This window comes from Streptomyces sp. NBC_00442, assembly GCF_036014195.1.
Classification (GTDB): domain Bacteria; phylum Actinomycetota; class Actinomycetes; order Streptomycetales; family Streptomycetaceae; genus Streptomyces.
Window position 1 is genome coordinate 3531541 of sequence record NZ_CP107918.1, and the last position, 113098, is coordinate 3644638.

Consider the following 113098-nt stretch of genomic DNA (forward strand, 5'->3'; position numbering starts at 1 on the left):
TCGGCGAGCTGATCGCCGTAGCGCATGAGGTCGAAGCGGATGGTCGGCTCGCCACCGAACCATTGGATGGAGACCTCGTCCTGCCCGGCGTTCTGTTCGAACAGGAACTCCAGCCCTTCCGTCAGCTCCTCCTTCGTCATATCCGGCTTACCGGAGTTCGTGTCGACGAAGCAGTACGTGCAGGCCATGTTGCAGCGATCGGTCAGGACTACGCGCAGGCCGCTGATACGGCGAGGGGCGGCGTCGAGTCCGAGGTGGTGAAGGCGATGGTTGAGTGCTTCACGCCGATCGACCGACGAGTCGTCGGGAGTGAAGCCGAGCCCAGCGAGGGCTTCGTGAGTCGCGGTCGGGGGGACTCCGGCGAGGTCGTGGACCTCGCCGGAGTCGATGAACACACTGTCCAGGCTGACCGGGTCGAGGAGAACCGCTTCCCCATCCCGCTCGTACTGGAAGTACTTCCCCCACAGCATCCGGGGGACGGCCATGGTGGTTAGGCCGCCGCTTCCTCTTCGGCGATGCCGAGCTCGCCCATGACCGCGCGGACCTTCTCCGTGGCAGCGGCCTGGAGCTTCGCGGACGTGGCCGGGGAGCCGCCGTCGGCGAGGACGATCACACCGGGCAGCGTCGGGTTCGGCGCGATGACCGTGATGCCGGCCGGGTCCGTGCTGATGACCAGGACCGCGTCCTTCAGCTCGATCCAGTCGGTCTGTTCCTTGAGCGCCTCGATGATGCGGCCCTGCTTCTCCTGGAAGGAAGCGCGCTCCCCCATCCACACGCCCGCCTTGGACTTGGAGTCCACGACGTCTGCGTAGATGAGGTGATCCTTCTTCTCTCGCCTGGCTTGAGGCATGGCTGATCCTCTCTGGTGATGGATGTGCTGGAACAACCCCTTGTGTCCGCCGGGGTCGGGCGGGTGCCGCCCCGCTCGGGGAGTGTGAGCGGGGCGGGGCTAGCTGCTCCGCGGTGTCGGGCACGGTGGTGCCGGCCTTCGGGGCCGCCGAGGCACCGGAGCCGCGAAGCAAGTTCTAGAGGGGGCCCTCGCGCTCCCTACGCGCCTTGATCAGTGCGTGGTGCAGTCCATCCGGCACGATCAGGGCAGTGGGCCTGCTGGGCAGCCGGTACCAATGCAGGCCGGGAGCTGTGGTGCGGGCCGCTTGCGGAACCACGACGTGACAGGTCAGCCCCAGTGCGACCGTTCCCGGTTCCTCCCAACGCGCCGCACTACCGACCGGCGCCAGGAAGTACATCCTCGGCTCGCGACCGCCGTCGTCGAGGATGACGGGCCCTGTCGGCAGGCCCTGCTCCTCGACGATTGCCACGGCCCTGCGTCCGACCTGTTCAGGCACACGGATTGCATCCCACCAGGTACCGGCGGGACACAGCTCCGGCTCGCTACCGGTCGGCATCCACCTCGGTAACCGTGCGGTCGGGATTGCGTCCGACATGGGAATGGCCCCCTCACAACTGGGTGTGAGAGGACCATTCCACTCGGAGGGCGGGTGCGCGCGGACAAACTGTCCGCACCCAATTCACGCCAACTCCCTTTATGAATAAGCGTGTTGTGCTAGGCCACGCCGGCCCAGGTGCCGAACGCCGACAGCTCGGCAGAGGGGTGCGGGTCCATCCTCAAGAGCGAGCCGAGTGTTTCCCGTACCGAGGGGTGGAATCGGGTGTGGTTCGGGGCGATCTTCCTCGCCCGCTTCAGCTCTGCGAACGCACGCCCGCGGTCGCCCTCCACCAAGCGTGCCGAGGCGACATCGATGTAGTGGTGGCTGGATCGCTCGCCGACCGTCGAGGCGGGCGGCGTCCACTCGGCTCCCGCCTGGCCCCACTCGTCGAGCCGGGCGAGAGCCTGCTCGCTGTCCCCGGTGTCGATCAGCGCATGCACGGTGTGGATCTTGATGTTGGTCGGTCCGAAGTTCATCTCGTAGGCGAGGCTGTCGCGGTTGCCCGCCATACCCGCGATCTGCTCCGCTTCTCTCAGCAGCTCCTCGGCTCCCTCGGGGTTGTTTTCCCGGGACTCCACCACGGCGAGCTTCAGCAGCAGCGCCCCGTCGACCGCCAACGCGTCATCGGTGTAGGACTGCTCCGGCTGAAGCCGTTCGAGCTCCCCGCGCAGCCCCTTGAGCTTGCGGCGAGCCGACTCGGTCGCACCCTGGCGGAGCATCGACCCCGCCACCAGAAAACCGGCGGTTACCTGCATGAGGGGATCGCCGGTACGGTCAGCGGCCCATCGGATCCTCTCCAGCGCGGTGTTGCCCAGGTCGTGGTGGCCCATCTTGTGGGCCAGGCTGTTCACGGCCCGGTAGGCACGGGCCAGGTGCCAGAACGCCTTCCGCTGTTCCTCATCGCGCGATCCGAGCGCCACATGGGTCAGTTCGGTGATCACCGAGGGCAGCAGCGGCCCCATCGGCACGTACCGGGCATCGCGCCGTAGAGCCGCGATCTGGTCCACCTCGGAGGCCAGCACCGGCAGAGCTCGCGGGCGCGTCTCCAGTTCGTCCGGGGTGTCGAAGCACAGCAAGATCCGCCGCAGCTCCGGAATGACGGCGTGGACCCCATCTTCCGCCTCCGGCTCCCCGTAGTACGGCTGGCCGGTCAGCACCTCCGGTCCGAAATGCAGCGCCCGAGCCAGAGCCAATATGAGGCTCGGCGTCGCTTTCCGGGCTCCGGACTCCAGCTTCTGAATCAGGCTGGGCGACACCGCGACCCGCTGGGCAAGCTGCGCGGCGGACAGCCCTCGCGTCTTACGTGCCACCCGGAGCCGGTCTCCCAGCATCAAGCTCTCACCCATGTCGAGATCCCCTCGCTGATCGGAGCATTGGGGCCAGCGTACGGACTGCGACCAAGCTCCAGAAGGGCCGTCGCTAAGAGTTAACGGGCCGGCCGTTCTACTCACGCGCCGTGCTCTGCTGCTTGGGGCTAAGCGCCCAACCCGCCGCCAGTGGCACCTGTCAGTCGACGACGCGGCGGAACAGCTTTTCCAAAGTGAGGTGAACCAGTCTGCCGGACCGGAGCCGAGCTGTTCCAAGGCTCGTCCAGTCCCGCTACTCGCATCGTATGACCGGAGGCTACTGTCCACAGCAAACGTCAACTCTCCAGGCAATCGCTTCAGCCGCTCACGTCAACTCCAGGATCCCGTTCCACACACTTGCTGCCGTACACAATGACTTGACGACCAGACGACCACGCCCCAGGCGCCGACCGAGCAGACCGCCGCCCACGGCCGTCAACCGCAATCCATAAGGTCATGGCACAAGTCACCCCGTGAATCCGGAATTGTCAGTGACCGCACCTACGGTCCCGCGCCATGGCCAATGGAATCTGGCACGCCGAATACGGCATCGCCATCAACCTGACTCGCTCCGACCTCGGACTGAACGAGTACCAGGGCTGCTTGCCAGCCGACCTCACACCAGAAAAGCTTCTGGAGGACATCACTCGCCCCCTCCAGGACCGAGAGCGCGAACGCCTGCAATGCCTCGACCACCACGAGCACGGAGTATGCAAAGCCGAGCGCGAGGGACGGTCACCGTGGATGACCGTCCGGCGGTGCCGACGAGGGACCGAACTACTGCTCATTGCAGCCCATCTACCGGCGCGGAGTGCGCCTACGCCGCCAGAGAGCCTGCGGCACCAGGCCCTCAAAGAACGAATCGTCCGAGCCGCCGAGCGCCATAGCTGTCTGACAGCCGACGCAGAAATGACAGCACAGGGCAGCAGACGGAAAATCCGTAGTGACGTACGGGTTTCCGGTCCGGGCCGAACCGTCGGCTGGGAAGCCCAGTACTCTCCGATCACCGCGCCCACCGTCCGCAGACGCTCACAGATTGCCGTGGAGGCAGGCATCACCCCCCTATGGGTCACCGACAGCGACCGAGCGGCTTTGATTAACAGGGCTCCCTGGGCGAGGGTGGATGATGTGCCCTGGCAGGACATCGCATCACGCGCGCGGATGCTAATCCGTGGCGGTGTCCGCTACCTTCAGGAATGGAAGTGCACAGCGGGTGCCGAGCGCCAATGCCCGGCGAAAACAGCAAGTATGTTCGGCTGCGGTGACTTCCACACCATCTTTGAGGTTCCTGCGCTGTGTCTGCCCGCGAAGCGCCACACTGAGGTCGACGAACTCGTCGTAGCCAGCGCCGACGGCTCCTTCGTCCCCCTCCAAGTCCCTATGCCGTCGGATCCTCGGCAGGCATCTCGCATGTGGGTGCCCGCCCAGGACCACGAACGCTGGCTCAGCATCGTCGGACACGAACCAACCCCACTCTGCGAGGAAGACCCGCCCGACAGCGAACTGACTTTCCACGAGGAGGAGTTGGACGCCAAGTGCCGTTTCGGCGAGGAGAGCTCTGTACGCAACGATCCCCGTCCCATCCGTGAGCGAGGCGACGACCGCGGCCTGAGAACCTTCACCCAGTTGCCACCGCGTATCCCCCGCCAAGCACCCGGACGGTCCATTAGCGATGCGGAACGCCAAGAGAGAGCAGAGCAATATGGATGCCGCGTCTGGGAAATCGGCGCATGCCCTGGATGCGGCCAGCCGATGCACCGCTACGGGCGGGGTGCCGCCCATGCCTGCCGCGCCTGCCGATCCCGCTTCGTCACCCGGTAGACCCGATCGTCGTGGCCTTGCCGAGCGTGAGGCGGCGAGGTTGGACATTGCGTCAGACGATGCGACCAGGACTGCCGGCGGGTGAGGGAGAGCGGTCCAAACCGCGTACCAGAGCCGTTGCAGTCCCCGAGGCGGGCGCCTTTGCGGTGCGCCGGTCTGGCAGTGGTCGATGGCCGTCCAGATTGCTGTGGTCGGTCATGTGGAGCTCACGGATCCCACGCATGACCTCGAAGCCCTAGGGGGTTCTGCATGAGGGTCGGCAAACGCAGCTCCCCGCCAGCCGGGAAGCTAGATGCCAGCAGGATCTGCCCGCCAATCCACCCAGCCGACCCCTCTGATCGCTGGTCTCATTTTCGGTCTCATTCGTCCACGTTCAGGACCGTTCGCAAGCCCGTGGTCTAACGCCTGCGACGCAGGTCAGGACGCCCGCGACCACCCCCGGATCCCCAGACGAACATTTGGAAAGCGTGTTGGGGGCAACCCCTCACGAGTTCGAATCTCGTATCCTCCGCCATTGCTCTCACCGGGCAATACGTCGAAGGGCCCCACCGCTTGCGGTGGGGCCCTTCGACGTTACGTGGTCCCAGTTCGCCGGATGGGCCGTCGTGGACCGAGGTCTGCCCCAACCGCCTCGGCCACGCAGGGGCCCGTGCGAGCCTGTCGTCCGCACGCCCCAACCCGAACTCTCATGGCAGCGTCGTACTGCGGAGCCGCCCAACTGTGGGCCTTGCGAACCCCAAAGCGATGTCGGGGAGGGTTACCTTGGCGACCGGCCTGTTGCACCTTGACGAGGCGGGCGAGTGGTCAGGCCTCTGGTGGCTGCCCGACGACCCTGGCCAGCCGCTACCCCGTGTCCTCCGCTACTCACCGGACGATGGCCTCGCGCTTTCGCTGATCGGTGCGTTCGAGGACCGCATCATGTCTGTGCCTCCCGGCCTCACCGTCTTCCACTAGGGGAGCCGGAACTGGGACGCCATCCAGGGCGTCGCCGAGCCGAGCGGCGTGCAGCCGGTGCAGACGCGATCGGTCCTAGTGGACGGGACCGCGTTCCGCCTGGAGCACCAGCACACGCTCCCGTTCTTCGACCGGAGCAGAGGCGGCACCGTCGGTCACATGCGCGAGACGGCGTTCGAGCGCGTGGTCCCGGCCACCCCGTTCCGGGCGGGCACGGGAGGCGGCCGCCCTGGTGCAGGACCTGATCTCACTTGCGACCCATCGAGCCGTCGGCATGATCTGGCTCCGGCTTGAAACAGCGGACAGCGAGTCCCCACCAGTGTCCGGCGGCCGCCTCGCGCCAAGGCGGGGCGCCATGCGCTCTAGCACCGGCCCGCTATGTGGAGGCCAGCCTCCTGACGGCAGAGGGAGCGGCCGAGGTGCTGCACCGGCGGCCTCCGCATCGACGAGAAGCCGCTTCCCCCTGCGGCTTTCGAGGCGATGCGCACCGCCATGCTCGCCCAGGTGCCCGAGATCCACCGGCGGAGGTTCAAGGGAGCCATCCGCGACGACCTGACGCTCCGGGACCGGCTATACGCCCTCGCTGCGCGTCCCGACCAGAACCGGCCTATGTGGCTGAAGCACTACGACTCAAGCGCGATCGGGACCGGCTGCTGGAGCTGGTCGACTGGCTCCAGGAGGAACACGGGCCGGTCACCAAGAACGAGCGAGCGGCAGCCCTCGCGGAACTGGACGATCTCGACGGCGAGCACAATCGCCGCACGGCCGGTGGACGCGATGCCGGAGAAGCGGCGTGAAGAAGCGCCCCAGTGAACAGAGGCAGCGGCCGCTGCGTGTCTTCGTACTCGACTGCGAAGCCCTGTCTCCGACCGTGCGCGGCGACCGGAAGATGATCGCCTGGCTCGACCTGGCAGCTCAAGGTGAGGCCGAGGTGGTGACTTCTCCCATGGCGTTGGTCGAGGCGTACGAAGGCAGAACCACCGAGCAGCGCTGGGACCGGGTGCTCTCCCGGCTCCAAGTCGCCGATGTCGGCAAGGACGAGGCCCGCCAGGCTCGCCGCCTCCTGGCGGACGCCAAACTGCATGGACACGAGTACGCGATCGACGCCGTACCCGCCGTCATCGCTCGCCGGCAGAAAGGGCAGGTCACGGTCTTCTTCTCGGACGTCGACGACCTGGAGAAACTCGTCCCGGACGCGATCGTGGTCAAGGCGGTCTGACCCAACCCTGCGACCGGTCCGGGTTTCCGGGGCGGGCGGGGTCGCTCGTGCCGAGCGTCAGCCTCCGGCGTGCTTCAGCTCCCGGACGGCGGATGCCTCAGCGACACATCGGCGAAGCCGGAGCAAGCCCCTCAACGTGTGCATTGAGGCGACCTTTACCCACGATCCGCATGCGAGCCCATCCGCTCGATCACGAGCCCCTTCCCTGTAGTGGGCCGTCTCCTGTCCCTGCCGCTTCACCCAGGTGGTGACAGTTGGGCGGGCGACTCCTGCCTGCCCAACGAAGCCCGCACGAGTGGTGAAGGGATCCCGCCGGTCCAAGCTCATCGCATGGTGCTCCTTCGTTCGTGCCTCCGCCAAGGTCTTGAACGCCGGCTCGAGCAGCTCCTGTACGGCCGCTGCGCATGGCGCAGTGTCAGTACGGGAAGCGCCATGGCGCGCTGCTCGGCTTCGAACCCACGTACGTGCCCGATGTGGGAGCAAGGATGGAGAAAAAGAGCCATTCTCGGTCAATCATTGCCGCATTTCGATCAGTTGGCCTCACGGTTAACCCTCGTCTGTGATGCTCCACGACAGGGCAGCTCGGCTTCGGTCGGCTGACGCTCCTTTGGGACCCGGGGGGATTCCGTCCATGCGCACCGAGACGATGACAATCACGCCTGACATCTGCACCAAATGGATGCAGAACAGGGTCTGCAACCGCGTGCCTCTGCGTGGCTACAACGTCGAGAAGTTCCGGGAGATCCTGCAGAGCGGACAGTTCCGGACCACCCACCAAGGGTTCGCGCTGGACCTGCACGGTTGCCTTATTGACGGACAGCATCGAGCCCAGGCAATCATCGACACAGGAATCTCCGTGACCGCACAGGTCACTTATGACCTCGAGCCGGACGCCTTCGCCGCCATCGACGGGGGCCGTGTGCGGACTTCGGGCGATCACGTCGCCAAGGCGTCCGGCATGGCGCAGAACAGCGCCAACTACTACGGCGCGGCCTTGAAGATCCTGCGTAACCGAGCCGAGGGGCTGCACTGGACCCGTTGGTCCACGGGCAAACTCACGGCTGACGAGATTCCTGCACTCATGGCCACCTGGCCCATTCCGGAATCCCGGATCAACTACATGCTCGTGAAGGGTCGCCAGTGCCATGCGAGCGGCACGGGACTGCTCATCAGCCACCAGATCATCCTGGAGAAGTGGCCCGAGCACGTCGCCGACCTCTTCTTCGGGGGCATCGGTGATGCGAGTCGCGAGTATGTCGGCAAGGATCCCCGGGCCGTCTACACGAACACCATGCTCAACGTGAACAAGGGCGTCATCAGCAGGGACAGCGTCCAACAGTCGGCACAAGCAATCAAGGCCTTCAATGCGCTCATTGCAGGGGAGACCATCGGCACCCTGAAGAAGATGAAAATGGCGGGCGTCAAAGTGGTTCGCGACCGCGCGACTGGCGAGGAGATGGAGCAGCAGTACCTCGCGGATCGCTACCCCGGTGTCATCGACGTACAGCCTGCCAGCCCGAACTGGCCACACGTCACGGATCACTAGCCGACGGCACCGTTCGGGCAACGCTGCAGAGGACCCGGACTCACGGCTCCCGGAAGGTCAAGGTCAGGTGGGGTCGCACGGGGCCCGGGGGTGCCGCGCCCGGAGGTGCCGGGCCCGGGGCGTGGTCGGCGTCCGAGAGGCCGGGCGGGAGGCGGTCCCGGAGGACGAAGGCGAATTCGAGGCCGGCGAAGTGGAACAGCCGCATCACGCCGGGCGCTCCGCGGACCACGCGCAGGGTGCCGCCCCGCGCGGTTACGCCGTCCTGGACGGCGGACAACAGCCGCAGGCCGCCCGGATCGAGGAAGGTGACGGGGCGCAGGTCGACCACGACCTGCGGCGCTTCCCGGTCGATGAGCTTCTCGACGGTGGGTCCGAGGGCCGTCCGGGCCTCGATGTCGATCTCTCCGTACAGATCGAGCACGGTGGCCGCCTCCACCGCTCGGTCCCACAGGCCGAACCCGGATGTGCCGGCGCGCATGAGGAAACCCCCACGATCCTTTCCGAAGTGCCACAACGGCACGCGGACCGGTCGACCGCTTCCTGGCGCCGGAGCACAGCGGCACCCCCAGGGTTCGAGGCGGCGACGCTCATGGTGCGTTCACCATCATGCCCGGTCGTCGCCCGGCGGCCCCGGCGCCGGGCTGAGTCGGGCCGGGTCGGGCGGAGTCGGTCGCATCCGATCAGAGGGGCGGCTCTCGGGGTTGTCGGGCCACCGGGACACCCGCGCCGCCGTGTCCGAAGGGCGCGACTGGCGCTGCCCGGACCGGAGTTGGGCAGCGAGTTGGTCGGGGTCGGCCGGGTGGGTGCGCGGGCCGCGCCGGCGGGGCGGGGCGAGGGCCAGCAGGGCGCTCGCGCGGTACAGGTACTGGACCTTGATGCGCAGGGCCCACGGGTCGAGCGGCTTGATCAGGTAGTCGGCGACGCCCAGGCGCAGCGCCTCGTCGGCGGTCGCGGCGTCGTGGCCCATTCCGGTCACCAGGACGACGGGGATCAGCTGGGTCTGCGTCAGGCGGCCCAGATAGCGGGCCACGTCGAGCCCGCTGACGCCCGGCATCACCACATCGAGGACCGCCACCGCTATCCCGCCGTGCAGGGCGGCCTTGAGCGCGCCGTCCCCGCTGGTCGCGAGCTCCAGCGGGTAGCCGAGCGGCGCGAGGATGCTCTCCATGGCGAACAGGTTGTCCTCGTGGTCGTCGACCAGTAGCACCTTCATGTCCGCGGACATGGCCCCATCACCTTCACTCGGGAGCGCCGGATAGGCATATGCCCGCTCGCGGCCACTCGTACGCAGTCGGGGGAGCACCACTGTGGTGTGCATGTGGGGAACGCACATGGTGTGTGCATGTGCCGGTGGTTCCGGCACATGTGGATCCGGAACCGTGGACCCGTGCCCGTGCCGTCCGGCTCGGGTGGACCGAATTCTTGCACCGGGCGTCCTCGAACATCAGGGTGCCGACGGAGCCGGTTGCCCTTCGCGCGGGCCGGCCGGTGGCACGCAGTGCCCATGCGCACATGCCACTGGCTCATGTCCCGTCCCCATGACACCTATGGGTGAATTGCCGCCCCGCTGCCGACGGGGTCGACATGTGCGGAACGGCCACCCCCGTGACGGTTCCGCAGGTCAAGCCCTCGTGCCTCATTGGTCTGAACCACCGTGTGCCGTACGGCACTTGATCCGTCCAGCGCCCAGAATGACCGGATGAGGATCCCGTCATGCCCCGTCGAGCGGTGCGCGGCCCCGAGTGGCGAGCGATGAAGGCAGCCCCGGCCACCCCCCGCGACCCGTCCGCCCGGCCCGCCTCCCTTTCCGCCTCCCCCGGTTCCGCCTCCCCCGGTTCCGCCTCCCCCGGTTCCGCCTCCGCGGCGTTCGGCACAGCGCTCGCCCTCACGGCGCTCGGCGTCGCGCTGCTGCTCGCCGCAGGCTGGCTGCTGCTCGCCACCGTGCCCGGCGCGCTCGACGCGGAACGGGCGTTCACCGCGGCCGCCGACTGTCCGGCCGTCCGGGCCTCGGCGGAGTGCAGACATGCCGTCACGGCCGCGGTGACCTCCGTAGCGGCCGATCACAAGCACCGCTCGACGGACTACTGGCTGGGGCTCGGCCACGCGCGGGAAGTGCCCGAAGCGCTGCCGGGCCGCCTCAAGACCGGGCCGCTGAACCCCGGCCGCGCGGACCGCCCCGGCGCGGCCGGGCGGGCCGTCGCGGTGCCGCCGCGCCTCAGGATGGACGGCCGCGTCCCGGTGTTCGCCGCCGTACGTCCCGGCTCGGTGCTCCATCTCACGTACTGGCGCGGGGAGATCAGATACGTCGACTACCAGGGCCTGCGCCAGTACACCGCGGCGGATCCGCGGGGCGGCTACCGGCTGCCGTTCGCCGCGGCGCTCGTCCTGCTCTCGGTCGGCGGGGCCTGTCTGCGCACCGCGTACGGCCGGGCCCGGCGACGGACCGCGGAGCCGCCCGCGCACGAGCCCCTGCGGCTCGCCGTGCCGCTGGCCTCCGTGCTGCTGATCTCCTGCTTCGCCTTCACCACGCCCTGGGTCACCGGCGGCGTACCGACCGCGCTGCTGCTCATGGCGGCCGGCGCCGCGCCGGTCCTCGCCGGTGCGGCCTGGCTGACGCGACGACACCGCAGGCGCATCCCCGACACGATCCGGGTGGCGCCCCTGGCCCCGCGCGCCGACGAGTGCTTCCCGGGGCGCGTGCTCGGCGAAGTCCCGTACAGCCACGAGGGGTTCGGATATCTGGTGGCGGGCCCCGGGCTGCTCGCCGCCACCCCCGACCCGGCCGGCCGCATCGCCCGGCGCCCCGTGCCCCGCACGCTCACGGCCGTACGGGTCCGGCTGCCCTACTGGACCGACCCCGGCCCCCGCCCCGCGCCGGGATCGCAGGTGGTGGAGTGCCGGGACGGGGCGACCCCGGTGTACGTGGTGACCCAACCCGCCTATGTGTCAAGGGTGTTGGGCGCACTGGACCGGGTCACTCCGTGCGCCTGCGCGCCTCCAGCCACTGCGCGAACCCGATGGTCCCCCGTACGTCGGGGGAGGCGTCCGTGAGGTGGCCGGCGCGCAGCGCCCGGCCGAGGCGGCCCGGGATCGGGACGGGCAGGAGGACGGCCCTGCGTGCCGTGGTGGTGCGCCAGGTCGCGGCCAGGGCCCGCAGATCGGTGCGGTCCGGGCCCGCCACCTCGATGCGGCCGTTGCGGGGTGCGGCACCGGCCGCGTCCGCGACGGCGCGGGCGGCCTCGGCGGCGGCGACGGGCTGGACCGGCACGCTCGTCGAGGCGGGCAGGAAGCGGACGCGGGCCGTCGCGGTGAACAGGCTCGCGGCCAGCTCGTGGAACTGGGTGGCCCGCACGATCGTCCACGGCACCCGGCCCGCCGCCACCAGAGCCTCCTGGTCCGTCTTGACCTTGTAGTACGGCATCGGGACGCGGTCGCAGCCCACGATCGACACACATACGTGGTGGCCCACGCCCGCCGCGCGCTCCGCGTCCAGGAGGCGCCGCGTACCGTCCACGAGCGTGGCGCGCATGGTGCGTGGGGAGGTCGAGTTGGCCGCGTCGACCACCACGTCGCAGCCCGCGAGCGCCTCGGCCAGGCCGGCGCCCGTGGACAGATCGACCGGGTACCGGTCCGACCCGCGGCTCAGCACCCGCACCCGGTGGCCGCGGGCCCGGAGCTCCTCGACGACGTGGCGGCCGAGGGTGCCGGTTCCGCCGGCCACGGCGATGTCCAGCGCGGCCGTGCCGGAGCTGTCGCTTTCGTTCACGTTGTTCGTCTCCGCTGTGTTGGCGTTCATGGTCAAGGGACGGGACAGCGTCGCGATCTGTGACAGCGGGCCTCGCGGCAGCGCGGGTCAGAGGGTCAGAGGGTCAGGGGGTCAGGGGGTCAGGGGGGCAGGGGGGCAGAGGGTCAGGGGGCAGAGGGTCAGCGGGTCAGCGGTGGAGGGAGGCCGCGGCCTCGCTGTGGCCTTCGGGTTCCAGCTGGATCGTGGAGTGGGCGACGTCGAAGTGGTCCCCCACGCAAGCCTGGAGCCGGGTGAGCAGCGCCCCGTACCCGCCGTCCAGCACGGCCTCCCGCACCACCACATGTGCGGTGAGCACAGGCATTCCCGACGTCACCGTCCAGCCGTGCAGATCATGTACGTCGACCACACCCGGCTCGGCGAGGAGGTGGCGGCGTACCTCGGCGAGGTCCATGTCCTGCGGGGTCGCCTCCATCAGGACGTGCAGGGCGTCGCGCAGCAGCCCGTACGTTCTCGGCACGATCAGCAGCCCGATCACGATGGAGGCGATCGGGTCCGCGGCCTGCCAGCCGGTGAACAGGATGACGAGGCCGCCGACGATCACGGCGACCGAGCCGAGGGCGTCGCCCAGGACCTCCAGATAGGCGCCGCGCAGGTTGAGGCTCTTGTCCTTGGCGTCCTTCAGGAGCCACAGGCCCACCAGGTTCGCGACGAGCCCGCCCACCGCGACCACGAACATCAGGCCGCCCTTGACCTCGACGGGCTCGCTGAACCTGCGGACCGCCGACCACAGCACCCAGACGAAGATCGCGGCGAGCAGCAGGGCGTTCAGGACCGCCGAGAAGATCTCCACCCGGTAGAAACCGAAGGTGCGGCGCGGGGTCGGGGCGCGCTGGGCGAGTGTGATCGCGCCGAGTGCGAGGGAGACGCCCACCGCGTCGGTGAGGCTGTGCGCGGCATCGGCGAGCAGCGCGAGACTCCCCGAAAGCAGCGCGCCGACCACCTGGATGAGGGTGATCGACGCGCTGATGCCGATGGTCCACAGGAGCCGCTTGCGGTAGGTGCCGCTGAGCGTGCCGGATGCGGCGGAGCTGGTGGCGGCGGAGGCACCGGAGGCGGCGGAGGGCGCGCCGTGGTCGTGTCCCATGCGCGCCTCCTCGTGCCGGGTGTGGCCCCCGCACACATCAGAGGATCACGAGGCGTGGTCCCCCGCCACCCTGGGAGCGGGAAGGGTGAGCGCACGCTCGGTCGGCGGGTTCGGGGCCGCCATTGCCGCGGCCGCCGCCGTTGCCGCCGCCGTTGCCGCCGCCGTTGCCGCCGCCGTTGCCGCCGCCTCCTTCACGGCGCCCTTCACGGCCTCTCCCACGGCCCCTTCCAGGGTCTCGCCCAGGGCCGCCGGCAGCCGTACCCGGTCCGCGGACGTGCCCGCCCCCGTGGGCCGCATCCACCACGGGGCCGCCCCGGACCCGCCGTGAGGGGACCCGTCGGGAAGCGGCCCGACGGGGAGCGACCCGACAGGGACGGAGACGCCGGGGGCGGAGTCGACGGGGACGGAGCTGCCGGGGACGGAGCTGCCGGGGACGCCGGAGCCGACGGGGACGGAGCTGCCGGGGAGTTTCTCGCCCACGGCCGGCCGATCGGGGTGCGGCCCGCCCGCGGCCGGCTCGTGGGGGTGTGGCCCGCTCGGGAGCGGCTCGCTCGGGAGCCCGCCGCCGTACGGCAGGACCCCCGGTAGGTCCCCGGCCTTGTAGCGGCGCACCGAGGAGTGCCAGTTCAAGATGCCCGCGATCCAGTCCTGGAGTTCGGCCACATAGGTGTCGAGCACCGCCCGGCCCGCTGCGTCGAGCTCGAAGTCCTCGTACAGCACGGGGAGTTCGTTGTCGATGACGTGCTGGAACTGGCGCAGCCGCGACCGCATCAGGTCGTCGACGATGCGCAGTCCCGTCGGGTAGTCGCAGTCGAAGAAGTTCTGCACGACCAGGACGCCGTTGTGCAGCTCGCCCTCGTACTCGATCTCCTTCTGGTAGGAGAACACGTCGTTGAGCAGGCAGCAGTAGTCGGCGGCCGCGTTCTCCAGATTGCGGATGGGGCCGCTCGCGTAGATCTCGGGTGGCAGCTGGCCCGCCCGGCGCAGGCGGGCCAGGCTCATCGTGAGGTCGGAGCCGAAGGTGAAGCGGCGCATCTCGATGTAGTCGACCGGGTCGGGGATGCGGTGCTGCGCCTGGTTGTGGAGCTCCCAGAGCCAGCTGTCCAGCATGACGTCGACCGTCCGGCGGAAGGCGGCGCGGCCCTCGGGGGACATCGGGCCGGCGGTGCGTGCCCACAGATCGGCCAGGCCGCGCTCCAGAGGGGTCCGGGCCGCCAGGGCGCCGGTCTCCGGCCGGTCGACCGGCATGCACGCGGAGAGCCGTTCGTTGGCCGCGCGCGCCCCGGCCAGATTGCGCGAACGCCCGTACGCCAGCGGGTAGTAGTCGTCGCCGTACGTGCCCCAGGTCAGCCACTGGGCGCTGAGGTCGAGCTCGTCCGGCGTCGCATCCGGGTCCAGTCCGGCCGAGCAGAGCGCGAAGTCGTAGGCCGCCATCTTCTCCGCGTCCCAGATGTCGTCGAGCAGCCCCATCCGGTCCGCCCAGGCGACGGACGACACACGTGCGCGGTCCACATGGGGGCTGAGCGTCAGCGGGTAGGGCACATCGAAGTCGGGCAGCAGCGACGGGCCGACCTTGGCCATGGGTACGTGGGTGAAGCTGCGCTCGCGGGCCCGCGCCGGGCGCCCGAACAGCGTGGTGATGTCCAGCGCCGAGGTACCGAGCACCCCCTCGAAGAGGGAGGGGCCGGGCGCGGCGTCCGCGTTCATGTAGCGGCTTGAGCGCATGTGCCACTCGTGGCCGCCGGACTGCCAGTCCTGGAGGCCCTTGACGTACGCCGCGACGGCCGCGCTCTGGTCCGGCGTGAGGCCCTTCTCCTGGCACAGGCCGGGCACTTCGGTGAGGGCGGTGTTCTCGAACTGCTGGATCCGTGAGGTGAGCAGGTCGTTGACGGCCTCGGCCGCCTCCTGGGTCGTGCAGCCGAGGAAGGTCTCAAGTACCAGGACGCCATTGCTGAGTTCGCCCTCGTCCTCCACCTCGCGCTGGTAGGAGAAGAGGTCGTTGCGCAGGTGCACACCGTCGGAGAAGGCGTCGGTGAGGACGCGCAGCGGACGCGATCCGGCGACGGACGCGGGGAGTTCGGCATTGGCGGCGTACTCGATGAGCCCCGCCGACCACGGCGCACCGCCCACCTTTCGGCGCATCTCGATGTACTCGACGGGGTTGGCGATCCGCCCCGCGTTGATGTTGGCGAGCTCCCACAGCGACTCGTTGAGCAGGTTGCGGGTGCTGACGGCGAAGCGCTCGCGCCACTCGGCCGTCATCGACGGCACGGTCCGCGCCCACAGGTCGGCGAGGCCGGCCTCGACCGGGTTGGTGGCCTCGGGGAACCCGTCGGCGAGGTCCATCGGCATGAACGCGGGCAGCCGGTCGAGGTAGGCCTTGCCGCCCTTGCGGTCCAGGGTCCGCTTGAACATTTCGAGGAAGTGGTCGTCGAAGAAGAAGACCCACACGTACCAGTCGGTCACCAGCGCGAGCTGCTCCGCGTCGCAGTCCGGGTGGGTGTACGAGCAGAGCAGGGCGTAGTCGTGCGCGTCGAGGTCCTTCAGCTCCCAGATCCCGGAGCCCTCCAGCATGCCCATCTGCCGGGCCCAGGTACGGGAGTGTGTCCGCGCGGACTCCAGGTGGGGGTTGAGCCGGGCCGGATACGGCAGATAGAAATCCGGCAGGACAAAAGGCTGGCTCACTGCGGTCGCCCCTCCTGGTGCACACGTGTTGACGGTCCGCCCCGAACTACCCGTACAGGACGGGCCCATTCGGGATCCGTAGGCCTGTCATACGAAAGCGTGAGTCCCTTCGAAAAGGGCCCCGGGGACGTGCGGGTCGGGTAGCCGGAGGGGGTGCCCGGGGGGCGGCGGGGGTGGTGCCGGGGGTGCGGGCGGCGGCCGTGGCCCGGGTGCGGCGGGGCCGGTGTCGGGGTGCGGCGGGGCCGGTGTCGGGGTGCGGCGGGGCCGGTGTCGGGGTGCGGCGGGGCCGGTGTCGGGGTGCGATGGGGCCGGTGGCCCACGATCATCTAGGCATGACCACAACCCTTCGGCTCGCCCAGCAGCCCGAGGCCGACGCGCTGCTCAGCCGCAGCCCGCTGGCCGCGCTCGTCGGCATGCTGCTCGACCAGCAGGTCCCCATGGAGTGGGCGTTCTCCGGCCCGTACACGATCGCTCGGCGCATGCGGGTGGACGATCTCGACGCGGGGGCGATCGCGGCGTACGACCCGGAGGCGTTCGCCGAACTCCTCAAGGAGAAGCCGGCCGTGCACCGCTACCCGGGGTCGATGGCGAAGCGGATCCAGCAGCTGTGCCAGTTCCTCGTCGAGGAGTACGGGGGCGACGCGGCCGGGGTGTGGGAGGGCGCGGGGTCCGGGGCGGAGCTGCTGGGCCGGCTCCAGGCGCTGCCCGGGTTCGGGGAGCAGAAGGCGAAGATCTTCCTCGCGCTCCTCGGGAAGCAGCTCGGTGTCCGGCCCCGGGGGTGGCGCGAGGCGGCCGGGGCGTATGGGGAGGCGGGGTGTTTTCGCTCGGTCGCGGACATTACGGGGCCGGAGTCGTTGACGAAGGTGCGGGTGGCCAAGCAGGAGGCGAAGGCTGCGGCCAAGCGGGGCAAGTGAACGGAGCCGAGGGTGCCGACCCCGCCGGGATCGGGCCCAGCTCCCTGGGGCTGCGCCCCGGACCCCGTTCGCGCGTTTTCCCACCCACCCGCCCGTGCGGCAACTCTGAAGGTGCGGCCCCCTGGGGCTCCGCCCCAGACCCCGTATCGCGCCTTAAGGGCGCTCGTCCTCAATCTCCCCCAAGGCCTTAAGGGCCAGGGGGGACCCCCATGACGGGCTGAGGATGCCTCTACCGAGCCCCGCCAGGGGCGCGGGGAACTGCGCGGCCAGCCGTCCACAGCCCGCGGACGAAAGCGGGTTCCAGGGGCGCGGGGAACTGCGCGGCCAGCCGTCCACAGCCCGCGGACGAAAGCGGGTTCCAGGGGCGCGGGGAACTGCGGCCAGCCGTCCACAGCCCGCGGACGAAAGCGGGTTTCAGGGGCGCGGGGAACTGCGCGAACGGCCCCTGCGGCCCCCGCCGGCCCGCACCCGAAAGCGGACCGGATCGCACCCCTCCCCAGCCCCCCCTACCTCCTCCGCGTCCCAAAGATCGACCGCGAGATCTCCCTCCCCAGCTGCGTCCCCACGGACCGCGCCAGCGAGCGGAAGATGCCGCTCCCCACCACCTGCTCCGCCAGCGACTCGTCCTGCTTCTCGGTGCGGGCGGTGCGGGCGGTGCGGGCGGGGCGGCCCCCTGTGGGGGACGGCGGGTTGAGGGCGGACGTCACCGCCGCTGCCTCCCTCGCCCGCTCCGCCGCCGACAGCTTCTCGAACGCCGACTCGCGATCCACCGGCTCCGCGTAACGCCCGTACAGGGAAGAGGACTTGACGGCCCCGTCGAGCGCGGCCGCGTCGACCGGGCCCATCAGGGACTGCGGCGCCCGCAGCCGCGTCGCCGCGACCGGCGTCGGCGCGCCCCGCTCGCTCAGGACGGTGATGACGGCCTCTCCCGTGCCGAGCCCGGTCAGCAGCTCCTCCAGGTCGTACGGCGACTTCGGGAAGGTCCGTACCGTCGCCTTCAGCGCCTTCGCGTCGTCCGGGGTGAAGGCGCGCAGCGCGTGCTGTACGCGGTTGCCGAGCTGGGCCAGGACGTCGCCGGGCACGTCCTTCGGGGTCTGGGTCACGAAGAAGATGCCCACGCCCTTGGAGCGGATCAGCCGCACCGTCTGCGTGATCGACTCCAGGAACGCCTTCGACGCCCCGGTGAAGAGGAGGTGCGCTTCGTCGAAGAAGAACACCAGCTTGGGCCGGTCCACGTCGCCGACCTCGGGGAGTTTCTGGAAGAGATCGGCCAGCAGCCACATCAGGAAGGTGGAGAAGAGCTGGGGTTTGTCCTGGACCGCGGGGAGTTCGAGGACCGACACCAGGCCCCTGCCGCTGCCGTCCGGCGCCAGTCGCAGCAGCTCGCTCGTGTCGAACTCCGGCTCGCCGAAGAACGACGCGGCCCCCTGCTGCTCGAACGCCGTCAGAGCCCGCAGGATCACCCCGGCGGTCGCGGTGGACAGCCCGCCGATCCCCTTCAGCTCCGTCTTGCCGACGTCCGACACCAGGAACCCGACGACCGCCCTCAGGTCCTTCAGGTCGTACAGCTCGAGTCCCTTGGAGTCGGCGTAGTGGAAGATCAGGCCGAGCGACTGCTCCTGCGTCTGGTTGAGCTGCAGCACCTTCGACAGGAGTACGGGGCCGAAGCTCGTGACCGTGGCGCGCAGCGGGATGCCGGGGCCGATGCCGCCGAGCCCGTAGAACTCGCAGGGGAAGCCCGCCGCCTCCCAGTCCTGGCCGACCTGCGCGGACCGCTCGGTCACCTTGTCGTTCGGCGTGCCGGGCGCCGAGATGCCCGACACGTCGCCCTTCACGTCGGCGAGGAACACCGGCACGCCGTTGGCGGAGAGCTGCTCGGCGATGAGCTGGAGCGTCTTGGTCTTGCCGGTGCCGGTGGCCCCCGCAACCAGGCCGTGCCGGTTGAGGGTGGCGAGGGGGATGCGGACGGGCGCGTCCGGCAGACACGCCCCGTCCCAGAGGAGCGCGCCCAGTTCGAGCGCGGGGCCCGTGAAGCCGTACCCGGCGGCGATCTCCGTGGCTTCCGGCGGCAGCGGGGCGGCGGACGTGCCGGCCGGCCGGGTGGTCGGCGCGGGCGTAGGTCCGGGCTTCGGGGCGGTGGGCACAGCCGGAGGACCGGGCGGTGGCGCGGGCGCGTCCGGGGCCGCGGGGGGCGCGGCGTTCGAGTCGGGGGGCGCGGATTCCGGGGCGGGCGCTGGGGCGGTATCCCGCGCTCCGGTTTCGTCCGGCCGCTCGTCGCCGATGGGCGGGGGCACGGGCGCCGTCCGGTCGCTGTCGGTCATGACGAGCCCCCTGCGTCTGGTTTCCGGCGTTTTGCCCAGGATTGCACTCGCCCTCCATGGCTGCGCCCGGAGCCGCTCGCCCGGTAGGCTTTCCGTGTGATCTTCAAGCGCATCGGAAGCGGGCGGCCGTACCCGGACCACGGCCGGGAAAGCACCCGGCAGTGGGCGGATGTCGCGCCGCGCCCGGTCCGGCTCGATCAGCTCGTGACGACCAAGGGCCAGCTCGACCTGGAGACCCTCCTCGCCGAGGACTCCACGTTCTACGGCGACCTCTTCGCGCACGTCGTGAAGTGGCAGGGCGACCTCTACCTGGAGGACGGGCTGCACCGGGCGGTGCGGGCGGCGCTCCAGCAGCGCCAGGTTCTGCACGCACGCGTACTCGAAATGGACTGAGCCCGCCAGCCGGGTGAGCCTTTCGGACCCTTTGCGGCGCATACGGGCGCATACGGGCGCCAACCGTTGATCATTTAGTAGGCATCGCCACGGGTCGGCACTACCCTGCGCCTATGAGCATGCTCACTCCCCCCGGCATGGGCGGAAAGTACCGCATCAAGGGTGACGCGTACCCACGGATGCGGCGTCCCCGAAAGCGCGGCCGGCTGGTCCTCGCGCTCGTCGGCGCCATCGTGGCCCTCGGCCTGATCGGCTGGGGAACAGTCCAGCTCATCGACGTCTTCGGGGGCGGCGGCAAGGCCAAGGCCGCCGCGCACAAGAAGGGCTGCCCCGCGCCCGCCGCGTCGGCCCCCGCTGTCGCCGCCGCCAAGGCCCTGCCGAAGCCCGGCCAGATCACCGTCAACGTCTACAACGCGACCCCGCGCGGCGGTCTCGCCAAGTCGGTCGCCGACGAGCTGAAGAAGCGCGGCTTCGCGATCGGCAAGGTCGGCAACGCGCCCGAGGAGTACGACAAGAAGGTCCCCGGCAACGGGGTGCTGCTCGGCGCGCCCACGGCGACCCGCGGCCCCTTCTCCGTCCTCGGTACACAGCTCAAGGGCGCGGCGCAGAAGACCGACACGCGCGAGACGCAGGACGTCGACCTGATCATCGGGACGACGTTCGCCGCGCTGAACACGCCGAAGGACGCGGACACGGCCCTGGCCGCCCTGGCCAAGCCCGCACCCGCGCCCGCCGGGAAGTGCTGACAGCGCCCCGCACCGGGCGCCGGGAACCCCGGGATCCGTCCTGGTCGGCGCTCTCGGGCGTCCGGGATCCGTCCTGGCCGGCCGCCTCGTAGGAGTCCGGGCGCCGTCCTGGTCCGTCGTCCCGTACGTCCGGTCGCCGTCCCAGCCGGCGGTCCCGTACGTCCGGTCGCCGTCCCAGCCGGCGGTCCCGTAGGAGTCCGGGCGCCGTCCTAGTCGGCGGTCCCGTACATCCGGTCACCGGCGTCGCCGAGGCCCGGCACGATGTAGCCGTGCTCGTTCAGGCGCTCGTCGACCGAGGCGGTCACCACGGTCACCGGCGTGCCCGCGAGCTCGCGCTCCATGACCTCGACGCCCTCGGGCGCGGCCAGCAGCACCACGGCCGTCACGTCGTCGGCGCCGCGCTTGATCAGCTCGCGGATCGCCGCGACGAGCGTGCCGCCGGTCGCCAGCATCGGGTCGAGCACATACACCTGACGCCCGGAGAGGTCCTCGGGCATCCGGGACGCGTACGTGGAGGCCTCCAGGGTCTCCTCGTTGCGGATCATGCCGAGGAAGCCCACCTCGGCGGTGGGGAGCAGGCGCACCATGCCGTCGAGCATGCCGAGTCCGGCCCGCAGGATCGGCACCACCAGCGGACGCGGGTACGAGAGCTTCACGCCCGTCGTCGGCGTCACCGGGGTCTCGATGTCCACCTGCTCGGTGCGCACGTCCCGGGTGGCCTCGTAGGCGAGCAGGGTGACCAGCTCGTCGGCGAGCCGCCGGAAGGTCGGGGAGTCGGTGCGCTTGTCGCGCAGCGTGGTGAGCTTGTGTGCCACGAGAGGGTGGTCGACGACATGGATCCGCATGGCGTCCACAGTAGCCGGGGCACAAGGGCACCGCGTCCCATCCGTCGGCGGTTCGAGCTGGCGTCAATCGGCCGAACGGGGGGAAGGTGGGAAGGCAGGAACCGAACCCGGGCGGTGTGACCCAATGCCGGACGAGCACGACCCCCAGCAACGACGCGAGCGTCAGCCACAACCGGAGAGCGACGCGGAGCGCAGGCGGCGACGCGCCCAGTTCCTGCGCGAACTGCACGAGGCGAAGGCGCTGCGCGACCGGGTCCAGCCCCGCCGCGCCCGCGCGGCCCGTATGCGCCAGGCGATGCGCATGCGAACCTTCCGCTGGTGACCCGCGATACCGGCGCTTCCGGCGGCCCGCGAGCACGGCCACCGGGAGCCCCGGGCGGGGTGGCCGGAACCCGTGATCACGACGCGTCGGGACCCGTGATCGCGGCGACCGGGAAAACCCAACCGCGGAAGAACTCTCGCAACCGCGGTGTTTTCTGCCACGATTCCGAAGGAAGCCACAGCCGGGGGGACCCCCAACCGGCATGCCTATGACCAGTGGGAGAGTCACGGTGTACTTCGCCGCACTGCTCGCGCGCACCGAAGACGGGTGGGAAGCGAGCGACACAGAGCTCGACGATGTGGAGACGCTGTCGGACCTGGCCGACCTGGCCCGGGAAGCAGCAGCCGACGGGGCCGACGACACGGTGCTCGTCTTCATCGAGCAGGAGGACGCCTGGTTCGGCGTCGTCCGCGTCGACGGTGAGGAGGACCCTCGTGTCTTCGTCTCCAACGCCGCCGTCGCCGCCCGCTCCTCGTACGGGGCCATGCTCACCGACGAACTGCTCGGCCACGACCAGGACGACGAGGAGGACGAGCTGGACACCCTTGACCTCGACGGCACGGAGGACGGATACGAGGACGACGCGGCCGAAGCGGCCGAGGCCGTGGACGAGCCGGACGGCGGTGACGGCCCGTCGGACGGCGCCACCCCGGCCGGCCCGCTCGGCGAGAGCGCGATCCTCGCCGACCTCGGCGTGAGCGAGGGCCGCCTCCTCGCGCTCGACGGCGACGCCCTCGTGACGATCGCGGACGCGCTCGGCGCGGCCGAGGTCCTGGAGGCCGTCCGCTAGTGCCCGACCCGCACGACCCCGTACGCGAACGGTGGGCGGAGCCGATGCGCTCCGCCCTGGCCGGGGCAGCACAGGCCGAGTCGGCCGGCGACGTGCCGGTCGGCGCGGTCGTGCTCGCGCCGGACGGCTCGTTCCTGGCGTCCGGGTACAACGAACGCGAGGCGACGGGCGATCCGACCGCGCACGCCGAAGTCCTCGCCATCCGGCGCGCGGCACTCAGGACCGGCGAGTGGCGGCTGACCGGCTGCACGCTCGTCGTCACCCTGGAGCCGTGCGTGATGTGCGCGGGCGCCATCGTGCAGTCCCGGCTCGACCGGGTCGTGTACGGCGCCCGCGACGAGAAGGCGGGCGCGGCCGGCTCCCTGTGGGACCTCGTACGCGACCAACGCCTCAACCACCGCCCCGAGGTGGTCGCCGGCGTCCTCGAAGCGGAGTGCTCGGCCCAGCTGACGGCGTTCTTCCGGGAGCGGTGACCCACCTCTCCCCCCACCGATTTCAAACCACGGCCCACCTTGGGCTAAGCTCTCTCTCGGTAGCGTGTCCGAGCGGCCGAAGGAGCTCGCCTCGAAAGCGAGTGTGGGGAAACTCACCGAGGGTTCAAATCCCTCCGCTACCGCAGGTAGACGAAGGGCCCGGTTCAGATGAACCGGGCCCTTCGTGCTGCTCCGTCTCAGTTTCCGTCTCAGTTGGCGCTCAGCCGACCGGCACGGGAGCCCCGGCGGCCCCGTTGTCACCATCGTCCAGGCCGTCCCCGCTCGGGGGCAGTACCCGGCCCTACGCCCGCACGTGTCGCCGCACCCGTGGGCGTACAGGCCTTACCCGGCTTCCGGACGGTCTTGGCGTCACGTTGCTTTTCCAGTTCCCTTACCGCGTAGGTGACTTCGGCCCGCGTCTTGCGTTCGACGTGGCGGCGGTCGGGCCGGCCGTCGCCACGGATGCCGACCGTGACGCGCCCGTGTTCCGCTACCTGCCCAGCAGTCGGCCTGCGACAAGCGCCTGAACGCCGCTGGGCCGCTGGGCCGCTGACCAGCCAGGTGATCGAAGCCCTGGCCCGGCAGGTCCCGACCTGGCAGGACGGCTGCGGTTGACCGACTCCACACCGTTTAGGCTCTGGTCGTCACACGGCGGCAGCCACGGAGGGACTCGCCGACGATGTTCGGTAAGCGCAAGCCGCAGGAACCGGTGCCTCCGGTGGAAGCCGTCGACTGGAGGGGCGTACGCCGCTTCACCATCGGAAGGACCGAGCGATCGGTCGTCCATGGAAAGAAACCGCAGATCGGGCGTCTTGCCGTGCGGGTCCCCCGGCAGGCGAAGGACGTCCGCACCTTTGCGCCGTGTGCGTATTTCCGGACCGATCTGCCGGGGAACCCCGTGCGTGAGCCCATCCTCTACGAGGACGAAACCACCCAGCGGGTTCTGTGCGCCGTGGACGGCCCCGTGGACGTCGGCAAGGAGGCCCACCGTTCCATTCGGGACGGTGCGGGCCAGGTGATCGGTACGATCCGCCGTATTCCCTCCACGAACAAACTGGTTCACCACACTTGGCGCATCGACCAGCCGGACCACCCCGAGATCTCGGGCCACAGCAAGTGGTCCCTCACGAACAACAGCCCCAAGGTTCTGGCTCTGCGCGGCCTCGAATCGGCACTCAATGTGTTTCTGGAGGCGGCGGCGGACGGCGACGTCCCGCCTTCGCAGGGCCGCACCCTCGAATGGAAATGCACGGACGAGCTGGTGATGGTCTCCAAGGGGCTTCCGACGATCGACAGCAGCATCGATTTCTCCATCAGGGCGGGGTGGTTGGACCGCCGCCTGGCTTTCGCCTTCGCAATGATCGCGGACTTCCCCGAGAAGTAGGACAGCCGACCGCGCATCCTTCAGACGTTCGGACGCAATCATCCAGTCGTTGACGGGTGGTTCGGGGGCGTGGTCGCGGTGGACGTAGCGGGCTTTGGTGCCCTCCCCGACGCGTACCGCGGTGCCGCCCTCGGTCCACGCCTTGAGCCAGCCCACGACCGTCCGCCGGGTCGTGCCGTACTCGTCTGCGAGCGCGCGAGCGATGGCGGAGGCCCCGGTGCCGTCCGGCCCGGCGGCGAGCAGAGCGGCGAGCGCGGCCCGCTGTGCGGGACTGTCCTGCTCGGCCTCACCCCGCAGCGCGGACAGATTCAGCCCGTCACCCTGCCTGCTCGACGCGGCCGCAGCGTCGGACGGCATCCCGGTGTCGGCGGGCAGGGGGGACTTCCCCGGGAGTTCCCGAGGGCCTTCAGGGACCTAGGAGGCGTCCGGGGTCCACGCCGCGACCAGGTTCAGGAGGCCGGGGAAGCGGTGGTTGAGGTCGTCGACGCGTACGTGGCTGCGGCGTTCGAGCCCGTACTGGCGCTGCCGGGTGATGCCCGCCTCGCGCAGCGCCTTGAAGTGGTGGGTGAGCGAGGACTTGGGGCGGTCGAGGCCGAACCAGCCGCAGGAGTGGTCGAAGTCCTCGGACTCCAGGAGCAGTTTGCGCACGATACCCAGACGCAGGGGGTCGCTCAGCGCCCCGAGCACGGTCTCCAACCGCAGGTCGTCGACGGCCGGTTCGGGCAGCGGCGCGGGCAGCCCGTCGGGCTCCGCGGCGACCTTGATCGTCATGACCATCTCCTTGGCTCCCCGTTTCCGATGCTCATCGCCTCGATCGCTGTACGAGTTGAATCGTACTGCATGCTAAGTTCGATTCAACTCGTACAAGAGCCTTCGGAGGGGACAGCCATGCCCGAGAGTCGAACCCTGCCCGCTGCCACGGCGTCGCCCTCCAGGAGCCTGCGGGTCCCCAAGGACGGTGAAGCCCCCGGGGTTCCCGTTCCCGGCCGGTGGATCTGGCTCGCCGCCTGGCCGGTGACGGCCGTGTTCGTACTGTCGAACGCGGCGACACCCCTGTACATGCTGTGGCAGCGCGACATCGGGTTCTCCCGGGGCACCCTGACCGTGATCTTCGCGTTCTACATCGTCGGTCTGCTCGGCTCGCTGCTGGTCTCGGGCGTCGCCTCCGACCGGCTCGGCCGCAAGCCCGTCCTGCTGCCCGCGCTCGCCCTCGCGCTCGCCGCCTGCGCGATCTTCGCGACCGCGTCGTCCGTGGCCGCCCTGATCGTGGCCCGGCTGTTCACCGGGATCGCGGTCGGAGCCGTCGTCTCGGCCGGCATGGCCGCGGTCACCGACGTCGCGGGCCCGGCACGCAAGCGCCGTGCCGCCCTGCTCGCCTCCTGCGCGATGGTCTTCGGTGCGGGCCTCGGCCCGTTCCTGGCCGGCGTCCTGTCCGAGACGCTGCCCGCGCCGACCGTCACCGTCTTCGCCGTCGAGGCGGCGCTGCTGCTCACCGCCGTCGTCGCGGTGGTACGGATGCCGGTGCCCCGACCCGTCGCACCCGCCCTGGGCCGCTGGGTGCGCGTCCCCGGAGTCCCGCGCGGCACCGGCATCCAACTCGCCCTGGGAACAGCCGTGTTCGCCCCGGGCATCACGGCGACCTCCTTCGTCCTGTCCCTGGGACCCTCGCTGCTCGCCGGGCTCCTCGACACCACCAGCCGCGTGGTCGCCGGCGCCATGGCCTTCGCCATGTTCCTCACGGCCACCGGAGTGCAGTTCGCGGTCCAGGCCCTGCCCCGCCGCACGATCCTGACCGCCGGAGCGGTGAGCACCGCACTCGGCATGGCCGTGCTCGTCGCGGCGGTGCACACCTCGTCGGCTCCGGCGCTCATCGCCTCTGCCCTCCTGGCGGGCGCGGGCCAGGGCCTGGGCCAGCTGGGCGGTCTGTCCCTGCTCAACTCCGCCGTACCGCCGCGCCGTCTCGCCGAGGCCAACGCGGCCCTCAACGTCGGGGGGTACGTGATGGCCGGGCTGCTGCCCGTGTCGGCTGGTTACCTCAGCGACGCGGTGGGCCTGACCCGGGGAACCACCGTCTTCGCCGTGGCCCTGCTGGCGCTCGCGGCCATCGGCGCACTGGTCGTGGTCCGCAACCGGCACCGGACCGCCGAGCCGGCCGCCGAGCCGGCCTGAGCCCGCCCGAGCCGGGCCACGACGCGCGAAAGCCCCGGCCGCGAACGACCGGGGCTTCGACGTCTGGACGTCTGGACGGGGGGAGCGGCATCGGGGGGACAAGCCGCTCCCCCCGACGAGAACAGGACCTGCAAGCCCGCGCCGCAGTCAGGGGGGAAGCTTGCGGCGTGGACCCCGCAGTGAGGTCCTGTTCCTCGCCCACCGCATTCCTGCCAGATGGGGTGGGCTCACGAACCATCCTGCTCTCCCGTCACGTCCCTACCGTCGGGCGAAGGGCCCCGATCGCGGGGTCCTTGGTCCTTAAAGGCCGGGTGAGTACGGGCGGAGCTCCAGTTAGACTCACCCGACCGCACAGGGGCGGCGCCGGGGAGGGGCTGGGCACAGTGGACATCAAGAAGGTCCTGCTCTACATAGCCGTGGTCTTCGTGCTCTACACGATCATCACGTCGCCGGTGCAGGCCGCCGGGATGGTCCAGACCGGGTTCGAAGGCATTTCGAGCGCGGCCAAGGGCGTCGGCGAGTTCATGACGAACCTGATCCGCTGAGGCGTCGGCCCGCCGAGCCACCGCGCCGGCGGAGCCCCTGGACGGTGGTGGTCCGTCGTGGCCGCAGGCCACCCAACCCGTGCCGTACGGCGTGCGCCGTATGCCCTGAAACGTAGGAGATTCCCATGATCCGCCACCTGGTCCTGTTCAAGCTCAACGAAGGCGTGGAGCGCGACGACGAGCGTGTGGTCGCCGGCGTGAAGGCCTTCCAGGAGCTCGACGGGCTCGTTCCCGAGATCGAGTTCTGGGAGTGCGCCTGGAACATCACCGACCGGCCGATCGCGTACGACTTCGCGATCAACTCCGCCGTCGCGGACGCGGACGCCCTCAAGCGCTACATCGAGCACCCGGCGCACCAGGCCGCGGCCGGCCAGTGGCGCGAGTTCGCCACCTGGGTGATCGCCGACTACCCGTTCTGATCCGCCGGCGGCGTTCTTGAGCCAGTCCCGTCACCGGGGCTTGCCCACCCGGAACTCGTTGCCGTCGGGGTCGAGCAGCAGGGCCCGTCCGCCCTCGCTCGCGGCCGCACCCCCGCCACCGCCACCGCCACCACTCTCGCCCCCGCCCGTGTGCGTCGCACCGAGTGAGACGAGGCGTTCGACCTCCCTGTCCCAGGCGGCCGCATCGGCCCACGCGGGGAGTGCCAACTCGAAGTACAGCCGGTTCGGGCCCGTCTTCGGCGCCACCGGCGGGCCGCCCCACGTGATCTTCGTACCGCCGTGCGGTGACTGGATCGCGGTCTCCTGATCCTGGTCCCACACCAGCGGCCACCCCAGCGCCTCGCTCCAGAAACAGCCGACCTCCCGCGTGCCGTCGCAGGCCAGGGCCCCGACGAAGCCGGTGTCCGCGAGGAAGCGGTTGCCGGCCTCGATGACGCAGAACTCGTTGCCGTCCGGGTCTGCGAGCACCACGTGCCCCTCTTCCGGCAGTTGCCCGACGTCGATGTGGCGCGCGCCCGACGCCAGCGCCCCGGCCACCGTCCGGCGCTGGTCCTCCGCCGAGGTGCTCGTCAGGTCGAAGTGGGCGCGGTTGGGGCCGGTCTTCGGCTCATGGCCCGGCAGGAAGCGGAGACGGAACCCGGCGCCGTCAGGGGGCAGGACCGTGACGCCGCCGTCCGGTTCCTCGTGCGCCTCCCGGTCGAGGAGCCCGGCCCAGAACCGGGCCAGGTTCGACGGCTCCGCCGTGCGGAAACAGATCGCGAGCAGCTCGCTGGGCATGGTCGTTCATCTCCGGTCCATGGCGGGCGGCGGTCGGTCGGGCGAGCAGGCCGTCGGGCGAGCGAACAGGCCGTCGGGCGAGCGAGCAGGCGGTCGGTCGGCCGGTCGATACGGCGGTACGCCCCGGCGCAGCCCCACTCCCGTCGGCACAACCCGGTACAACCCGGTACAACCCGGTACAGCCCGGCACCGCTGGCACCGCCTGGCAGCGCCCGGCAGCGCCCGGCACCGCCCGGCACCCGTCGGCGCGTGCGCAGCATAGAGCGGCCATGCGTCACCCGGCACCCGAGTTTCAGCCGGACGAGGGGCGGACGGAGAGCGAACGGTCGTACCCGTACGGGGACTGGGCCGTCACCCTCCAGGCGGGGCCATCTGCCCCAACTTGCCCCCAACACGTGCTTATACGGTGCTTGCACACAGTGGACATGTCTTGTGATGCTATGACCGCTTTTGACGGATGAGTTGACCAAGGACCAAGACCAAGGACTAAGGGGTGGCGTGACCGTGCCGGCCAGTACTACGCCTCAAGTGCCGCCCCAGAACGAGCCGCAGGACGCCCCCGACGTGCCCGCCCAGGACTCGGAGGGCCCCCGGGGCCCCGTCAGAACACCCTCCACCAGGGGCGCGGACACCCGCGCCCTCACCCAGGTGCTGTTCGGCCAGCTGAAGAACCTCGAACCGGGCACGCCCGAGCACGGCCGGGTGCGCGGGGCGCTGATCGAGGCGAACCTGCCGCTCGTGCGGTACGCCGCCGCCAGGTTCCGCTCGCGCAACGAGCCCATGGAGGACGTCGTCCAGGTGGGCACGATCGGCCTGATCAACGCGATCGACCGCTTCGACCCGGACCGCGGCGTGCAGTTCCCCACCTTCGCGATGCCCACCGTCGTCGGCGAGATCAAGCGGTACTTCCGCGACAACGTCCGCACCGTGCACGTACCGCGCCGGCTGCACGAGCTCTGGGTGCAGGTGAACGGCGCCACCGAGGACCTGACGACCCTGCACGGCCGCTCACCGACGACGGGCGAGATCGCCGAGCGGCTCAGGATCGGCGAGGACGAGGTGCTCGCCTGCATCGAGGCGGGCCGCTCGTACCACGCGACCTCCCTGGAGGCCGCCCAGGAGGGCGACGGACTGCCCGGCCTGCTCGACCGGCTCGGCTACGAGGACCCCGCGCTCGCCGGCGTCGAACACCGCGACCTGGTCCGCCATCTGCTCGTGCAGCTGCCCGAACGCGAACAGCGGATCCTGATGCTCCGCTACTACAGCAACCTCACGCAGTCCCAGATCAGTCAGGAACTGGGAGTGTCGCAGATGCATGTGTCAAGGCTTCTGGCCAGGAGCTTCGCCCGACTGCGATCCGCAAATCGAATCGAAGCGTGACCGGATCGAGTGATCGGGGCTTCTGACGCCCCCAAAGAAAAATCTTCGTCAGGAAAGTGCCGCACCCCCTGCATGCTGCGGGTACTCCGGACTGTCTTGTCGACATGTCACTACAGCGTGTTGCCGACATGTGACATTCTGCTGAAACCGCGTTTGCCGCAGCCCCCCGTCCGGTATTCAGGTGGAGGCTGCTTCCTCCGATGGTCGTGGCCCAACGCGACCGTCCGCGACCTCAAGGGGGTGGCATGTCCGCAGAACAGGGCAGCTCGAAGGTGCTCACGCTCACCAAGAGCGCACCAGCACCCGTCGTGCACCGACACGCCGCAAGCACCGCAGCCATCGACACCCGCACGCTGTCCCGCTCCCTGTTCCTGCGCCTGGCCACGCTGGACACCGACAGTCCGGAGCGGACCTACGTACGCGACACCCTCATCGAGCTCAACCTGCCGCTCGTGCGGTACGCGGCCGCCAGGTTCCGCTCGCGCAACGAGCCGATGGAGGACATCGTCCAGGTCGGCACCATCGGCCTGATCAAGGCGATCGACCGCTTCGACTGCGAACGCGGCGTGGAGTTCCCCACGTTCGCGATGCCCACGGTCGTCGGCGAGATCAAGCGGTTCTTCCGCGACACCTCGTGGTCGGTGCGGGTGCCGCGCCGCCTCCAGGAGCTGCGGCTCGCCCTCACCAAGGCGAGCGACGAACTCGCCCAGAAACTCGACCGCTCGCCCACCGTGCCCGAACTGGCCGCGGTTCTCGGGGTGTCCGAGGAGGACGTGGTCGACGGGCTTGCGGTCGGCAACGCCTACACCGCCTCCTCGCTCGACTCCCCGGCCACCGAGGACGACGGCGGCGAAGGCTCGCTCGCGGACCGGCTCGGCTACGAGGACACGGCGCTCGAAGGCGTCGAGTACCGGGAGTCGCTCAAGCCGCTGCTCGCCAAACTCCCGCCCAGGGAACGGCAGATCATCATGCTCCGCTTCTTCGCGAACATGACGCAGTCGCAGATCGGCGAGGAGGTCGGCATCTCCCAGATGCACGTCTCCCGCCTCCTGACCCGCACGCTCGCCCAGCTCCGCGAGGGCCTGATCTCCGACTGACGCCCCGGCGCGCCCTTCAACCCCGGCCGCGCCCTGGTTAATTGACGCATCGTCAGACACACTGGCGCGATGCGACGACGTGCTGTGCTGATCGGCGTCCCGGCCACGGTGGTACTGGGCCTCGGCGGCACGCTTGCCGCCTGCGCGGGCGGCGGATCCGGGACGGGGTACGTGGCGGTGGGCGCGGCCGGCACCGGCCCCTCGGCCCCGGGTCACGCGGTGCCGCCACGCGGCAAGGTGACGCTCGTTCCGCTGGACGGAGCGGGGGGTTCCGACGGCGGTCCAGGCCTCCCGGGTACGCCCGGGGTACCCGGCACCCCGGGCCCGCCGCCCGGGACGGCGAGCACATCGGACTCGTCCGGCGCGTCCGATGCGTCCAGTACATCCGGCTCGTCCGGCAGGTCCGGTACGTCGAATGCATCCGGTACGCCGTCGAATGGAGCGGGGCCGGGTGCCCCTGGGACCCCGGGTAGCCCGGGTAGCCCGGATAGCCCCCCTTCGTCCCCCGGGGGTCCGCCCTCCGCCGGCCATACGCCAGGAGGCACCCCCTCCACCCCTGCCGAGCCCGTCCCGCCCTCGCCGCCCGCCGGGCCCGCCGTGCTCAGCGTCGGGGCGCCGAGCCGCTCGGCGGGGGATCACCGGTGGTGCGAGAACGTCACGGTGCGGTTCCACAACACCGGGGGTACGGCGGTGAAATCGGGCGAGGTTGTGTTTGCGACGCACATCATCGGGCTGCTCGGGGTGGACTGGGCAACCATCACGTCCCGTCAGGCACTGCCGGCCCCGATTGCGGCGGGGGAGGTGGTGTCGCGGACGTACGGGGTGTGTGTGGAGGCGTGGCGGGTGCCGATGGGGATGCGGGTGGAGACGCGCGCGGCAACGGCCACCTGGACGTAGCCGCACCCCCCACCCGGGCTTGCCCGACCCGGCTCCCCGGGGCTCCGCCCCAGACCCCGGGGGGTCTTCCCACCCACCCGCCCGTGCGGCGGGTTGAAGGGTGCAGCTCCCTGGGGCTCCGCCCCAGACCCCGTTCGCGCCTTAAGGGCGCTCGTCCTCAAACGCCGGACGGGCTGAAGATGCCCATACCGCCCGGCACCAAGCAGCTAAGGGGCGCGGGGAACTGCGCGAGAAGCGGGCACGGTCCGCAGCCGAAAAGGGGGTTGAGGGGCGCGGGGAACTGCGCGAGAAGCGGGCACGGTCCGCAGACGAAAGCGAGATCAGGGGCGCAGGGCCGTGTCATTGCGCGGCCCCGCCGCGGTGGGCGCGGGGAACTGCGCGCACGGCCACCCACGGCCCGCACCCGGGGTCGCGCCCCACACCCCGCACGCCCTCCAGAACGTGGCGGATCGTCAGCTCAGCGCCAGCCACCCCACCACCGCGAGGATCGCGATCACGGCCACCACGCCGACGATCAGGCCGACCCGCGGCCCCGCGGGAGCCGCCGCCGGGGTGGCCGGCTGCCGGCCCTGGGGCGCGCCCTCGTCGACGAAGGCGCGGAACATCTGCGTGGAGCCCGCGGGGTCGTAGTTGCCCTCGGGACCCTGGGGTGCGTGGGGGTTGTGTGCCATGGGGCGAGACCCTAGCGAAGTTGAGGGTCCGGCCCAAGCCCCGCCCCCGCGCGAACGCCCTCGCGAGGCGGCTCCGGCGCCCCGAAGGCGCACTCTCCACAAGACACCCGCTCCGCCATCACCACTCACCGCCACTCACCGCCACTCACCGCCACTCATCACCACCTACCGCCACCCCCCGCCCCTTCCCGACACCCCGCAACGGCACCCGCAAGCACCCGACCTGCGTCTTGGGTTTTCATATGCGAAGCCTTTGCGTTTCCTTTGCTTCAAACGTCTCGATTTAGTTTGCCTTCGGCAACCAACAATCTTATGGTTGCCCGAAGCAACAAGATTTCGGGAGGTGTCCATGGCCGCGCAGAGCCTTTACGAGGAGCTGGGCCGACAGCTGAGTGCGATCGGCGCGGTCAAGCGCGGGCTCGCGCGGATTCTGCCGCCCGAGTGCCCCGCCGGCTCGGCCGCCGTGCTGACCCTCCTGGAGCGCCACGGCGAGATGCGGATCAGCAAGCTCGCCGAACTCCTCGCCGTGGACATGTCGGTGACGAGTCGTCACGTCGCGCACGTCGCCCGGCGCGGCTGGATCGAGCGGTCCGCCGACCCCGCCGACAAGCGCTCGCGGATCCTGCGGCTCACCCCCGCGGGTCAGGCCATGATCGACGATCTCGGGCTGCGCACCACGGAGATGTTCGCGCACACGCTGGGCGACTGGACCGACGACGAGGTCGGCCAGCTCAACGCCATGCTCGCCCGCCTGCGCGACTCCTTCGGGGACTGCCGGGCCCCCCACGTCCGGACGCCGCACGTCCAGGGCCCCGAGACCCGCCCACCGACCCGTACACCCGCTTAACCCGTACACCCGCCCAACAGACCTACAGGACAAGGAATTTCATGGCTACGACCACACCAGCCGGTGTGCGGGGCGGCCACGCCAAGCACGGAGGGCACGCGCCGTCCGAGAGTGGCGCGCCGATGACACACCGGCAGATCATGGAGGCGCTGTCCGGACTGCTCCTCGGCATGTTCGTCGCGATCCTGTCGTCGACGATCGTCTCCAACGCACTGCCGCACATCATCAACGACCTGGGCGGCGGCCAGTCCGCGTACACCTGGGTCGTGACGGCCTCGCTGCTCGCGATGACCGCGACCACCCCGCTGTGGGGCAAGCTCTCGGACCTGTTCAGCAAGAAGCTGCTCGTTCAGATAGCCCTGGTCATCTACGTGTCCGGCTCGATCGTGGCCGGTCTGTCGCAGAGCTCGGGCATGCTCATCGCCTGCCGCGTGTTCCAGGGCATCGGCGTCGGCGGTCTCTCCGCGCTCGCCCAGATCATCATGGCCGCCATGATCTCGCCGCGTGAGCGCGGCCGTTACAGCGGCTACCTCGGCGCCACGTTCGCGGTCGCGACGGTCGGCGGACCCCTTCTCGGCGGCCTGATCACCGACACCAGCTGGCTCGGCTGGCGCTGGTGCTTCTACGTCGGTGTGCCGTTCGCGGTCATCGCCCTCGTCGTGCTGCAGAAGACCCTGAAGCTCCCCGTCGTGAAGCGGGACGTCAAGGTCGACTGGACCGGCGCGTTCCTGATCAGCGCGGCCGTCTCGCTGCTCCTGGTCTGGGTGACCTTCGCGGGCAACAAGTACGACTGGATCTCGGGACAGACGTACGCGATGGTCGGCGGCTCGATCCTGCTCGGCGCGCTGTTCGTGTTCACCGAGTCGAAGGCCAGCGAGCCGATCATCCCGCTGCGCCTCTTCCGCAACCGCACCATCACCCTCGCCTCGCTCGCCTCGCTCTTCGTGGGTGTCGCGATGTTCGCCGGCACGGTCTTCTTCTCGCAGTACTTCCAGCTGGCGCGCGGCAAGACGCCGACGATGTCCGGTGTCATGACGATCCCGATGATCGGCGGACTCTTCATCGCGTCCACCGTCTCGGGACAGGTCATCACCAAGACGGGCAAGTGGAAGGCGTGGCTGGTCAGCGGCGGTGTGCTGGTGACGGCGGGCCTCGGTCTGCTCGGCACGATGCGCTACGACACCCCGTACTGGCACCTCGCGATCTACATGGCGCTGATGGGCCTCGGCATCGGCATGATGATGCAGAACCTGGTCCTGTGCACCCAGAACCAGGTCTCCCCCGCCGACCTCGGCTCCGCCTCCTCCGTCGTCGTCTTCTTCCGCTCCCTCGGTGGTGCGGTCGGCGTCTCGGCGCTCGGCGCGGTCATGGCCAACCGGGTCACCCACTACGTCACCGACGGCCTCACCGCGCTCGGCCCGCAGGGCGCCGCGGCGGCCAAGAGCGGCAGCGGCGGATCCGGGGCCATCCCGGACCTGGCCACGCTGCCCGCCCCGATCCGTACCGTCATCGAGAGCGCGTACGGACACGGAGTCGGCGACGTGTTCCTGTACGCGGCGCCGTGCGCGCTGCTCGCCTTCCTGATCACCCTCTTCATCAAGGAGATCCCGTTGCGTACCCGTGCGGTGGGCGGCGCCGACTCCGAGGGGGCGCCCGGCGCCGCCCCGGCCCCGGCAGCCACCCCGGTTCCCGCCCAGGCGGCGGCGGTCGAGGCCCCCGTGGCCCGGACGGTGGCCGCCCCGGTCGCCGCGGGCACCTTCGACGGCGTCCCGGTGCGCGGCACGGTCCGCGGTGCCGAGGGAGCGCCCGTCGCCTCCGCGGCCGTCACACTGATCTCGCTCGGCGGCAGCCAGCTCGGCCGCGCCGTGGCGGGCCCCGACGGCGGGTACCTGCTCGCCGCGCCGGGCGCCGGCAGCTACGTCCTGATCGCCGCGGCCGACGGTTTCCAGCCGCAGGCCTCGACCATCGTCGTGGGCACCGAGGCGCTCGCGTACGACATCCTCCTGTCCGGCACGAGCGGCCTGACCGGCGCGGTGAAGGCGGCCGAGGGCGGAGCGCCCGTCGAGGGCGCGATGGTCATCGTGACCGATGTGCGCGGCGACCTGCTCGCCACCGGGAAGTCGGGCGCCGCGGGCGAGTTCACCTTCGGGGAGCTCGTTCCCGGGCAGGTCACCGTCGCGGTCAACGCGGACGGCTTCCGCCCGCTCGCGCTGCCGGTGGAGATCTCCGGACACGGCGTGACCCGCATCGAGGCCGCGCTCCAGTCCGGCGCGCTGGTCCAGGGCACGGTACGCGGCGGCGCGGACCGGCGGCCGCTGGCCGACGCCCGGGTCACCCTGCTCGACGCCGCGGGCAACGTGGTCGCCGGCGCGACGACGGGCGACGACGGCGCGTACGCCTTCGCCGACCTGAACTCCGGCGAGTACACGCTGATCGCGACCGGCTACCCGCCGGTGGCCGGTTCCCTGACCGTGGCCGGCCGCGGAGTCGACGGCCACGACATCGAACTCGCCCACCCGGGCGAGTAGTCGGGGCACCCCCGAACCCCCGGGCGCGGCCCCGCTTCGAGCGGAGGCGGGATCGCGCCCGGCGTGGAAATGGGCCCCGGGGAAGGGGCGGCGGGCAGGGGACGGCCTGCCGTCCCGCCCCCGGGGCCCGGCCTTTTGCACTTGGCCTTTTTTGCACTTGAGGAGAGAAAACGGGATGGGACTGCGGGCACAGGTACGCACGCGCGACGGCTGGGCGATCTCGCACGCCGTGGTGACGATGACCGACATGACGGGCACGCAGGTGCTGCGCGCCACCGCGGCGGAGGACGGTTCGGTGTCGGCGGACGTGGCCCTCACGCCCGGTCCGTACACGGTGATCGTGACGGCCGTCGGCTACGCGCCGGCCGCCTCCACGGCGCTGGTGACGGCGAGCGGGCGGGCCGCGGTCGGCACGGTGGTGCTGGCCCGGCAGGGCGGCGTGGAGCTGCCGCCGCCGGGGCCCTGGACGATCGACCCGGCGCATTCGTCGGTCGGCGCGGTGGCCCAGCACCTGGGGATTTCCAGTGTGCACGGGCGGTTCGGGGAGTTCGGCGGGCGCATCGAGATCGCGGAGGACCTGGAGAAGTCGCGGGTCGAGGCGGTCATCGGGGCGGCGTCCATCGACACGGGCAACGCGATGCGGGACGGGCACTTGAAGTCCGCGGACTTCCTCGACGTCGAGCGGTTCCCGCAGATCACCTACCGCAGCACCGGGCTGGCCCCGGCCGGGCCGGACCGCTGGACGGTACGGGGTGAGCTGTCGCTGCACGGCGTGGTCCGCGAGGTCGACCTCGACCTGTCGTACCTCGGTACGGGCCCGGATCCGTGGGGCGGGGTGCGGGCGGCGTACCGGGCCACGGCGGAGCTTCGCCGTGAGGACTTCGCGATGAACTACAACCAGGTGGTGCAGGCGGGGATCTCGGCGATCGGCACGACGCTGCGGGTCGAGCTGGACATCCAGACCGTCCAGGGCGAAGCCCTCCCCCAGCCCTGACCCCGGGGGCCGGGGCCCCGCCCTCGTGCACGGCCCGTGCGCGCTTGCCCGCGCGGTTCCCCGCGCCCCTGAAACCCGCTTTCGTGTGCGGACCGTGCCCGCGTCCCGCGCAGTTCCCCGCGCCCCTTGGCTACTCGGTGCCGGCCGGCATGGACATCCTCAGCCCGTCATGGGGGTCCCCCCTGGCCCTTGAGGCTTGGGGGAGTTTGAGGGCGAGCGCCCTCAAGGCGCGATACGGGGCCCGGGGCGGAGCCCCAGGAGGGCGGGTCAGGGGGTGCTCAGGGATTCGATGCCGGCGATCAGCAAGGACAGCGCGAAATCGAAGTCCCGCTGCCTCATGTCCTGCACCGTCTCCCCACCCCGCGCCTCCATCAACGACGCCGCGTCCGCGAACTGGTCCCGGTACTCCGGCTGAGCGGCCAACGCCCCCATCGCCTCCGCGAAGAACTCGTCCTGCGTACGCCCCGCATCCGCACACCGCTTCACGAACGTCCCCTCGATCGTGCCGAACCCGTACACGAACTGGAACACGGCCGCGAGCCCGCCCATCTGCCCGTGCGCGGGCAGCCCCGTGCGGGACACGATGCGCTGGGCCGTGCGCGAGAACGCCATCGAGTGCGGGCCGATGTTGAGGTAGCGGCCGATCAGCGCCGACGCCCAGGAATGCCGGACGAAGATCGCTCGGTAGCCCACCACCACCGTGCGAAGCTGATCGCGCCAGTCGGCCGACTCGTCGTCCATGGCGGGCAGTTCGATCTCCGCGAACACCGCGTCGAGGGCGAGTTCGAGGAGGTCGTCCTTGTTGTCGACGTACCAGTACAGGGACATCGCGGTGACCCCGAGCTCGGCCGCCAGGCGTCGCATGGAGAACTTGACGGCGCCCTCGGCGTCGAGCAGCCGTACGGCCTCGGCGGTGATCCGGTCCCGGTCGAGCGCGGGCCCGCCCTCGGCCGTCTCCGCACGCCGTACCCGGCGGCCCGCCTTGCTGCCGAGCCACACGCTGGTACGCGCCGCGTCCTTCGTACGGTCCGCCGCCGACACCATCGCTGCCCTCCTCGGTCCTCGGGTCCCGCCGGCCCACCGGCCGGCCTCTCAGGTCATGTCCGGAATCCGGGGCTCCCACCCCTGACGATGCTATGCCGCGGGAGCCGCCCCGGCGGGCGCGGGCACGGATCGTTCCGCCCGGTGCAGCAGGACCGCCGCGAGCAGTCCGCCCGCGAGCACCGCGACCGCGCCGACCAACTGGCTGGTCTCCAGTCCTGAGGCGAACGCGTCGGCGATCCGGCCCCGCTCGGCGTCGCCTCCCGCGGCGGCCAGGGCCGCGGGCAGCGAAGCCGCGGCGACCGGCACCAGCGCCGCGAACCGCGCGTTGAGCACTGCGCCGAGGACCGCGACGCCGAGCCCGTTGCCGAACTCCCCGAGCGTTCCGTTGACGCCCGCGCCGACGCCCGCCTTCTCCGGCGGGATCGCGCTCATGATGGCGTTGGCCATGGCCGGCATGGACAGGGCGATGCCCGCGCCCATCACGACGAGGCCGAGCAGCGTGCCGCCGTAGCTGTGCCCGCCGAGCAGCGCGATCGCGGCGAGCCCGGCCGCGACGGCGGTCATGCCGATCGCGATGGCGCGCGGGGTGCCGGCCTTGGTGACCAGCTTGGCGCCGACGCCCACCATGTTGAGCACGATCACGCTGAGCGCGAGCGGCGCCGTACGAAGACCCGCCTCCAACGGACCGTATCCGAGGACGAATTGGAGGTGCTGGGTGAGCAGGAAGAGCGAACCGCCCATGCCGAAGGCCACCAGGATCGACCCGGCGACCGCGCCGACGAACTTCTGGTCGCGGAAGAAGTGCATGTCCAGCATCGGATGCTCGACGGTCAGCTCCCAGCGCGCGAACGCCGCGAGGAAGACGAGGCCGACGGCGGCCGGGACGAGCACCTGGCCCGAGAGCCAGCCGTGGCCCGGTCCGGAGATGATCGCGTAGACGACGCCGGTCATGCCGATGGTGGAGAGCAGCGCGCCCAGCAGGTCGGGCCGGTCTCCCTGCGGGTTCTTGGATTCCGGTACGAGGGTGACCACGGCGATCAGGCCGAGCACCGCCACCGGGATGTTGACCAGGAAGATGGCGCCCCACCAGAAGTGGTCGAGCATGACGCCGCCGATGAGGGGACCGGCCGCGAAGCCGAGCGAGTTGACGGTGGCCCAGATGCCGATGGCCTTCACGCGGGACTCGGCGTCGAAGATCTGCACGACGACGGCGAGCGTGGTGGTCATGAGCAGCGCCCCGCCGATGCCCATGCCCGCGCGGGCCGCGATGAGCTGTCCCGCGTTCTGCGCGAAGCCGGCGGCCAGCGAGCCGATCCCGAAGAGCGCGAGTCCCACTGCGAGCATCTTCTTGCGTCCGTAGCGGTCGGACGCGCTGCCCGCGGTGAGCAGAAGGCCGGACTGGACCAGCGAGTACGCGTTGATCATCCACTGGATGTCCGCGGTGGACGCGCCGAGCGAGGTGGTGAGCGAGGGGATGGCGACGTTGAGGACGGTGTTGTCGAGCAGGACGGTGAGCTGGGCCAGGCAGATGACGCCGAGGATCAGCCAGCGCTGGGGATGCTGCCCGGTGGGTGCGGTCGGTTTCTCGGCTGTCGATGCGGTCATGGTGGTCCCCCGGCTTCCTGAACGGAGCTTCCTATACGGCGTATGGCGTTGATGCCGCTGTACACCGTAAGGCAGCTCTTCTACGCCGTAAAGTCCATTACGGTGACCAGCGCGGACAGGCGCCGAGTGAAGGGGACGCGCATGGCGAGGCTTTCAAGGCTCCACGGTCATATGACTCAACTCACCCTTGCAACCGCTTTGTTGGGTCTCGCGTTCGCGCCGGCCGCACACGCCGCCCCGAACGCACCGAGCCCCGGCAACGCGTCGAGCGCCGCGAGCGCCCCGTACCGGGTACCGCTGCGCGTGGCGACGTACAACATCCACGCGGGCGCCGGGATGGACGACGTCTTCGACCTGGACCGCCAGGCCGCGGCGCTGCGCGCCCTGCATGCCGACGTGATCGGACTCGAAGAGGTCGACGTGCACTGGGGGGCGCGCAGCCAGAACCGGGACGTGGCGACGGAGCTCGCGGCGCGGCTCGGCATGCACGTCTCGTTCGCGCCGATATACAGCCTCGACCCCGCTCAACCGGGCGGCCCCCGGCGCGAGTTCGGGGTGGCGGTGCTGTCCCGGTACGCGATCCTGGGCTCCGGGAACCACGAGATCACCCGGCTCTCCACCCAGGTGCCGGACCCCGTGCCGGCTCCCGCGCCCGGCTTCGGCGAGGTGCGGCTGCGGGTGCGCGGGGTGCCGGTCCACGTGTACGTCACCCACCTCGACTACCGGGGCGACCCTTCGGTGCGGGTGGCGCAGGTCGCCGACACCCGCCGGATCATGAACGCCGACCGGGGCGCCCGCACGATCCTGCTCGGCGACTTCAATGCCGTACCGACCGCCCCTGAACTGGCCCCACTGTGGCGGGAGTTGAGCGACGCCGATTCTGGGTCCAACAGTTTCCCGGCCGATGTGCCGGACCGTCGGATCGACTACGTGGCCGTGGAGAGGGGCGCGGTGTCGGTGCGCGACGCGGCGGTGGCCGAGACGCTCGCCTCGGACCACCGCCCCGTGGTCGCCGACCTGCTGCTGCGCCGGTGAGGGCCGCGGGCTCGAACGCCGCGCGGACCGGCGGCGGTCAGCCGACGGGTGAGGTCAGGTCGTAGAAGGTGGCGGTGCCCACCGTCACCTTCTTGAAGGCCGACTCCACCCAGCTGCTGATGGCGCTGCCGCCGGACCGTCCCCCGCCGCCCATCAGGCCCCCGCCGCTCGCGACGAAGTAGTGGATCCTCCCGTCGGCGACGTACTTCTTGAACTGGGCCAGGGTCGGCGAGGGATCGCTGCCGTTGAAGCCGCCGATCGCCATCACCGGTTTCTGGGTGGCGAGTTGGTAGCTCGCGGCGTTCTGCGAGCCGATGGCGGCCGCGGCCCAGGTGTACCGGTCCGCGTCGTCCTTCAGAAGTGCCTGGGCCTGCGCGCCGACCTTGGCGCCGTCGAGCAGCCCGCCCATGCCGCCGCCCGCGGCCCCCGTGCCGCCGCGCCCACCGGCGCCCGTGCCGGGACCGCCCTGCGTTCCGCCGGCGGCCCGGCCGGGGACACCCGGGGGCTGCCCCGTACCGCCACCTGGCACGCCCTGCCCCTGGCCCTGACCTTGTCCCTGGCCCGTCCCGCGCCCGGTCTGCCCGCCGGCTTGCCCCGTGCCCGGAGCGCCGCCGAACCGCATGCCGCCGCCTGCGCCACGGCCGCCGCCGGGACCTCCCCCGGGGCCGCCACCCATGCTCGCGCCCGCGGGTCCCGCCGTGACGATCGAGCCGGTGTGGCCGCTGTCCAGCGTGCTCACCGTGTACGCGGCGGGGCCCGCGAGGGACGCGACGAGCCCGGCCCCCGCGACGCCGAGCGCCACCCCGCGGTTCAGCCGGCCCGCGAGCGCGAGGCCCACCGCCGCCACCAGGCCGCACACCAGGACCGCCCAGCGCAGCCAGGGCACGTAGTCCGGGGTGCGCGCGAGCAGCACGTACGACCACAGGGACGTGGCCGCGACGGTCGCCGCGAGCCCGAGCGCCGCCCCCACGCGCGACCGCTCCTCCCACAGGACCGTCACGCCCATGCCGACGAGCGCCGCGATGTAGGGGGCCAGGGCCACCGTGTAGTACTGGTGGAAGATCCCCGCCATGAAGCTGAAGATCGCGCACGTCATCAGGAGCGCCCCGCCCCAGGCGAGGAACGCGGCCCGCGCGGTGTCGGTGCGCCGGGCCTTCCAGGTGACGACGAGGCCCGCGACCAGCAGGAGCAGGGCCGCGGGGAGCAGCCAGGAGATCTGGGCGCCGATCTCCGAGTCGAACATGCGGCCAATGCCGGTCGCGCCCCATCCGCCACCGCCCCCGCCGCCCCCCGGGCGCATGCCCGCCGGCAGGTCCGCACCCGCGGGGAGGCCCATGCCGCCGGGCCGTGCGGCTCCGCCGCCGACACTGCCGGTCTCGTCGCCGCTGAGGCGGCCCAGACCGTTGTAGCCGAAGGTGAGTTCCAGGAAGGAGTTGTGCTGCGAGCCGCCGATGTAGGGGCGCGACGAGGCGGGCCACAGCTCGACGGCGGCCACCCACCATCCGCCGGATACCACCAACACGCCTGTTGCCAGGGCGAGTTGACCGATGCGGCGACGTACGGAGGTGGGGGCGCACACCCCGTAGAGGAGAGCGAGCGGCGGCAGGATCAGGAAGGCCTGGAGGGTCTTGGTCAGGAACGCGAAACCGATCGCGACCCCGGCCCACACCAGCCACTTGGTCCGGGCACCCTCCAGGGCGCGCAGCACGCAGTAGACGGTGACCGTCATCAGGAGCGCGAGCAGCGCGTCCGGGTTGTTGAAGCGGAACATCAGCGCCGCCACCGGGGTCAGGGCCAGCACCGCGCCGGAGATCAGCCCGGCGGCCGGGCTGAACCGGCGCCGCACCGCCGCGTACAGGACGGCGACCGTGCCCACCCCCATCAGGACCTCGGGCAGCAGGATCTGCCAGGAGCCGAGGCCGAAGAGGCGTACCGACAGGGCCATCGGCCACAGCGCGGCCGGGGGCTTGTCCACGGTGATCGCGTTGGCGGCGTCGAGCGAGCCGAAGAAGAACGCCTTCCAGCTCTGGCTGCCCGCCTGAACGGCCGCCGAGTAGAAGGAGTTGGCGTATCCGGAGGCGCTCAGGTTCCACAGGTAGGCGGCGAGGGCGACGGCGAGCAGCGCGAACAGTGCGGGCCGCGCCCAGGCGGGGTCCTCGGGGCGGCCGCGCCACAGCCGGCCCGGCACGGACCGGTGCTGCCCGGCGCCGTCGGCCCCCTCGTGCGGGTCGGCCTGGCCGGCCTGGGAGGTGGTCGTGGTCATCGTGCGTCGCCCTTCGGTTCGGCGGGGTGGATCGGGGTGCGGTCGGGGAAGACCCAGGCGCGGAACAGCAGGAAGCGCAGGACGGTCGCCGCGAGGTTCGCCGCGACGAGGACGGCCACCTCGGTGGAGTGCGCGGCGCCGGCGTGGGCCGCGCCGAGGGCCGCGAGCGAGCCGCTGGTCAGCGCGAGCCCGATGGCGAACACCGCGAGTCCCTGCGCCTGGTGACGCACGGCACGGTCGCGGCCCCGCACCCCGAACGTGAGCCGCCGGTTGGCCGCGGTGTTCGCCACCGTCGACACCAACAGAGCCGAAGCGTTGGCGAGTTGGGGCCCGGCCACGGTGCGCGAGAGCGCGTACAGGGCGAGGTAGAGGAGGGTGGAGAGCGCCCCCACCACACAGAACCCCACGAGCTGGCGGGCCAGGCCGCCCGGCACGCCGGGGAGCTGGCGGTCGCGGGGGTCGTCGCCGAACGGCCGGGAGAGCCGGTCCAGCGGCAGTGCCCCCACCGCGAGCGCCCGCCCGACCCGCCACACCCCCAAGAAGTCGTCCTTGGCGGTGCTGACGATGTGCACGGTGCTCGCGGGATCGTCGACCCAGTCCACCGGCACCTCGTGGATGCGAAGCCCCGCCCGCTCGGCCAGCACCAGCATCTCGGTGTCGAAGAACCACCCGGTGTCCTCGACCATCGGCAGCAGCCGCTGGGCGACGTCGCGCCGGATCGCCTTGAACCCGCACTGCGCGTCGGAGAACCGCGCCGAGAGCGAACCGCGCAGGATCAGGTTGTACGCGCGCGAGATGAACTCCCGCTTGGCGCCGCGCACCACCCGCGACGAGCGGGCGAGCCGGGAGCCGATGGCGAGGTCCGAATGACCGGAGATGAGCGGCGCGACCAGCGGGAGCAGGGCGTTGAGGTCGGTCGACAGATCCACGTCCATGTAGGCGAGCACCGGCGCGTCGGACGCCGACCACACCGTGCGCAGCGCCCGCCCGCGCCCCTTCTCCTCCAGCCGGAAGGCCCGCACCTCGGGGATCTCGCGCGCAAGTCTCGCCGAAATCAAGGGAGTCGAGTCGGTGCTCGCGTTGTCCGCCACGGTGATCCGGAACCCGTACGGGAAGGTCCCCGCGAGGTGCTCGTGCAGCCGCCGCACACACCGCTCCAGGTCCTGCTCCTCGTTGTGGACGGGCACCGTCACGTCGAGCACGGGCGTGCCGGCCGGCTGGACGGGCAGGTGGCGGCGGGCCGGGAGGGTCATCGGATGCGCCGGGCTCACCGCATGCGGCGCGGTCGTGGCGCTCGTGGCAGAAGGGTCGGTTCGCATACGACGACCCTCGCGAGGGCCGCTGTCACACCTGTGTGGTCAGCCTGTGCCGGGGCTGTGAGATGTCACTTGGCCAGGGGGAGCGGGGCCGGCTCGGGGAGTGCACCGTGCGCGGGGAGGGGGCCGGTGGGAGCGGCGGTAGCGGAGGAGGTGGCGGCCGCGGTGGTGGTGGTCGTGGCGGCTGCGGTGGTGGTGGTCGTGGCGGCCGCGGTGGTGGTGGTCGTGGCGGCCGCGGTGGTGGTGGTCGTGGCGGCCGCGGTGGTGGTGGTCGTGGCGGCCGCGGTGGTGGTGGTCGTGGCGGCCGCGGTGGTGGTGGCGGCCGCGGTGGTGGTGGCGGCCGCGGTGGTGGTGGCGGCCGCGGTGGTGGCGGTGACGACGGCCGGCAGGAGGACGGCGAACACCGTCCGTCCGGGGGCGCTGCGCACGCTCACCCGGCCGCCGTGCGCGGCGACGACGGCCTGCACGATGGCGAGCCCGAGCCCGGTGGAGCCGGCGTTGCGGGAGCGGGACGCGTCACCGCGCGCGAACCGTTCGAAGACGTGCGGAAGGAGTCCGTCCGGGATCCCGGGCCCGGTGTCCTCGATCTCGACGAGGACCCACCTTCCGCGCGGCTCGACCCGGGCGGTCACCGTCGTACCGGGCGGGGTGTGCGTACGGGCATTGGCGAGCAGATTGACGAACACCTGCTGGAGCCGCTCGTGGTCGCCGCGCACCGCGACGGGCTCCGACGGCAGTTCGAGCCGCCAGGTATGGCCCTGACCCGCGGCATGCGCGTCGCCGACCACATCCACGACGAGCGAGGAGAGATCGGTGCTCTGGTACGAGAGCGGGCGTCCGGCGTCGAGGCGGGCGAGCAGCAGCAGGTCCTCGACGAGACCCGTCATACGGGCCGCCTCCGACTCGATGCGGCCCAGCGAATGCCGGGTATCGGGCCCGATGTCCTCGCGGCCGCGCCGGGTCAGCTCGGCGTAGCCGCGGATGGAGGCGAGCGGCGTCCTGAGCTCGTGGCTGGCGTCGGCGACGAACTGCCGCACCCGCGTCTCGCTCTCCTGCCGCGCGCTGAGCGCCTCGTGCACATGGTCGAGCATCCGGTTGAGCGCGGCGCCCACCTGCCCGACCTCGGTCCGTGCGTCCGCCTCGGCGCCCGGCACGCGCTCGTACAGCGTCACCTCGCCGCTGTGCAGGGGGAGTTCGGAGACCCGGGTGGCGGTCGACGCGACCCGGCGCAACGGGCGCAGGGCCACCCCGACGATCGCCGCGCCGGCGATCCCCGCGGCCACGAGCCCGGCGGCGGTCACACAGATCACCACGATGATCAGGGTGCTCACGGTGGAGTCCACGGCGTCGGTGGGGAAGCCGAGGACGAAGCCGCCGTCCTGGTCCCACACCGCCCGGTAGTCACCGAGACCGGGCACCGAAACGGAGTGCACTCGGCCGTCCTTGGCCACGCCGGCCAAGGCCCGGGTCTGCGCGGCGGAGAGCGCGGCGCTGCGGGCCTCGTTCTGGCGCTCGGGACGCACGGCCTGCGCGCCGGTGATCCGCCCGTCGGCGCCCGGCCCGGCCGCCACGGCGTGCAGCGGCTGGCCGGGCCGGGACACGACGAAGTCGATGCGGCCGGCGGTGGGGCCGGAGCCGGAGCCGGAGCCGTTGAGGACGCCGTTGCCGCCGAGGGTGCCGTTGCCGCCGTTGCCGCCGTTGCCGCCGAGGGTGCCGAGGGTGCCGTTTCCGGCGGCGGGGTCGGCGCCGGGCGATGCGTGACCGCCCATCCGCCCGGGTACGAGGGCGCCGGTCAGCTGGGCGTCCAGCTGACTCTGGAGGTTGGCGCCCATCGCGAGCACGGTCACCGTGCCGATGACGGCGCCCACCACCGCGAGCAGCGCCACCGCCGACACGACGAGCCGGGTGCGCAGCGACCAGGGCCGACGGAATCTCCCCACCTCGCCCCTACTCGCCCGGCTTGATCAGGTACCCCGCGCCGCGGCGCGTGTGGATCATCGGCGAGCGCCCGGCGTCGATCTTGCGCCGCAGATACGAGATATAGAGCTCCACCACATTGGCCTGGCCGCCGAAGTCGTAGGACCACACACGGTCGAGGATCTGCGCCTTGCTGAGCACCCGGCGCGGGTTGCGCATGAGGAAGCGGAGCAGTTCGAACTCGGTCGCGGTGAGGTGGATGTTGACCCCGCCCCGCGCGACGTCGTGGCTGTCCTCGTCGAGGGTGAGGTCGCCTACGGCCAGCACCGACTCGCTGCGCAGGGCGGCCGTGCCCGAGCGCCGTATCAGGCCGCGCAGCCGGGCCACGACCTCCTCCAGGCTGAACGGCTTGGTGACGTAGTCGTCGCCGCCCGCCGTGAGCCCGGCGATCCGGTCCTCGACGGAGTCCTTGGCGGTGAGGAACAGCACGGGCACGTCGGGGAGTTCGCGGCGCAGCCGGCCGAGCACGGCGAGCCCGTCCATGTCGGGCAGCATGATGTCGAGGACCACGGCGTCGGGCCGGAACTCGCGGGCGTCACGCACCGCTGCGGCCCCGTCGCCGGCGCTGCGCACCTCCCAGCCTTCGTAGCGCAGCGCCATGGAGAGGAGCTCGCTGAGCGGCGCCTCGTCGTCCACGACGAGCACGCGGACGGGGCTCCCGTCCGGCCTGAGCATTTCGGTCCGCCCCTGGGGCGAGGAGGTAACGGTCATGGGCCTCACCCTGTGAGGGGGCCGTGAGAACAGCCTTGCCCGTTCCTGTGATTTCCCTGAGAAAGTCCCCGCTGGGCCCGGGGGGCGGGCTTCGGCCGGGGCCGGGCCTCAGCTGGGACCGGGCCCGCGTCCGCGTCCGGGTCCGGTCCCGGCCAGGGCGAAGAGCCGGGCCGCGTTGTCGTGACAGACGGCCCGCAGCCAGTCGTCGCCGAGGCCCAGCCCTTCCAGGGCGTCCAGCTGATGAACGTACGGGTACGGGATGTTCGGGAAATCCGTGCCCAGCAGAATCCGGTCACCCAGATCCAGCAGTCGGCCCCGCTCCCGCACGGGAAACGGCGCGCTCCGCTCGCTGAAGTCCGTGAAGGCCATCGTCGTGTCGAACATGAGGGAGCGGTACGTCCCCGCGAGGTCGAGGAAGTCGGCGTACTCCGGCATCCCCATGTGCGCGACGATCAGCCGCAGCCGGGGGTGGCGGGCGAGCACCCGGCCGACCGGGCCGGGCCCGGTGTACTTTCCGGGCGCGGGCCCGGACCCGCAGTGGATGACGACGGGCGTGCCGGACTCCGCGAGGACGCCCCAGACGGGATCGAGCAGCGGGTCGGCCGGATCGTAACCACCCACCTGCACATGGGACTTGAACACACGTGCTCCCGCGCCGAGGGCCTCGCGCACATGGCTCTCGACACCGGGCTCGGGAAAGAACGTGGCGGTGTGCAGACAGTCCGGGGTCCGGGCGGCGAACCCCACGGCCCACTCGTTGAGCCACCGCGCCATGCCGGCCTTGTGCGGATAGAGCATCGAGGTGAACGCGCGCACCCCGAACTCCTCCCGCAGCAGCCGCACCCGTTCCGCCTCGTCCTCGCGATAGGTGATGGGCCACTCGACCCCGCCCACCAGCTCACCGGCGGAGTCGAAGTACTCCCACACCTTCTTGAGCACCCGCTCGGGCATGAAATGCGTATGCACATCGACGAGTCCGGGCAGCCCGAGCCGCCCCCAGAAGGCGCGGACGCGGGCGCTGTTGAGGGAGCCGAGAGGATCCTCCACGTCAGCCGCGCTCAAAGCCGTAACTGCGTTCGACCTTGGCGACATGGACGCTGTAGCTCTCGTACCACTGCTCCCGGCCACGCCGCTGGGCCTGCCGGTGGGCGGTGCGTCCGCGCCAGTCATTGATGGCTTCCACGTCCCGGAAGTACCCGACCGTGATGCCGAGGCCGCCCGGGTTGCGGGCGCTCTCGTGCCCGAGGTACCCCGGAATGTCCCGCACCAGCTCGTCCATCTCGTCGGCGGCCTCCCCGTATCCGCGGTCGCCCTCGGTGCGCAGGGAGGTGAAGACCACGGCGTAGTAAGGCGGTTCGAGCCCCGAGATCGGCCCCTGTACGTGATCGCTCATCCCCCCACCCTCGTGCGCGACCGTCCGCACTGTCCAGATCATTTACCGGAAGGGATCGGGAGGGGTGGGGGCCTGGGGAGCGCCCGGGTGGCGGTCAGGGGTGGCCGGGTGGCGGTCAGGGGTGGTGGCCGGGGTGATGGTCGGGGGTGGCGCCCCGGGGTGGGGCCGGTCAGAACAACTGGTCCTGAACCCCGCCCGGCCGAGGCACCGCGCGCACGGGAACGGTCACCCCAAGACCCGCGCCGCTCCCCTCACTGCCCTCACCGCCCTCGCTCCCCTCGCTCCCCAGACCCGCGCCGACCGCCGTGAGACCCCATCCGGTCATGAGCCGGGTGTCGAGCACCACGATCCCCGCGCCGGCCACCTCCAGGTGCAGATCGGGCCCGGCGGCCGCGACCACCCGGCCCCCGACCACCCCGCCGTCCACCAGCTCCACGACGACGCCGGAGGCCGGCACGAGCCGGGCGAGCCCGAACGCCTCCGCGTGGTCCACGACTTCGCCGTCCAGCCGCTCCAGCGACTCGGGCCATCCGGGCAGGGCGACGGCCCGCGCATGCAGCTCCGCCACCCCGGCCGCGCGCTCGGCCATGCCGGGGAGCGCGGCCCGCACCGCCCGCTTCTCGGCGTACGCGATTCGGTCGGGCACCCCGAGCGCGGCCCTGAGCAGCTCCTCGCAGCGCCGGGCCGCCATCAACGGCCCGCGCCCGAGCCAGCCGAAGGCCACCGCCCCCTGTTCGAGCAGCCGGGCCGAGCCCCGCTCCTCCGCGGTGATCCCGACCTTGACCATGCCGCTCCCGAACCAGGCCAGGTAGACGCGGTAGGTACGCGGATCGTCCAGGTGGGTGTCGGCGGCCACGGAGTGCGCCCGGTCGAGCCGCGCGCACTCCCCGCACCGCGCCTGCGTGCTGCGCCCGGACACCGGCGCGGCCACCGGACAGGGATTCCCCCGGGCCCCCACACACCGCCGCGGCCCCACGACCCGGAACGCGATACCCCGCCCGAACCCCAGCGCGCTCTCCCGGCCCTCCCCCCACCCGAGCCGAGCCCCGCCCGCTCCCCACCGAACCCCGGAACACCGCCACACTCCAGCCACACCCCCGAAGCTACCGGTCCCCACTGACAGCGCCGCGGCTCCCGTGACCGCGATCGCCCACCACGGCGGCGCCTGTCGTGGGTCACAGCCGTTCGTCCGGGCGCTGCGGCCGCAGCCGCAGCCGCTCCCGTGCGTCCGCTCCGGCGATCCAACGCGAAAAGGCCCGGGATGATTTCCCGGGCCCTTTGAGCGGCCGTGCACTCGGCAGGATTCGAACCTGCAACCTTCTAGAAGTGCACTGGCCGGCGCCTCACTCGCCAGTATCGCAGCAATTCCTCATGATGGCAGGCCGCCCTGCTCCCACAATCAAGCGTGAGTGCCCCCACTTGGGCACACGTAGCCTCTTGGATTCTGAGCGGCGAACCCCCGAGCTCAAATCGGAAATTCTTCCTGATACGTCGCCGAGGTTTGCTGATGCTGATCTGGTTGCCGAGGGATCTCAGCCGCTGCCGCTGTAGAAAATTGCAAGACATCGGTAGCTGCGGACCCCGGAAGAGTCCAGTAGCCGTGATGCACGCACTCCCTCAGCGCGAACCAGATCCGAACTTTCTCAACACTCGTGTCCAACAACATCCGGAACTGCCGGGTACCGCCATCCGCCCCCAAGTAATCGGCACCAAAACTCTTGGCGACTTTCTTACCTCTCTGCGCCTTGGAAAAAATTTCCGGTCGCGTTTGGGACACCAGGGATGAACTGAGAAGCATCCAGGGGATTTCTTCGAGGCTGTACGTAATAAACGCACCTGCCCTGCTGGCCCTCAGCACGACAATTCTTTCGTAATCCGAGAGACGGGGGATGACCAATTCGCGCACGTTGCGGGCACAATCTTCAGCCGTCAAACTATCCCTAATCCAAAGGGCCTCAGTAAATTTCTCCACCTTCACTTGATTCTTACTCATAGAATCGCCAGTTTCCGTCTTCAAGGACCACGTGTAACCACCTCCCTCTACATCAAATTTCGCCTGCTTCTGGTTTGGGTTAAGCCTTGCATCGGCGTCTCCGGAAGCGATCAGGCATTGCTTGAATATATACTCAAAGTTCTCCTTGTTCAGAGCCCGTTCATGTAGTGCGTGATGAGCTACCAGAAAGAGAGCCATCTCTTCGCGGAATGCATCGCCTACGAGCTCGGTGGTGTTTCCGGGTCGAAAATCGACCTTTCGATGCATGTTGCGAACGACAGATTCAACGGCTGCAAGTTGGCGCGCCTCCAAGCCATCAAGTCTCGAAATGATGCGGTTCCGAATTGCCTTAAGATCAACGCCCATAGCGAGATGTTACTGAAGCGGAGTAACACCGAGGACTCCGACGACTTCTTGCCCCTGCCCGCACTCTGCTTGAAGGCGCTGCGGAGGCGTCGCGCTCAGCAGGCCGGCGACCGCAGGGCCATCGGGGACGGGTGCGTGGCAGGACGATCGCGGATTGATCTTCACGACGACGTACGGAACGCCGATTGAACCGGGGAACCTCACCCGGGCGTTCGCCCTGCGGGCTCGGCGCGCCGGCCTCCGTACGACCCCGCTCCGGAACACCCGGCACGCGTGCAGCTCGCTCCTGGTCGCGCTCAAGGTGCACCCGAAGGTCGCGCAACGCATCCTGCGGCATTCGCGGATCGCCGTGACGATCGAGGTCTACGCGGAAGCGAGCGAGGCGGACGTCCGCAAGGCGCTCGGCAAGCTCTCCGCCGCGACGCGACGGGCAGTGTGGGCCGACAGCAGTGCGGGCGGTTGCTGTACTTCACTGCTGTACGACCCAACGCAAGAGGCCCCGGACGCGATGTCCGGGGCCTCTCACCTGTGTGCACTCGGCAGGATTCGAACCTGCAACCTTCTGATCCGTAGGCGCGTGCGCCCCCGTCGAGAGCCAGTTGCACGCCGGGCGGAGACCGGGTTGAGAGGCTTGCTCAAGCCATGCCGTATTCGTGGATGTCTCCCGGTGTACGCCCACGTTGATGTCAGCCGTTGATGTCACACAGCGATAATTGGTGTCGGCGCCAAAGTCGCGTCGTCCAGCCCGTGACCTGCGTCGACTCGTGCTGGCCGCTGTGCAAGCCACCCCGAGACGCGCGGCCCGCCATTCACCGCCCCGCCCTCCGTGACCGTGCGAACGTGCTCGAATCCGTGGTTGAGGTAGTAGCGCTGGAGCGGCTCGTTCGTGGTCCAGGCATCCAAGCGGAGCCATGCGGCGCCGGACCGGTACGCCCGGTCACCTGCCCAGTCGAGCAAACGCCCGCCGAGATCCTGTCCGGCATGCGTCCGTGCCACCGTCAGTTTGTTCACGAACATCGACGGCTCGGATAGTTCCGCGTCCGACCAGAGGCCGTCTTCCGCATCCGGGGTCAGCGTTATGGTCGCGGCCGTGGCTTCCCCGTCGCGAACCATGAAGACCACACCGGCCTCGATCGTGGCAAGCAATCGGTCCGCCGGGTACGGGCGGCGCCACTGGTCTGTGCCTAGCTCACCGAGCCAAGCCGCCGCCTCCTCTCGGAAGGCGAGCAGCTTGGGCAGATCGGCCGGCACGGCGTTGGCGATTCTCACTGAGGCTCGTTCTCACTCCGGGCGGACAGGTCGCCGATCTCGTAGTTCATCCGGTTCAGGTCGCCCCGGAAGGTCGTGACAGTGCACCGGATCGGACGTTCATTGGAGTACCCAGTGCGTGTCCACAGAAGCACCGGGACCCCCGCGCCGATCTCCAGAAGACGAGCCTCTTCGGGCGTCGGCATACGAGCGGCGATTTCGTCGAAGTAGCCGATCTGCTCGACTCCCAGACTCGCCAGGTAGCGCGTCGTGCCCTCCGCGATGTCCCCGGGGTCGGTCAGTCGCGGCCCCTGCTCGACGAGCCACTCCGGGTAATGGGTGGCCTGTGTCGACCACGGAACGTCATCTACGAACCGGTGGCAGAACCTCAGTACGGCCGTGGAACCCTCCTCAACCTTCAAGCGCTCAGCCACGTATCCCGGGGCGGGAGTCAGCTCGACTCGGAAGGTTTGGTGCGGTCGGCGCCCCGCGTTCGTGACGTCCGTGCTGTACGCGTCGCCGTTCTGCGGGAACTCCAGGTTCTCGAAGCGTGAGGCGTTCAGCTCGAACACCTCGTGCTTGGCGACCTCGTATCCAAGTCCCTGGCTGGACGAGATGAGCCCCTGCGTCACAAGGAGACTCAGACCGTTGCGGACGGTGTTGCGAGACGCGTCGAAGCGGGCGGAAAGCTCGCTCTCTGAGGGCAGCCGTGATCCCGGCGGGTACGTGCCGTTGTCGATCTCTCGGCGGAGTGCATCGGCCACCTGCCGGTACTTCGGCTGCTTGTTCATGCCCTCATCATGACGCACTCGCGCAACTTGTTGGTACATGTAGGCCTCAATCCCTTGACGACTCACTGTCCGTGGGTGCAGCATCACTGCATCAGCTTGTACCAACAAGCTGAGCAAGCGGTTCAATTCCTTCGAGTTGCTCCGGTTGCGCTGAACTTGCATGGCCAGGGGCCCGGGACAGAGCGGGCCGAGGTTTCCCGGCGCCTTGTCAGCCGGAGGGCTTGAGACCGAAAGGTCACGTCCCCATACGCCTTCAACGGGAGCTCCGCTCCCAAAGGGGACTCGTACAGCTCAGCTATTCGCCGCTTCTGCGGCGGCCGGTTGCCTCCTCTGCCCGTCCGGCCCGTGGGGTCGTACGGACGGGGTTGAGGGGAGCCGGATTGACCGACTTCAACGGCGCGCGGCCCCGGTGCGGGAACACCGGGGCCGCTGTTCGAGCCGCACCCACCTACTAGGGAGACCACGACTCATGAAGAACATCGCTGCACTTCAGACGGCCGTTACCGGCACCCTGCCGGACATCGAGCCGACGCCAGCCGAACTGGACGCCATCGACATCGAGATGCCGCTGATCCTGGCGCGCGTCGAGCTGCTGGACGCACAGATCATCACGCTCGACCGCACCCCGAACGAGCTGGACGCGCGCCGTGTCCGCCGGGCCCGGCGCAACGTCCTCAGGGCCCGTCGGGCGCTCACCAATCAGTCGGCCGCCCTGGGGACGTCGGGGGTGGGCGCGTGAATGCCAACGACTCCCTCAACTCCGCCCACGCCGAGGTGAAGGCGGAGATCTCCCGGACCGACACCAAGGTCAGTCTGCTGCTGGCGTTCGTCGGCGCACTGCTGGCCGGCGCGGGGTCGGTAGCTAAGGACATGGCGCCCGGCGTGAGTGTCTGCGTCGTGGGCGGTCTCGGCATGGCGGCGCTGATCGTGGCGGCCGGGCTGCTGCTGCGGTCGGCCCGCCCGAACCTGCGGGGCCGTCACGGCTTCCCCCTGTGGGCGACCCTGACGGCCGCCGAGATCACCAACGCCGTGGCGACGGACCGGGCAGCTGACATCGCGGGTCTGTCCCGGATCGCGGTAGCCAAGTTCACCGCCCTGCGCCGCGCGGTCGACCTCACGATGGTCGGCGGCGGTCTGCTGGTCGCCGCGCTCCTTCTGCATGTCGGTGGTGCGGCATGAACCGCAAGCCCAAGACCCTGCTGGTGGTCGCGCTGGTGGCCGTGGTCGGCATGGCGTTCCGGGTGTCGTGGAACGCGTTGCGGGACGTGGCCCGAGCGATCGGCGCCGACCACACCGCAGCCACGCTGTACCCGTTCGTCGTCGACGGGCTGATGGCGCTTGCACTGGTCGCCACGCTCGTGCTGACCGCTGAGGCCCGGCGGTTCGCGCTGCGGGTGCTGGGCACCTACACCGCCGCCTCCCTCGTCCTCAACTACGTCCACGGTCTGGTTCCGGCGCTGCACGGCGCGTCGGTCGACTGGGGACGGCTTGCCGACTGGGACCCCGCGAACTGGGCGCTCGTGCTGCTCGCGACATCGCTTCCGGTCGGCTCGATCTACTTCGGGTCCGATCTGGTCGCCAAGGTCCTCCACCACCAACCGGACCCGATCACGAATGCGGAGAAAATGACCGAGAGCGTGAACAATCGGTCGATGGCTGACCAGGGCGAACCCTCCCCGATCCCGGTCGCCGTGAACCCGGTGCCGATCCCCCGGGCGGTCCAGGTCGGGTTCCTGAAGTCCACCGTGGCGCTCAAGCCGCTCCCCGCGATCGAGCCCGTACCGGTCCGCCCCGTGTCGACGGTGGCGGCCGACTCGACACGGCCCCGCCGGGCGACCGGTCGGGTCCCCGACAGTGCTCGGTCGGCTCGACCCAAGCGCACCCCGGACGAACTCTTGGCGCAGGCGCGGGCCGCATCGGTGGACTGGCCCGACGCCTATCTGACGGCCGACCGGATCCGTAAGACGGTTCACACGTCGGCGGAGAAGGCGCGGGGGCTGCGGGACACGCTGCTCGCTGAGCGGGCCGCGTGATGGCCACGCTTCCGGTCTACCGGTGGCGTCTGGCCCCGGATGGCTTCGCCACGCGTCGCCAGCTCCGGGCACGGGGCTTGCGGCCCGGTGGTCAGGACGTGGCCGCGCAGCTCGAACGGCCCCGGCGACGGCGGGGTCCACTGGTCGCCTACCTGTACCGCGTCGAACTCGCCAAGCCGGTGCGCCCGATGACGCCGGCGCGGTGGGCGGCGCTGGCCAAAGCGAACACCGCCCGCCGCTGGTGCCCTTCCTGCCGCCGGGACGCCGGATACGTCATGCCGCTCTCGCTCGGCACCTGCGTGCCCTGCGATTCCCGTTCCACCTCTCCTAGGAGTGCGTGATGGGCAAGCCCGACACCCGGCGTCTCGACCGGGAGATCCAGAACAACGAACGCAAGCTGGAAGCGGTCCAGAACCGCGAGCTGTGGCCGCTCAACGGCCGGGAGCGCCGGGCCGTGCTCGGCGGGGTCGTGTCGACCGCGCGGGGCATGCACCGGGGCACCGGCACCGCTCACGGAGACCGCCGCATCGACACCGCATGGCAGAGCGCAGAAACCCGGCTGGTCGCGGAGATCGCTGCGCTGCGGACCGAACGACAGCGCGTCGTCACCGACGCCGCCCGCGCCAAGGCCGCCAAGAAGTCCTCCGGCTGGTGGTGAACAGCGTGCCCGCCCGCCTCTCCTCTCCCCTTCACCTCGAACACGGGACAGTCAGGAGTCAACTCCCATGGATTCCAACGTAGTTCGCCTCACCAAAAGCACCACTCCCGCCCCGCAGGGCGCCTCTGGGGCATCGGTCGCTGCTGTAGCAGCGCCGGGCGCTGAAAAGCCGTCTGTGCCCCTGTGGGTGCGCTCCGGGCGGGCCGTGCACGGCATCGTCGCCCACGAACACACCCGCACCGCCGCCCGGTTGACGGTCCGCCACGGCATGTACGTGGTCGGCGGCACCCGCATCGTCGCCAAGCGCACGTGGGAGGGCCGCACCGCCACCCGCTACGAACGCATGCTCCGTGCCGCCGAAGCCGCCGGGAACTACGAGGTCGCAGCCGAGTGGGAAGAGCGCGGCCAGCGCTTCCGCGACGCCCGCCACCGCCGCCGCATGGACCTCCTCCACTCACCACTCGACGCCGCCAAAGGCGTAGCCGTGAGCGCCGGCATGGGCGTCGGGTCGCTCGTCGCGCTCGGGGTCGTCATGGCGATCGCGACCAAGGACGTCACGCAGGTCGTCACGCCGCTCATGGCGACGGTGGAGTTCATCAACCTCCTGATCACGGTGGCGACGGTGGTGTGGGGTCCGGCCGTCACGATGGGCCCGTTCCTCGCGCTGCTCGCCCTGTGGGGCGTCGGCCGCCACCAGCAAGCCGCCCCCAACTGGGCACTCCCCGCAGCGGTCCGCAACGGTGAGGGCGAGCCGATCACCCCGTCCATCGTCGTCAAGGCCCTGCGCGACCTCGGCGTGCCCGCACTGGGGCGGGCCATCAAGGAGATGGGCGACGCCGGCGCGGCGATGCTCGGACCGATCCGGATCGCCGGATGCGGCGTGGAAGTCGACGTGACCTTGCCTTCTGGGGTGTCGACGAACGAGGTGCAGAACCGTCGGCGCAAGCTTGCCGAGAACCTGTCCCGGCATGAGCACGAAGTGTTCATCACCATCCCGCAAGCCGCCCGCACCGTCCGCCTGTGGGTGGCCGACTCCGGGGCGCTGGATGAGCCGATCGGCCCGTCCCCTCTGGTCACGGACGAGACGATGACCGCCGACTACGGCAAGGGTCGCGCCCCCTGGGGCCAGGACCTGCGCGGGGATGCGGCGGCCATCAGCCTCTACCAGCGCCACCTGTTGATCACGGGCCTGTCGAACCAGGGCAAGACCGTGGCGCTGCGGTCGCTGGCTCTGTGGCTGGCGCTGGACAAGTCGGTGCAGTTCCTGATGGGTGACCTCAAGGGCGTGGGCGACTGGGCCATGTTCGACGGGCTGGCGAAGACGCTGATTCAGGGCCCGACGGACGATCACGTCATCCAGGTCACGGAGATGGTTGAGGGTGCGGTGGATGAGATGAACCGCCGCATCCAGGCACCGCAGGGGACCGCGTTCCCGCCGCTCATCGTGCTCGTAGATGAGGCGCAGGTGGCGTTCATGTGCCCGGCCAAGGACGACGAGAAGCGCCCCTACGGCGGCTCGAAAGCCAACTCCCGCTACTTCATGGCCGTCCGCAAGATCCACAACCAGGGTCGGGCCGTGAACGTCCTGATGTGGCAGGGCACCCAGGACCCGACCAACGAGAACCTGCCCAAGCTCGTGCGCGAAGGCGCCCACACCCGAGCATCGCTCGCGCTCGGCACCGAGTCCCAGGCCCGCATGGCGCTGGGGGACAAGGCCGTTGACGGCGGCGCCGCCCCGAACCTGCTCCGCCCGGGGCTGGACCGGGGAACGCTGGTCGTCGCGTCCGACGGCATCGCCATTCCCGCGGGACAGGCCTCCATCACGGTCCGCACGCACTACGTCGACGACGACGCGGCCAAGGCCATCACCGAGCGGGCCAAGGCCCTGCGCGACGGCGTCACCACCCTGACCGTCATCGAGAAGGGCGAGCAGCGTGACCCGCTCGCCGACATCGCCTCTGTGGTCGGCACCGCAGAGCGGGTCCGCACGAAGGATGTCCTTGCCCGGCTCGCGTCGCTCAACGCCGGCGCCTACGGCAAGTGGTCCTTCCTCGACCTCAAGCGCGTCCTGGACGGCACCGGGGCCGAGCCCTACAAGTCTGATGGCGTGATGGTCGTCGGCCGCGACCGCGTCTCCCGGGCACTCGCCAACCGCGACGCAGACGGTTCCGCTTCCGCCGCGTAGATCAGGGAGCGAACCCCCGGCGGGTCAGGGAGGCAGGGAGAACTCCCTAACCCCCTCCCTGACCCGCCTCCCTGGCTCCCACCTGCGCAAATGATCTGCCAGGGAGTCAGGGAGGCCCGCAGGTCAGCACCCCCGAAACCCCCTCTACAGCGCACCCGGCAGGGGGTGCCTCCGCCTCCCTGCCTCACTCCGGAAGGGATTCCGCATGTTCCCCGAACACCCCCGGCACGTCCCCGCTGAACGGGCCGTCGAAGTCCACCACCCCACCCCGATACCGCCCATCCCGGCGCCGCTCGTACCGATGCAACCGAGCACCGTGCCGACCGTGGCGAGCATCGTCCTGCCCAACGGCCAGATCGTCACCGGCTACGCCATCGAGCCCGCCAAGCCCGAACCGCTCGCCGCCAAACCGGCCGTGTCCCGCACCGCCGTGAACGTCGCACTCGGCGGCATCGGCTTCGCCGCTGTGTGCGGCGGGCTACTCGTCCTAACGACGTTCATCGCCGCCATGGCCGCCCTGATCCACCAGCTCATCATTCTCGCCGCCGTGATCTTCGGTGGCTGGATCGCCGTACAGGTCCTCGGACCCCGCCCCGGGGACGGCGGCACCGTCGTCAACATCCGCAAAGCGATCTTCAAGCGCAACCACTTCCACGGCTAGCTACGCCAAGGGCGGCCCCCGTCTCGCCAAAGTCCGGGGCCGCCCTTGCCTGCCAGCACTCATCACAGAACTGGAGACACCCAGCATGACCCAACACGACCCCGACGTGAAGCGAGCCTTACTCGATACGGCTCTCACGGCTGCCGAATGCGGCTGGCACGTCTTCCCGCTGCGTCCCGGCACCAAGCGCCCGGCCCTGCACGGCGAAGCCTCATGCTCCGCCACGGGCCCGTGCGCCAGCGGGCACCGCAAGTGGGAGCAGCGCGCCACCACCGACCTCGACCGCATCCGAGCGACGTGGGAGCGGACACCGTTCAACATCGGTATCGCCACCGGCCCTTCCGGGCTGGTCGTCGTCGACCTGGACGTGCCCAAGCAGAACGACAACAGCAATGCGGACACGCCTTGCGGCGTGACGACCTTTAAGGCGCTCTGCGAGCGCACCGGCCACGCCGTCCCCGACACCTACCGGGTGCGGACTGCGAGCGGCGGACAGCACCTCTACTTCACCGCACCGACAGGTGTCCGGTTAGCCAACACGGCGGGCTCACTGGCCCCGTTGGTCGACACACGGGCATGGGGCGGGTACGTCGTCGCCCCGGGCAGCATCACGCCGACCGGCGCTTACGAGACGGCGAGCGATACGCCGGTAGCTCCCCTGCCCGCATGGCTGGTGCGGCTACTCCAACCGGCGCCCGCGCGCCCGGCCAGGCCGTTGCGGCTGCCCGCAGTGAGTGGGAGCCGTGCGGCGCGGGCCGCGCTGGCTGCGGAGTGCGCCGTGGTCACCGCGTCGCCGGACAAGCAGCGCAACATCACGCTCAACCGGTGCGCGTTCAAGGTGGGGCGGTTCGTCGCGTGGGGCGACATCCCCCGGCACGTGGTGGAAGAGGCCTTCCAAGCGGCGGGGGAGGCGCGGGGACTCACCGCTGCGGAGTGCCGCTCCACCATCGCGAGCGCCCTCAACAGCTCCCTGCGCAAAGCCCGTTCCCGGGATGCGGCATGAGCCCGCGACTGCCTTCCGCCTTGGAAGGCCAACCCGCCGCCACCGGCCCGCACGCCGCCGAATCCGCCCCGCCCCGGCCGGTCGTGGGCGCCCCGAAAGGCGTCGCCCGAAGGGCGTCCGCTTCATCGGTTCGCTGTGGCCGGCACAACTACGACGACGGCCGCCGCCCCGTGGCCTGGCTCCACATCTGCGCGCCGCGTGGCGCCGTGCCCACGGCGACCTCGAAGTGCTTGTGCGGCCGGGACCGCAGCGCCGTTGGCCACCGCCGGGTGCTCGCGCTCATCGACGACCACACCGCCCACCTTGACCGCTGCCCGCTCTGCGCTCCCCGGGAAGGCAGGACCGCCGCATGACCACCACCCCGCCCCCGCCGTCCATCGACGGCGCCGCACTCCTCGATGACGTCGAAGCGTTCCACCGCCGCTTCAACATCTTCCCCAGTGAAGCCGCCTACGTCGCCGTCGCGTTGTGGGACGCACACGCCCACCTGCTCGACTGCTTCGACTCCACCCCGCGTCTGGCGTTCCTGTCCCCGGAGCCGGGATCAGGCAAGTCGCGGGCGCTGGAAATCGTGGAAACCCTCGTGCCACGCCCCATGGTCGCGGTGAACGCGTCCGCCGCCGCGCTCTTCCGCGCGGTGTCCGGTGCCGAGGGTCGGCCCACGATCCTGTTCGACGAGATCGACACCGTCTTCGGTCCAAAGGCCGGGGACAACGAGGAACTGCGCGGGTTCCTCAACGCCGGACACCGCCGCACCGGGGTCACCTACCGGTGCGTGGGCGACAGCCAGACCGTCACCCCGTTCCCGTCCTACGCCGCCGTCGCGGTCGCAGGTCTCGGCTCCCTGCCCGACACGATCCTGACCCGCGCCGTCATCATCCGTATGCGCCGCCGGGCCCGCAACGAGAAGGTGGAACCCTTCCGCGCCCGCCTGCACGAGAAGGAAGGCCACGCCCTGCGGGACCGCCTTGCCGAGTGGGCTGAGCAGGCACGCGGCTGGGTCATGGGCGCGTGGCCCGAGATGCCCGAAGGGGTCAGCGACCGGCCCGCCGACGTGTGGGAAGGACTCCTGTCCATCGCGGACGCGGCCGGGGGCGACTGGCCCAAGCGCGCCCGCCAAGCCTGCCTGACGCTCGTGGAAGCCTCCCGCGCCAACGACAAAGGCAGTCTCGGCATCCGCCTCCTGACCGACCTACGCGACCACGTCCTGATCGGCATCGACCGCCTGCCCACCGTCGCCATCCTGGACCGGCTCAACGCACTTGATGACGCCCCGTGGGCCGACCTCAACGGCCGGCCGCTCGACAACCGGCGCCTGTCCAAGATGCTCAGCGACTACGTGACCGCCGACGGCGACCCCATCGCCTCCCGCAACATCCGCACGAGCGGCGGAATCCTCAAGGGATTCTTCGCCGAAGACCTCACCGACGCGTGGGCCCGCTACTGCCCGTCTCCCACGTCCGCTACAAGCGCTACGCCGCTACATCCCAGCTCAGAGCCCCTGCCCCTGTAGCGGCAAACCCAGATGTAGCGGCTACGGCCCCCACCCCCCGAAACGGCCGTAGCCGCTACATCCCACCCCTCCGCTACAAAAATTATGCCGCTGACCTGCGATGTAGCGGCGTAGCGGATGTAGCGGACCCCAGAGAAGGGGCCCGACCCCTCCCCCTCGCAGACACGAGGAGACACCCGTGAGCACCGCGCTGCCTGCCTCACACGACGTCGTCACCGTCCCCGAGGCGATGACGGCCCTGCGGCTGAGCCGCAGCAAGATCTACGACCTCATCCGTTCGGGAGTGCTGCGCAGCTACACCGAAGGCCGTGCACGCCGCATCCCGACAGAGGCACTTCAGACCTACATCCACAACAAGCTTGAGGAGGCTGCCTGATGGCCAAGCGCCGCGCCAACGGTGAAGGAACGATCACCAAGCGGAAGGACGGTCGCTATCACGCGGCGGCCTACGTCTACCGCCCGGACGGCACCCGGGTCCGGAAGTTCGTCTACGGCAAGAACCGCGACGAAGTTGCGGGCAAGCTCACCGAGATCCAGGAGAAGACTCGGCAGGGCATCCCGGCCGCCACGTCCGCCATGGCGTTCGGGGACTACTTGACGTACTGGCTGGCGGCCGTGGCGCCGGCACGGCTGAAGCCCGCAACCCTCAACAGCTACGAAGGGCTGACCCGCCTCTACATTCGTCCCGCGCTCGGCAAGAAGAAGCTGAACCGCCTCTCCCCCGCCGATGTGCAGCTGTTCCTGCTGGAGTTCAAGTCCGGCTGTCTGTGCTGCCTGCGGGGCGTCGACGCCGGACGCCCCGAGGGTGAGCGAACTTGCTGCGCGGTCCGGCAGTGCTGCAAGCGGCGGCCGTCTGCCCGCACGGTCCAGTACACGCACGCCGTATTGCGCTCTGCGCTCCAACAGGCGGTCCGGGAGGAGCTGATCGCGCGCAACGTCGCCCGGATCGTCGAAACGCCCAGCGTCGAACGCCAGGAGGTACACCCCTTGGACGCAGGAGAAGCCCGTCTGCTCCTCAAGACCACCCGGCCGCACCGCCTGTACGCCCTGTGGCTACTGCTGATCAGTACGGGGCTGCGACGCGGTGAGGCGCTGGCCCTCACGTGGTCGGACATCGACCTTGAGAACGGACAGCTCCGCGTCCGGCGGAACCTTCAGCGGATCAAGCGGGAGCTGCTGTTCGGCACGCCCAAGACCGCACGGTCCATCCGTACGGTCTCCCTGCCCAAGCACTGTGTGGCTGCTTTGCGTGCCCATGCAGAACAGCAGACGCGGGAGCGAGCGGTGGCCGGCGAGAAGTGGAAGCCCCCGGCAGAGCAGCCCAACGGCCTGGTGTTCACCACGGCCACCGGCCGGGCCACGGACCCCCGCAGCCTGAACCGGATGCTCACGATCCTGTGCCGGGACGCCAAGGTGCGGCGGGTGCGGGTGCACGATCTTCGGCACACGTGCGCGTCGCTGCTCCTGGCTCAGGGGGTCGACGCGCGCACGATCATGGAGACGCTCGGTCACAGCACCATCACCATGACGCTGGATACCTACGCTCACGTGATGCAGACGACCTTGCGCGCGGCTGCTGACCGTATGGACGACGCGTTGGGTCTGGCCGAAGAGAAAGAGGCGGACGGGGATGAAACGGAGCCCGACGCCGCAGCCTGAGTCCGCCCGACGGGGACGTTGATGTCACCCGTTGATGTCAAAGGCCCCCTGGACGATGTCCAGGGGGCCTTTGACCTGTGTGCACTCGGCAGGATTCGAACCTGCAACCTTCTGATCCGTAGTCAGATGCTCTATCCGTTAAGCTACGAGTGCTTGTGCTTCCGGGGTTTTTTCTGCCCCGTCGGCGTTGCGAGAACAACATTACATGACCTGCGCCGTGACGCGAAATCCATTCCCCTCACCGCCTCTGACCTGCGCAAATGCCTCTGTGTGAGCAGACGCGTCGGGTGCGGTTCCCCCGGACGGGTGCGTGGGGCGGGGCGAAAACCGGCCGGGGTGGGCGGGGCCCGGAACGGCCGAAGCCCCGGCCGTGGGGCCGGGGCTTCGGGTGGTGCTGGCGGAGGCGGAGGGATTTGAACCCTCGATGGGCTTTAAGACCCAAACCGCATTAGCAGTGCGGCGCCATAGACCGGACTAGGCGACGCCTCCAGCACACCGTCGCTCGCGCGAGTGGTGCGTGCAGATGATGACACAGCCTTGCGGGCCGTCACCAATCGGATCCCACGGTACTAGGCAGATGGGCACCAGAGCAAAGGCGTTCGCCGCGCGCCGCAACGCCCGGCGCCGACGCGCGTTAGACCCCGGGAGACCCACGGGGGCGGGCCCGCGGAACCGGGGCCGGGGACCCGATCGCTGAACGCCCGTCCACACGCCTGGAGATACGAGACCCATGCTGCGCCGCCTCGCCCTCACCGCCGCCGCCTCGCTCACCGCGCTGGCCGCCGCCCCCGCCGCCTCCGCCGGCCCCCTGCCCGTTCCGCTGCCTCTGCTCGGCGGCGGACAGACCGAGGACCGCCTCACCGTCACCATCACGGACAACCCCGGCACTGAAGGGACGTACACCCTCGAATGCCACCCGGCGGGCGGCACCCATCCGCGTGCCCAGCAGGCCTGCGACAAGCTGGACTCGGTCACGACCTGGGGGAAGGACACGTTCGCACCGGTGCCCGCGGGCCAGATGTGCACGTTCGTCTACGGCGGTCCCGCCACCGCCCACATCACCGGCACCTGGGCCGGGAGGCCCGTCGACGCCACGTACAACCGTTCCAATGGGTGCGAGATCTCGCGGTGGGACAAGTTGGTTCCGGTGCTGCCGAGCGCCAGGTAGAAGACCCCGTACGCCCCCCGGCGCCCGCCGCGCGTACGCCGTAGTCACACAACCTTGGTGAGAGCTCCCCCTCATCCGCCGTCGCTCCCCCACCCTCAGCCTTTAGACTCCCTTCCAGTGACAGGCCGCAAGGTGCAGTGGTTCAGGGAGGAAGCGTCGTCGTGAGCAGCAGGCCATCCCGAGGCGCTGCTCGCCTCGCAGCCATACTTGACGCCCTTCCGGACGGGCTCCTCCTCGTCAACTGCAACGGCACGGTCGTCAACGCCAACACCGTCGCGCTGGAAATGCTGGAGGCGCCGGGCACGGGCCTGGTGGGGCGGGGAGTTCTCGATCTGCTGCCCTCCTTCGACTCGCGCCTCATCCCCGGCTCCATGCGCCGGCCCGAGAGCGAGGACGACCAGGGCCGCACCAAGCCGACCCGGATGGCCGCGCGCCGCACCGACGGCACCGAGTTCCCCGTCGAGGTGACCAGCGCCAACCTGGAGGACGGGCGGGACGCGTACGCCTCCTACGGAAGCGGCGGCGGCCCCGGCTCGTACTCGGGCGACGAACTCCTCATGCTGGTCGTACGGGACCTTTCCGGCACGGTCGACACCGAGGCGGAGCTGGCCCGTTCGCAGCGCCAGACCGAGATGATCCTGCGCGCGGCGGCCGAGGGCGTGGTCGGCACCGACACCGACGGCCGGGTCGTGCTGGTCAATCCGGCGGCCGCGCAGATCCTCGGCTACCGCGCCAGCGACCTCGGCGGCAAGGAACTCCACCCCCTGGTGCTGCACTCGCGCGAGGACGGCGAACCGTTCCCGTACGAGGGCAGCCCGCTCGCCGACACCCTCAAGTCCGGGCGCAAGCACCGCGTGCGCGGGCAGGTCATCTGGACGAAGTCCGGCGCGAAGGTGCCGGTCGACCTGACGACCGCGCCGGTGCGCGACGGCGATCTGCTCGTCGGCGCCGTGATGACGTTCACCGACCGCCGCCCCTACGAGGAGCAGGCCGCCAAGCACGCCGAAGTCCTCGAACGCGAGACCAAGCGCTACGACGCGCTCGCCGCCCGGCACCAGCAGCTGCTCTCCGTGCTCGGCGGTTCGCTGCGCGGACCGATCGACGAGCTGCGCCAGGAACTCGCGGCCCTCGCCGCCGACGACGCGGGCCAGTTGTGGCCCGAGGCCAACCAGGTCCTGCACCACCTCGCCGCCGGCTACTCCCGCATCACCACGCTCGTCGACAACGTCCTCGGGTACCAGCGGCTCGACGCGGGCGGCGAGGAGCTCAAGAAGACCACGGTGCTCGTCGATTCGGTCGTCGGCGCGGGTGTCGACGGCGCCGTCGAACTCATCGGGCCCGGCCGCGCCCAGTTCGCCGTGCACACCCCGCCGATCGAGGCCGAGGTGGACGCCCCGCGGCTTTCCACCGCTCTCGCCCACCTCATCGCGGACGTGGCGGGCGTCGACGCCACCGGCAAGGCGCCGATCGCCGCCGGCGGCTACATGGACTCCACCGTCGTCGTCGCGGCGGCCGTGCGCGGCGAGGTCGTACGCATCGAGGTACGCGGCCCCTACGCGGGCGGCGACCCGGTCCACGGGCCCATCGTGCGCGGCATCGTGCGGGCACACGGCGGCGTCCTGCAGACCGTGGACGTGCCGGGCATGAGCGGCTCCGCGTACGTACTCGAAGTCCCGCTCGGCGCCGGCCGGGGGACCGTCGAGGCGCCCGTGGCCCCGCAGCCCGACGAGGCGCTGCTGCCCGCGCAGCAGGACGGCGGCGGCCGCAGGCGTGGCCGCCGGGCCTCCATGGACGCGTTCCTGGAGAGCCCGGTCGCCGAGGAGAAGTCCCCGACCGGGCGCCGCCGGGCGCGTGCCGAGTCCGGTGCGGGCGCCGGTACCGGTGCCGGGGAGGGCGACGGCGGCCCGGACGGTGACCGAGCCCGGATTCCGGCCCAGCAGAACACCGGTGACGGCGAAAGCGGCGGAACTCCGGGGAGCGGGGGCGCAATCGCGGGAAGCGGGGGCGGCGCCGACGCTCCCGCTGTCGGCGGCGCCGCGTCCGGTTCCGGGCGGCGCCGCGGCCGGCCAAGCCCCGCCGAACAGGCCACCGGGCAGGGGCCTGGGCAGGCGCTTGGGCAGGGGCCTGGGCAGGCCGTGGGGCGTGCCTCCGAGGGGTCCGTGGTCACGGGTGCGGAGAGCGCCCGCGAGTCCTCCGGCATGGGCAGGGCCGCGCTGGGCGAGACGGTGCCGCCGCAGGGCGTGCCGACCGAGGCCACCGGCCGCCGTGCCCGCCGCGCGCTGCCCGCGCCGGGCGGCGGCGACGACGCGGCTTCCGCCTCCGCTCCCGGCGACGGCGTGGTCGAGCCGACCGGGCGACGGGCCAGGCGCGCCCTCGGTTCCGCCCCGTCCGGCGCGGCCGCGGGAAGCTCCGCGTCGGGTCAGGAGGGCGGCTCGGTGCGGACGGCGTTCGCGCTGCCGCCCGCCGACGCCGACCGCGCCCCGCACCCGGGACAGCACATCGGTCCGCACGCAGGTCCATACGAGGGTCCGCAGGCAGGCCCGTACGCAGGCCCGCACGCAGGCCGGCCCATGGATGCGGTCGACCGTCGCGGGGCGGGGTCCGTGGGTACGGAACCCATGAGTGCCGAACCCATGGGGGCTGGACCCATGGGAGCTGGACCCATGGGGGCTGGATCTGCAGGGGCTGGACCTGCGGGCGCTCGGGCCATGGGGACGGGGCGCGTGGGCCCGGGGTCGGAGGAGGCCCGACAGCCGCGCACCGGCGCTGGCGATGCGGGCACTGTGGGCGCCGGCACTGTGGGCGCCGGCACTGTGGGGGCCCGGCCTACGGGCGTCGGAACCACGGGGGCTGACCCGATGGTCACGGGACCTGTTGACATCGAGCCCATGAGTGTCGGCCCAACGGGCCCCGGTCCCATGGGAGTTGAACCCACCGGTACAGCGCGGCCCATGGGCGCTCAGCCCACCGGCCCCGTGTCGATGGGCAAGGCGCCCGCCGACTCCACCCCGGGCAACCCTCCGCACCCGTCCGCCGCGCCCAACCCCGTCGGCCGTACCCCCGTCGGCTCAGGCCCCTCGGGCGCCGGGCCGGTGGGCGCCAACCCCATGGGCGCCGGCCGCCCGGCGGGGCCGGGCCCGATGGGGACCGGCCCCGACACGGCGGGGACTGACTCGACGGGGGCCGGCCCCGCCGGAGCGAACCCCGGTTCCGCACCCACACGTTCCGCATCCGTTTCCGCATCCGCAGGTCCGGCGCCCGCCGCCCCCGCCTCCACGGGTCCCGCCCCTGCGGGTTCCTCGCACACAGGTGGCGCCCACACGGGCGGCGCGCCCATAGTCGCCCCCGCACCTGCGGGTTCGCCATCCATGGGCGCCGGCTACATGGGTCCCGACCCTGTGGGCGCCAACGCCACCGCCAACGCCACCGGGTCCCTCCCCACGGGTGCCAACCCCATGGGTGCCAACCCCACGGGTGCCAACCCCATGGGCCCCCTGCCCATGGGCCCGGCCCCCACCGCAACCGGCCCCGTAGCCACCAACCCCACCGCTACCGGCCCCACGGTGCCCGGCCCCGCCGCCGGCCCGGACGGACATGTCCCGGGGCGTGGCAACCGGGCCCGCAATGCGCCGGGGCACCAGAACTCCGCCCCCAGCGACCCCCTGGCCGAGCACACCCCGCCCCAGCCGCATCCGGCGGAGCAGCCCGCCTGGGCGGCCCGCGCGGTTCCGGCGCCGGGTGCGACCGGTCCCGTACCGCCGTCGGTGCCGCCGGTGCCGGGGCAGGCGCAAGCTCAGCAGCCCGGTCAGGCCCAGGGCGGGCAGAGCGCGCCCGGCCCCGCGCGGCCCGTCCGGCAGCCGCTTCCCGCAGAGACCCCGCCGGGCGGGATCCCGGTCGTCTCCGGGGACACCCAGGGCCGCGCTTTCAGCGTGCGCGCGCTCGGGCAGGGCACGCCCTTCGGCCAGGCGCAGTCCCAGAACCACACCCAGAGCCACCCCCAGGCTCAGGCTCGGACCCCGGGGCAGCCCCCGACGCAGGCGGCCCCCGGCACCCAGGCCGGGCAGCCCACCCAGGCCGGGCAGCCCAGCGGGCGGCGCCGCAAACTCGGCACGCCTCCCGAGGGCGTGGAGCGCCCGGCCGAAGCCTCCGCCCGGCCGCACCCCGTGCTCCCCTCCCCGCCGTCGGAGGGCCAGGGCCGCGCGTATGCCATCGGGGCGCCGGACGAGGGCGCCGAGGGGCCCGAGCCGCTCGACGGTCCCGGCGGCGCCGTCGAGGTGGCCAACCGGCCGCAGCCTCAGCCCGTGGACGACGAGCTGCCCCCCGAGCCGCTCGACAATCCGCGTCGGCTGCTCGTCTGGCCCGCGCCCGACGTATCCACCCAGCAGGCGCTGAGCGAGCGCGGCTACCGGCCCGTCGTGGTGCACTCCCGCGAGGAGGTCGACGCGCAGATCGCCGCGTTCCCGGCGGCCCTGTTCGTCGACCCGCTGACCGGCCCGATCACCCGTACCGCGCTCCAGTCGTTGCGCCAGGCGGCGGTCGCCGCGGAGGTTCCCGTGCTGGTCACGGCGGGGCTCGGGCAGGCCACGCGGGAGGCGGCGTACGGAGCCGACCCTGCCGTTCTGCTCAAGGCCCTCGCGCCGCGCGACAGCGAGCAGCACCCGTCGCGGGTGCTGCTCATCGAGGAGCACGAGGAGATCGCGCTCGCGCTCACCGCGACCCTGGAGCGGCGCGGTATGCAGGTCGCGCGCGCCGCCATCGACTCCGAGGCGGTCACGCTGGCCGCCCAGATGCGGCCGAATCTCGTCGTGATGGACCTCATGCAGGTACGCCGCCGGCGGGCCGGAATCGTCGACTGGCTGCGCGCCAACGGCCAGTTGAACCACACCCCGCTGGTCGTCTACACCTCGGCCGGCATCAACCAGGCGGAGCTCCCGAAACTGTCGTCCGGTGAGACCGTCCTGTTCCTGGCCGAACGCTCCACCACCGGCGAGGTACAGGGCCGCATCGTGGACCTTCTGGCGAAGATCGGCACCAACTAGCACGAACCGGGTGGAGTCGAAGGCGGCGAGCGGGCCCTCGGCAGCGGCGGGCGCCTCGCGTCGCGCGGACGTGTGCGTAGGCTGGCCGCGGCGCGCGACACCGTACGAACCACGAGGAGAGACCCGTGGCCCCCACGCGCTCCGCCATGCGCCAGGAACACACCACCGTCCCCGCCGACAACGGCGAGGTCACCCTGCTCATCGCCCGCCAGGTCGAGGAGGGGTACGAGGAAGCGTTCGAGCAGTGGGCGAGCGAGATCCTCGCCGCGGCGAGGCGCTTCTCCGGGCACCTCGGTCACGGGCTCTTCCGGCCCGCCTCCCCCGGCGCGCCCTGGTTCCTCGTCCACCGCTTCCGGGATTCGGCCGCGCTCGATCGCTGGCAGGGTTCGAAGGAGCGGGCCCTGTTCTTCTCCAACTGCACCGGCCACCACCACACCGAGATAGCCCGGCGCGAGCTGACCGGCATGGAAACCTGGTTCGCCAAGCCCGGGGCGACGCGGCCCGCGCCGCCCCGCTGGAAGATGGCGATCAGTTCGGGTCTCGCCATCTTCCCGATCTCCCTGCTGGGCAACGCGGTGCTCGGCCCCTACCTCACCGGGCTGCCGCTGGTGCCGCGCACGGCCGTCTTCACCGTGCTGTTCAGCGTGCTCATGACCTACGCCGCCATGCCCGCCACCAGCCGCCTGCTACGCCGCTGGCTGCGCGGCTAGCGGCACAGTCAGCGGCACAGCGCCCCGGGCCTAGCCCAGCTCCGTCACGTCCAGCTCCCCGTCCGCGTACTGCCGGCGGATCACCTTCTTGTCGAACTTGCCCACGCTCGTCTTCGGCACCGCCTCCACCAGCGCCCAGCGCTCCGGGAGCTGCCACTTGGCGATCCTCCCCGCGAGGAACTCCTTCAGGGCGGTGTAGTCGGCGGTGGCGCCGGGCTTCAACACGACCGTGGCGAGCGGGCGTTCGCCCCACTTCGCGTCCGGGACGGCGACGACCGCCGCCTCGGCGACGTCGGGGTGCGCCATCAGCGCGTTCTCCAGTTCCTGGCTGGAGATCCATTCGCCGCCCGACTTGATGACGTCCTTCGCTCGGTCGGTGAGGCTGAGGTAGCCGTCGGGGCTGATCACGCCGACGTCACCGGTGCGCAGCCAGCCGTCCGGGCTGAACTTGTCGGCCGGGCGGAAGTCCTCGCCGCCCACGCCGCCGAAGTACGCGCCCGCGATCCAGGGGCCGCGCACCTCCAGCTCGCCCGCCGACTCCCCGTCCCAGGGCAGGAACTCGCCGCCCGGCCCGGTGAGCCGCGCCTCGACCCCGGCGGGGAAGCGGCCCTGCGTGATGCGGTACGGCCATTCCTCCTCGGCGCTCAGCCCGGCCGGCGGGTTGGACATGGTGCCGAGCGGCGACGTCTCCGTCATGCCCCAGGCATGGCAGAGCCGCACGCCGATCTTGTCGTACGCCTCCATCAGCGCGGGCGGGCAGGCGGAGCCGCCGATCGTGACGCTCCGCATCGAGCTGAGGTCGCGGGGGCGGGCGGTGACCTCGGCGATCAGGCCCTGCCAGATGGTGGGGACGGCCGCCGCGTACGTCGGCTTCTCGCGTTCGATCATGTCGGCGAGCGGAGCCGGCTGGAGGAAACGGTCGGGCATGAGCATGCTCACCCCGGACATGAACGTGGCATGCGGCAGACCCCAGGCGTTCACATGGAACTGCGGCACCACTACCAGCGTCGTGTCCTTGTCGGTGAGGCCCATCGACTCCGACATGTTGACCTGCATGGAGTGCAGGTAGATCGAACGGTGGGAGTAGACGACGCCCTTGGGGTCGCCGGTGGTGCCGGAGGTGTAACACATGGCGGCGGCGCTGCGCTCGTCCAGCTCCGGCCAGTCGTACGTCGCGGGACGCCCGGCGAGCAGTTCCTCGTACTCGTGCACCTGCGGGCCGCTCCCGTCGATGTCGTCGAGCAGCGAGCGGTCGCCGGGCCCGGACACGACGAGGTGTTCCAGGGTCGGCAGGTGGGGGAGGAGCGGGACGAGCAGCGGCAGCACCGAACCGTTGACGATCACCACGCGGTCGGCGGCGTGGTTGACGATCCAGATCAACTGCTCGGCGGGGAGACGCAGGTTGAGGGTGTGCAGCACGGCGCCCATGGAGGGGATCGCGAAATACGCCTCGACGTGCTCCGCGTTGTTCCACATCAAGGTGCCGACCGCCTGGCCGTCCTCGACCCCGAGCTCGCGCAGGGCGTGGGCCAGCCGAGCGGCACGGGCGCCGATCTCGGCGAAGCTGCGGCGGTGCGGTTCGGCCTCGCCGGTCCACGTGGTGACCTGGGACTTGCCGTGAATCGTCGACCCGTGGGTCAGGATCCGCGAGATCAGCAGCGGTACGTCCTGCATGGTGCTCAGCACGGCGTCCTCCCGGTGAGCGCTACGGGTGCGCTCTGTGGCGATAGGGTCTGCCGAATTCTGCTCACGTACCGCGCGGTATGTCACTACCCGGGAGTAGTTTCGCCTGCGGTTCCGCGAAGTTACCTGCGGATACTCCTCCGGGGTGCGCCGTCCAGGTGCGCTGCCCGGGACCCGTCCGCCACCCGGCCGTCACCGCGCGTCAGCGTATGGGGTCGAGCTCCGGATCCTCGCGGAGCTTGCCGAGCGCGCGCGACACCGCGCTCTTGACCGTACCCACGGACACGCCCAGCACTTCGGCGGTCTGCGCCTCGCTCAGGTCCTCGTAGTACCTCAGGACGACCATGGCCCGCTGGCGGTCGGGCAGCTTCATGACCGCCCGCCACATGGCGTCGTGCAACACCTGCTGGTCGGCCGGGTCGGGACCAGGCACGACCTCCGGCTCGGGCAGCTCCTCGCAGGCGAACTCGTCCACCTTGCGCTTGCGCCACTGCGACGTACGGGTGTTGAGGAGCGCCCGGCGCACATAACCGTCGAGCGCCCGATGGTCCTCGATGCGGTCCCAGGCGACGTACGTCTTGGTCAGCGCCGTCTGCAACAGGTCCTCGGCATCGCTCGCGTTCGCGGTCAGCGAGCGCGCGGTGCGCAGCAGCACGGGGCCCCTGGCGCGGACGTACGACGAGAAGGACGTGTACGCGGGATAGGGCGTCGCCGCTCGGGAGGCGGTGGTGCAGACGGGCGTTGTCATGACTCCACGCTATGAGCGCGAAGGCCCCGCGGGATCGGCCCCAGGTCCCGAAGCCGTGTCCGCCTCAGGTTGTAGGGGTGGGGGTGGCTGCACCTCCTGTAGGTGGAGGACGCAACCCCGGCCCTCAGGGTTCAGCCCCCGCGCCACGGCCTTCCGGGGGGGGGCAGCCCCGGCCCGTCTCAGCCGATGCGGGCGACCGGGGCGTCGACCTGGTTGCGGTCCACGACCAGCCGGTACCCGCCGTGCGTCTCCGCCACGTCGCCCGCGTACTGGTGGATGCGCTGCCGGCGCCAGGCGTCCTCGCGCAGCGACTCCTCCTCGTACACGGCGGCGTCGGTGTGCCAGCGCGCGAACCAGATCACCGCCGGAAGGTCGCCCACCCCGGACTGTCTCGCCTGCTCCATCTGCCGCACCCCGGAATCGGCGCTGCTGTAGAACCCGGGGAGATAGCCGCGTCCGCGCACCTCGTGGTTCCAGGCCCGCACGAAGTCGAGCGTGGTGCGGGCGCACCCCGCGTTGCCCACGTCGTACGCCTCCATGTCGAGGAACAGCGGGCTGCCCGACAGGATGCCGAGGGCCTGCGCCTCCTGTACGGCCTGGCCCGCCTCGGACCGGCCCTGCTTCGCGGGCTCGTTCCCGATCCGCACTCCCTTCTTGTTCTTGGCGTACACGCAGGGCGCTTGCGACCCCACGAACACGGGCAGCACCTGCCACCCCATCTCGTGCACCTCGTTCACCCAGCTCCTGCTCAGGTTGGGCTGCGACGCGCAGTGCCGGCCGCGGCCCCCGTAATAGACGCCGACCGCGTGGTACGCCGAACTCCGCCAGGCCCGCATCGCGGCCAGCGACGGCGCGTTGCAGGTGTCGAAGGCGGCGCCGGTGAAGTGCGGTGCGACCGCGGCGCGTTCGTCGTCGTCCGGATCCCCGTCGGCCAGGGTGCGGGGGAGCACCGGCGCCCCGGGGTTCGTCACCGCGGCGGCCGTCGGCGCGAGCAGAGCGACGAAGGCGAGGAGCGCGGCGAGGAAGGCGGCAAGGAGGGTGACGAAGAAGGCCGAGCGGGAGGTGGCACGGGCGGTGGTGCGGGCAGTCGTGCGGGAGGTGGCACGGGAGGTCGTGGCGGAACGAGCGGGGATCGGGGTGATCTTGGGGCGGCGCATGGCCCGAGTGAATGGCCCCGCGCACCACCCGGCCACCGCTCAGCCCAGCGCGTCCGCCGTCCGAGCGGAGGATCAGCCATCCGGACGGAGGATCAGTCGCCTCGGGAACCGGGTCGCCCCTCCGCGAACGGATGGGCCGTCAGCTCTCCCTCCCCAGGACCAGCCCCGACGTGGGGACGCCCGTGCCGGCCGTGACCAGGGCGTGCGCCGCTCCCGGTATCTGGTTCACCGCCGTGCCCCTGATCTGCCGCACCGCCTCCGCTATGCCGTTCATGCCGTGCAGATACGCCTCGCCCAGCTGCCCCCCGTGCGTGTTGAGCGGCACCGCGTCCGCCGCCACGAAATCGGCCGCCTCGCCCGGACCGCAGAACCCGAACTCCTCCAGCTGCATCAGCACGAACGGCGTGAAGTGGTCGTACAGGATCGCCACGTCGATCTCGGCGGGGCTCAGCCCCGAACTCCGCCACAGCTGACGGGCCACCACCCCCATCTCCGGCAGCCCGGTCATGTCGTCCCGGTAGAAGCTGGTCATCGCCTCCTGACGGCGTCCGGCTCCCTGCGCCGCCGCGGTGATCACGGCGGGACGCTGCCGCAGGTCCCTTGCCCGCTCCGCCGTCGTGACGACGATCGCCTGCCCGCCGTCGGTCTCCTGGCAGCAGTCGAGGAGCCGCAGCGGCTCGACGATCCACCGCGAGGCCGCGTGATCGGCCAGGGTGATCGGCTTGCCGTGGAAGTACGCCGCCGGGTTGGTCGCGGCATGGCGGCGGTCGGTGACGGCGACATGACCGAACGCCTCGGGAGTCAGGTGGTAGGCGTGCAGATAGCGCTGTGCCGCCATGGCGACCCAGGACGCGGGCGTCAGCAGCCCGAACGGAAGGGCCCAGCCGAGCGCCGCGCCCTCCGCAGACGGCTCGCGCTGCTGCACACCGGAGCCGAAGCGCCGCCCCGAACGCTCGTTGAACGCCCGGTAGCAGACCACCACTTCGGCCACCCCGGTGGCGACGGCGAGCGCCGCCTGCTGCACGGTGGCGCACGCCGCACCCCCGCCGTAGTGGATGCGCGAGAAGAAGGACAGCTCACCCATGCCGACCGCCTGCGCGACCGATATCTCGGGGCTGGTGTCCATGGTGAACGTGACCAGACCGTCGACGTCCGACGGCGAGAGTCCCGCGTCGTGGAGCGCCGCCCGGACCGCCTCGACCGCCAGCTTCAGCTCGCTGCGCCCGGAGTCCTTGGAGAACTCGGTCGCCCCGATGCCGACGACGGCCGCCCGCCCGCCGAGCGAGTCGGCCCGACGTACGCTCATGCCCCCTCCTCCACATCGGCTCCGGGCGCCACGGACACCCGTACGGTGCCGGTGACGTGGTGGCCGAGGCCGTTGGCCCCCGTCACCCGCACCACGGCGACGTCCCCCTCCACCGCGGTGACCGTGCCGGTCAACGTCATCGTGTCGCCCGGATGGTTCGGCGCGCCGAGCCGTATCTTCACCGCCCGCAACCGGGCCGTCGGACCGAAGCAGTCCGTGATGTAGCGGCCGACCAGGCCGTTGGTCGTCAGGATGTTCATGAAGATGTCCGGGGACCCCTTCTCCTGCGCGAGCACCGCGTCGTGGTGGACGTCCTGGTAGTCGCGCGATGCCACCGCGCCCGCCACGATCAGGGTCCGGGTGATGGCTATCTCCAGCGGCGGCAGTTCGTCCCCCGCCCTGATGCCGTCGGCCCCCGCTCCCTCCCCGGCCCTCAGGCCCTCTCCGGTCCTCACGCCGTCACCACCCCCTCGGCCGCCTGCTTCTCCGCCACGATCAACTCGCCCAATTCAGCGAGCAGTTCGGCGCCACATCCCAAGTAGGCGTCGAGCTGGCGGCCCCACAGGAAGTGCCGGTGCACGGGGTGTTCGAGGTCCGCCCCGAGGCCACCGTGCAGATGCTGGCCCGCGTGCACGACACGGGTGCCGGCCTCGGACGCCCACCATGCCGCGGTCAGCGCGTGCGTGCCGTACCGCAGGCCCTCGTCCCGCCGCCAGGCCGCCTCGTAGGACGTGACCCGTATCGCCTCGGTGTCCATGTACGCGTCGGCGGCCCGCAGCAGCACTCCCTGGTTGGTGGAGAGCGGCCGCCCGAACTGCTCGCGGGTCGTGGTGTGCAGGACCGCCCTGGCCAGCGAGCCCGCGCACACGCCCGCCTGGAGCCCGGCGAACGCGGTGCGCGCGGTGGCCAGCACGTCCTCGTACGCCTCGGTCCCGCCGAGCCGCTCGGCCGCGGTGGCGGCGAGCGTGAGGCGCCCGGCCGACCACGGCGCGGTCGTCTCGACCGGCTCCGCCACCGCGTCGGCGGTCCGCACGAGCCACAGGTTCCGGTCCGCGTCCGGGACCAGCACATGGGTGGCGTCCCTCAGCCAGGGAACGAGCGGCACGGACCCGGTCAGCTCTCCCTCACCGCTCGTGCTTACGCGGCCCGCCACGGAGGGGAACGCCCCGGTCACCACCGCCGTCCCGTCGCGCAGCGCCGGGAGCAGCCGATCTCGCTGTCCGGCCGTGCCGTGCGCGGTGAGCGCGAGGACGCCGTAGACGCAGGCTGCCGCGAAGGGGACCTGTGCGGTGGTCCTGCCCTGCTCCTCAAGGGCGAGGACCAGACCGAGGAGACCGACCTCCTCGACGGCCGCGAGCAGCCCCGCCCCGCACAGCGCCTTCCACAGCCCGCCGTCCGTGCCCGTGCCGGCCGCGGCGAGCCGCTCGTGCGTCGAGAGGTCCCCGAAGATCTGCGCCGCGAGGTCGCGCACGGCGGCCTGCTCATCGGTGGGCGCGAAGTCCATCAGACCGCCTCCGCCCGGAAGAGGGGGAGCTCCAACTCCGCGTCCACACGGACGAACTCGAGGCTTACGGGCATCCCTATCCGCACCTCGTCCGCCGCCACCCCGACCACATTGCTGACGATCCGCACGCCCTCCGCGAGCTCGATCAAGCCGACCGCGTAGGGCGGGTCGAAGGCGGGGAAGGGCGGGTGGTGCATCACGACGAACGAGAACACCGTGCCCGCGCCGCTCGCCTCCACCGTGTCCCACCGCGCCGAACCACAGGCGTGGCACCCCGGCAGCCAGGGGAAGCGCAGCTCGGCACAGTCGCCGCAGCGCTGGATGAGCAGCCGGTGCTCGGCGACGCCCGCCCAGAACCCGGCGTTGTCCCGGTTCACGACGGGCCGTGGGCGCACGGGCCGTGGGCGTACGGCCCGATCGGCCGGCCGTTGCCCGGCGGCCGGCGAACTCCGGTGCGCGGGAGCGTATTTGAGGATGCGGAAGCGGTGCGTGCCGGCAAGCTCCCCGTTGGCCAGCACGTCCATCCGCGTGGTGACGAAGTGACCTGTCCCCAGCTTGGTCGTCTTGCGCTCCGACACCGTCTCGATCACCGCGTCATAGCTGACGCGGTCGCCCGGCCGCAGGTCGCGGACGTACTCCTGCTCGCAGTCCGTCGCCACCACCGACGCGTATCCGGCGCCGTCGAGCAGCTCGAACAGCTCGTCGTAGGCCGTGGCGCGGCCCGTTCCGTCGCCGTGCCCGGAGAGGCCGCCCATCGTCCAGGCCTGGAGCATCGTCGGGGGCGCTATGGCGTCCGGCCCGGTGTAGGCGGCGTGGGTGTCGCCCATCGCCTCGCACCAGTGCCGGATCATCGGCTCGTTGACCAGGTCCTTGCCGACTCCCGCGGTCGCGGCGGCCCGCCCCTCGAACTTCTTCAGCCGGCCAAGGAAATCCGCCCCGCTCGCCCCACCCTCTTCCCTCACCACTTCTCTCACCGCTTCCCCCGCTTCATTCCGAGCCGCATCGTCGCGACGATCTCCCGCTGCACCTCGCTCACCCCGCCCCCGAAGGTGTTGATCTGTGCCGCCCTGTTCATCCGCTCCAGCTCCCCGTCCCCGAAGGCGCCGGGCGAACCGCCCCGTATCAGGCCCGCGTCCCCCACGATTTCCTGACACATTCGATACGTTTCGACCGCGGACTCCGTTCCCGTGAACTTCACTCCGCTGGCGTCCCCCGGCGCGAGACTTCCGGCCCCCACATCCCCCACCAAACGCCAGCTGAGCAGGCGATTCACCGCCAGCTTCGCGTGCGTGACGGCCACCTTCGCCTTCACCCATTCGTGGTCAACCCGACGTTCGGATGTCACCGGATCGGGCGTACAGGCGGCGGTGAGCGCGGCCTCGTAGAAATCCTCGGCCTGCATGCCGATCGCGGCGAGCGCGACCCGTTCGTGATTGAGCTGATTGGTGATCAGCCCCCAGCCCGCGTTCTCCTCGCCGACGAGGTTCGCCCGCGGCACCCGGATGCCCTCGTAGTAGGTCGCCGTGGTGGTCAGGCCGCCGACCGTCTCGATCGGTGTCCAGGAGAAGCCGGGCGCGTCGGTCGGCACCAGGACGATCGAAATGCCCTTGTGCTTGGGCGCGTTGGGGTCGGTGCGGCAGGCGAGCCAGATCCAGTCGGCGTTCTGGGCGTTGGAGGTGAACACCTTCTGCCCGTCGATCACCCAGCTGTCCGCGTCCCGCACGGCCCTGGTGCGCAGGGCCGCGAGGTCGGTGCCGGCCTCCGGTTCGCTGTAGCCGATCGCGAAGACCAGGTCGCCGCGGAGGATCCTGGGCAGGAAGTACCCCTTCTGCTCGGCGGTCCCGTACTTCATCAGGGTCGGGCCGACCGTGTTGAGGGTGACCATGGAGACGGGCGCGCCCGCCCGGTAGGCCTCGTCGAAGAAGACGAACTGCTCGTCGGCGCCGCGCCCCTGGCCCCCGTACTCGACGGGCCAGCCGAGACCCAGCAGCCCGTCGGCTCCGATCCGGCGCAGCAGCGCACGCTGGGCGTCGGGATCCGTACCGGCCGGGGGTCCGTCGGGCATCAACCGGGCGAAGTAGGCGCGGAGTTCGGAGCGCAGCCGCTGCTGGCGCTCGGTCGGGGCGAGGTGCACGACGGCGGCCTTCCGTGCGTACGGGTGCGTACGAATGCGTACGAGTGGTGGTGCGCGCCGGCGTGCCGGTGCGTTTCTGACTGTCCGTCAGATTTGGCTCGGCTGTCAATGCCTCGCGCGATGCCCGCGCGAACCACGCGCCGAACCGCACACTGAACCACGCACTGCCGGTGTTCCGGGGACCCCGCTCCCGGCACACGCGAACGGCCCGGATGGCCGTGCCGCAGCACTGTCACCCGGGCCGTCGTTCACCCCATGGACCGGACCCCGCAGCAGGGGTCGCGGGTCACCACAGACGGGTGAAGTTCACGGCGACATTGTGGTTGCCCTGGTTGATCGACGTGAACGCGGAGCCGTTCACCTGGGCGGTGTTGTTCTGGTTCGAGGCGCCGGACCCGACGGCCTGCTGCTGCGAGGTGGACGAATTGCCCCGGTTGTCGTGCCCGACCCCGCTGCCGCTGATGGTCGCCACCGCCGCGTTCGATCCGTGACCCGCGAGGGCGCCGTTGTCGGCAGAGGCCACGCCCGAGCAGAGGGCGGCGGCGAGGGGCAGCGCGGCAACGGCGGCGAGAACGCGGGCGGTACGGATGCTTGCCATGTCAATTCCTCCAGGAACGGGACATACGGGTTGATTCGGCGTTCCGGACCGCTCCCACCTCACGTGAGTGAGACAAGTGCGGTCTGTTCCAAGGCAGTTGGCCGACCGCCTCGGACGCTCTGTGACGACGTCGCGAGATCAGAGTTGCCCACCGAATCCCCGGCGAACCAGTCAATGGGGAACCTTTCGCCCGCAAGCGTGAGGACATGTCGATAAACCCCCAATGCGACACCAAAACTCCGGCCGGGGCTGAACTTTCGCGCCGGAACCGCCCCCTCCCATGAGGAGAACCGTTTCGGCTCGGATTCGGCCAACCCTTGTCGCCACCGTCCGCTCACCTGAAGGACACCGACACGCCACCGGGTCGTCGCCCCACGCGGGTGGGGTCGTGGAGGGCCGGGCCGGAAGCGGTGTGTGCGGGGTGGCCTGGACAGGGATTCCCTTTCTCGAACATTCGTACGAACATGGAGCCATGGCCACCATCGACCGGCAGTCCGCCACCCTGGCCCTCGCCCACGCCCTGTCCGCCGCCGAGCGCGGCCTGCCCGTCATTCCGCTGTCCCGCTCCAAGCTCCCCGCGCTCCCCTCGCCGCACCGCAACGGCACGCACCCGGTGCTCTGCCGGGGGGAGTGCGGCCTCCCGGGGCACGGGGTGCACGACGCGACCACCGACCCCGCCACGGTGCGCGCCCTGTTCGCGGCCGCGCCCTGGGCCACCGGCTACGGCATCGCCTGCGGCCGGGCCCCGCACCACCTCATCGGGATCGACCTCGACACCAAGCCGCCGGGCACCGACGCCACGGCCGCGCTCCAACTCCTCGCGCTGCGGCACCTGTTCACGATCCCCGAGACCGTGGTCGTGATCACCCCGAGCGGAGGCCACCACATCTGGCTGGCCGGCCCGCCCGACGCGGTCGTGCCCAACTCGGCGAGCCGGCTCGCACCAGGCATCGACATCCGGGGCGCGGGAGGCTACCTGGTCGGCCCCGGCTCCCTCAGCGGCCGGGGCGTCTACCGCCTCGCCCCCGGCACCGCCCACCTCGGCCCGGCCCCCTGCCCCCGCACCCTCCTCGACCTCCTGACCCCTCCGCCACGCCCCCACCACTCCCACCGGCCCGTCGACCACCACGGGCAGGGCCTGGTGCGCTTCGTCCTCGCCGCCCATGAAGGCCAGCGCAACACCCGCCTGTTCTGGGCGGCGTGCCGGGCATACGAGAACGGCATCGGCGAACAGCTCACGGCCGCCCTCGCCTCAGCCGCCGTCCGCACCGGCCTCACCCCCCACGAGGCCCACGCGACGATCGCCTCGGCGGCGCGGATGAGCGCGGCGCGATGATGGCGCGGATACGGAACCCGGCGCGGTGAGCACGCGGTGCGTCATCCGGCACCGCACAGGCAGCGGGATGGAGGGGGCCCCGTTGCCGAGCGCCGGCCGATGTGGCGGACGGGATGGGAGCTGGGGCGAGTGGTGGGTTGAGGAGGAGGATGCCGCCATGGCAGAGGAACCGAGACGGCCTCTCAGCGAGCTTCGGCAAGGCGAGACAGTCCAAGCAACGATCGCTAGTCACCAGCCATGGGGCCTCACGGTAAAGCTCGACGAGTACGAGCCCGTGGGCGCCTCACTGGACACGATTCGCCGCGGAGGCGAGCCGGGAGTGAAGCGCCTCGTGCGGGAACTGCCGCCCGTGGGAACGACCATCGACCTAGTCGTAGGCGAGGTGCGCGACTGGCATCACAAGCCGTGGATATGGGTCGACCTCACGGCACCCAGTCCCGCCGAAGACTGACCGTGCCCCCAGCGTGCCCGATCCAGCGGGGAACACCGGGGAACGACGGTCACCCACGGCCATCGCGTAGCACGACGGTCCCTGACCGATGTACCTGGTCAGGGACCGTTCGTCTGCGGTGGGTGTGGGATTTGAACCCACGGTGACATCGCTGCCACGACGGTTTTCAAGACCGTTCCCTTAGGCCGCTCGGGCAACCCACCCGCGCCCCGCCTCACCAGGCGCGGAGCGGTGTACAGCCTACCGGCATCGGGTCAGTTGCTGTCGCCCTTGCGTTCGCCCAGGGTGATCGTGACCGTGTTCTCCTTGCCGTCCCGCGTGTATGTCAGCGGAACCTGGTCGCCCGGCTGGTGCGTCCAGATCTCGCTGATCAGCGTCGGGCCGCTGTCGATGGGCATGTCGCCGAACTTGGTGATGATGTCGCCCGGCTTCAGGCCCGCCTTGTCCGCGGGACCGCCCGCCGTGATCGGCTGCTGGCTGCCGCTGCCCTGCGGGGAGATCTGGGCGCCGTCCGTGCCGCCGCCCGGGGCCGCGCCGCTGCCCTGCTGGATGCCGACCGAGGCGCCGATCACCGGGTAGACCGGCTGGCCGGTCTTGATGAGCTGCTCCGCGACGTTCTTCGCCTGGTTGATGGGGATGGCGAAGCCGAGACCGATCGAGCCCGCCTGCGACTGGCCGCCCATGCCGCCGGTGCCCGCCGACTGGATCGCCGAGTTGATGCCGATCACCGCGCCCGCCGAATTGATCAGCGGACCACCCGAGTTGCCCGGGTTGATGGAGGCGTCGGTCTGCAGGGCGCTCATGTACGACGCCTTGGAGTTCTGCCCGTCGCTCGACGCAACCGGACGGTTCTTCGCGCTGATGATGCCCGTGGTGACGGTGTTGGAGAGACCGAAGGGCGCGCCGATCGCGATGGTCGAGTCGCCGACCGCGACCTTGTCCGAGTTGCCGAGGGAGAGCGGCTTCAGGTTGGACGGGGCGTTCTTCAGCTTGATGACGGCCACGTCGTAACCCTGGGCGCGGCCCACCACTTCGGCGTCGTACTTCTTGCCGTTGGAGAACGTCGCGGACAGCTTGCCGCCGCTCGCCGCGGAGGCCACCACGTGGTTGTTCGTGAGGATGTGGCCTTCCTTGTCGTAGATGAAGCCCGTGCCCGTGCCGCCCTCGCCGTCACTGCCCTGGGCGTCGATCGTCACCACGCTCGGCAGCGCGTTGGCGGCGACCCCGGCCACCGTGCCCGGGTCGCGCTTGAAGTCCTTGGGAGTGTCGGACGAGGCCACCGTGGTGGAGCCCGACCCTCCGTTGTCCCGGTCCGCGGCGAAGTAACCGATGGCACCGCCGATTCCGCCGGCCACCAGGGCGGCCGCCACGACCGCGGCGATCAGTCCGCCACCGCGCCTGCGCGGGGCCGGGGCGTGCGGGGCGCCCCAGGGCTCGCCCGGGTTGCCTCCGCCTCCGCCTCCGTAGGAGGGCAGCACCGGCGGGGGCGGCGGCCAGCCGGCGCCGCCCTGCTGCGGGGGCGCCGACTCGTGCGCTTCGTGCGCTTCGTGCGTCTCGTACGCGTGCGGCGCCGGAGCGCCCGGAGTGGCGGGCAGCGGCGCGGTCGCCGGGTCCTGGCCGGAACTCGGGGTGGCTCCGGCCGACGGCGGTACGGGTTCGTGGACGAGCGTGCTCTCCGCCTCGCCGGGCGCCGCGTCCGAACGGGCGGGGGCGGCAGGGGCTGCGGCGGGCACGGGAGGTGCAGCAGGTGCAGACGACGGGGCAGGCGGGACGGCCGGAACCGCGGTGCCCTCGTTCTCGGTGCTCACAGCTTGCTCTCCTCGGTTTCCACTCGGTCTTGGGGACGGTCAGGCGGGGGCCGGCTGACTGGCTGCCGAACTCCGGCGTGGGGCTCGGCACCACCCATGGTGCGCCAGGGGTCCGACATCGGGCCCCGCACCGTGCGGATGACTCCGCTCAGCTTTTCCCACCGCACGTCAGGCCACTGTAAGCAGGAGCTGTGTATTCGTGCGCCAACCTGTGCTCCGGCGGTGGCACGATGACGCGGTGACCCAAGCACGGCAGCCCAGCCCGCACATCCCAGATCCCGCCCGCGTCCAGGTGGTCGCCCACCGGGGGGCCTCCGAGGACGCCCCCGAGCACACGCTCGCCGCGTACATCAAGGCGATCGAGGACGGGGCCGACGCCCTGGAATGCGATGTCCGCCTCACGGCCGACGGCCACCTCGTCTGCGTCCACGACCGGCGCGTCAACCGCACCTCCAACGGCCGCGGCGCCGTGTCCGCCCTCGAACTCTCCGATCTGGCGGCGCTCGACTTCGGCTCCTGGAAGGACAGCGAGGAGAGCCCGGACTGGAAGGACCGCGAGTTCACCTCGGTCCTGACCCTCGAGCGGCTGCTCGAACTCGTCGCGGACTCCGGTCGCAGGGTCGAGCTGGCCATCGAGACGAAGCACCCGACCCGGTGGGCCGGCCAGGTGGAGGAGCGTCTCGTCCACCTCCTCAAGAGGTTCGGCCTCACTCAGCCGCCGCCGGCCGGTGAAACCTCCCCGGTCCGCATCATGAGTTTCTCCGCGCGCTCCCTGCACCGGGTGACGGGGGCGGTTCCCGACATCCCGACCGTCTACCTGATGCAGTTCCTGTCCCCGCGACTGCGCGACGGACGGCTGCCGGCCGGTGCCCGGATCGCGGGACCCGGCATGCGGATCGTGCGCAACCACCCCGCCTACATCGAGCGGTTGCACCGCGCCGGGCACCGCGTGCACGTCTGGACGGTCAACGAACCCGAGGACGTCGACCTGTGCGTAAGCCTCGGAGTGGAGGCAATCATCACCAACCGGCCGAAACAGGTCCTGTCCCAACTCGGGCGCCCGTAACGCCCCTTACAGGGTGTGCACCGGCGCGTTCGCTCCGTAGGGGACCGTGACGAATGCGTCGCCCGGCGCCGGTTGGCCGGTTTCCGGTCCAGTCCATTGGGGCATCCACACCGTGGCGTGGGGCGAAGGAGGTCTCGGGGGTGGCGTTGGTGGTGGCACAGGAGGTGCCCGCGTCGTCGAGCATGGCCGTACCCCATGGCCCTGCGGGCGTGGGCAAGGCACGACACCGGATGCGCGAGCAGCTGCTCGGCAACGGGGTGTCCGAGCCGGTCGTGGACGATGCCGTACTGATCCTGTCCGAACTGCTCAGCAATGCCTGCCGGCACGGCAGGCCGCTGGGGCGGTCCGACATAGGCGACGGCGACATCCAGGCGGCCTGGCAGATCGACAAGGCGGGGCGGCTGACCGTCGAGGTCACGGACGGGGGCGGCCCGACCCGGCCCATCCCGGCGACGCCGTCGGTGACCGCGCGCGGCGGCCGGGGGCTGAACATCATCAGCGCCCTCGCGCAGGACTGGGGCGTGCGGGACAGCGCCTCCGGCGAGGTCACGGTGTGGGTGATCCTCACGGCGGCGCACCGGCACGACGATTTCGCTACGCGCGTCGCCGGCCCCGCGACGGTGCCGAGCCTGGAGTTCGCGGACGCGTTCGACGACCTGGATTGACTGGACCGAGCGGACGGGCCGACGCGGCTCGGCTCCTTCCCGGAGGTCCGGCCCCGCTCCGGCCCGCACGCCCGTCCCCGATCCCGCCCGGAGATCCGGCTTCGCCGCGGCCCGGCGGTCCGGGCGGCTAGGCTCGCGCCCGACACAGCGACACCGCACCACCGCAGTCGGGAGAGAGCCACACCATGGCCAAGAAGCGTCCCCAGGCGAAGGCCGTCAAGCCGCAGATCAGCGACGGGGAAATCCCGGTCGCCGGGGCCCGTGAGCCCTGTCCGTGCGGCTCCGGCCGCCGTTACAAGGCGTGTCACGGGCGGTCCGCGTCGCACGCCGTGACCGAGCTGGTCCAGCGCCCCTTCGAGGGCCTGGCCGGCGAGTGCGACTGGGTCGCGCTGCGCGAGCTGGTCCCGGCCGCGACCGTACCGCTCACGCTGAAGGACCCGCTGCCCGATGGCGTGCCGTCCGTGACGCTGGCGACCGTGCTGCCGATGGCGTGGCCCGCGCTGCGCCGCGAGGACGGTTCGGTGCTGCTCGGCCTCCAGAACGACACCCCGTCCGGCGACATCAGCCGCGACCTCGCCGACACCCTCAAGCGCGCGCTGACCGCCGAGCCCGGCTCGCCGGTCGCCGCCCAGCGCGCCGAGCCCGACGGCCCCCGCCTTCAGGACCTGCTCGACCCGGCCGGAGCGTTCGAGCCCGAGGTGCACACCGGCTTCGAGTTCTGGGTGCCGGACGCGGACAACGCCGCCACCGAGGTCGCCGCTTCCCTGGAGCGGGCCAACGCCGCCGCGATCCCGACCGTGCGGCTGACGTCGGTCGACTCCTCGTACTGGTGCGAGACCCCGGAGAAGAACCACCTGCGGTGGGTCATGCCGTACGCGGAGGAGAAGCTGCTCGACGCGCTGGCGCGGCTGCACGCCGCCGGCACGTCCTCGCTCGGCGAGGGGACCCGGCTCGTCGGCTCCTTCCGCGCGCACGGCCTGACGGTGCCGGTCTGGGACCTGCCGGCCGGGATGGGCGCCGAGGAGTGCGAGAAGCCGGCCGCCGAGTTCGCCGAGCGGCTCGCCGGGGCGCTCGCGAACGAGGAGCCGCTCACGGCGGAGGAGCGCCGGGCCCGCGGTGGGCTCACCAACCGCCAAGTGACGCTCAGCTGAGAGTGACGGCGGCGGCCCTTTCGGTCGGCCGACAGGTGACTCCTGTCACAACTCGCCGTACTGACAGGTAAATCGGTGTCCGAATTACCGAGATCGAATTTGCGAACGACCGATCTCTTGTTACCGTTCTAAGAGCCCGGTCGCTGGTGCATCCCCCGTCGCCAGCGATCGGGCCCTTCCATTTGCCGGCTCGGTCAACGAGCCGAGGGTTCCGTGGAGTTGCTGCCGGAACGCAGGAGCAGCGGTGCGTCCTCTCCCGCCGCCGCGAACTCCGACACCGCCGAATACGCCTCCGCCCCCGCGGCCGGCCCGGTCCGCCTCTCGTGCGGGGTTTCGCAGGAATTCGGCTGGTCGTCGGCGGCCACCTGGCAGTTCGTCTCCACGGTCCGCCCGTCCGGGCTCATCAGCGTGAGGACCACGTTCAGCTCCTGGCCGGTGGCGTTGCGGTAGTAGGTACGCCCCCAGGCGTCGCGCCCCCCGCTCAGCACGCAGGTCTGCGCCTCGATCCCTTCGGGGGAGACCAGGGCGGGACCGCAGTGCGCGGCCGCTTCCCGCACGGACCGCGGCAGTGGCTTGTTCGCCCGCGCGAGGACGTGAGTGAGGGGGCTTTTTGCGTCATCCGCCGCGGTCAATTCCTCGGGCCCTCCCGCGGGCCCCGCCGAGGCGACCAGCGGCAGCAGCACGGCGCCCACCACGACGGCCGTGAGCCCGGCGACGCGGAGGTGCTGGAGATTCATGGGGGACCCGCCTGCCCTGGAATTCCTGATGGTGGGCCGAAGATAGCCACGGAATCCGGGCGCCCGGCGCCGCGCACACCCAATTCCCGTACAACCAGGGCCCGCTCGCACCCGAAAGAGTGAAGGCGGCTCGGGAACCGAACCGCCTTCACGCTCATTGGGCGACGCACCCCGCACATCCCGTCCGGGCCGCCCTGCTGCCGGCCGCCCGGGGCCGCCCCGCTCCTGTCTCGCACCGCCATCGGTGCGTTTCAGTACGCCAGCCGGCTCCCGCCGTCCGGTGCGCTGGTGCTCGCCTCGACCAGCGCGTCCACCACCGCCTCCACTTCGGGGAGCCAGAGTTCGGCCGAGCCCAGCGGGGGCCGCTCCCAGCGGATCTGCCCCTTGCCGGTCTGCGACGGCGGCAGCACCAGATAGCCGCCCTCGCTGTGGAAGCGGAGCGAACTGGGCACCCAGTCCTTGGAGTAGAGCAGCTCGCCGAGGCGCTCCATCGAGTACGGAGCGACCAGGAGCGACCACCGGGTGGGGGTCGCCACGACCGGGCCGAGCCGCACGTCCATGGAGTCGAGGGCGGCGAGCGCCCGCGCTCCGGCGACGGCCGGGAGGCTGATCGCGCAGGGCGCGCCGCCGCCGGTGGCGAGGAGGACCGGCGCGGCGGGCCGGTTCGTCCACCACCAGCGGATCATGCTCTCGTCGGTGGTCGCCGCGAGCAGGACGGGGTCGAAGGGGTGCGCACCCGGCACCACGCATTCGGGGTCGGGGCAGGCACAGCCGCGGCCGCCCGCGGCCAGTCCCACTCCGGGGACCACGGGCCATTTCCATTGGGTCGCACAGGTCAGCGCGGCGCCGAGCTGAGCAGCCCTTTCACTGCGCCAGAACCGGAACCTGCGTCGCCTTCCAGGGATCTCGCGCATGGGCGCTCGTTCCTTTCCGTTGAACGCCGAGTCCACATCACATGACGTGTGCACAACTTCACTGCGCGTACGTGCTGCGTGAGCAGGCGGTGGGGATCCGCCGGGATCGATCATGAGCCGTCACCACGGGTGGCGACGGCCACTGCCCGTAACCATTTAAAGCATGGCGAAGGGTGGCGCGTGCATGGCGCTTGCCGTCCTGCGGGCAAAAAACCCCGCCGCTCGGGGTGGGACGTGGCCGGTCGGCTCTTAAGACGCTCAGGCCGTCCGCAAGGTTCCGAGGCAGTCCAACTGCCACGGACCACACCGATTACGTACCCAACACGGTTGAAACGACGCACAGTTGAACGTCCTCAGTCGACCCCAGGACCGGGCGACCAGGATCATTTTTCGGCCAACTTGGAAGCCCCACGGACACCAATAGTCCCGCTATGACAATGCTGGACATCCCCTCACTTGTGCGTGTACATGTGGATGCATTGATAGCGGCGCAGAATGACATGGGGGTTTGCGATGCTATTGAGCAGAAACGACCAGTCGGAAAGCCGGCTGCCATGAGCGCCCCTCACCTGCCGAAAGTGGCTGGAATCGATCCAGCCGTTCCGTCTCCGGCGCACACTCACGCGTCGCTGCCCTCACCCGCCGCCCACACCCCACCCGGTGCGGTGCTCCAGGACCGGCTCGCCGGCTGGGTCTCCGACCTCACCACGCTCCACGAACTCACCGAGCGTCTCGCCCGCACCACCGTGCTCGACGACGCGCTGAACGAACTCCTCAAGGCCGGCGCCGCTCTCGTCGGCGCGCGGCGCGGGCTCGTCGTCATGGAGCCCGCGGACGGCCTCGGTCCGGTCGTCACCACGGGACTCGGGCTCGCCCACGCCGACCTCGGCCACATCGAGACCGTGCCGCGCAGCGCCACCGCGTACGGCCGGATCCTGGACGGGCTGCCCGACGCGGGCGGCGCCGACCTCATGGCCGACCAGGACGGCCTCGACCCGCGCCACCGCGAGGTCGCCGCCCGCCTCGGCTACGCCGCCAGCTACGCGCTGCCCCTCACCACGGAGGGCTCCGGCCGGCTCGGGGCCGCCGTCTGGCTCTACGACGAGAGCGCGGAGCCCGTCGAGCGCCAGCAGCACCTGGTCGGCCTCTACATCCGGTACGCGGCCGAACACCTGGCCCGCCTCGTCGAACTGGAGCGGGCCCGCACCCATGTGGCGACCATCGCCGAGGAGCTGCTGCCCAGCCGGCTGCCTCGGGTCGCCCGCGTCCAGCTGGCCGCCCGCCACCGCACCGGGCCGCGCGGCGGCGGCGACTGGTACGACGCGCTCCCGCTGCCCGAGGGCGCGCTCGGCCTCGCGGTCGGCTCCGTCACCGGGTCGGGGCCGAGCGCGGTCGCGGCGATGGGGCGGCTGCGCGCGAGCCTGCGGGCGTACGCCGTCATGGAGGGCGAGGATCCCGTCGCCGTCCTGTCCGACCTCGAACTGCTGCTGCGCCTGACCGAGCCCGCCCGCTCGGCCACCGCGCTCTTCGCCTACTGCGAACCCGCCCCGCGCAAGATCGTGCTCGCCGGGGCCGGACACGCCCCGCCGTTGATCATCGGGGAGCGGCGCACCGAATTCGTGGAGACCTCGCTCTCGGCGCCGCTCGGCATGCTGGCCTGCTGGGAGGCGCCGAGCATGGAGCTTTCTCCCGACCCTGGAGAAACGGTGCTGCTCTACACGGACGGCCTGCTGCGCCGCACCGGCGCCCCCATGGACCGCGCCTTCGCCCGGCTGCACGCCGCCGCCGCGAGCGTCCCCAAGCCGGTGCGCGACGATCCCGGGGCGATCCTCGACCACGTGCTGCGCACCCTGCTGCCCGACGGCCTCGACGAGGCCGACCACGCCGAGGACGTGGTGATGCTCGCGGCCCGCTTCGTCTAGCCGCCGACGCCGCGACGGCCCGCGACGGCCCGCGACGGCCGCGGTAAGAGGCACTACGACCCTGGACCCCCTTCCGTACGCCCGTACGATGGAGGGCGGCCCAGTGTCGTACCAAGGAGCAGACGTGTCAGAGGAGCTCAGCCCGGCGATCCCGGAAGAGACCGCCGACGAGAAGCCGATCCAGCAGCGGAAGAACGGCCTGTACCCGGGCGTCTCCGATGAGCTGGCCGAGAACATGAAGTCCGGCTGGGCCGACACCGAGCTGCACGGCCTGGAGCGGGTCGCGCAGGCCGGCCACACCGCCGACCGCCGCGCCGCGCTCTCCAAGCGCTTCCCGGGCGAGCGTCTGGTGATCCCCGCGGGCAACCTGAAGACCCGCTCGAACGACACCGAGTACAGCTTCCGCGCCTCCACCGAGTACGCGTACCTGACCGGCGACCAGACCGAGGACGGTGTGCTCGTCCTGGAGCCGGCCGGCGACGGGCACGAGGCGACGCTCTACCTGCTGCCCCGCTCCAACCGCGAGAACGGCGAGTTCTGGCTGTCGGGCAGCGGCGAGCTGTGGGTCGGCCGCCGCCACTCCCTGACCGAGGCCGAGCAGCTGCTCGGGCTGCCCGCCAAGGACGTGCGCGAGCTGGCCGCCGCGCTGACCGAGGCCACCGGCCCGGTCCGGTGCGTACGGGGTCACGACGCGTCCATCGAGGCCGCGCTCACCGACAAGGTCACCGCCGAACGCGACGAAGAGCTGCGCGTGTACCTCTCCGAGGCGCGTCTGGTGAAGGACGCGTTCGAGATCGCGGAGCTGCAGAAGGCGTGCGACTCGACCGCCCGCGGCTTCGAGGACGTCGTCAAGGTGCTCGACAAGGCCGAGGCGACGAGCGAGCGCTACATCGAGGGCACGTTCTTCCTGCGCGCCCGCGTCGAGGGCAACGACATCGGCTACGGCTCGATCTGCGCCGCGGGCCCGCACGCCACCACCCTGCACTGGGTGCGCAACAACGGCGAGGTCCGCTCCGGCGACCTGCTCCTCCTGGACGCCGGCGTGGAGACCAACGAGCTCTACACCGCCGACATCACCCGCACCCTGCCGATCAACGGCACCTTCTCGCCGCTCCAGCGCAAGATCTACGACGCGGTGTACGAGGCCCAGGAGGCCGGCATCGCGGCGGTCAGGCCCGGCGCCGCCTACCGCGACTTCCACGACGCCGCCCAGCGCGTGCTCGCCGAGAAGCTCGTCTCGTGGGGTCTGCTCGGCGACATGGACGTCGAGAAGGTCCTCGAACTCGGCCTCCAGCGCCGCTGGACCCTGCACGGCACCGGTCACATGCTCGGCATGGACGTCCACGACTGCGCGGCCGCGCGCACCGAGACGTACGTCGGCGGCGACCTGGAGCCGGGCATGTGCCTGACCGTCGAGCCCGGTCTGTACTTCCAGGCCGACGACCTGACCGTGCCCGAGGAGTACCGGGGCATCGGCGTCCGGATCGAGGACGACATCCTGGTCACCGAGGACGGCAACGAGAACCTGTCCGCCGCGCTGCCGCGCCGCTCGGACGAGGTCGAGGCGTGGATGGCCCAGCTCAAGCAGGGCTGATCCGGACCGCCCACGCGCCCGGGGGCGCGCCGCTCAGGACACCTTGAGCAGCGCGCCCTCGCGCCATTTGAGGATCTTGTCGAAGCTGACGACCGCGCCCCGGCCGGGCCGGTTCCTGAAGTGCACGTGGTCGGCGAGCTGTTCGATCAGGCCGAGGCCCCTGCCGTGCTCGGCCAGGCAGCCGGTTCTCGCGGGCGGCGCGGCACGCCGGGCGCGCCGCGCGGGAAAGCCGGGGCCCGAGTCGGCCACCTCGATGCGGCACTTCTCGCCGTCGAGGTAGGCCGTCACCCGGTAGGCCGCCGAGGCGCTCCCCGCCACCGTGTCACCGCCGTGCTCGACCGCGTTGGCGCAGGCCTCGGTGAGAGCGACCGACAGGTCGTAGGAGACGTCGGGGTCGACCCCCGCGGTCTCCATGGTCCCGAGCAGAAGACGACGGGCGAGCGGCACGCTCGCGGCCTCGCGCCGCAAGTGGAGGGACCACCAGATGCTCATGCTCCAGCCTCCTGGCTGCAACGCTGCGGCTCGACATAGTCCTTCTCTCTACGGGCGCAGTATTGCCGCAACTACTCGCCCGTAAGCACGCTCTTGACGTGATGGCGCCCGTTCGGCGGATGTACGCGCCCCCGCGCGCCGGTGTAAAGCCACCGCGACCGCCCGCCTCCCGCCCCCGGCCGCCGCACCGCGACGGCGCCACCCGTGCCAAAGACGACCTTTTGGACCTGACGTATGGGGCGGGTAAGGCCAGTGCGATGATGGCCCCGCCATGTCTTCCCTCCACGCCCCGGCAGGCGCCGGCCTCCGGCTGCTCAGGGCCGCGGTGTTCGCCGCGGTCTGCGTCGTGCTGTCCGCGATGGGACACGTCATGGCGGCCTGTGCGAGCGTCCCGTGGTGGACGCTGCTCGCCGGTTTCCTCGGGGTGCTCGCGGTCGTGGCGCCGCTCGCCGGACGGGAGCGCTCGCTGCCCTCCATCGCGGGGGCCCTCGCCGTCGGACAGCTCGGTCTCCACGCCCTGTTCGGCATCGGCCAGCACACGGCGGCCGCCTCCGGCGACGGATCCACCGGGGACCTCCCGCTGATCCGGTTCGCCGGCAACCTGCTGTGCGGCGACGGCGCGACCCGGCTCAGCGCGGCGGACGCCCGGCGCATCGTGAGCGACGCGGGCATCGACCCGGCCAGGATCGGCGGAGGCTCTCACGCCACCCTGCCCGGCATGGCGCCGATGAGCGACATGATGCCGGGCATGACGGGCGCGGGTCCGGCTTCGGCGCACTCGGCCTCGCTCGCCGCCTCGCTGCTGCCCTCGCTCCCCATGCTGCTCTGTCATCTGCTGGCGGCGCTCGCCACGGGATGGCTGCTGCGGCGCGGCGAGGCCGCCCTGTTCGGCGCGGTGCGCCTGGCGGCCGAGTCCGTCACGGCCGTCGCCGAAGACGCCTCCGTACGGTCCCTGCGCCGCGCCCTGTCCTTCGTGCGGGCCCTGTGCGCCGGGCTCCTCGCGGCCGCGGGGCAGGGGCCGCGCGTGCCGGCCGCCGGCCCCCACCCGACGCCGCCCCCGTCCGGGGCGGTACTCCAGCACTCGGTGATCAGGCGCGGTCCGCCCGCGGCACACGCCCTCGCAGCCTGAACGCGGCCCACTCCCCACACGTACCGCAGGAGTGGTGTCGCGGGCCCCGCGCACCCGTGCGCGGTGGCCGTCCCCACCCTTCCTGCTCACTGGAGTGTCTCTGCCATGAACGCTGCCCGTTCGCGCACCCGTATCGCCCTCGTCGGCTCCGTCGCCGCCGGCTCCGTCCTGCTGCTCTCGGGAACGGCCTTCGCCCACGTCACCGTGCAGCCCGAGGGGGCGGCCGCCAAGGGCGGTTACGCCGTCGTCGACTTCAAGGTCCCCAACGAGCGCGACGACGCCAAGACGGTCAAGGTCGAGGTCAACTTCCCGACCGACCACCCGCTGGCGTCCGTCATGCCCGAGCCGGTGCCGGGCTGGAACGTCGAGGTCACCAAGTCCAAGCTGGACAAGCCGCTGACCGTGCACGGCAAGCAGATCAACGAAGCCGTCACCAAGGTGACGTGGAGCGGCGGGGCGATCGAGACCGGCCAGTTCCAGAAGTTCCCGCTGTCCATCGGCTCGCTGCCCACCGACACCGACCAGCTCGTCTTCAAGGCGCTCCAGACGTACTCCAACAACGAGGTGGTGCGCTGGATCGAGGAGGCGAAGCCGGGCCAGGCCGAGCCCGCGAACCCGGCGCCGGCCCTCAAGCTGACGGCCGCCGCGACCGGCGAGGGCGGCGCCACGTCCGCCGCGGACAAGAGCACGGCCGGTCGGAAGACCGCTGCCGCGTCCACCTCGGACACCGACACCACCGCGCGCGTGCTGGCCGTCGTGGGCATCGTCGTCGGCGTCGCGGGCGTGGCCTTCGGAGTGTTCGCCGGACGGCGACGCTCCGCGTAACCCGCCCCCTGCACCCCTTCCACCGGAAAAGACCGGAACATCACCTCATGCGCACCAAGACCGCGCTGACTGCCGCCGCCCTCGCGGTGGCAGCGGCGCTCACCCTGACCGCGTGCGGCAGCAGCGGCGACGACGGCTCGCACAGCCCCGTCGCCGATGTCTCCGCCTCCGCGAAGACCCAGGCCGCGACGTTGCTCGACCGGCCGTTCACCAAGCCCGACTTCGTCCTCACGGACACCAACGGCAAGAAGTTCGACTTCCGTGCCGAGACCAAGGGCAAGCCGACGCTCATCTACTTCGGCTACACCAACTGCCCGGACGTCTGCCCGCTCACCATGGGCAACATCGCCGTCGCCAAGAAGTCGCTGCCCAAGGCCGACCAGGACAAGCTCCAGGTCGTCTTCGTGACGACCGACCCCGAGCGCGACACCCCCGCTTCGCTCGGCAAGTGGCTCAAGGGCCAGGACCCGTCCTTCATCGGCCTGACCGGCGACTTCGCCACCATCCAGAAGGGCGCCCGCTCGATCGGCATCGGCATCGACCCGGCCACCAAGGACAAGGACGGCAAGGTCGTCTCGATGCACGGCGCCCAGGTCATCGCCTTCTCCCCCAAGACCGACCAGGGCTATGTGCTGTACGGCGAGGACGCCACCGTCGCCGACTACACCAAGGACCTGCCGAAGATCATCAAGGGGGAGAACCCGTGAACCGCCGCACCACCCACGCCGCCCGCACGTCCGTCGCCGCCGTCATAGCCCTGTCCGCGGGCCTGGCCCTCGCGGGCTGCTCCGACAGCGCGGAGGCCAAGCCGAAGCTCCAGGTCAGCGACGCGTTCATGCCGCTGCCGACCAGCGACATGGCCGGCGGCTTCCTCGTCGTCAAGAACGACAGCAAGACCGCGGACAAGCTCACCAAGGTCACCAGCGACCTGTCGGACGACGTCACGATCCATGAGACGAAGGACCAGAAGATGGTCGAGGTGAAGTCCTTCGACGTCCCGGCCAACGGCGAACTGGACCTCGAACGCGGCGGCAGCCACATCATGTTCATGGGCCTGAAGAAGAAGCCGAAGCAGGGTGACAAGGTCGCCGTCGAGCTGCACTTCGAGAAGGCCGGCACGGTCAAGGTCGACCTTCCGGTGAAGGAAGCGATCTACAACTCGAAGCACCACTGAGGCGTCCAGAGGGACTTGAGGGACTGACATGACGGCCACCGCCCCACCCCTTCGCACCACCGCGCGCCGCAGCCTGACCCGGCTGCTGCTCGTCACGGTGGCGCTGCTCGGCGCGCTGTTCGCGGGCGCCGCGGACGCGTCCGCGCACGCCGCACTGACCGGCAGCGACCCGAAGGACGGGGCGGTGGTCGCCACCGCCCCCGCCCAGGTCGCCCTCACCTTCTCCGAGGGCGTCGCCCTGGACGCCAACTCCATCCGGGTCCTCGACCCCACGGGTAAGCGCTCCGACACCGCAGAACTGATCAACCTGTGCAGCGGGAACATCGTCAAGTACGGCGTCCGGCTGCGCACCGGCATCCCCAACGGCACCTACACCGTGGCCTGGCAGGCCATCTCCGCCGACAGCCACCCGGTGTCCGGCGCCTTCACCTTCTCCATCGGCGCCCCCTCCGCGACCGCCGCGGTCGTCCCCAGCCAGGAAGTGGGCGGCGGCCTCGTCGGCACCCTCTACGGCATCGCCCGGTACGCGGCGTACGCCGGCTTCGTGCTGCTCACCGGCGGCGCCGCCTTCGTGCTCGCCTGCTGGCGGCGGGGCGCGGCCGTGGGCGCGGTGCAGCGGGTCGTCGTCGGCGGCTGGCTCGCCATGACCGCGGCCACCCTCGCGATGCTGCTGCTCCGCACCCCCTACACCGGTTCCGGGAAGCTCTCGGACGCGTTCGACCTCAACGGGCTGCGGGCCGTCCTGGAGACGAAGCCGGGCGCGGCGCTCATCTCCCGGCTGCTGCTGCTCGGCGCCGCCGCGCTGTTCGTGTCGGTGCTGTTCGGCGCGTACACCAAGCGCGAGGGCGAGCACGAGAAGGCCGAGAAGCAGGACCTCACCTTCGGCCTGGCCGTCGGCGGGACCGTGGTCGCCGCCGGACTCGCCGCGACCTGGGCGCTGGCCGAACACGCCTCGACGGGGCTGCAGCCCGGCATCGCCATGCCCGTCGACGTACTGCACCTGCTGGCCGTCGCGGCCTGGCTCGGCGGGCTCACCACGCTGCTCGTCGTCCTGTACCGCGCCCCGGACATCGAGCGCGCGGCCGTCCTGCGCTTCTCCCGCATCGCGTTCTGGAGCGTGGCCGTCCTCGCGGCGACCGGCGTCTACCAGTCGTGGCGTCAGGTCGGCACCTGGTCGGCGCTGACCGGCACGGCCTATGGGCAGCTGCTGCTCGTCAAGGTCGGCCTGGTGGCCGTGCTGGTCGTGACCGCCTCCTTCTCGCGGCGCTGGACCGCCCGCCTCTCGGAGCGCACCGCGACCGCCGAGGACGGGGCCGCCGCGATCGTGGAGCAGCGCACGAACGAGCCGGAGCCCGTCACCGTCCCCGACGACGGCAAGGACACCAAGCGGGCCGCTCAACTCGCGCGCCAGCAGGCCGCGATGAGCTCCGCACGCGACAAGCGCGTACGCGACGCCGATCCCGGGCGGAGCGGGCTGCGCCGCACGGTCCTCGCCGAGGCAGGCGTGGCCGTGGTGCTGCTGGCCGTCACGACGGTGCTGACGCAGACCGAGCCCGGCCGCACCCAGGAGGCGGTGGACCGGGCGAAGGCCGGATCCCAGGTCGCCGTGGCGGACCGGCCCGTCGACATCCGGCTGCCCTTCGACACCGGCGGTCGCAGCGGCAAGGGGACCGTGGAGCTCACCCTCGACCCGGGCCGCACCGGCGCCAACGACCTGCACGTCTATCTGACGGATCCGGCGGGCAAGCCGATGGACGCCCCCGAGGTGAAGGTCGCCTTCACACTCGCCGCGAAGGCGGTCGGGCCGCTGCCCGTCGTGCCCGACCACGTCACCGTCGGACACTGGAGCGCGAGCGGCGTACAGATCCCGATGGCCGGCGACTGGCAGGTCTCGGTGACGGTACGCACCTCCGAGATCGACGAGACCACCGTGGACAAGAACGTCAAGATCGGCTGAGTTGACCTGACATGACCGAGAGCAAGAACGCCAAGAAGGCCGCGCCGACCGGGAACGCCGAGCAGGCGCCGGCCGCTTCCGCCGAGCCCGGCCCGGAGATCTCCCGGCGCAAACTGCTCGGCACCGTGGGCGGTGTGGGTGTGGCCGGCCTGGCGCTGGGGGCAGCGGGCGGAGCCGGGGCGTACGCGGCGGTCGCATCGCCGGATGCCACGAGCCCGCTGACGTCGGTCGGTTCCACAGAGGTGATGTTTCACGGGAAACATCAAGCGGGGATCAGCACTCCGCTTCAGTCCACGGGCCACCTGATCGCCTTCGATCTGGCCCCCGGCGCCGGGCGCAAGGAGGCGGCCGCGCTGATGCGCCGCTGGTCGGCGACGGCCGGGGCACTGATGGCGGGCAAGCCCGCGGGCAGCGGCGACACGGGCGTCGCCCTGGACGCCGGCCCGTCCTCGCTGACCGTCACCTTCGGCTTCGGCCACAGCTTCTTCGACCGTACGCGGTTGACCGACCGGCGCCCCGGACAGCTCGACCCGCTGCCCGACTTCTCCTCCGACCAGCTCGACCCGAAGCGGTCGAACGGCGACCTGTGGGTGCAGATCGGCGCGGACGACGCGCTGGTCGCCTTCCACGCCCTGCGCGCGATCCAGCAGGACGCGGGCGCCGCGGCGAAGGTGCGCTGGCAGATGAGCGGCTTCAACCGCACGCCGGGCGCTACCAAGAAGCCGATGACCGCCCGCAACCTGATGGGCCAGATCGACGGCACCGGCAACCCCAAGGTCTCGGACGCCGACTTCGAGCAGCGCGTCTTCGTGCCGGACACCGGGCAGCCGGCGTGGATGGCGGGCGGCTCGTACGCGGTCGTGCGCCGGATCCGGATGCTCCTCGACACCTGGGAGAAGCTGCCGCTCACCGACCAGGAGAAGGTGATAGGGCGCAAGAAGGCGGACGGCGCCCCTCTTTCGGGGGGTACCGAGACCACCGAGATGCGGCTCGACGCGTTCGGGGCCGACGGCAAGCCGGTCATCCCGGGGAACGCCCACGCACGCATCGCCGCCCCGGAACAGAACGGCGGCGCGGCCATGCTGCGGCGCGCGTTCTCCTATCACGACGGCATCGCGGCGGACGGTACGCCGGACGCGGGTCTGCTCTTCGTCTGCTGGCAGGCAGACCCGGTCAGGGGCTTCGTGCCGGTGCAGCGCAAGCTCGACCGGGGGGACGCGCTGTCCGCGTTCGTGCGGCACGAGGCGAGCGGTCTGTTCGCGGTGCCGGGCGGGCCGCGGGCGGGCGAGTACGTGGGGCAGCGGCTTCTGGAGTCATGAGCCGGGAAGCCGTCGAACAGGCGCGCCCGCCTGGTGGGACGGCCGGTCGGAGCGGTGCGTGCCCGGGAGTTCGGGCCATTAGTGTGAACCGCATGTCCGCCACGCGATACACCTATCTGGGGCCCGAGGGCACGTTCACCGAGGCCGCCCTGCGCACCCTGCCCGAGGCAGCCACCCGCGAACTGGTCCCGATGGTCTCCGTGCCGGCCGCCCTGGACGCGGTGCGCTCCGGGGAGGCGGCCGCGGCGCTCGTCCCCATCGAGAACTCGGTGGAGGGCGGGATCACCACCACGCTCGACCAGCTGGTCTCGGGCGAGCCCTTGATGATCTACCGCGAGGTGCTGCTCTCCATCAAGTTCGCGCTGCTCGTACGCCCGGGGACCGCGCTCGCGGACATCAAGTCGGTCACCGCACACCCGGCCGCCCAGCCGCAGGTGCGCAAGTGGCTGCAGGCCAACCTGCCCGAGGCGCTCTGGGAGTCCTCCGCCTCCAACGCCGACGGCGCCCGCCTCGTCCAGGAAGGGCGCTACGACGCGGCGTTCGCGGGCGAGTTCGCGGCCGCGACGTACGGCCTCGAACCGCTGATCACCGACATCCATGACGCGGTCAACGCGCAGACCCGGTTCGTGCTCGTCGGCCGTCCGGCCCGCCCGGCGGCCCCGACCGGCGCGGACAAGACCTCGGTGGTCGTGTGGCAGCGCGAGGACCACCCCGGTGCCCTCCTGGAGCTGCTCCAGGAGTTCTCGGTGCGCGGGGTCAACCTGATGCTGCTCCAGTCCCGCCCGACGGGTCAGGGCATCGGCAACTACTGCTTCGCCATCGACGCCGAGGGCCACATCTCGGAACGGCGGGTGGGGGAGGCGCTGATGGGGCTGCGGCGCATCTGTCCGGAGATCCGCTTCCTCGGCTCGTACCCGAGGGCGGAGGTCACGCTCGACGACGTACGGCCGCCTCGGCAGGGGACCTCGGACGCGGAGTTCGACCGGGCGGCCGACTGGCTGGCCCGCTGCCAGGACGGGCGCGCGTAGGACCGGTCGGCATCGCCCCCAGGTGGTGTCCCGAGGCGGTTGTCCCCAGTCGCCGGGGCGCCTCGGCAGCCGGTCCTACCTGCTGATTTTCGTTGTCCACAAAGTTATCCACAGGCTCGGTTCTCGACCTGTGGGTAAGTCGACAACACAACCGGACACAGTCGACAAATCCCTCTAGTGACGACACATCGGTCCACAGGCCGCCAGGACATCCTCTGTCACCCCAATTCCGTTGATCAACTCTTTAGAGCGAGCAATTCCCACCCGAATGAGTGTGTGAAACGGGTTTGAGAGGGGAATCCTCGGCCCCGCACGCGGCTTTCGGAATGATCTCCTCCGCAGTCCACAGATCTCCCACACAGCCTGTGGATAAGTTTCCGTACGCGTCCACCTCTGTGGACAAGTCCCGCGCAAGTGCGGTGCGCGGCAAGGGAGTCGGTCAACGGCCGTCCCGGAAACGCCTCTTTTCAGGGAATAGCGTCGCTTTCCTTGACAGTCGCTCAGGAAATGCAAGGGTCAGCCTTCCCAATTCGGTCAATCTGGACAAAGCGCCACGCTGTCGGGGCGCGCGGGGGATATACCGGTGGGGTGGCAGGAGTCTGCACCGGTAGCCTGGAGGGGTGATTGACCTTCGCCTGCTCCGTGAGGACCCCGACCGTGTTCGCGCCTCCCAGCGCGCCCGTGGAGAGGACGTCGCCCTCGTCGACGCCCTGCTCTCCGCCGACGAGCTGCGCAGGTCCTCGGGCCTCCGCTTCGACGAGCTGCGCTCCGAGCAGAAGTCGCTCGGCAAGCTCATCCCCAAGGCCACGCCGGACGAGCGCGCCGAGCTCCTGAAGAAGGCCGAGCAGCTCAAGACCGACGTGAAGGCCGCGGAGGCCGCGCAGAACGACGCCGACGAGCAGGCCAAGCAGCTGCTCCTTCGGCTCGGCAACATCGTCCACGCGGACGTTCCGGTCGGCGGCGAGGAGGACTTCGTCGTTCTGGAGACGCACGGCACCATCCGCGACTTCGGCGCCGAGGGCTTCACCCCCAAGGACCACCTGGAGCTCGGCGAGGCGCTCGGCGCCATCGACGTCGAGCGCGGCGCCAAGGTGTCGGGCTCGCGCTTCTACTACCTGACCGGTGTCGGCGCGCTCCTGGAGCTCGCCCTGGTCAACGCGGCGATCGCCCAGGCCACCGAGGCCGGCTTCATCCCGATGCTGACGCCGGCGCTGGTCCGCCCGCGCGCCATGGAGGGCACCGGCTTCCTCGGTCAGGCCGCCGAGAACGTGTACCACCTGGAGAAGGACGACTACTACCTGGTCGGCACCTCCGAGGTCCCGCTCGCGGCGTACCACATGGACGAGATCCTCGACGCGGACAAGCTGCCGATGCGCTACGCCGGCTTCTCGCCGTGCTTCCGCCGCGAGGCCGGTACGTACGGCAAGGACACCCGGGGCATCTTCCGGGTCCACCAGTTCGACAAGGTCGAGATGTTCTCCTACGTCCACCCGGACGACGCGGAGAACGAGCACAAGCGGCTCCTGGACTGGGAGAAGCAGTGGCTGACCGCCCTCGAACTGCCCTTCCAGGTCATCGACGTCGCCACCGGCGACCTCGGCTCCTCGGCGTCGCGCAAGTTCGACTGCGAGGCGTGGATCCCCACCCAGGGCAAGTACCGCGAGCTGACCTCGGCCTCCAACTGCGACGGCTTCCAGGCGCGGCGCCTGTCGGTCCGCATGCGCGACACCAGCGACGGCAAGAGCAAGGTCACCCCGCTCTCCACCCTGAACGGCACGCTCTGCGCGGTCCCGCGCACCATCGTGGCGATCCTGGAGAACCACCAGCAGGCCGACGGTTCGGTGCGCGTACCGGCCGTCCTCCGTCCGTACCTGGGCGGTCGCGAGGTCTTGGAGCCGATCGCCAAGTGAGTACCGCCCCGGGCCGCCCGTTCCCGTACAGGCTGGTCGCCACCGATCTCGACGGGACGCTGCTGCGTTCCGACGGCTCGGTCTCGCAGCGCACCCGTGACGCGCTGGCCGCCGCCACCGCGGCGGGCGCCGCGCACATCGTGGTGACCGGCCGCGCGGTGAACTGGACCCGGCACATACTGGACGACCTGGGGTACGACGGGCTCGCGGTGTGCGGACAGGGCGCGCAGGTCTACCACGCCGGTGAGCACCGGCTCCTGACCTCGGTGACGCTGGACCGTCAGCTCGCCGGGCTCGCCCTGTCCAAGATCGAGGCGGAGATCGGCCCGCTCGCCCTCGCCGCGAGCCGCGACGGGCTCGACGGCGACGTGCTGGTCGGACCCGGCTACCAGGTCCAGGAGGGCCCGCTCCCGGTCAACCGCTTCGAGGACCTCGCCGAGCTGTGGTCGGCCCCGCTGAACAAGGTCTACATCCAGCATCCCGACTACGACGACGACGCGCTCGCGGCGATCACGCGGCAGGTCGTCGGCAGCCTGGTCGGCGTCGTCATGGCGGGCGCCGGCGTCGTGGAGCTGCTGCCGCTGGGCCTCAGCAAGGCGACCGGGCTCTCGCTCGCGGCACGCCGGCTCGGCTGCAGGGCGGCGGACACGATCGCGTTCGGCGACATGCCCAACGACATCCCGATGTTCGGCTGGGCCGAGCACGGCGTGGCGATGGCCAACGCCCACGACGAGCTGAAGGCCGTGGCCCACGAGATCACGGCCTCCAACGACGACGACGGCATCGCCGTGGTTCTGGAGCAGTTGCTCGGTCGGTGAGGGGCGCCGTGGTGACTGTGGCTCTCACGCGCTGCGTGATCGGCGATGGCGTCACGGCCCCTGGGCAGTCGCCCGGTCGGTGACGGCCGGGCCCCGGCGGGCAGCCCCGCGGGAAGTGGGAGGGGCGGCCTCGCGCGGATGCGCGCTCGAAGCGGCCGCCCCTGTGCAGCCGTGCACGGGCGGCGAACCGGAGTCGTCGGTGCTGCTCCGGTGCCTGCCGCGCGCCGCCCCGGCCAGGAGCCCGACAACCCGTGCAGGCGGTCGTCGTCGTGCCCCTCCCCCGTGCCGCGGGCCGCGCGTCTCGTGTGCGGCTGCGTCAACCACTGTGCCCGGCACGGTCGTTGGCCGCCACTGCTTTTCGCTCCGGCAGGTCCCTGGTCAGCGGCCAGCAGGCGAAGCCGATGAACAGCGCCGTCACATGGCCGAGGTCGGTGAACGTACCGCCGGTGGCGAGCGGAATGCCGAAGAAGCCGAGCAGCCCCGCCAGATAGAACCAGCGCCACGGCCGGGCCAGCCGGTAGACGAGGATGCCCGCGGACGCGGCGAGCCCGTAACTGACGCCGATGTCGACGACATGGGACATGGCGTGCGCCAGGCGCCGGGGCAGATGCTGGTTCTGGATCGACCACAGGACGTACTCCTGGCTGATCAGGGTCGCCACCACATGCCCGACGACGACCGTGCACAGCCAGCGCAAGGTGCCGAGCCAGCGCTCCACCGTGCCGTGGACCACCTCGAACATCACCAGGTAGAGCAGCAGCGAGGACGGGTTCTCGATCCAGAACGCGCTGGTGAAGAGGGACTGCACCGGGTGTCGGGTCAGCTCGTGGATGTTGCTGCTGTTGCGGTGCAGCAGGAAGCGCTCGAACTCCCGGGTGGACAGCTGGATGACGAGGCTGGTGACCGCGATGGACAGCAGCCAGATGTGCGTGCCGGGCGTGGAACGCACCCAGGCCCGGATCGGCCGCGAGGGCTCGGCGCCGCGGTGGAGCAGGGTCGTCATCCCTAGATGATGGCTCCTGACGCTGAGGAAGGGATGAGACGCCATGCCGGACAGTTGTAGGATGACCAGTTGTAGGATGACTGGGCAACCGGGTGAATGGAGTACGGCGTGACCCTTCGGACGGCGGGGCGGCAGTCCCTGGTGGACACCGTGGTCGATCAACTGCGGGCCCAGCTGACCAACGGCGACTGGGCGGTCGGCGACCGCATCCCGACCGAGCACGAGCTGGCCGAGCAACTGGGCGTGGGCCGCAACACGGTCCGCGAGGCGGTACGGGTCCTGGTCCATGCCGGGCTGCTCGAATCCCGCCAGGGCAACGGCACGTTCGTACGCTCCACGGCCGACCCTTCCGCGGTTCTCCGGGAAATTCGCGCCGCCGGCACCCTTGACGTGCTCGAACTCCGCGTCGCATTGGAGGCCGAAGCCGCCCGGCTCGCCGCGGAACGCCGGGACACCGCCGACATGGTGGCCCTGCGCGCCGTGCTGCGGACCCTGCGCGAACACGGCGACCGGGCCGCCGACGCCGACATGGCGTTCCACATGGGCGTCGTCCAGGCCACCCACAACCCGGCGTTCATCGAGGTCTACCGGTTCTTCTCGGTCCAGGTGCACGAGAGCCTGGTCACGTCGCTGCGCGACGAGGAGATGCCCCCGATCGACCTCGACACGCACGAGGCCCTGGTCGACGCCATCGAGAGCGGCGACCCGGCGGCCGCGGAACGCACGGTCCGCGAACTGCTGCGCACGCCGCTGGAGGCGGTACGAGCGGTTGCGGCCCGACGCGACGCGCCGCGTGGATGACGCGCCGCGTGCATGACGCGCCGGGCGACTGAGCTTCGGGCGGCGCGTCGGGCGACTGAGCGTCGGGCGACGTGTTCGGCGGCGCGCCGGGCGACGTCCGCCCGTTCCTGGTCGGCGGTTGACGTTCGACTGTGAGAAATCTGAGAAAGGTGCTTGTTTTGTCACGCCCGGATACTGATCATCTGCTGTTGCCCGATGCCGAGGCCGATGTACGGCCCTCGCCCCAGGGCCTCGCCGCACGGCGGGCGCTGCTCGCGCATCCGGTGGTGCTGCTGGTCGGGATCGTGCTGGCGTCGGTGAACATGCGCGCCGCGCTGGCCAGCGTGTCGCCGCTGGTGGGCGAGATCAGCGATTCGTTCGGCCTCTCGTCGACCGCGAGCAGCCTGGTGACCTCCGTACCCGTGCTCTTCCTGGGCCTCGGCGCGCTGGTGGCCCCATGGCTGGCCCGGCGCTTCGGAAGCGAGCCGGTGCTGCTGTTCGCCCTGCTGCTCCTGGCGGTCGGCATCGTGGTGCGGGTGGCGCCTTCGGCGGTGGCGCTGTACGGCGGAGGCGTGCTCGTCGGCACGGCGATAGCCCTGCTCAACGTGCTGATGCCCGGTCTGATCAAGCGCGACTTCCCCGACAAGGCCGCGTCGATGACGTCCGTCTACACCGGCGCGATGATCGCGGGTGCGACGCTCGTGGCCGCCTCGTCCGTGCCGCTGGAGAAGGCGTTCGGCGGCAGCTGGGAGGCCTCCCTCGCGGTCTGGTCGCTCCTCGCGGTGCTCGCGGCGGTGGCGTGGCTGCCGCAGGTGCTGATCGCGCGGGGCCGTACGGGCCACGAGGTACGGACCGGTGCCTCCGCAGGTGCCTCCCCTTCCGGAGCCGCACAGGACACGACGTCCGGCGCCGCGGGCAGGAGCGTGTGGCGCTCGGCCCTCGCCTGGCAGGTCACCCTCTTCATGGGACTCCAGTCGCTCTGGTCGTACGTCCTGATCGCATGGATGCCGACGATCTTCACGGACCACGGCATGAGCCGCTCCACGGCCGGGGTGATCTTCGCGTTCAACAACCTGATCCAGGTGGCGGGCGCCTTCGCCGTGCCGCTCCTGGCGGGCCGGATGCGCAGCCAGCGCCCGCTGATCGTGCTGGTCACCTCGTTGGTCGCCGCCGGGTACGCGGGCCTGATGATCGCCCCGGTGAGCGGCGCCTGGCTGTGGTCGGGCGTTCTCGGCATCGGGCAGGGCGGCGCGGTGGGGCTGGCCCTCACCCTGATCGTGCTGCGCTCGGGCGATGCCCGTACCGCGGCCCGGCTGTCCGGCATGGCCCAGACCGTCGGCTACTTGCTGGCCGCCGCCGGCCCCCTCGCCGCGGGCGCCGTCCACCAGGCGACAGGGGGCTGGACCGTACCGATCGCCCTCGTGCTCGGCGTCTGCGCGGCGGCCCTGACGGTGGGACTCTTCGCGGCCCGTGACCGGACGGTGTGACACCGGGCGGGCCCAGCGCGGGGCGAGCCTGGCACGGGTCGGGGCGGGCCCGGCACGGGGGCGGGCCCGGCACTGGACGACCCGGCGAAACGTTTGTTCCCAACTGGTGTTCCCCGGACGCGTGACTTGTACGAAAGTCCGCTCGTTGTCCCATGTGCGTGGAGGCAACTGGGGTTAGTGGCGTCGTACCTTTCGTGAATTCGGGGATTGCCGGTCGCGGTACAGACCGGTCATTGAGTCAGTGGCGTAGATGAGCGGACCTCCACCCCTGCGGCCCGGGGTCAGGGCGTCCCTGTCATGCACCGACGACCACGAACGGAAGGCCGACCATGCCATCCGAAGTCGCTCTACTCGAATCGCGCACGCTGCGCGCCGACCATCTGGGGCGCGTCGACGTCCTGGAGAAAGTCAGGGCGTTGCAGGTGCTACCCGATGGAATCCATTTGTCCACAGAGGCCGTCGCCAGGTACTTCGATGTACCCACAGAGGCCCTCAACAGCGTCGTCAAGCGCCACCGCGACGAACTGCACACCAACGGGATGCGCACCCTTAAGGGTTCTGAGCTGCAAGTCTTTGAAATGGCCAACTTGGCCATTTCAAACGACGGCCGCCCTTCGAGTTATCCACAGGGCCGGGCGCACCTCCGGCTCTTCACCCGCCGCGCCGTCCTCAACGTAGCCATGCTCCTTCGCGACAGCGAAGTAGCCCGCTGTGTGCGCACCTACCTCCTCGACACCGAGGAGGCCCCCCGCACCGTCATCGCGAGCGATCCTCGCTACGACGGCCTGGACCTGCGGGTCAGCAACCTGGAGACCTCCATGGCCCAGATCGGGCCCGCGCTCCAGGAGCTCGGTCCGGTGCTCAACCGGATGTCGGTGCGGCTGGAGTCGCTGGATCACCGGATGACTGTGATGGACCACCGCATGGAGGCGATGGACCGTCGCCTGGAAGCGGTGGATCGCCGCGTCGCATCCCTGGACCGGCGCCTGGATGCCACGAACCACGTCGTCGGGGCCATGAGCGTCCGGCTCACGGATCTCACCGAGGACGTCGCCGACATCCAGCGGCGCCTCCCCCACCCCCCGCACCCGCGCCGCAAGCGCCGGAAGTAACCGCGGACGGCGGGGGACAACCGCCCCGGGCGCCCCACAGGTAGTCCGGCCCGGTGCACAACAGACGTGCACAACAGACGGTGCCCGGCGACGCGTTGACGTCGCCGGGCACCGCCCTGTCAGGAAAAGCCTGGCCGCTCCCCCCATCGAGGAAACCCCCCGTCACTCCTCCCCGGCCAGCTTCAGCGTGCGCAGCTTCTGGCCCGCGTACCAGGTGGCCAGGGCGGTCACGCCCACCAGCAGGGTCACCGCGAGCGGCAGCCCCACGTCGGAGGAGATCACGCCGTTCTCGCCGATGCGCTGGGCGAGGGCGAGCGACCACTGCTGCACGCTCAACGTGCGGGCACCCGGCACCAGGTTGCCGAACAGCGCCTCCCAGACCAGCGCGTACACCAGGCCGAAGACCACGGCGTGCCGCGTGATGGTGCCGAGCAGCAGGAACACCGCGGCATACGCGATGGACGCGACCAGGGCCGCCACGGTGTAGGCGATCGCGATCTGCTGGCCGTTGCCGTTGAGGATGAACCCGGCGATCAGCGTCGGGATCGCGGAGAACGCCATCGTCACGGCGATCGCGACGATCAGCTTGGTGACGATGATCGTCGACCGCTTCACCGGCTTGGCGAGCAGATAGACGATCGAGCCGTCGTCGATCTCCGGGCCGATCGCGCCCGTGCCGGCGATGACACCGATCAGCGGCACCATCGTGGCCAGCGCGAAGCTGCCGAGGAGGTCGGCCGCGACCTGGTCGTCGGCTCCGCTGCTGAAGGACCGTACGGCGACGGAGATCACGATGAGCAGAGCCGGCAGGACGAAGAGAATGGCGGCCCGGCGGCGGCCGAGCAGAGCCCGGTAGGTGAGCCGGGCGACGGTCGGGTTGTACATGGGAACGTCCGCTCCTTTCTGGAGGCGCTCAGGCCGCTACGAGGTAGGAGAAGACGGATTCGAGGGACTCGTCGGACGGCGAGACCGTCAGCAGACGGATGCCGTTCGCCTGGGCCACTCGCGGGAGCAGCGTGGTGAACCGGCCGAAGTCGACGGCCTGGATGCGCAGGGCGCCCTCCTTGAGGTCCACCTCGATCCCGGCGGTCGAGGGGTCGGCGATCAGCGCCGCGGCCAGCGCGCGGTCGTCGCTCGAACGGATCAGATAGCGGTGCGGGCGGTCCGTCATGAGACGGCGGATCTTGCGGAAGTCGCCACTGGCGGCGTGCCGCCCGGCCACGATGACCTCGATGTGCGAGGCGAGCTGCTCGACCTCTTCGAGGATGTGCGAGGAGAACAGGACCGTGCGGCCCTCCGCCCCCATCCGCCGCAGCAGCTCCATCAGTTGCATGCGCTGGCGCGGGTCCATGCCGTTGAACGGCTCGTCGAGCAGCAGCACCGACGGGTTGTGGACGAGGGCGGAGGCCATCTTGACGCGCTGGCGCATGCCCTTGCTGTAGGTCTGGATCTTGCGGTCCTGCGCGTACTCCATCTCGACCGTGGCCAGGGCCTGACCGGCCTCGCGAGCACCGAGGCCGTGCAACTCGGCGTTGGCGACGACGAATTCGCGTCCCGTGAGGAAGTCGTACATGGCTTCCCGCTCGGGGACGATGCCGACCTTCTTGTAGACGGACTCGTTGCGCCAGATCTGTTCGCCGTCGAGCGTGACCGTGCCCGTGGAGGGGGCGAGGAAACCGCCCATCATGTTGATGAGGGTGGACTTTCCCGCCCCGTTGGGACCGAGCAGGCCGGTGACACCGGGGCCGATCGTCATGGTGACGTCGTTGACCGCCACCACGTTGCCGAACCAGCGTGAGGTGTGGTCGATCTCGATGGTGGTCACAGCCCCACCTTCCGGTAGCGGCGCGTCAGCACGGCGAACGAGCCGTAGATCAGCGCGAGGACGACGAGCAGGTAGAGCACTCCGGCACCGGACCCCGGGCCGCTCCCGCCGGGGAAGCTGGAGCTCGCTCCGAGGAACGCGGTCTGTACGCCGTCGATGAGCGTGATGGGGGAGAACAGGCCGATCCACTGGACCGCGCCGGGTGAGCCCTGGTTGAAGGCGATGGCCTGGACCGCGGAGACCGCTCCGAAGGAGACCGTCAGTACGGCGATGACGGCGGCGACGCCGAATCCGCGGCGCGGCGTCAGCGCGGCGATGACCAGGCCGAGGCCGGCGAAGAGGAGGGAGAGCAGTGCCACCGAGACCAGCCCCTCGGCGAACCCCTTGGTCTGGTCCGCGAAGTCGAGTTTGGCGAGTAGAGCACCGATATACAGGATCACCAGCGGCACGCCCGTAATGACGAACAAGGCCGACGCCATGGCGGCGAACTTGGCCAGGACGTAGTCGACGTGCTCGATCGGCCGCGAGAAGTACAGCGGCACCGTCTTGAAGCGCAGGTCGCGTGAGACCGACTGGGGCGCCTGGGCCGCGACGAACAGACCGATGACGGCCTGCAACAGGATCGCGTACCGCGTGTACTGCACCGGCAGGTCGTTGGCCTTCGTGGCGACGGCGACCGCGACCATGATGGCCGCCGGCACGCACATCACCGCGAAGAGCAGCATGGGCAGGACCTTGGACTTGGCGCTGCGGCCGAGGCCGTACGCACCGCGCAGCGACTGCGAGAAGAGGGACCTGCGGGCGTAGGCCCGGCCGAGGCGCGGCCCGTCGTAGTTGCGGTAGCCGATGTTGTGGATCTGGGTCTGGGCGCTGTCACTTGCCATCGCGGCCGCCTCCCTTCTGCTCGGCGCCGGACGCGGTGGCTGCCCACGCGGCGGCGCGTTCGGAGACCGGCTCCGTCGCCGGGGTCTGGAACACCTCGGCGATGTGGTGACGGCGTTGTTCCATCCGTACGAGACCGAGACCGAGGTCGGCCACGGTGTCGCGGACCGTGTCGTGGACATCCTCGCCGGTGGCCTCGACCAGCAGGATGTGACCGGCGCCGGGCAGTCCGTCCTCGACACCGGCGTGCAGCGTGAGGCCGGCCGCGGTCAGCGCCGCGCGGACCGCTTCCGTTCCGTCGCGGTGGGTGTCGGAGTCGGTGACCTCGACGGCCAGGGTGGTGGTGGTCTGGGTGAAGTCGCTGGTGGAACTGGAGCGCAGCAGCTTGCCGCCGTCGATGACCACGACGTGGTCGCAGGTGCGCTCCAGCTCGCCCAGGAGGTGCGAGGTGACCAGGACCGAGATGCCGAAGTCGCTGTGGATGCGGCGGATCAGGCCGAGCATCTCGTCGCGGCCGACCGGGTCGAGGCCGTTGGTCGGCTCGTCCAGGAGAACCAACTGGGGGTCGTGGACGAGGGCTTGAGCGAGCTTGACCCGCTGCTTCATGCCGGTGGAATAGCCGCCGATGGGGCGGTAGCGCTCCTCGTAGAGGCCGACGTGGCGCAAGGTGTCCGCGGTGCGTTCGCGGGCCGCGGTGGCCGGCAGGCCCGACATGCGTGCCATGTGGACGACGAACTCGGTGGCCGAGACGTCGGGCGGCAGGCAGTCGTGCTCCGGCATGTAGCCCACCCGCTCACGGATGGCGCCGCCACTGGTGGCGACGTCCAGACCGAGCACGGCGGCGGTGCCCTCCGTGGCGGGCGAGAGACCAAGAAGAATCTTGATCAACGTGGACTTGCCGGCTCCGTTGGCGCCCACCAGCCCGGTCACTCCGGGGCCGATGTCCAACGAGAGCCGGTCAAGCGCGGTCACCCTGGGGAACCGCTTGCTCAGGCTTTCGGTCGCGATCACAGTCACGTCATCGACGGTAGTGGCGTGGGCCACAGGAATCGTCAGCCCAGACGGCTGGATCGATCTCCGACTCCAGAGGTACGGCCCCGTAGGGGACCCCGTACGTGAGGCTGATGGGTTCCCCGGCCCGAGTGACGCGGTTGTCCACCGTCGCGCCGTTGTCCACAGGCTGGTGCAGGGCCCTTGACGCAGCCGCCGGTCATTGTCACATTCATCAGTGTCAAGTTACGCACGCGTAGGGCGACAGGGGTGGACGGATGCCATCGGCAGTGAAGGCTCAACCCGACACGCGGCTGAGCGGGTTCAGGGAAGTGCAGAGCCTCGCGTACGCGTGCGCGGAGGCGGTCGCCGCCCAGCTCAAGCCGGGGGTGACCGAGCGGGAGGCGGCCCGCATGCAGCGCGAGTGGCTGCGTGAGCGGGGCGTGCGCGACTGGTTCCACCTGCCGTTCGCCTGGTTCGGTGACCGCACGGCGTTCGTGAACTTCCGCGTGCCGCTGCAGTTCTTCCCCACCAACCGGCGCCTGGAGGCGGGGATGCCCTTCATCCTCGACATGGCCCCCGTCTACAAGGGCTTCACCGCCGACATCGGCTACTCGGGCTGCCTCGGTCTCAACCCGGTGCACGACCGGCTGCTCGCCGACCTGGAGGCGCACCGGGCGCTGATCCTGCGCGAGGTGCGCGAGAAGCGGCCGCTGCGCGAGATCTACGAGAGCGTCGACCGGCTCATGGTCCGCCAGGGCTACGCCAACCGGCACCGCGCCTACCCGTTCGGCGTGATCGCCCACAAGATCGACCGGGTGAAGGAGCGCCGCTGGTCGCCGAAGGTCTTCGGGTTCGGCACCCAGGCGCTCAAGGGCCTGGCGAGCGATGCGGTCCACGGCCACCGGGACGGCTGGTCGCCCCTGTGGTCCCCCTACAAGTTCTCCGACCACCCGCCCCACCCGGGGCTGTGGGCGGTCGAGCCGCACCTCGGCTTCCGGGGTACGGGCGCGAAGTTCGAGGAGATCCTGGTCGTCACCGACTCCAGGGACCCGGAGCAGAGCGCGTTCTGGCTGGACGACGACCTGCCGCATGTGCGGCGCTGGGCCGAGGAGAAGGCGGCGTGAGCGTGACGAACGGGCACATCGAGGGAGCGCGCGAGCGCTGGGTGCGGACCGGCGGCATAGAGCTGTGCGTGGCGGAGCTGGGCGACGACACCCAGCCGACCGTGCTGCTCGTGCACGGCTACCCGGACAGCAAGGAGGTGTGGTCGGAGGTGGCCGGGCGGCTCGCCGAGCACTTCCACGTGGTGCTGTACGACGTCCGGGGCCACGGCCGTTCCACGGCGCCCGCGCCGTTGCGCGGCGGGTTCACGCTGGAGAAGCTGACCGACGACTTCCTGGCGGTCGCGGACGCGGTCAGCCCCGGCCGGCCGGTCCACCTGGTGGGGCACGACTGGGGGTCGGTCCAGGGCTGGGAGTTCGCGACCGTCGAGCGCACCGAGGGCCGCATCGCCTCCTTCACCTCCATGTCGGGCCCCTCGCTCGACCACTTCGGCCACTGGATCAAGAAGCGCATGAGCCGCCCGAGCCCGCGCGCGGCGGCCCAGCTCCTCGGCCAGGGCGCCAAGTCCTGGTACGTGTACATGCTGCACACGCCGGTCCTTCCCGAGCTCGCCTGGCGTGGTCCGCTGGGCAAGCAGTGGCCCAAGATCCTTCAGCGGGTGGAGAAGGTGCCCGCCGACGGCTATCCCACGTCCTCACTGCCGCAGGACGCGGCACACGGCGCGTGGCTCTACCGCGACAACGTCCGCGCCCGGCTGCGCCGCCCGCGCACCGACGCCTACGCCCATGTGCCCGTCCAGTTGATCACTCCGCTCGACGACGCGTTCCTCTCGCCGAAGCTCTCCGCCGATCTTGAGCATTGGGCGCCCCGTCTGGTGCGGCGCACCCTCCCCGCCAAACACTGGGTGCCGCGCACCCGGCCCGACCAACTGGCCTCCTGGATCACCGAGTTCGTCCGGGCCAACGAGGACGGCATACCGGCGCAGGACACCGTCGCGACCGGGCCGCACGCCGACCGGTTCGCCGGGCAGCTCGTCCTGGTGACGGGGGCCGCGAGCGGCATCGGCCGCGCCACGGCCTTCGCGTTCGCCGAGGCGGGGGCTCGTATCGTCGCCGTGGACCGGGACGCCGAGGGAGCCGGCCGGACGGCCGAGATGTCCCGGCTGATCGGCGCACCCGAGGCCTGGGGCGAGGCCGTCGACGTCAGTGACGAGCAGGCGATGGAGAAACTCGCCGAAAAGGTCGCCTCCGAATACGGCATCGTCGACGTCCTGGTCAACAACGCGGGTATCGGGCTCTCCGGCTCGTTCTTCGACACCACCGCCGAGGACTGGAGGAAGGTCCTCGACGTCAATCTGTGGGGCGTCATCCATGGCTGCCGGATCTTCGGCAAGCAGATGGCCGACCGCGGACAGGGCGGCCACATCGTCAACACCGCTTCGGCGGCCGCCTACCAGCCGTCCCGGGCGCTGCCCGCCTACAGCACGTCGAAGGCGGCGGTCCTGATGCTCAGCGAGTGTCTGCGCGCCGAACTGGCCGGCCAGGGCATCGGCGTCTCGGCGATCTGCCCCGGCCTGGTCAACACCAACATCACCTCGACCACGCATTTCGCCGGGGCGGACACCACCGAGGAGAAGCGTCTCCAGAAGAAGACCTCGCGCCTGTACGGGCTGCGCAACTTCCCGCCGGAGAAGGTCGCTTCGGCGATCCTGCGCGCCGTGGTGAAGAACCAGGCCGTGGTGCCGGTGACACCCGAGGCGCGCGGTGCCCATCTCATGTCCCGGTTCATGCCGAGGACGCTCCGCGCGATCGCCCGATTGGAGCCGCCGCTGTGAGTACCGAGCGCCGGGACGGATCGACGGGCGACGAGCACTACCGGATATCCCCGCGGCGGGTCTCGTTCGACTGGGACGAGACGCCGCTGCACTGGATACCGGACGAGCCCACCGCCACCCATGTCATCAATGTGCTGCACCTGCTGCTGCCGGCGGGCGAGCGCTGGTTCGTGAAGGTGTTCAAGGAAGCCCTGCCGCTGGTCACCGACCCCCTGCTGCTCAAGGACGTCAAGGGGTTCATGGGCCAGGAGGCCACCCACAGCGTCCAACACGCCTTTGTACTGGACCACTTGGCACGCCAACGGCTCGACACCGGGCCCTACACCCGGCACGTCGACTTCCTCTTCGAGAAACTCCTCGGCGAGACGCCGCCGTTCGGTGCGCCGGTCCCGACGCAGGAGTGGTTGCGCTTCCGGCTCTCGCTGATCGCCGCCATCGAGCAGTTCACGGCCGTCCTCGGCACCTGGGTACTGGCCGCCGAGGGCCTGGACCGGGCCGGATGCGACGCGGTAATGCTCGATCTGCTGCGCTGGCACGGCGCGGAGGAGGTAGAGCACCGGGCGGTCGCCTTCGACATGTACCAGCACTGCGGCGGCTCCGGCCTGCCTCGCTACGCCCGCCGCGTCGAGGGGATGGCCGTCGTCGCTCCGGTGCTGCTGTGGCTCTGGGCGTGGGGCGCCTCCTATCTGATCCGGCACGACCCCCAACTCGCGGGCCGGGCACGCTATTCGCTGCGTGAGCACAACCGGGCGGTACGCCGTGGCCTGCTGCCCACCTGGAAGGAGCTGGGCTCGGCCGTACCCCGCTATCTGCGCCGGTCGTACCATCCCTCGCAGGAGGGTTCCTTGCGCAAGGCCGTCGACTACCTCGCGACCTCGCCGGCGGCCCGAGCGGCGGCGGGTGCCGTGGGCCGCGCCGCCCTGGGTTAGAGGGAGTGGGTCGGAGGAGTGGGTTTGTCCGGGCAGTCAGCACGTCAGCATGGGGCATCGCAGCCGCCGGCTCCGGCCGAGTACCGGATCGAGGACCTGGCGCACGCCAGTGGCGCCACGGTCCGCACGATCCGCGCCTACCAGGACCGCGGGCTGCTGCCCCGGCCCGAGCGACGCGGTCGCTCCAATGTGTACGGCGACACCCATCTGGCCCGGCTGCACCAGATCGCCGATCTGCTCGACCGCGGCTACACCCTGGCCTCCATCAAGGAACTCCTGGAGGCCTGGGACTCCGGCCGCGGGCTCGGCGGTGTGCTCGGCCTGGTCGTCGAGGTCGACGGCCCCTGGACCGACGAGGAGGCCGCTCGGATCTCCCGAGCCGATCTCGACGCGACGTTCGGCGGCGATCCCGACGACAACGCCGTGGCCGAGGCGGTCGAGCTCGGCATCCTGGAACGCATTCCGGACAACGCCACCGAGTTCCTCGTCCCCAGCCCCCAAGAACTGGCCGTGGCGGCCGAATTGCACGCGGCCGGTGTGCCGCTCGACGCCATCTCCGGCCATCTGCGCGAACTGCGCGGCCAGGTCGAACACATCGCGGCCCGCTTCCTCGACTTCACCACGGAACACGTCTTCGCCCGCTACCTCGGCCCACGGCCACCGACCGACACGGAGGCCACCGAGGCGGCCGATCTGGTACGCCGCCTGCGCCCCCTGGCCCAGCAGACCGTGGACGCCGAACTTGCCCGCGCCATGCGCTTGTTCGCCACCCGCCATCTTCAGCAGCACCTGGGCGCCCCGGCCACCACCCCGCCCGGCCCGGACCCCGCCCCCGTGACGCTCCCCGCCCCCACCATCCGAGCCGTCCAGGCCCTGGTCGGCCCGGACAACGTCGCCGCGTTCATCACCGCGGCCGCCGAACGGGAGGTCCAGGCACGTACGTTGGACGCGCT

103 protein-coding genes, 4 tRNA genes and 4 pseudogenes (2 of these 111 running past the window's edge) are annotated in these 113098 nt (G+C 70.9%); 61 read left to right on the forward strand and 50 right to left on the reverse strand.

The window, feature by feature from the left end; translation table 11 throughout:
• The 4 genes from OG432_RS15960 to OG432_RS15975 form a co-directional block, all read right to left on the reverse strand.
• A protein-coding gene (locus OG432_RS15960; RefSeq protein WP_328311602.1) for a radical SAM protein crosses the window boundary here: on the reverse strand, positions 1-485 show its start. The gene continues 817 nt to the left of window position 1, outside the view; the window shows 485 of its 1302 coding nt (coding positions 1-485); its start codon is at positions 483-485; its stop codon lies beyond the left edge, outside the window.
• Between the two features lie 5 nt (positions 486-490).
• Positions 491-850, reverse strand: a complete 360-nt coding sequence (locus OG432_RS15965) for a hypothetical protein (protein WP_328311603.1) — start codon at positions 848-850, stop codon at positions 491-493.
• Positions 851-1025: 175 nt separating this feature from the next.
• The gene (locus OG432_RS15970; protein WP_328311604.1) at positions 1026-1346 is read right to left on the reverse strand and encodes a hypothetical protein; all 321 of its coding nucleotides are present in this window, start codon (positions 1344-1346) and stop codon (positions 1026-1028) included.
• Positions 1347-1564: 218 nt separating this feature from the next.
• Positions 1565-2794: a helix-turn-helix domain-containing protein gene (locus tag OG432_RS15975; protein ID WP_328311605.1), complete on the reverse strand. Its 1230-nt coding sequence runs from the start codon at positions 2792-2794 to the stop codon at positions 1565-1567.
• 516 nt (positions 2795-3310) lie between these two features.
• Here OG432_RS15975 and OG432_RS15980 point away from each other — a divergent pair.
• From OG432_RS15980 to OG432_RS15995, 5 genes are all read left to right on the forward strand, one after another.
• A complete protein-coding gene (locus tag OG432_RS15980) occupies positions 3311-4615 on the forward strand; it encodes a competence protein CoiA family protein (protein WP_328311606.1) in 1305 nt (434 codons plus the stop codon).
• 744 nt (positions 4616-5359) lie between these two features.
• Positions 5360-5569: a hypothetical protein gene (locus tag OG432_RS34925; RefSeq protein ID WP_443058575.1), complete on the forward strand. Its 210-nt coding sequence runs from the start codon at positions 5360-5362 to the stop codon at positions 5567-5569.
• Between the two features lie 611 nt (positions 5570-6180).
• Positions 6181-6366 carry a hypothetical protein gene (locus OG432_RS15985; protein ID WP_328311607.1) on the forward strand — a complete coding sequence of 62 codons (186 nt, stop codon included), beginning with the start codon at positions 6181-6183 and terminating at the stop codon, positions 6364-6366.
• Positions 6363-6788, forward strand: a complete 426-nt coding sequence (locus tag OG432_RS15990) for a hypothetical protein (RefSeq protein WP_328311608.1) — start codon at positions 6363-6365, stop codon at positions 6786-6788. The genes OG432_RS15985 and OG432_RS15990 overlap by 4 nt, the downstream gene beginning before the upstream one ends.
• 631 nt (positions 6789-7419) lie before the next feature.
• Positions 7420-8334 (forward strand): hypothetical protein, encoded by a 915-nt coding sequence (locus OG432_RS15995; RefSeq protein WP_328311609.1) that lies wholly within the window; start codon positions 7420-7422, stop codon positions 8332-8334.
• A gap of 40 nt (positions 8335-8374) precedes the next feature.
• Here the strand turns inward: OG432_RS15995 and OG432_RS16000 are convergent, their stop codons facing one another.
• The gene (locus OG432_RS16000) at positions 8375-8812 is read right to left on the reverse strand and encodes an STAS domain-containing protein (protein ID WP_328311610.1); all 438 of its coding nucleotides are present in this window, start codon (positions 8810-8812) and stop codon (positions 8375-8377) included.
• A 126-nt stretch (positions 8813-8938) separates the two neighbouring features.
• Positions 8939-9559, reverse strand: a complete 621-nt coding sequence (locus tag OG432_RS16005; protein WP_328311611.1) for a response regulator — start codon at positions 9557-9559, stop codon at positions 8939-8941.
• A gap of 488 nt (positions 9560-10047) precedes the next feature.
• Between OG432_RS16005 and OG432_RS16010 the strand changes: the two genes are divergently transcribed.
• Complete coding sequence (locus OG432_RS16010; RefSeq protein ID WP_328311612.1) at positions 10048-11385, forward strand: hypothetical protein; 1338 nt, start codon at positions 10048-10050, stop codon at positions 11383-11385.
• On the opposite strand, the gene OG432_RS16015 is transcribed toward OG432_RS16010, so the two are convergent.
• From OG432_RS16015 to OG432_RS16025, 3 genes are all read right to left on the reverse strand, one after another.
• On the reverse strand, positions 11309-12130 hold the full coding sequence (locus OG432_RS16015; protein ID WP_328311613.1) for an SDR family oxidoreductase: 822 nt from the start codon (positions 12128-12130) through the stop codon (positions 11309-11311). The two genes, OG432_RS16010 and OG432_RS16015, sit on opposite strands and share 77 nt — an antisense overlap.
• A gap of 136 nt (positions 12131-12266) precedes the next feature.
• Positions 12267-13223, reverse strand: coding sequence for a cation diffusion facilitator family transporter (locus tag OG432_RS16020; protein ID WP_328311614.1), 957 nt, complete (start codon positions 13221-13223; stop codon positions 12267-12269).
• Positions 13224-13268: 45 nt separating this feature from the next.
• Entirely contained in the window at positions 13269-15908 is a 2640-nt protein-coding gene (locus OG432_RS16025) for a terpene synthase family protein (protein ID WP_443058393.1), read from the reverse strand.
• A 332-nt stretch (positions 15909-16240) separates the two neighbouring features.
• On the opposite strand from OG432_RS16025, the gene OG432_RS16030 reads away from it, so the two are divergent.
• On the forward strand, positions 16241-16822 hold the full coding sequence (locus tag OG432_RS16030; protein WP_328311615.1) for an HhH-GPD-type base excision DNA repair protein: 582 nt from the start codon (positions 16241-16243) through the stop codon (positions 16820-16822).
• 506 nt (positions 16823-17328) lie between these two features.
• Here the strand turns inward: OG432_RS16030 and OG432_RS16035 are convergent.
• Entirely contained in the window at positions 17329-18894 is a 1566-nt protein-coding gene (locus tag OG432_RS16035; protein ID WP_328315124.1) for a helicase HerA-like domain-containing protein, read from the reverse strand.
• Between the two features lie 345 nt (positions 18895-19239).
• On the opposite strand from OG432_RS16035, the gene OG432_RS16040 reads away from it, so the two are divergent.
• Complete coding sequence (locus OG432_RS16040) at positions 19240-19536, forward strand: type II toxin-antitoxin system VapB family antitoxin (protein ID WP_053725882.1); 297 nt, start codon at positions 19240-19242, stop codon at positions 19534-19536.
• A gap of 113 nt (positions 19537-19649) precedes the next feature.
• On the forward strand, positions 19650-20282 hold the full coding sequence (locus tag OG432_RS16045) for a LytR C-terminal domain-containing protein (RefSeq protein ID WP_328311616.1): 633 nt from the start codon (positions 19650-19652) through the stop codon (positions 20280-20282).
• A 209-nt stretch (positions 20283-20491) separates the two neighbouring features.
• On the opposite strand, the gene upp is transcribed toward OG432_RS16045, so the two are convergent.
• Positions 20492-21127, reverse strand: a complete 636-nt coding sequence (upp, locus tag OG432_RS16050) for a uracil phosphoribosyltransferase (RefSeq protein WP_267058439.1) — start codon at positions 21125-21127, stop codon at positions 20492-20494.
• A 124-nt stretch (positions 21128-21251) separates the two neighbouring features.
• On the opposite strand from upp, the gene OG432_RS16055 reads away from it, so the two are divergent.
• From OG432_RS16055 to OG432_RS16070, 4 genes are all read left to right on the forward strand, one after another.
• A complete protein-coding gene (locus OG432_RS16055) occupies positions 21252-21449 on the forward strand; it encodes a hypothetical protein (RefSeq protein ID WP_328311617.1) in 198 nt (65 codons plus the stop codon).
• Positions 21450-21678: 229 nt separating this feature from the next.
• The gene (locus OG432_RS16060; RefSeq protein ID WP_328315125.1) at positions 21679-22239 is read left to right on the forward strand and encodes a tRNA adenosine deaminase-associated protein; all 561 of its coding nucleotides are present in this window, start codon (positions 21679-21681) and stop codon (positions 22237-22239) included.
• Positions 22239-22712 (forward strand): tRNA adenosine(34) deaminase TadA, encoded by a 474-nt coding sequence (gene tadA, locus OG432_RS16065; RefSeq protein WP_443058394.1) that lies wholly within the window; start codon positions 22239-22241, stop codon positions 22710-22712. Before OG432_RS16060 ends, tadA begins: the two co-directional genes overlap by 1 nt.
• A gap of 58 nt (positions 22713-22770) precedes the next feature.
• Positions 22771-22855, forward strand: a tRNA-Ser gene (locus tag OG432_RS16070).
• 189 nt (positions 22856-23044) lie between these two features.
• On the opposite strand, the pseudogene OG432_RS16075 reads toward OG432_RS16070, so the two are convergent.
• A pseudogene (locus OG432_RS16075) lies at positions 23045-23197 on the reverse strand (site-specific integrase); the annotation flags it as partial.
• Here OG432_RS16075 and OG432_RS34930 point away from each other — a divergent pair.
• Positions 23195-23341: pseudogene (locus OG432_RS34930) on the forward strand (IS982 family transposase); the annotation flags it as partial. The pseudogenes OG432_RS16075 and OG432_RS34930 sit on opposite strands and share 3 nt — an antisense overlap.
• A gap of 50 nt (positions 23342-23391) precedes the next feature.
• The gene (locus tag OG432_RS16080; protein ID WP_328315374.1) at positions 23392-24096 is read left to right on the forward strand and encodes a hypothetical protein; all 705 of its coding nucleotides are present in this window, start codon (positions 23392-23394) and stop codon (positions 24094-24096) included.
• 57 nt (positions 24097-24153) lie between these two features.
• Here the strand turns inward: OG432_RS16080 and OG432_RS16085 are convergent.
• A pseudogene (locus OG432_RS16085) lies at positions 24154-24411 on the reverse strand (hypothetical protein); the annotation flags it as partial.
• A 99-nt stretch (positions 24412-24510) separates the two neighbouring features.
• A complete protein-coding gene (locus tag OG432_RS16090) occupies positions 24511-24867 on the reverse strand; it encodes an ArsR/SmtB family transcription factor (protein ID WP_328311618.1) in 357 nt (118 codons plus the stop codon).
• Between the two features lie 117 nt (positions 24868-24984).
• Here OG432_RS16090 and OG432_RS16095 point away from each other — a divergent pair, with 117 nt between their 5' ends.
• The 3 genes from OG432_RS16095 to OG432_RS16105 all read left to right on the forward strand — a co-directional run bounded on the left by OG432_RS16095 (position 24985) and on the right by OG432_RS16105 (position 27229).
• Positions 24985-26265: an MFS transporter gene (locus OG432_RS16095; RefSeq protein ID WP_328311619.1), complete on the forward strand. Its 1281-nt coding sequence runs from the start codon at positions 24985-24987 to the stop codon at positions 26263-26265.
• Between the two features lie 383 nt (positions 26266-26648).
• Entirely contained in the window at positions 26649-26810 is a 162-nt protein-coding gene (locus OG432_RS16100) for a hypothetical protein (protein WP_167158291.1), read from the forward strand.
• 125 nt (positions 26811-26935) lie between these two features.
• Positions 26936-27229 carry a Dabb family protein gene (locus tag OG432_RS16105; protein WP_328311620.1) on the forward strand — a complete coding sequence of 98 codons (294 nt, stop codon included), beginning with the start codon at positions 26936-26938 and terminating at the stop codon, positions 27227-27229.
• A 30-nt stretch (positions 27230-27259) separates the two neighbouring features.
• Here the strand turns inward: OG432_RS16105 and OG432_RS16110 are convergent, their stop codons facing one another.
• A complete protein-coding gene (locus OG432_RS16110; RefSeq protein WP_328311621.1) occupies positions 27260-28027 on the reverse strand; it encodes a VOC family protein in 768 nt (255 codons plus the stop codon).
• Positions 28028-28531: 504 nt separating this feature from the next.
• On the opposite strand from OG432_RS16110, the gene OG432_RS16115 reads away from it, so the two are divergent.
• Both OG432_RS16115 and OG432_RS16120 read left to right on the forward strand, forming a co-directional pair.
• The gene (locus OG432_RS16115; RefSeq protein ID WP_328311622.1) at positions 28532-29407 is read left to right on the forward strand and encodes an RNA polymerase sigma factor SigF; all 876 of its coding nucleotides are present in this window, start codon (positions 28532-28534) and stop codon (positions 29405-29407) included.
• 245 nt (positions 29408-29652) lie between these two features.
• Positions 29653-30504 (forward strand): RNA polymerase sigma factor SigF, encoded by an 852-nt coding sequence (locus tag OG432_RS16120; RefSeq protein WP_328311623.1) that lies wholly within the window; start codon positions 29653-29655, stop codon positions 30502-30504.
• Between the two features lie 1349 nt (positions 30505-31853).
• Here OG432_RS16120 and OG432_RS16125 read toward each other — a convergent pair.
• Complete coding sequence (locus tag OG432_RS16125) at positions 31854-32072, reverse strand: hypothetical protein (protein ID WP_328311624.1); 219 nt, start codon at positions 32070-32072, stop codon at positions 31854-31856.
• A 349-nt stretch (positions 32073-32421) separates the two neighbouring features.
• Here OG432_RS16125 and OG432_RS16130 point away from each other — a divergent pair, with 349 nt between their 5' ends.
• The 3 genes from OG432_RS16130 to OG432_RS16140 all read left to right on the forward strand — a co-directional run bounded on the left by OG432_RS16130 (position 32422) and on the right by OG432_RS16140 (position 36441).
• On the forward strand, positions 32422-32919 hold the full coding sequence (locus OG432_RS16130; protein ID WP_328311625.1) for a MarR family winged helix-turn-helix transcriptional regulator: 498 nt from the start codon (positions 32422-32424) through the stop codon (positions 32917-32919).
• 41 nt (positions 32920-32960) lie between these two features.
• On the forward strand, positions 32961-35447 hold the full coding sequence (locus OG432_RS16135) for an MFS transporter (RefSeq protein WP_328311626.1): 2487 nt from the start codon (positions 32961-32963) through the stop codon (positions 35445-35447).
• Positions 35448-35622: 175 nt separating this feature from the next.
• Positions 35623-36441 (forward strand): YceI family protein, encoded by an 819-nt coding sequence (locus OG432_RS16140; RefSeq protein WP_328311627.1) that lies wholly within the window; start codon positions 35623-35625, stop codon positions 36439-36441.
• Positions 36442-36708: 267 nt separating this feature from the next.
• Here OG432_RS16140 and OG432_RS16145 read toward each other — a convergent pair whose 3' ends face one another.
• Positions 36709-37485: a TetR/AcrR family transcriptional regulator gene (locus OG432_RS16145; protein ID WP_328311628.1), complete on the reverse strand. Its 777-nt coding sequence runs from the start codon at positions 37483-37485 to the stop codon at positions 36709-36711.
• A 90-nt stretch (positions 37486-37575) separates the two neighbouring features.
• A complete protein-coding gene (locus OG432_RS16150) occupies positions 37576-39090 on the reverse strand; it encodes an MFS transporter (protein WP_328311629.1) in 1515 nt (504 codons plus the stop codon).
• 171 nt (positions 39091-39261) lie between these two features.
• Between OG432_RS16150 and OG432_RS16155 the strand changes: the two genes are divergently transcribed.
• Positions 39262-40125 carry an endonuclease/exonuclease/phosphatase family protein gene (locus OG432_RS16155; RefSeq protein WP_328311630.1) on the forward strand — a complete coding sequence of 288 codons (864 nt, stop codon included), beginning with the start codon at positions 39262-39264 and terminating at the stop codon, positions 40123-40125.
• Positions 40126-40162: 37 nt separating this feature from the next.
• On the opposite strand, the gene OG432_RS16160 is transcribed toward OG432_RS16155, so the two are convergent.
• The 8 genes from OG432_RS16160 to OG432_RS16195 all read right to left on the reverse strand — a co-directional run bounded on the left by OG432_RS16160 (position 40163) and on the right by OG432_RS16195 (position 50144).
• A complete protein-coding gene (locus tag OG432_RS16160; protein WP_328311631.1) occupies positions 40163-42388 on the reverse strand; it encodes a glycosyltransferase family 39 protein in 2226 nt (741 codons plus the stop codon).
• Positions 42385-43641: a glycosyltransferase gene (locus tag OG432_RS16165; RefSeq protein ID WP_328315127.1), complete on the reverse strand. Its 1257-nt coding sequence runs from the start codon at positions 43639-43641 to the stop codon at positions 42385-42387. The genes OG432_RS16160 and OG432_RS16165 overlap by 4 nt, the downstream gene beginning before the upstream one ends.
• Positions 43642-43772: 131 nt before the next feature.
• Positions 43773-45644 carry a HAMP domain-containing sensor histidine kinase gene (locus OG432_RS16170; RefSeq protein ID WP_328311632.1) on the reverse strand — a complete coding sequence of 624 codons (1872 nt, stop codon included), beginning with the start codon at positions 45642-45644 and terminating at the stop codon, positions 43773-43775.
• Between the two features lie 7 nt (positions 45645-45651).
• Entirely contained in the window at positions 45652-46392 is a 741-nt protein-coding gene (locus OG432_RS16175; protein ID WP_328311633.1) for a response regulator transcription factor, read from the reverse strand.
• 108 nt (positions 46393-46500) lie between these two features.
• Positions 46501-47484 carry an amidohydrolase family protein gene (locus tag OG432_RS16180; protein ID WP_443058395.1) on the reverse strand — a complete coding sequence of 328 codons (984 nt, stop codon included), beginning with the start codon at positions 47482-47484 and terminating at the stop codon, positions 46501-46503.
• Positions 47441-47785 carry an antibiotic biosynthesis monooxygenase family protein gene (locus tag OG432_RS16185; RefSeq protein WP_328311635.1) on the reverse strand — a complete coding sequence of 115 codons (345 nt, stop codon included), beginning with the start codon at positions 47783-47785 and terminating at the stop codon, positions 47441-47443. Before OG432_RS16185 ends, OG432_RS16180 begins: the two co-directional genes overlap by 44 nt.
• Before the next feature lie 169 nt (positions 47786-47954).
• A complete protein-coding gene (locus OG432_RS16190; protein ID WP_328311636.1) occupies positions 47955-48878 on the reverse strand; it encodes a DUF2797 domain-containing protein in 924 nt (307 codons plus the stop codon).
• Between the two features lie 372 nt (positions 48879-49250).
• Positions 49251-50144, reverse strand: a complete 894-nt coding sequence (locus OG432_RS16195; protein WP_328311637.1) for a hypothetical protein — start codon at positions 50142-50144, stop codon at positions 49251-49253.
• A gap of 24 nt (positions 50145-50168) precedes the next feature.
• Between OG432_RS16195 and OG432_RS16200 the strand changes: the two are divergent.
• Positions 50169-50565: pseudogene (locus OG432_RS16200) on the forward strand (site-specific integrase); the annotation flags it as partial.
• Positions 50566-50843: 278 nt separating this feature from the next.
• Here the strand turns inward: OG432_RS16200 and OG432_RS16205 are convergent.
• Together OG432_RS16205 and OG432_RS16210 are read right to left on the reverse strand one after the other, a co-directional pair.
• Complete coding sequence (locus OG432_RS16205) at positions 50844-51413, reverse strand: GNAT family N-acetyltransferase (RefSeq protein WP_328311638.1); 570 nt, start codon at positions 51411-51413, stop codon at positions 50844-50846.
• Complete coding sequence (locus OG432_RS16210; RefSeq protein WP_328311639.1) at positions 51410-52183, reverse strand: GntR family transcriptional regulator; 774 nt, start codon at positions 52181-52183, stop codon at positions 51410-51412. The genes OG432_RS16205 and OG432_RS16210 overlap by 4 nt, the downstream gene beginning before the upstream one ends.
• A gap of 469 nt (positions 52184-52652) precedes the next feature.
• Between OG432_RS16210 and OG432_RS16215 the strand changes: the two genes are divergently transcribed.
• From OG432_RS16215 to OG432_RS16250, 8 genes are all read left to right on the forward strand, one after another.
• Complete coding sequence (locus OG432_RS16215) at positions 52653-52922, forward strand: DUF6284 family protein (protein WP_328311640.1); 270 nt, start codon at positions 52653-52655, stop codon at positions 52920-52922.
• Complete coding sequence (locus OG432_RS16220; protein ID WP_328311641.1) at positions 52919-53362, forward strand: Pycsar system effector family protein; 444 nt, start codon at positions 52919-52921, stop codon at positions 53360-53362. The genes OG432_RS16215 and OG432_RS16220 overlap by 4 nt, the downstream gene beginning before the upstream one ends.
• Positions 53359-54216 (forward strand): DUF2637 domain-containing protein, encoded by an 858-nt coding sequence (locus tag OG432_RS16225; protein ID WP_328311642.1) that lies wholly within the window; start codon positions 53359-53361, stop codon positions 54214-54216. The genes OG432_RS16220 and OG432_RS16225 overlap by 4 nt, the downstream gene beginning before the upstream one ends.
• Positions 54216-54557 carry an RRQRL motif-containing zinc-binding protein gene (locus OG432_RS16230; protein WP_328311643.1) on the forward strand — a complete coding sequence of 114 codons (342 nt, stop codon included), beginning with the start codon at positions 54216-54218 and terminating at the stop codon, positions 54555-54557. Before OG432_RS16225 ends, OG432_RS16230 begins: the two co-directional genes overlap by 1 nt.
• Positions 54557-54874, forward strand: coding sequence for a hypothetical protein (locus tag OG432_RS16235; RefSeq protein ID WP_328311644.1), 318 nt, complete (start codon positions 54557-54559; stop codon positions 54872-54874). The genes OG432_RS16230 and OG432_RS16235 overlap by 1 nt, the downstream gene beginning before the upstream one ends.
• A gap of 67 nt (positions 54875-54941) precedes the next feature.
• The gene (locus OG432_RS16240) at positions 54942-57059 is read left to right on the forward strand and encodes an FtsK/SpoIIIE domain-containing protein (protein WP_328311645.1); all 2118 of its coding nucleotides are present in this window, start codon (positions 54942-54944) and stop codon (positions 57057-57059) included.
• 205 nt (positions 57060-57264) lie between these two features.
• The gene (locus OG432_RS16245) at positions 57265-57720 is read left to right on the forward strand and encodes a hypothetical protein (RefSeq protein ID WP_328311646.1); all 456 of its coding nucleotides are present in this window, start codon (positions 57265-57267) and stop codon (positions 57718-57720) included.
• 85 nt (positions 57721-57805) lie between these two features.
• Entirely contained in the window at positions 57806-58723 is a 918-nt protein-coding gene (locus OG432_RS16250; protein WP_328311647.1) for a bifunctional DNA primase/polymerase, read from the forward strand.
• A gap of 148 nt (positions 58724-58871) precedes the next feature.
• On the opposite strand, the gene OG432_RS16255 is transcribed toward OG432_RS16250, so the two are convergent.
• The gene (locus OG432_RS16255; RefSeq protein ID WP_328311648.1) at positions 58872-59006 is read right to left on the reverse strand and encodes a hypothetical protein; all 135 of its coding nucleotides are present in this window, start codon (positions 59004-59006) and stop codon (positions 58872-58874) included.
• 66 nt (positions 59007-59072) lie between these two features.
• Here OG432_RS16255 and OG432_RS16260 point away from each other — a divergent pair, with 66 nt between their 5' ends.
• The 3 genes from OG432_RS16260 (at position 59073) to OG432_RS16270 (ending at position 61895) form a co-directional block, all read left to right on the forward strand.
• Positions 59073-60236, forward strand: a complete 1164-nt coding sequence (locus OG432_RS16260; RefSeq protein ID WP_328311649.1) for a DUF3631 domain-containing protein — start codon at positions 59073-59075, stop codon at positions 60234-60236.
• Between the two features lie 178 nt (positions 60237-60414).
• On the forward strand, positions 60415-60612 hold the full coding sequence (locus OG432_RS16265; protein WP_328311650.1) for a helix-turn-helix domain-containing protein: 198 nt from the start codon (positions 60415-60417) through the stop codon (positions 60610-60612).
• Entirely contained in the window at positions 60612-61895 is a 1284-nt protein-coding gene (locus OG432_RS16270; RefSeq protein ID WP_328311651.1) for a tyrosine-type recombinase/integrase, read from the forward strand. The genes OG432_RS16265 and OG432_RS16270 overlap by 1 nt, the downstream gene beginning before the upstream one ends.
• A gap of 80 nt (positions 61896-61975) precedes the next feature.
• On the opposite strand, the gene OG432_RS16275 is transcribed toward OG432_RS16270, so the two are convergent.
• Positions 61976-62048 (reverse strand) — tRNA-Arg (locus tag OG432_RS16275).
• Positions 62049-62290: 242 nt separating this feature from the next.
• Positions 62291-62384: transfer RNA gene (locus OG432_RS16280), tRNA-Ser, on the reverse strand.
• 241 nt (positions 62385-62625) lie between these two features.
• On the opposite strand from OG432_RS16280, the gene OG432_RS16285 reads away from it, so the two are divergent.
• The 3 genes from OG432_RS16285 (at position 62626) to OG432_RS16295 (ending at position 68812) form a co-directional block, all read left to right on the forward strand.
• Complete coding sequence (locus OG432_RS16285; RefSeq protein WP_328311652.1) at positions 62626-63063, forward strand: SSI family serine proteinase inhibitor; 438 nt, start codon at positions 62626-62628, stop codon at positions 63061-63063.
• Between the two features lie 161 nt (positions 63064-63224).
• Positions 63225-68102 carry a PAS domain-containing protein gene (locus OG432_RS16290; RefSeq protein WP_328311653.1) on the forward strand — a complete coding sequence of 1626 codons (4878 nt, stop codon included), beginning with the start codon at positions 63225-63227 and terminating at the stop codon, positions 68100-68102.
• A gap of 125 nt (positions 68103-68227) precedes the next feature.
• Positions 68228-68812: an antibiotic biosynthesis monooxygenase gene (locus OG432_RS16295; protein ID WP_328311654.1), complete on the forward strand. Its 585-nt coding sequence runs from the start codon at positions 68228-68230 to the stop codon at positions 68810-68812.
• Between the two features lie 30 nt (positions 68813-68842).
• Here OG432_RS16295 and OG432_RS16300 read toward each other — a convergent pair whose 3' ends face one another.
• The 9 genes from OG432_RS16300 to OG432_RS16340 all read right to left on the reverse strand — a co-directional run bounded on the left by OG432_RS16300 (position 68843) and on the right by OG432_RS16340 (position 77942).
• The gene (locus OG432_RS16300; RefSeq protein WP_328311655.1) at positions 68843-70498 is read right to left on the reverse strand and encodes a long-chain fatty acid--CoA ligase; all 1656 of its coding nucleotides are present in this window, start codon (positions 70496-70498) and stop codon (positions 68843-68845) included.
• A 199-nt stretch (positions 70499-70697) separates the two neighbouring features.
• On the reverse strand, positions 70698-71243 hold the full coding sequence (locus OG432_RS16305; protein ID WP_328311656.1) for a SigE family RNA polymerase sigma factor: 546 nt from the start codon (positions 71241-71243) through the stop codon (positions 70698-70700).
• A gap of 179 nt (positions 71244-71422) precedes the next feature.
• Positions 71423-72400, reverse strand: a complete 978-nt coding sequence (locus OG432_RS16310; RefSeq protein WP_328311657.1) for a DUF1906 domain-containing protein — start codon at positions 72398-72400, stop codon at positions 71423-71425.
• Between the two features lie 139 nt (positions 72401-72539).
• A complete protein-coding gene (locus OG432_RS16315) occupies positions 72540-73706 on the reverse strand; it encodes a lipid-transfer protein (RefSeq protein ID WP_328311658.1) in 1167 nt (388 codons plus the stop codon).
• The gene (locus OG432_RS16320; RefSeq protein WP_328315128.1) at positions 73703-74110 is read right to left on the reverse strand and encodes a MaoC/PaaZ C-terminal domain-containing protein; all 408 of its coding nucleotides are present in this window, start codon (positions 74108-74110) and stop codon (positions 73703-73705) included. The genes OG432_RS16315 and OG432_RS16320 overlap by 4 nt, the downstream gene beginning before the upstream one ends.
• 47 nt (positions 74111-74157) lie before the next feature.
• Positions 74158-75210, reverse strand: coding sequence for an acyl-CoA dehydrogenase family protein (locus OG432_RS16325; protein ID WP_328311659.1), 1053 nt, complete (start codon positions 75208-75210; stop codon positions 74158-74160).
• Positions 75210-76175 carry a bifunctional MaoC family dehydratase N-terminal/OB-fold nucleic acid binding domain-containing protein gene (locus OG432_RS16330; protein WP_328311660.1) on the reverse strand — a complete coding sequence of 322 codons (966 nt, stop codon included), beginning with the start codon at positions 76173-76175 and terminating at the stop codon, positions 75210-75212. The genes OG432_RS16325 and OG432_RS16330 overlap by 1 nt, the downstream gene beginning before the upstream one ends.
• A 5-nt stretch (positions 76176-76180) precedes the next feature.
• Entirely contained in the window at positions 76181-77344 is a 1164-nt protein-coding gene (locus OG432_RS16335) for an acyl-CoA dehydrogenase family protein (RefSeq protein ID WP_328311661.1), read from the reverse strand.
• Between the two features lie 286 nt (positions 77345-77630).
• On the reverse strand, positions 77631-77942 hold the full coding sequence (locus OG432_RS16340) for a hypothetical protein (RefSeq protein WP_328311662.1): 312 nt from the start codon (positions 77940-77942) through the stop codon (positions 77631-77633).
• A 472-nt stretch (positions 77943-78414) separates the two neighbouring features.
• Between OG432_RS16340 and OG432_RS16345 the strand changes: the two genes are divergently transcribed.
• Positions 78415-79278 (forward strand): bifunctional DNA primase/polymerase, encoded by an 864-nt coding sequence (locus tag OG432_RS16345; RefSeq protein ID WP_328311663.1) that lies wholly within the window; start codon positions 78415-78417, stop codon positions 79276-79278.
• A gap of 567 nt (positions 79279-79845) precedes the next feature.
• Here the strand turns inward: OG432_RS16345 and OG432_RS16350 are convergent.
• Both OG432_RS16350 and OG432_RS16355 read right to left on the reverse strand, forming a co-directional pair.
• Positions 79846-79932 (reverse strand) — tRNA-Ser (locus OG432_RS16350).
• Positions 79933-79983: 51 nt separating this feature from the next.
• The gene (locus OG432_RS16355; RefSeq protein WP_328311664.1) at positions 79984-81537 is read right to left on the reverse strand and encodes a S1C family serine protease; all 1554 of its coding nucleotides are present in this window, start codon (positions 81535-81537) and stop codon (positions 79984-79986) included.
• Positions 81538-81775: 238 nt separating this feature from the next.
• On the opposite strand from OG432_RS16355, the gene OG432_RS16360 reads away from it, so the two are divergent.
• The 3 genes from OG432_RS16360 (at position 81776) to OG432_RS16370 (ending at position 84419) form a co-directional block, all read left to right on the forward strand.
• A complete protein-coding gene (locus tag OG432_RS16360) occupies positions 81776-82603 on the forward strand; it encodes a glycerophosphodiester phosphodiesterase (protein WP_328311665.1) in 828 nt (275 codons plus the stop codon).
• A gap of 53 nt (positions 82604-82656) precedes the next feature.
• Positions 82657-83268 (forward strand): ATP-binding protein, encoded by a 612-nt coding sequence (locus tag OG432_RS16365; RefSeq protein WP_328311666.1) that lies wholly within the window; start codon positions 82657-82659, stop codon positions 83266-83268.
• 185 nt (positions 83269-83453) lie between these two features.
• A complete protein-coding gene (locus OG432_RS16370) occupies positions 83454-84419 on the forward strand; it encodes a DUF5926 family protein (RefSeq protein WP_328311667.1) in 966 nt (321 codons plus the stop codon).
• 194 nt (positions 84420-84613) lie between these two features.
• Here the strand turns inward: OG432_RS16370 and OG432_RS16375 are convergent, their stop codons facing one another.
• Positions 84614-85156: a hypothetical protein gene (locus OG432_RS16375; RefSeq protein ID WP_328311668.1), complete on the reverse strand. Its 543-nt coding sequence runs from the start codon at positions 85154-85156 to the stop codon at positions 84614-84616.
• A gap of 251 nt (positions 85157-85407) precedes the next feature.
• Positions 85408-86070 (reverse strand): bifunctional DNA primase/polymerase, encoded by a 663-nt coding sequence (locus OG432_RS16380; RefSeq protein WP_328311669.1) that lies wholly within the window; start codon positions 86068-86070, stop codon positions 85408-85410.
• A gap of 437 nt (positions 86071-86507) precedes the next feature.
• On the opposite strand from OG432_RS16380, the gene OG432_RS16385 reads away from it, so the two are divergent.
• Positions 86508-87992 carry a PP2C family protein-serine/threonine phosphatase gene (locus OG432_RS16385; protein ID WP_328315129.1) on the forward strand — a complete coding sequence of 495 codons (1485 nt, stop codon included), beginning with the start codon at positions 86508-86510 and terminating at the stop codon, positions 87990-87992.
• 124 nt (positions 87993-88116) lie between these two features.
• Positions 88117-89586 carry an aminopeptidase P family protein gene (locus tag OG432_RS16390; RefSeq protein WP_328311670.1) on the forward strand — a complete coding sequence of 490 codons (1470 nt, stop codon included), beginning with the start codon at positions 88117-88119 and terminating at the stop codon, positions 89584-89586.
• A 33-nt stretch (positions 89587-89619) separates the two neighbouring features.
• Here OG432_RS16390 and OG432_RS16395 read toward each other — a convergent pair whose 3' ends face one another.
• Complete coding sequence (locus OG432_RS16395) at positions 89620-90078, reverse strand: ATP-binding protein (protein WP_328311671.1); 459 nt, start codon at positions 90076-90078, stop codon at positions 89620-89622.
• Positions 90079-90349: 271 nt separating this feature from the next.
• On the opposite strand from OG432_RS16395, the gene OG432_RS16400 reads away from it, so the two are divergent.
• The 9 genes from OG432_RS16400 to OG432_RS16440 all read left to right on the forward strand — a co-directional run bounded on the left by OG432_RS16400 (position 90350) and on the right by OG432_RS16440 (position 100238).
• Positions 90350-91207 carry a hypothetical protein gene (locus OG432_RS16400; protein WP_328311672.1) on the forward strand — a complete coding sequence of 286 codons (858 nt, stop codon included), beginning with the start codon at positions 90350-90352 and terminating at the stop codon, positions 91205-91207.
• A gap of 105 nt (positions 91208-91312) precedes the next feature.
• Positions 91313-92032, forward strand: coding sequence for a YcnI family copper-binding membrane protein (locus tag OG432_RS16405; protein WP_328311673.1), 720 nt, complete (start codon positions 91313-91315; stop codon positions 92030-92032).
• A 47-nt stretch (positions 92033-92079) separates the two neighbouring features.
• Positions 92080-92739, forward strand: coding sequence for an SCO family protein (locus OG432_RS16410; RefSeq protein WP_328311674.1), 660 nt, complete (start codon positions 92080-92082; stop codon positions 92737-92739).
• Entirely contained in the window at positions 92736-93206 is a 471-nt protein-coding gene (locus OG432_RS16415; RefSeq protein ID WP_328311675.1) for a copper chaperone PCu(A)C, read from the forward strand. Before OG432_RS16410 ends, OG432_RS16415 begins: the two co-directional genes overlap by 4 nt.
• Before the next feature lie 28 nt (positions 93207-93234).
• A complete protein-coding gene (locus OG432_RS16420) occupies positions 93235-95163 on the forward strand; it encodes a copper resistance CopC/CopD family protein (RefSeq protein ID WP_328311676.1) in 1929 nt (642 codons plus the stop codon).
• Between the two features lie 11 nt (positions 95164-95174).
• Entirely contained in the window at positions 95175-96482 is a 1308-nt protein-coding gene (gene efeB / locus OG432_RS16425) for an iron uptake transporter deferrochelatase/peroxidase subunit (RefSeq protein WP_328311677.1), read from the forward strand.
• A 92-nt stretch (positions 96483-96574) separates the two neighbouring features.
• Complete coding sequence (pheA, locus tag OG432_RS16430) at positions 96575-97510, forward strand: prephenate dehydratase (protein WP_328311678.1); 936 nt, start codon at positions 96575-96577, stop codon at positions 97508-97510.
• 620 nt (positions 97511-98130) lie between these two features.
• Positions 98131-99420, forward strand: a complete 1290-nt coding sequence (serS, locus tag OG432_RS16435; RefSeq protein WP_328311679.1) for a serine--tRNA ligase — start codon at positions 98131-98133, stop codon at positions 99418-99420.
• Positions 99417-100238, forward strand: coding sequence for an HAD family hydrolase (locus tag OG432_RS16440; protein WP_328311680.1), 822 nt, complete (start codon positions 99417-99419; stop codon positions 100236-100238). The genes serS and OG432_RS16440 overlap by 4 nt, the downstream gene beginning before the upstream one ends.
• A gap of 316 nt (positions 100239-100554) precedes the next feature.
• Here OG432_RS16440 and OG432_RS16445 read toward each other — a convergent pair whose 3' ends face one another.
• A complete protein-coding gene (locus OG432_RS16445) occupies positions 100555-101241 on the reverse strand; it encodes a rhomboid-like protein (RefSeq protein ID WP_328311681.1) in 687 nt (228 codons plus the stop codon).
• Positions 101242-101349: 108 nt separating this feature from the next.
• Here OG432_RS16445 and OG432_RS16450 point away from each other — a divergent pair, with 108 nt between their 5' ends.
• The 3 genes from OG432_RS16450 to OG432_RS16460 all read left to right on the forward strand — a co-directional run bounded on the left by OG432_RS16450 (position 101350) and on the right by OG432_RS16460 (position 104620).
• On the forward strand, positions 101350-102042 hold the full coding sequence (locus OG432_RS16450; RefSeq protein WP_328311682.1) for a FadR/GntR family transcriptional regulator: 693 nt from the start codon (positions 101350-101352) through the stop codon (positions 102040-102042).
• A 188-nt stretch (positions 102043-102230) separates the two neighbouring features.
• On the forward strand, positions 102231-103508 hold the full coding sequence (locus tag OG432_RS16455; RefSeq protein WP_328311683.1) for a CynX/NimT family MFS transporter: 1278 nt from the start codon (positions 102231-102233) through the stop codon (positions 103506-103508).
• Between the two features lie 329 nt (positions 103509-103837).
• Entirely contained in the window at positions 103838-104620 is a 783-nt protein-coding gene (locus OG432_RS16460; protein WP_328311684.1) for a hypothetical protein, read from the forward strand.
• 162 nt (positions 104621-104782) lie between these two features.
• Here OG432_RS16460 and OG432_RS16465 read toward each other — a convergent pair whose 3' ends face one another.
• The 4 genes from OG432_RS16465 to OG432_RS16480 are packed head-to-tail and all read right to left on the reverse strand — an operon-like array spanning position 104783 to position 108371.
• On the reverse strand, positions 104783-105505 hold the full coding sequence (locus OG432_RS16465) for an ABC transporter permease (RefSeq protein ID WP_328311685.1): 723 nt from the start codon (positions 105503-105505) through the stop codon (positions 104783-104785).
• A 28-nt stretch (positions 105506-105533) separates the two neighbouring features.
• On the reverse strand, positions 105534-106445 hold the full coding sequence (locus OG432_RS16470; RefSeq protein ID WP_328311686.1) for an ABC transporter ATP-binding protein: 912 nt from the start codon (positions 106443-106445) through the stop codon (positions 105534-105536).
• On the reverse strand, positions 106442-107329 hold the full coding sequence (locus tag OG432_RS16475) for an ABC transporter permease (RefSeq protein WP_328311687.1): 888 nt from the start codon (positions 107327-107329) through the stop codon (positions 106442-106444). The genes OG432_RS16470 and OG432_RS16475 overlap by 4 nt, the downstream gene beginning before the upstream one ends.
• Positions 107319-108371 carry an ABC transporter ATP-binding protein gene (locus OG432_RS16480; RefSeq protein ID WP_443058397.1) on the reverse strand — a complete coding sequence of 351 codons (1053 nt, stop codon included), beginning with the start codon at positions 108369-108371 and terminating at the stop codon, positions 107319-107321. The genes OG432_RS16475 and OG432_RS16480 overlap by 11 nt, the downstream gene beginning before the upstream one ends.
• Before the next feature lie 224 nt (positions 108372-108595).
• Here OG432_RS16480 and OG432_RS16485 point away from each other — a divergent pair, with 224 nt between their 5' ends.
• The 4 genes in view from OG432_RS16485 to OG432_RS16500 are tightly spaced (at most 24 nt apart) and all read left to right on the forward strand, a layout consistent with a single transcriptional unit that may run on beyond the window.
• Positions 108596-109444 (forward strand): M24 family metallopeptidase, encoded by an 849-nt coding sequence (locus OG432_RS16485; protein WP_328311688.1) that lies wholly within the window; start codon positions 108596-108598, stop codon positions 109442-109444.
• The gene (locus tag OG432_RS16490; RefSeq protein WP_443058398.1) at positions 109441-111216 is read left to right on the forward strand and encodes an SDR family oxidoreductase; all 1776 of its coding nucleotides are present in this window, start codon (positions 109441-109443) and stop codon (positions 111214-111216) included. Before OG432_RS16485 ends, OG432_RS16490 begins: the two co-directional genes overlap by 4 nt.
• Positions 111213-112145 carry a metal-dependent hydrolase gene (locus OG432_RS16495; RefSeq protein ID WP_328311689.1) on the forward strand — a complete coding sequence of 311 codons (933 nt, stop codon included), beginning with the start codon at positions 111213-111215 and terminating at the stop codon, positions 112143-112145. Before OG432_RS16490 ends, OG432_RS16495 begins: the two co-directional genes overlap by 4 nt.
• Positions 112146-112169: 24 nt before the next feature.
• On the forward strand, positions 112170-113098 hold the 5' portion of the coding sequence (locus OG432_RS16500; RefSeq protein WP_328311690.1) for a MerR family transcriptional regulator. The gene runs 34 nt beyond the window's last position; 929 of the gene's 963 nt are visible here — the first part of the coding sequence; its start codon is at positions 112170-112172; its stop codon lies beyond the right edge, outside the window.

Coding starts and splice junctions, on each gene's coding strand:
- OG432_RS16105 (WP_328311620.1), top strand. CDS start 26,936: ATGATCCGCCACCTGGTCCTGTTCAAGCTCAACGAAGGCGTGGAGCGC.
- OG432_RS16340 (WP_328311662.1), bottom strand. CDS start 77,942: ATGGCAAGCATCCGTACCGCCCGCGTTCTCGCCGCCGTTGCCGCGCTG.
- OG432_RS16485 (WP_328311688.1), top strand. CDS start 108,596: ATGCCATCGGCAGTGAAGGCTCAACCCGACACGCGGCTGAGCGGGTTC.
- OG432_RS15975 (WP_328311605.1), bottom strand. CDS start 2,794: ATGGGTGAGAGCTTGATGCTGGGAGACCGGCTCCGGGTGGCACGTAAG.
- OG432_RS16160 (WP_328311631.1), bottom strand. CDS start 42,388: ATGACCACGACCACCTCCCAGGCCGGCCAGGCCGACCCGCACGAGGGG.
- OG432_RS16460 (WP_328311684.1), top strand. CDS start 103,838: ATGCCATCCGAAGTCGCTCTACTCGAATCGCGCACGCTGCGCGCCGAC.
- OG432_RS16235 (WP_328311644.1), top strand. CDS start 54,557: ATGGGCAAGCCCGACACCCGGCGTCTCGACCGGGAGATCCAGAACAAC.
- OG432_RS16005 (WP_328311611.1), bottom strand. CDS start 9,559: ATGTCCGCGGACATGAAGGTGCTACTGGTCGACGACCACGAGGACAAC.
- OG432_RS16110 (WP_328311621.1), bottom strand. CDS start 28,027: ATGCCCAGCGAGCTGCTCGCGATCTGTTTCCGCACGGCGGAGCCGTCG.
- OG432_RS16285 (WP_328311652.1), top strand. CDS start 62,626: ATGCTGCGCCGCCTCGCCCTCACCGCCGCCGCCTCGCTCACCGCGCTG.
- OG432_RS16380 (WP_328311669.1), bottom strand. CDS start 86,070: ATGCGCGAGATCCCTGGAAGGCGACGCAGGTTCCGGTTCTGGCGCAGT.
- OG432_RS16345 (WP_328311663.1), top strand. CDS start 78,415: ATGGCCACCATCGACCGGCAGTCCGCCACCCTGGCCCTCGCCCACGCC.
- OG432_RS15965 (WP_328311603.1), bottom strand. CDS start 850: ATGCCTCAAGCCAGGCGAGAGAAGAAGGATCACCTCATCTACGCAGAC.
- OG432_RS16210 (WP_328311639.1), bottom strand. CDS start 52,183: ATGAACAAGCAGCCGAAGTACCGGCAGGTGGCCGATGCACTCCGCCGA.
- OG432_RS16400 (WP_328311672.1), top strand. CDS start 90,350: ATGTCTTCCCTCCACGCCCCGGCAGGCGCCGGCCTCCGGCTGCTCAGG.
- OG432_RS16135 (WP_328311626.1), top strand. CDS start 32,961: ATGGCTACGACCACACCAGCCGGTGTGCGGGGCGGCCACGCCAAGCAC.
- OG432_RS16240 (WP_328311645.1), top strand. CDS start 54,942: ATGGATTCCAACGTAGTTCGCCTCACCAAAAGCACCACTCCCGCCCCG.
- OG432_RS16150 (WP_328311629.1), bottom strand. CDS start 39,090: ATGACCGCATCGACAGCCGAGAAACCGACCGCACCCACCGGGCAGCAT.
- OG432_RS16120 (WP_328311623.1), top strand. CDS start 29,653: ATGTCCGCAGAACAGGGCAGCTCGAAGGTGCTCACGCTCACCAAGAGC.
- OG432_RS16375 (WP_328311668.1), bottom strand. CDS start 85,156: ATGAATCTCCAGCACCTCCGCGTCGCCGGGCTCACGGCCGTCGTGGTG.
- OG432_RS16130 (WP_328311625.1), top strand. CDS start 32,422: ATGGCCGCGCAGAGCCTTTACGAGGAGCTGGGCCGACAGCTGAGTGCG.
- OG432_RS15980 (WP_328311606.1), top strand. CDS start 3,311: ATGGCCAATGGAATCTGGCACGCCGAATACGGCATCGCCATCAACCTG.
- OG432_RS16095 (WP_328311619.1), top strand. CDS start 24,985: ATGCCCGAGAGTCGAACCCTGCCCGCTGCCACGGCGTCGCCCTCCAGG.
- OG432_RS16090 (WP_328311618.1), bottom strand. CDS start 24,867: ATGACGATCAAGGTCGCCGCGGAGCCCGACGGGCTGCCCGCGCCGCTG.
- OG432_RS16080 (WP_328315374.1), top strand. CDS start 23,392: ATGTTCGGTAAGCGCAAGCCGCAGGAACCGGTGCCTCCGGTGGAAGCC.
- OG432_RS34925 (WP_443058575.1), top strand. CDS start 5,360: ATGTCGGGGAGGGTTACCTTGGCGACCGGCCTGTTGCACCTTGACGAG.
- OG432_RS16045 (WP_328311616.1), top strand. CDS start 19,650: ATGAGCATGCTCACTCCCCCCGGCATGGGCGGAAAGTACCGCATCAAG.
- OG432_RS16325 (WP_328311659.1), bottom strand. CDS start 75,210: ATGGACTTCGCGCCCACCGATGAGCAGGCCGCCGTGCGCGACCTCGCG.
- OG432_RS16030 (WP_328311615.1), top strand. CDS start 16,241: ATGACCACAACCCTTCGGCTCGCCCAGCAGCCCGAGGCCGACGCGCTG.
- OG432_RS16155 (WP_328311630.1), top strand. CDS start 39,262: ATGACTCAACTCACCCTTGCAACCGCTTTGTTGGGTCTCGCGTTCGCG.
- upp (WP_267058439.1), bottom strand. CDS start 21,127: ATGCGGATCCATGTCGTCGACCACCCTCTCGTGGCACACAAGCTCACC.
- efeB (WP_328311677.1), top strand. CDS start 95,175: ATGACCGAGAGCAAGAACGCCAAGAAGGCCGCGCCGACCGGGAACGCC.
- OG432_RS16055 (WP_328311617.1), top strand. CDS start 21,252: ATGCCGGACGAGCACGACCCCCAGCAACGACGCGAGCGTCAGCCACAA.
- OG432_RS16475 (WP_328311687.1), bottom strand. CDS start 107,329: ATGGCAAGTGACAGCGCCCAGACCCAGATCCACAACATCGGCTACCGC.
- OG432_RS16270 (WP_328311651.1), top strand. CDS start 60,612: ATGGCCAAGCGCCGCGCCAACGGTGAAGGAACGATCACCAAGCGGAAG.
- OG432_RS16015 (WP_328311613.1), bottom strand. CDS start 12,130: ATGAACGCCAACACAGCGGAGACGAACAACGTGAACGAAAGCGACAGC.
- OG432_RS16010 (WP_328311612.1), top strand. CDS start 10,048: ATGCCCCGTCGAGCGGTGCGCGGCCCCGAGTGGCGAGCGATGAAGGCA.
- OG432_RS16365 (WP_328311666.1), top strand. CDS start 82,657: ATGCGTCGCCCGGCGCCGGTTGGCCGGTTTCCGGTCCAGTCCATTGGG.
- OG432_RS16225 (WP_328311642.1), top strand. CDS start 53,359: ATGAACCGCAAGCCCAAGACCCTGCTGGTGGTCGCGCTGGTGGCCGTG.
- OG432_RS16140 (WP_328311627.1), top strand. CDS start 35,623: ATGGGACTGCGGGCACAGGTACGCACGCGCGACGGCTGGGCGATCTCG.
- OG432_RS16195 (WP_328311637.1), bottom strand. CDS start 50,144: ATGGGCGTTGATCTTAAGGCAATTCGGAACCGCATCATTTCGAGACTT.
- OG432_RS16020 (WP_328311614.1), bottom strand. CDS start 13,223: ATGGGACACGACCACGGCGCGCCCTCCGCCGCCTCCGGTGCCTCCGCC.
- OG432_RS16370 (WP_328311667.1), top strand. CDS start 83,454: ATGGCCAAGAAGCGTCCCCAGGCGAAGGCCGTCAAGCCGCAGATCAGC.
- OG432_RS16445 (WP_328311681.1), bottom strand. CDS start 101,241: ATGACGACCCTGCTCCACCGCGGCGCCGAGCCCTCGCGGCCGATCCGG.
- OG432_RS15995 (WP_328311609.1), top strand. CDS start 7,420: ATGCGCACCGAGACGATGACAATCACGCCTGACATCTGCACCAAATGG.
- OG432_RS16255 (WP_328311648.1), bottom strand. CDS start 59,006: ATGAGCGCGAGCACCCGGCGGTGGCCAACGGCGCTGCGGTCCCGGCCG.
- OG432_RS16245 (WP_328311646.1), top strand. CDS start 57,265: ATGTTCCCCGAACACCCCCGGCACGTCCCCGCTGAACGGGCCGTCGAA.
- OG432_RS16185 (WP_328311635.1), bottom strand. CDS start 47,785: ATGAGCGATCACGTACAGGGGCCGATCTCGGGGCTCGAACCGCCTTAC.
- OG432_RS16465 (WP_328311685.1), bottom strand. CDS start 105,505: ATGTACAACCCGACCGTCGCCCGGCTCACCTACCGGGCTCTGCTCGGC.
- OG432_RS16165 (WP_328315127.1), bottom strand. CDS start 43,641: ATGACCCTCCCGGCCCGCCGCCACCTGCCCGTCCAGCCGGCCGGCACG.
- OG432_RS16250 (WP_328311647.1), top strand. CDS start 57,806: ATGACCCAACACGACCCCGACGTGAAGCGAGCCTTACTCGATACGGCT.
- OG432_RS16420 (WP_328311676.1), top strand. CDS start 93,235: ATGACGGCCACCGCCCCACCCCTTCGCACCACCGCGCGCCGCAGCCTG.
- OG432_RS16000 (WP_328311610.1), bottom strand. CDS start 8,812: ATGCGCGCCGGCACATCCGGGTTCGGCCTGTGGGACCGAGCGGTGGAG.
- OG432_RS16410 (WP_328311674.1), top strand. CDS start 92,080: ATGCGCACCAAGACCGCGCTGACTGCCGCCGCCCTCGCGGTGGCAGCG.
- OG432_RS16215 (WP_328311640.1), top strand. CDS start 52,653: ATGAAGAACATCGCTGCACTTCAGACGGCCGTTACCGGCACCCTGCCG.
- OG432_RS16310 (WP_328311657.1), bottom strand. CDS start 72,400: ATGCGCCGCCCCAAGATCACCCCGATCCCCGCTCGTTCCGCCACGACC.
- OG432_RS16125 (WP_328311624.1), bottom strand. CDS start 32,072: ATGGCACACAACCCCCACGCACCCCAGGGTCCCGAGGGCAACTACGAC.
- OG432_RS16405 (WP_328311673.1), top strand. CDS start 91,313: ATGAACGCTGCCCGTTCGCGCACCCGTATCGCCCTCGTCGGCTCCGTC.
- OG432_RS16230 (WP_328311643.1), top strand. CDS start 54,216: ATGGCCACGCTTCCGGTCTACCGGTGGCGTCTGGCCCCGGATGGCTTC.
- OG432_RS16395 (WP_328311671.1), bottom strand. CDS start 90,078: ATGAGCATCTGGTGGTCCCTCCACTTGCGGCGCGAGGCCGCGAGCGTG.
- OG432_RS16315 (WP_328311658.1), bottom strand. CDS start 73,706: ATGAGCGTACGTCGGGCCGACTCGCTCGGCGGGCGGGCGGCCGTCGTC.
- OG432_RS16305 (WP_328311656.1), bottom strand. CDS start 71,243: ATGACAACGCCCGTCTGCACCACCGCCTCCCGAGCGGCGACGCCCTAT.
- OG432_RS16180 (WP_443058395.1), bottom strand. CDS start 47,484: ATGTCGCCAAGGTCGAACGCAGTTACGGCTTTGAGCGCGGCTGACGTG.
- pheA (WP_328311678.1), top strand. CDS start 96,575: ATGTCCGCCACGCGATACACCTATCTGGGGCCCGAGGGCACGTTCACC.
- OG432_RS16260 (WP_328311649.1), top strand. CDS start 59,073: ATGACCACCACCCCGCCCCCGCCGTCCATCGACGGCGCCGCACTCCTC.
- OG432_RS16175 (WP_328311633.1), bottom strand. CDS start 46,392: ATGACCGTTACCTCCTCGCCCCAGGGGCGGACCGAAATGCTCAGGCCG.
- OG432_RS16145 (WP_328311628.1), bottom strand. CDS start 37,485: ATGGTGTCGGCGGCGGACCGTACGAAGGACGCGGCGCGTACCAGCGTG.
- OG432_RS16385 (WP_328315129.1), top strand. CDS start 86,508: ATGCTGGACATCCCCTCACTTGTGCGTGTACATGTGGATGCATTGATA.